The following is a 111,086-nucleotide window of genomic DNA, read 5'->3' as shown; positions in this document are numbered from 1 at the left end:
AAAGACAAACCCTCTTCCTGGTGCAGGCGTACCAGTTCGGCATACACACCGATGGGGGTAACACCGGTAGCCAGTCCCAGCACGGCTTTTTCGCCCTTACTTTGCTTACCGCGGATCAGTTTGGCGATCCTTGCGGCAACGGCAACGGCTGCTACCTGCTGGTTGCTATAAACGCTTACCGGCAGCTTCTCGTACCGGGTCTCTTCCAATAAATTTAATCGGGCCATGTATCAGTATTAATAAGTTTGTATGCTTGTTCTAAACAAATATATCAGATATTTACGTAGTGCAGCTATTAATTTAACTTTTGTAAACCCCGCAACAAATAGTAATTTAAGCCCATGTTATCGCTTAACCAAAATTTGCAGAAGCTTTTTAATATCGCCCATAAATCGACTAAAACCGGTATTGGTTTAATGTCGGGCACCTCGTTGGATGGGTTGGATATTGCCTTGTGCAGCTTTACGGGCAGCGGCTTGCAAACTCAATTTAAATTGTTGCAGTTTACCACTATACCATATCCCCAAAGATTTAAAGATGAGGTGCAGCAGGTATTTGCCCGCAAAACGGCCGATCTGGAACAGGTTACTTTATTGAATGCTTTTATTGGCAATTATCACGGTGAACTGGTTTTGGAGGCACTCGCAGACTGGGGAATAGATCCGGATACGGTAGATTTTATAGCCAGCCATGGGCAAACCATATACCATGCCCCAAAGCGACTGCACCGGCAGGCCAACTATCCAAATGCTACCCTACAAATTGGCGATGGCGATCATCTGGCCGTAAAAACCGGCATCCTGACTATCAGCGATTTTAGGCAAAAACATATCGCGGCAGGCGGGGAAGGGGCTCCCCTGGCATTGTATGGTGATGTTTTATTAGGCAGCAAAGCAGGCGAAAACAGAATATTGCTGAACATAGGGGGGATCGCGAACTTAACCTATCTGCCTGCCGACGGTGAGCCGGCTAAAATTTTATGCACGGATATCGGGCCGGGAAATACCCTGATCGATGCGGCATGCCGTAAGTATTTTAACGTGGCTTATGATCAGGATTCGGCTATTGCCAATAGCGGTAAAGTAAATGAGGATCTGCTCAGGGCGTTACTTCATCATGCCTTTTTTGAAGAAGCATCGCCAAAAACTACCGGGCCAGAGCTGTTTAGTTTAATTTATGTGGAGCAGGCACAGTTTAGGACAGGAACTGAACATATCCGTAATGAGGACCTGGTATGCACGTTAAGCATGTTTACCGCGGTGGTTATCGAGACTTTTGTTAAGACGAATATCATGGCAGACAACCTGCATATATTTGTTAGTGGTGGTGGTGCCAGAAACCCTTTTATCATGACGTATTTGAAACAGGCTTTGGCCGATACCCCGATCACCAATACCGCCAGTCTTGGGATTGATCCCGATGCAAAAGAGGCTATATTATTTGCCCTGCTGGGTAACGAGGCCCTGTGTGGCGAGCCGATGACCATTGGTAATAATCCCGCGGTGTTGATGGGCAAGCTTAGCTTTCCGGGTTAAGCATTAGAATTGTCGTGCTGAGGTGGATGGTTCTATCGTTCACTTAGCACGTGGGATCCCGAAATAAATTCGGGATGACTCTGAATTTTAAAGGCCGCTCTTTCCAACTTGCTTTTTTACAAAAACAAAACATATAATTCCGTACTTTAGAATGATATGTTGCCTTTACTAACCTCCGCACAAATACGCCGGGCTGATGCTTACACCATAGCCAATGAGCCTATTACGGCTATTGATTTGATGGAGCGGGCCTCAAAAGCCTTTGTTGGCTGGTTTATCAATCATTTTCCTGATAAAAAGCAGGCTATATCATTTTATTGCGGTATGGGTAATAACGGTGGTGATGGGCTTGCCATAGCCCGGATACTAAGTCAACATCAATATAAAAAGCTTCATGTTAAGATAGCCCGCTTTAACGACAAGGCATCTGATGATTTTAATATTAATCTGGAGCGGTTAAAGCAAACCGCGATCCCTGTGATTGAAATAAACAAAGGTGAAGACCTACCCGATGAAGATAGCACGATTATTATTGACGCTTTGCTGGGCGCCGGTTTAAACAAACCCCTCTCAGGTGATTATGAACGGTTGGTAAAGTATATTAATAAACTTAACAGAACTGTAGTTGCTGTTGATGTACCAACCGGATTTTTTTCGGAAGGTGAAGTACCACCCGAGGCAACGGCCGTAAAAGCCGACCTGGTGATCACTTTTCAACAGCCCAGGGTTAATTTTCTGTTGCCAGAATCGGCACCCTATATTAACTGCTGGGAAGCGGTAAGTATTGGTATTAATGAAAAATACTTACAGTCGTTAAATTCGGCATATCAGTTTATAGAGGAGAAAGATGTAAGGGAGTTGCTTAAACCACGTCACCGTTTTAGTAATAAAGGTACTTACGGGCATACGCTGATCATAGCAGGGCAGGCAAAAACTATGGGTGCTGCATTATTGAGTGCTTCGGCTGCTGTACATGCTGGGGCGGGTTTAACAACAGCATGTGTCCCCGAAAGCGGACTTGCCGCCTTAAACAGTTACCAGCCCGAAATTATGGCCATTGTAAGGAGTGATCATAAGCTGCCCGAAATTGAATGGGATAAATTTACTTCGGTAGCCATTGGGCCGGGTCTGGGCAAAGGTGAAGATGCTGTTGCCTTGTTATCGGCCGTTACTAAAAACTATAAAAAGCCAGTGGTTATTGATGCCGATGCACTTAATTTACTGGCCGAACATAAGGGCCTTTTACCATACTTACATGCCGGGAGTATTTTAACACCCCACATGAAGGAGTTTGACAGATTGTTTGGTAATCATACGAGTTGGTGGCACCGGTTGCAAACTGGTATGGAGCAGGCCCGCAAACTCCAGGTGTATATCATTTTAAAGAATGATTATACCATAACCATATCGCCCGAGGGCAAAGCGTACTTTAACCCTACGGGTAACGCAGCCATGGCATCAGGGGGTATGGGCGATGTGCTTACCGGTATCATTGCCGCTTTGTTAGCTCAAAAATATACATCTTTACAAGCCTGCCTCATCGCAGCTTATGTTCACGGAAAAGCCGGCGACGAACTGGCCCTTCCAAATCGTTTGAACGTGGTTTTACCGGGTAAGCTTGCTGCTCAGTTGCCGGTTACCATGGCAAAATTAATGGCATAAAAAAAACGGTTGCAAGTATTATACAACCGTTTTTATTAACTATTAACTGATCTTATAAAGAACTAAATACTCAAAATTTAAAGGTTAGATTTCATGATATAAATCACCTTTTTTAATCTAACTGGTAATAAGACGCCCGAACTACCCTAATAGTTACAAAAAAACGAATATTTGGTTTAGATTTTAGTTAAATAATTGTTAAATAACATGATAAAGTAACGGTTTGTTTTCCAAAATAACGTAAAATGGCCTGAATTGTGTATAAAATGTGATAAATAAGCTCATTAATGCTCCAAAGGCAACAGCGCATTTATATGATGAAAATAATAAATAGGAGTGTTTTGGTGGAGCTTATATTTAGAATTTGCCCAGCACCATCATTTGATCCATGGTTGGATTAACGCTGCCGCCTTTTGGTTCAAGCGTTACGGCAAAGGCATCGGCCAGTGCTATCGATTTCATTTCCTTCATGTGTGTAGAATCGGCTGTGGCATCAAAAACACCAAGATCAACCGGTTTGCCGCCCACCAGTGCCCAAAGCTGGTATTGGTGATCCTTATCGTTATGAGGTAACTTCATGTTACGCATATCGATCATTACTTTTTTCTTAGCCGGGCTAAATGCAACCATTACAGCCATATCTGGATTTTTTGTTCCCTGCAGCTTTAGTAATTTAAAAGACGGATCGCGGAAAACGCTTAATTCCTTATCCATTAAATTTACCCTGTTTGTAAAATGCTGGTTTTGTAATTGCAGTGCTATGAGCTGGCCGTTTGATTGTTGCAGACGTGAATACACACTTACCAAAGCAATGGTACTTGCTATTAATAGTGCCAGGCTGGCCGCAAAAGCATATTTATAAAAATTATTTCCGCTGGGTTTTGATAAAAGTACGATATTGTCTTCCTCGTAGGAGTCACTTTCTTCGTGATGAGGGGCGGCGGTAAAATTCCTGTCGTCGCCCAAATTGGTAAGGACACTGCCTAATATACGACCGCGTAAATTTTCTGATGGATCAACCGCGTTTTCTTTAGCATATAGTTCCATGGATAGCTCAATTGCATCCAATTCTGCCTTAACGGCCGGATGTTTTAAAGCCATTGCCTCCACCTGCAACTTTTCGTCTGGAGTTATGTCTCCCAAAACGTAAAGTTCCAATATTCCGGTTTCTATATATGCTTTTATATCTTCCACTTCAATTAAAATGTTTTCTGAGTTGTTGTATACCCATCCTCAACCGTGTTTTAATGGTGCCAAGCGGAATGCCTAATTCATCAGCTGCTTCAACATGTGTAAAACCCTTAAAATACACCAGATCAATAATTAATTTTTGCTCGGGTTTTAATCCCTCAACCAGATCTTTAATACCCATCAACTCGGGCTTGTAAACCGTGCTTTTTTGCTCGTCAATGAAAGTTACGTTATTTTCAATCTCCTGGTTTTTATTCTGATTTTTAAAATCTTTTGATCTGATCTTATCTATTGCAAGGTTGCGTGCAATATTAACCATCCAGGTAAATAAGCGGCCTTTTTCGGTACTGTAACTTGAAAAGGAATGCCAAATTTTTACAAAGGTTTCCTGTAAAATATCCTCGGCTATAGTGGTATCAATAACAATGCGTGAAATTACGCCAAATAAGGAAGCAGAATACATATCATATAAAGCTTCGATAGCGATCTTTTCATGATTTCTCAATGAAAGTACCAGTTCTTCTTCGGTCAGTGATATTTTATGTTTCTTACTCAACTGGGTGAATATATAAAGGAATTACGATATATCAAACAGATGCTTTTCTGCGTGATAGGATGAACGAACCAGCGGTCCGCTTTCCACGTATTTAAAACCCTTATCTAATCCAAATTGTTTGAGCCTGGCAAATTGATCAGGATGGATCCAGTCAATTACCGGGTGGTGGTTACGTGTTGGCTGTAAATATTGTCCTAAAGTTAGGATATGAACACCTGCAGCCAGCAAATCGTCCATGGCCTCTAAAATATCGTCTTCTGTTTCGCCCAGGCCCAGCATAATGCCCGATTTGGTGCGCAGGCCAGCTGCCGATACATGTTTCAGCGCTTCCAGACTGCGATCATACTTGGCTTGTATACGCACTTCTTTGGTAAGGCGGCGTACAGTTTCCAGGTTGTGTGATACTACTTCAGGCCGGGTCTCTAAAACGCGGGCAAGGTTATCCCAGTTACCCCTAAAATCGGGCAGCAGGGTCTCTAAAGTAGTATCGGGGCTTTCGCGGCGTATGGCGTTGATGGTTTCGGCCCAAATAATGGAGCCTCCGTCTTTCAGGTCATCACGGTCAACCGAGGTTATAACGCAATGTTTTACCTGCATTAATTTTACCGAAGTTGCTACACGATTTGGCTCATCAACATCAACAGCTAATGGCCTGCCGGTTGCTACGGCGCAAAACGAGCACGAGCGGGTGCAAATGTTACCCAATATCATGAAAGTAGCTGTGCCGGCTCCCCAGCACTCGCCCATGTTAGGGCAATTACCGCTCTCGCAAATGGTATGCAGTTTATGTTCATCAACCAAACTGCGTACGTGAGTATACTCTTTTCCAATAGGAAGCTTAACCCTAAGCCAATCGGGCTTACGTTGTGGTTGGCTAACAGGAACTACCGGCAAATCAATCATAGTGCAAATGTAGTTAAAAACCAAATAACCCTTTATGGGTAGTATGGCAAGTTGTATAAATTATTACAGTTAGTTGATAAGATTTAACGAAAGAAGAATCAGTATTTTAATTGAGAGGTATCTTTAACAAAAATAACTGGTTGTGTTTTATCCCCCTCTATTAAACCGGTTACACAAATAAATTTGCTTTTAATCGGCTTGAGATAACCAATAATATATGGTGATAATCTGATAATTAAACTTTTATGTTCAACATCAGCACCAAGTCTAAGTTCAAAAATCTGCGCATAATGCGAATTTACCCTGCTGTATACAGTATCGCAAACCGTAACCGTTTTTCCTATGTAATGAGATGCCCGCTTAATCTTAATAAGCTTTTGAGCGGACAGATCAAGGGGAAATAGGGTAATAAAAGAAATTAGGATCAGGAATTTCATAATCTAAAGATCGGTTAATTTTGTCCCGCGAACATTACGCCCCTAATACACTATTTTCTTAAATTCCTTATAAGAAACTATTAATTTAAAACTGACATGGCTTCGTCAACCGAAATGGCGCCGTGCGACTGGTCAAGTATACATTCGCCATCCTTTATTAGTAATAACTGAGGCGACTCATGGTGTACCTGAAACAGTTGTGCAACCTGGCCGGATAAATCGCGGTGATTGATGAGGTCTAAAAAATAAAGAGACATGTCCTGGGGTAAATCTTCCCAATCCAATTCAAAACGTCTTTTTGCCATCATGCTGATGGAGCAACGTGTGCTATGTTTAAAAATAAGGCTGTAACCCTTGTGCTGTTTAATACTATTCAGTTGTTCTGCCGACTCCAACAATATCCAATTCATAAAAAAATAATATATAATATACTGTGTTATAACGTAATTATAACACAAAAACCGTTTATAGGTTCAATTGAAAATAAAAAATGACATTTACCTGTTAACGGCCGCCTTTTGGATATGAGCCATAAGCTGGGCATAATTTATTAGAGCATGATGAGATCATACTGCCAAATACCAGGGCTATTAGCGCTATGTAAATAATTTTTTTCATTGTGTTATACTAAACAGTTTTACGTTAATCAGCTCTTTAATGTTTCGGCAAGGCTGGCCATTTTTATAGCTGTAATGGCCGCTTCATCGCCTTTGTTACCATGTTTACCACCAGCACGGTCAATGGCCTGCTGCTGGTTATCAGTGGTTAATACACCAAATATAACAGGTTTTGAATATTTAATAGCAACATTGCTTACACCATTTGCTACCGCGTTACAAATAAAATCAAAATGGCGTGTTTCGCCCTGTATCACACAGCCTAAGCAAATTACTGCATCTAATTTATCATTTTTTAATAATAAATCAGCACCAGATGTTAATTCAAAACTTCCGGGTACGGCATACGTGAAAATGTTTTCGGGCAATGCTCCGTTATTAACCAGGCTTTGGTAAGCGCCCTGGTAAAGTGCATTGGTAATTTCGGCATTCCATTCGGCTACCACAATGCCAAAGCTGTATGCTGCCGCTGAGGGGATTTCAGTTTGCGAAAAATCTGATAAGTTTTTAAGCTGTGTAGCCATGATATTTTTATTTCGGATTTCGGATGTTCGATTTCGGATTTATTTTTTTATTTCGGATGTCGCAATTCTGATTTCGGAATTTGTTTATAAAAAAAACGATCTCGGATTTAAAGGCTTTGTAAGTCAATAAATCCGAAATCGAACATCCGAAATCCCAAATCGGTTATAGTTTTGCTTCTACGCGCGCTATATATTCGTCAATATTTTGTGCTTCGGGGCTTTCCGGATATTCTGTTTTTATCCTTTTGTAAGCCTCGTCGGCAGATTTATTGTCTTTTTGCTCTTCGTAAACCAAGCCAAGCTTTTTTAAATAAAACGGCGATAAAAACTTGTTTTTTGCTTTATCAACTGCCTTGTTAAAATAAGTAACAGCTTTATCATAGTCCTTTAACTCAACATATGCATCGCCAGCGCTGCCATAAGCTTCAGCGGCTACCATAGTGTCGTCGCCACGGTAGTTGTTTAAATTGTCAACAGCTTTGCGGTATTCGCCTTTGTTTAAATAAGCGGTACCTAAATAAAAATAAGCCAGGTTAGCAGCTTTGGTATTGCTGTATTCGCTGATGATCTTTTCGAAACCAGGATAGCTGGCATCGCCTTTAATAGCTTTGTCCCAATCTTTTTTGGCCCAAAAATCCTGCGCAACGTGCATTTGATCGGCGGCGGTAATTTCGCGTGGACCTAAATACAATTTCAAATATAAAAGGTAAATAGCAATAAGGGCAATAATAGCCCCACCTATAAACAATAGGCTTTTTTGATTCTCGCGCACGAAATTGCCGCTTTGTCCAAAATTATTATCTGGCGCTGCAATTTTGGTATTCGCATGGGTTTTTGACATTGTTATAACAAAATTAAGTGTGCAAAGTTACGGTTTTCAAAATTTCTGGCAATACCTTTTAAATTAATTCTTTATGAGGTGCTTTTTTGTTGATTTTGTAAGCGGTTTGATCATTACTTAAAGGCTGTCTGAACTGGAATTATTCTGACCATGATTCGTGGGATTAAAGGATTTTCCAAACGCCCTCTTTCCGCCGAAGGCGAAGAGAGGGATGACGAGCGAAGCAAAGCCAGGGTGAGTCTGATCATTTACAATTTGAATTTTATGCCTCCATTGGCAACAAAGCCATCTAAAGGCGCATATATATCCTTAAACACCGGGTTAGTAATGCTGCCGGTGTAAATGGTGCCAAATTTTGTTTGCCGGGTATCGGTCAGGTTCTCAAAATTGATAAACAACGAGAACCGGTCCCATATCTTTTCGGCCATCAATCCGGTAGTCCAGTATGCCTTGCCGGTTGTTCCATCATTTAAATATTGCGGACTGAAATAGTAAGCCTCCAAGCCAATTTTTAATTTGTTCTCCACCTCGTAAACCAATACATTATTTAACCTGTTTTTTGACACCAAAGGGTAATTAGTAATCGTGTTATTTGTATGTTGTGTAACATGAGCCAGCGTGTAACCAATAAATAACTTAAAATTAGCGTAGGTCAATTTAATATTAGTTTCCATGCCTTTCGTGTTCAGGTCGCCTTTAGGTTGCTGGTACTGTAAATCACCGTTTGATATGGATGTAAGTAGTATAGGATTATTGATCCGGGTATAAAAAAACAATTGGTTGATACTGAAACTTACCTTGTCGTCAAATAAACCGGTACGGTAGTTAATATCGTAGTTAACACCGTATGAGCGTTCGGCCGTGGTGTTTTTAACATCAATAGGCAGTACATTTCTAAACTGGATACGTTCGGCATCCTCAGTAAATACATTAGGCGCTTTATAACCTAAACCACCGCCAACCCGTGTTGAAAAATGCGAATTGATTTTTAGCAAAGCAGATATGCGGGGCAGAATAAAAAATCCATATTCATTATGATAATCACCTCTTAATCCACTCTCCAGGGTCAACTTTGGTGTGGCATCCCATGTGTTTTGAACAAAACCCCCGATCGTGTTATAATCATAACTCCTAAGCGGAAAGCTGCTGTTCTTATCCTCGGCAAAGTTTTCAGACAGGTAGTTTAACCCGGCAACCCAATCAGATTTTTCGCTTGCCCGTGAATATGTTGCTTCGCTGTAGGTTGAAAACTGGACACCTGAAAAGCGATAATCGGGTAAATTAATAGCCCGGTCAAAATAACTAAGGCTATTTTTGAATACTATTTTTTCCTTGTTACTCAACGTGCGCTCAAGGGATACCTGTGTACTGTATCTGCCTGTTTTATTCTCTTCAAAATAGCTGTGCTGCGCGCTGCCATGCCCCTCAATGTAATGAAGATCGCCACCGATGCGGTTTTCAATTGTGCTGTTGATGCCTGTGATCAGTGTAGTTTTATCATCCAGATAAAAGAATAATTTAGGGTTAAGTGTAAACCTGTTAAACTTAGGTATGGCTGTTAAATCAATGCCCGCAGGGTCATACGCGGTGCCATGATTATATGCTGCAAATACAGTCGCCCCAACTTTTTTAAATTTTTGTGAATAAAAACCACTGGCATCTAAACCTAATGCCGAAGTACCATTTAGCAGGAAGTTTAATTGCCGCTCGTTAGTAGGTGTTTTGGATATTAAGTTAACTAAACCAGCAATAGCGCCCCCTCCATACAAAGTTGATGATGATCCTTTTATAACTTCAACCTGTTTCAGGTCAAGTGGTGCGATCTGTAATAATCCCAAACCTCCCGAAAAGCCGGAATACAATGGGAAACCATCCCTGATAATTTGAGTGTACTTGCCATCAAGTCCTTGGATGCGGATACTTGAATTATTGCTTGTTGCTGATGTTTGCTGGGTTTGTATGCCTGTACTTTCAGCAAGGATCATCCGGATATCTCCCGGCTTCATGTTGGCTTTTTCATCAAGTTCCTCACCCGAAATAACCTCTATCCTGGTAGGGACATTAGCAATAGTTCTGCTGCTGCGTGTGGAAGAAACTAAAATTTCATTTAATTCTTCGACGCCCTCCTTGCCTTTAGGCTGAAGCAGGATGAACATTGGTGAAGCCTGTTCAAAGGGAAATGTTAAGGTGTCTGTCAGGGTTTCATAGCCTATATAGCTAAAGCGTATAACCTGTTTGCCTGAAGGTATATTTGTTAAAATAATTAAACCTGCTGTATCGGCAGTGGCCCCTTTATTTATACCCTGTATTAATGCGGTTGCCCCAATAAGGGTTTCGTTAGTTTTAGCGTCTTTAATAATGGCTTTAAACGTATGTTGAGCATACGCCATAGTAGTATATATCAATGCTATAAAAAGCACTATAAGTTTTTTCATGAAATATGGAATTAGTTAATACAAAATTGCCAGCTGATAAGCTGTGGATTTGAGTATTAACCTAACCGGGGTGGTTGCCAAATTGATAAAGCAACATGGTCTATATAAAGCTGCTCATAAGTGTTATGGTGTTTAACCGGCTTTTGAGGGAGTATAAATGAGGGATAACTAACAGTTTTAGTGACGATGAACCCTACACATGAACCGCATGAATAGAATGGCGAACAACTCTGGCATTCTTTCTTTTTTGGTGAATGTTTAGTTACGGATGCGCTAACCGTAGTTTTTTTGTAACTACAGTCATTATCAGTACAGCAGGGCTTAATGGAAAGCAGCAGCACTAAAATAACTGATATAAAGCACAAAATTTTCACGGTGTAAATGTAAAAGAAAATAAGATAGCTATAAAATGTAAAGCGTTTTGCTGTCCTAAAAATTTCATAAATCCCGGTGCGGGCAATTATTGTATAATTGAACTAATTGAGCAAATGAACCGGTGAACTAATGAACAATTCTAACTAAATTTGCCGTCCCATTATGTATTTGCAGCAACTGTCAGTTATCAATTTCAAGAATTACGAGGAGGCCGAACTTGTTTTTAGTTCGGGGGTAAATGCCTTTACCGGAAATAACGGTGCCGGCAAAACCAACCTGCTCGATGCCATTCACTACCTGTCGTTATGTAAAAGTTATTTTAACCCCATTGATAGCCAGCAAATAAAACAGGGGACAGATTTTTTTATCATCACCGGTGTTTTTAATAAAAACAAACAGAACGAAGCAGTGGCCTGTTCTGTTAAGCGCAATCAAAAAAAGCAATTTAAACGCAATAAAAAGGATTACCAGCGCCTGGCCGATCATATTGGCTTGTTGCCGCTGGTCATGATATCGCCGTATGATACCAGTATTATTACCGAGGGCAGCGAAGAGCGCCGTAAATTTATTGATAATGTAATATCACAAACGGATAACTATTACCTCGATGAGCTGATCACCTATAATAAGGTACTGGCCAACCGTAACGCGCTTTTAAAACTCATTGCTGATACCGGCCGGTATGACCCAAACTTGCTGGAAGTGCTTGATGAACAGCTGACGAGCTCGGGCAACCGCATTTTTGAACGGCGTAAAGCTTTTATGGAAAACTTTACGGCTATTTTTAACAAGCACTACAGTTTTTTAAGCGATGGTGCCGAGCAGGTTGAATTGGCTTATGAGTCGCAGTTATTGCAGGATGATTTTGCGGCATTGCTAAAAAAGAGTGTTGAACGCGACCGTGCGCTGGAGCGTACCACGGCAGGCATACATAAAGACGACCTTCAGTTTGGTATACACGGCATGGCCATGAAAAAATTTGGATCGCAGGGGCAGCAAAAATCTTTTTTAATAGCGCTTAAGCTGGCACAGTATACTTTTTTATATCAGCAAAAAGGGTTTAAGCCATTACTGCTGCTGGATGATATTTTTGACAAGCTTGACGAGGAGCGGGTTACCAAACTGATGAAAATGGTCTCGAACAATGATTTTGGACAGGTGTTTATTACCGATACCAGCGTAAGCCGGGTTGAAAATATTTTTAATAAAATAGCTGTGGATGTAAAACTATTTAAAGTAAGAGGAGGGGCTATTGATGCGTAAAGCTAATGACAAATCGTTAAAGGATGCTATTGAGCAAATGCTGAACGTTTATAAAATTAAACGCCGCTTTGATGAAACGGGGGTTTTAGCCGCCTGGCCCGAACTGGTTGGAAAGCCGGTAGCTAACCGTACTAAAGAATTATTTATCCGCGATAAAAAACTGTTTTTACGTATCGAATCGTCGGTAATAAAAAACGAACTGATGATGATGCGTGCGCAGATAATGGAAAAGATAAACGAGAAAGCTAATTGTATACTGGTAGAAGAGGTTATTTTTCTTTAGAAAAACGCAGCTTTTATTTACGCCAATATCATCATTGAATAAAACAAAAGGAAAAAAACACAGGCGTAATTAACTGATTTACACCTGTATTTTTTTGAAAGTTAAAATTTTTCGAAAGCCGAAAAGAAGAAGCTGCCTTCAATCTCAGCATTTTCATCAGAGTCTGATCCGTGAACGGCGTTTGCTTCAATTGATTTTGCAAATAAGTTACGGATAGTACCTTCTTCGGCTTTTGCCGGATCGGTAGCTCCTATCAGTTTACGGAAATCTTCAATAGCGTTATCTTTTTCAAGTATAGCCGCTACAATTGGTCCCGACGACATGAAGTTAACCAGGGCACTGTAAAAAGGGCGCTCTTTATGTACTTCATAAAACTGACCGGCTTTTTCGGGGCTTAATGAGGTATATTTTAAGGCGATTATTTTAAATCCGCTCTTGGTTATCTTATCTACAATAGCACCAATATGCCCGTTTGCAACCGCATCAGGCTTTATCATTGTAAAAGTTCTGTTAGTTTTCATTCTTGCTTTTTAAAATTGCCGCAAAAATAGGGTTTTGCATCTGTAACATAAAGCTTTTTGAATTAAATAAGATGGTTTGTATTTAATTTATTTATTTAGCTTTGCAACTCTTTTTTAAAATTGATGTTAGATTTAGTTGCGCTTAAAGAACTTTTAGCACACCCTCAAAAAATAGTGATTACTACCCATCATAAACCCGATGGTGATGCTATGGGGTCGTCGTTAGGTTTGTATAATTACCTGATACAGCAAGGCCACCATGCCAAAGTAATTACCCCTACAGATTATCCTGACTTTTTAAGCTGGATGCCTGGCAACGAGGATGTTATAATTTATACGGAGCATACAGAAGAGTCTGCTGCTTTAATTGCCGATGCTAAACTGATATTTTGCCTGGATTTTAATGCCTTAAGCCGCATCAATGAAATGGGTGTGCTGGTAGGCGAAAGCAGTGCTTATAAGATCATGATCGATCATCACCTTGAACCCGAGGATTTTGACGATTACCGGCATTGGAACATCAATGCGTGTGCTACTGCCCAGTTGATCTATGATTTTATTGTTAATGAGCTGCATCAGCAGGAATTGATTAATAAGGATGTAGCCACTTGTTTATATACCGGTATCATGACCGATTCTGCATCGTTCAGGCTGCCCAATACCACATCAACCGTGCACCGCATAGTGGCCAACCTGATTGATGCCGGCGCTGTTAACTGGCGCATACATGAGCTGGTGTACAATAGCGCGTCTGAGAACAGGCTGAGGTTCCTGGGACATTGCCTGGCCAACTGTTTGGAGGTTTTGCCTGAGTATAATACCGCTATTATATCAGTAAGTAAAGACGATTTAGAGAAATATGACGTTGATACTGGTGATACAGAGGGGATAGTGAACTACGCTTTATCAATTGCCAGCATCCGTTTGGCAGCATTTATAGTGGAGCGACGCGATAAGGTAAAACTTTCGTTACGCTCGAAAGGTGAATTTCCGGCTAATGAGATCTGTAAAAAATATTTTAACGGCGGCGGTCATCGCAACGCGGCCGGAGGATTCTCAACGGATAGCCTTGAACAGGTTGTACAACAATTTAAATTAATATTACCCGAATACAAAAAACTATTAATACAGTAAAAAACTAAAAATGAAAAGAAAATTAATGTTTCTGGCTCTTGCGGCTATAGGTTTAGCAAGTTGCAATGGTGGGTTTAAACAAGGAGACGGCGGCTTGCTTTATAACATTCACACCTCAAAAGGCGGCGTCAAAATTAAAGAAGGCGATTTTGTAAGTCTTAACATGGTGGTTAAAACCGATGGCGATTCTGTTTTAATGAATAGCTATGACAGTGGCCGGCCTATGGCCATGCCAATGCCTAAAGCACAAGCCAAAGGCGATATTTATGCGGGTATTAATTTACTTGGCGAAGGTGATAGCGCAACTTTTAAAATAGCTGCCGATTCGATATTTAAAAATGGCCAGCAACGTCCTCCGGGCTTTAAAGGTAAATATTTGGTGTTCCAGGTAAAAATCGACAAAGTAATTGCAAAAGGCGCGCTTAATGAGCAGGTTTGGCGCGGACGTGTTACCGATTATTTAAAATCACAGGCTGATGCTGTTAAAACACAGGAACCAGGTAAGATCAAAAAATATATTGCTGATCATAACTTAAAGGTTGAGAAAACAGCATCAGGTTTATTATATGTAATTACCAACCCTGGCACAGGCGAAAAACCTGCCGTTGGTGATACCGCTGTTGTAAACTATACAGGCAGGTTAGTTACCGGTAAAGTATTTGATACCAGCGTAAAAGAAGTGGCTACAAAAGAAAAAGTGCCGGTTGACCCAATGCGTCAGCTTGCGCCTATCCGCATACCAGTTGGTGAAGGTAAAGTAATACCAGGTTGGGACGAAGGCTTGCAGCTGCTGAACAAAGGAGCTAAAGCGATATTTATCATTCCGTCTGATATTGCTTATAAAGACCAGGGAGTAGGCCCGATTGGCCCATACACTCCAATTGTTTTTGAAATGGAGATGGTAAACGTTGTTCACCCTAATCCAAATGCTCCAAAACCTGCAGTTCCGCAATTAGCGCCGCCTGCAACAAGATAATTTAAAGAATTGATACAGCCTTCCTGACCCTTGGTCGGGGAGGCTTTTTTATTAGATACCCATGAAAAAAGCTATTTATTTCCTGCTGCCTTTGTTTGCTTTGTTAACTGCAAGGGCCTATGCCCAGGACCCACGGCCTAATATGCAGGGCACACCCAAAGGTGCATTTTACCAGAAATTTACCAACAACACCGGCGAAAAGATAAAGCTTAACGATGTGATTACATTTAACTTTATCCAAAAAACCGACAAGGATTCAGTCCTGTTCAGTACCTATAAATCTGGTAAACCGGTGCAGGCGCAAATACAACCTTCACAAAATGCCGGCGATCTGATGGAGGTATTCCCACTACTGGCCGCTAAAGACAGCGCGCTGGTTAAAGTACCTACTGATTCTGTTTTTAAAGGACATGAAGAGGCCCGCCCGCCATTTTTCCCTAAAGGCAGCTATTTAACATTCATCCTTAAAATAGAAAAGGTACAATCCCTAAATGATGCTATCGCCGAAAAAAAAGCGGAAGCTCAAAAACTAAAGGATGGTGAAGCCGCTGCTGCCAATAACTATGTAGCTACAAATAAAATTAACGCGGTAACTACGGCATCCGGCTTAAAATATGTTGTTACCCAGCCATCGGTAAAACGCAAACCCCTGGCTGGCGATACCGTGCTGGTAAATTATACCGGCCGTATATTAAATGGTAAAGTTTTTGACTCCAGCATTGCTGCCGAAGCCAAAAGCGCGAGTTTAGATCAACCCGGCCGCACGTACGAGCCTATAAGCGTTGTGCTTGGCCAGGGCCAGGTGATCCCGGGTTGGGACGAAGGGCTGCTTTTATTGAACGAAGGTTCAAAAGCCACTCTTATCATCCCATCGGCCCTCGCTTATGGCGAAAAGGGTGCAGGCCAGGATATCCCGCCATACAGCACATTGCTATTTAATGTGGAGCTGGTAAAAGTTAAACCGGGCAAACATGCCCCTGCTTCAAAAACCGGGATCATGAATCCGGCAAAGAAAAAGGTGTACAGAAAAACACCAGTAAGTAAAAAGAAAAATTAGCACAAAAGCCTTCTGCCAAAAAACAGAAGGCTTTTTTACTTTTGTAGCATGGTATTAACAGACACGCATACCCATTTATACTACGAAACCATAGCCGATAAACGCGCTGAGTTAATGGAGCGCTGCATCAGCAATAATATCAGCCGTTTATTTTTACCTAATGTTGATCTGGCTTCGGTGCCGCTGGTGTTTGACCTGGTACGTGCTTATCCTGATCAGTGTTTTCCTATGCTTGGCTTGCATCCATGCTCGGTAAAAGAGAATTGGGAGCAGGAGTTAAACGATATTAAAGCGGCGCATCAGCAAAATAAAATTTTTGCCATTGGCGAAATTGGTATTGACCTGTACTGGGATAAAACTTTTTTAGCTGAGCAGATCGAAGCTTTCAGGGTGCAGATCAACTGGGCAAAAAGCCTGAAGCTGCCCATCGTTATCCATTGCCGCGATGCTTTTAACGAGGTGTATGAAGTGCTGCAACAGGAGCAGGATGAAAACCTGAGGGGCATATTTCATTGTTTTACAGGTACGCTTGAGCAAGCCAATAAAGTAACCGCGCTGGGTTTTTACCTGGGCATAGGCGGGGTAGTTACTTATAAAAACGCCGGTTTGGACAAAATCATACCTGAAATTGACCTCAGGCATATAGTTTTAGAGACAGATTCTCCGTACCTTACGCCCGTTCCGTTCCGAGGCAAACCTAATGAAAGTTCGTACTTGATTTACATTGCACAAAAAGTGGCGGAGCTGCATCAAACAGATATGGATACCGTGGCCAGTATAACCACCGAAAATTCAAGAGTCCTGTTTGGTGTATAACAACAATACTTGTTTAATGGATTTATACTATATAAACCTTATTTCATGAGTCAGATACTGATCATCTATACCGGGGGTACTATTGGGATGATGAGCGATCCTGTTACCAAGGTGCTCAAACCCATTAATTTTGAGCAAATAATGGATAATGTACCCGAGCTGGAGAAACTTAATTGCAGAATTAAGGTACACTCTTTTGAGGAGATCATTGATTCATCAAACATGAACCCGGCCATCTGGAGCCAACTGGCCAGTCTTATTCAGTCAAACTATCATGATAATGATGGTTTTGTGATATTGCATGGCTCCGATACGATGGCCTATACGGCATCAGCCCTGAGCTTTATGCTCGAAAACCTGGGCAAACCCATCATATTTACCGGCTCGCAACTGCCCATAAGCGCCATACGTACCGATGCCAAGGAAAACCTGATGACCGCCATTGAAATTGCCAAAGCAAAAAAAGGCGACCATGCGCGCGTACCAGAAGTTTGTATCTACTTTGATTATAAACTGTTCAGGGGTAACCGGGCGTTTAAATATAATTCATCAAAATTTGAGGCGTTCCGCTCGCCAAACTATCCTATACTGGCCGAATCAGGGGTTCACCTGCGTTTTAGCGCCAATGATATCAGGCACCCACAGGAGAATACCGAGCTGATTATCCATAACAACCTGATCAGCGATGTAGCCGTATTGAAGCTTTATCCGGGCATTGGGCACAAGGTGGTTGAAACCATTTTAAATGCCGATGTGCGGGGAGTTGTAATGGAAACATTTGGTGCCGGCAACACTACTACCGACAGTTGGTTCATTGATCTGCTCAAAGGCGCTATTGACAGCGGTAAGGTTATCATAGATATTTCGCAATGTAAAGTTGGCACTGTTGAACTGGGCCGGTACGAAACCAGCAGACAGCTGAAAGATATAGGCGTAGCCAACGGTTATGATATGACCTTTGAATCGGCAGTGACCAAAATGATGTACCTGCTGGGCATGTTTGATGATCCCGCGATGGTTAAACATTATATGGAGCAGGATCTGAGGGGTGAGATAACGGTATCGTAAATACAAAAGCGACACAATTTATTTTGTGATCCTGAGCGCAGCGAAGGACTGGTACGCCAACGCAAGTTTGCAAACAGATTCCTTACTATTGCTCAGCATAGCAAGGGGATATTTTGTTTGTACATTGCCGGTTAACCGATCTTTTATTCCTCCACATAAATCAAATATGAGTAATTTCGCCTAATGGATATAACAAAACCAACCATACTTGTTGTAAACGACGACGGAATAACCGCCCCGGGAATAAAAGCGCTAATGGATGCCATGAGCGAGATAGGCAGGGTAGTGGTGGTGGCACCAGATAGTCCGCAATCGGGCATGGGGCACGCCATTACCATAGGTAAACCACTGCGTTTAGATAAAGTTGAAATATATGAAGGCTTTGAAATGTACCGTTGCTCGGGCACCCCGGTTGATTGTGTAAAGCTGGCTGTAAACAAAATATTTAAAGGTCAAAAGCCTGATCTTTGTGTATCAGGGATTAATCATGGTTTAAATAATTCCATCAACGTTTTGTATTCCGGTACCATGTCGGCCGCTGTTGAGGGCGCTATTGAAAGCATCCCGTCTATCGGGTTTTCTTTAGATGATTTTACCCTGCAGGCCGATTTTAGTCATTGTATAAAATACGTTAAAGAACTGGCACTGCAGGTTTTGGCAAACGGTTTACCGCAAGCCACATTGCTTAATGTTAATTTCCCTGACAGTAATAATATAAAGGGCATAAAGATCTGCAGGCAGGCTAATGCCAAATGGGCCGAGGAGTTTGATGAAAGGGTAGATCCGCATAAACGACCTTATTATTGGTTAACCGGTGTTTTTCAGTTAAATGATGGCGGTGAGGATACCGATGTTTGGGCGTTAGAGCACAATTACGCATCGGTAGTGCCTATACAGTTTGATATGACCGCTCACCATGTCATACCATTTTTAAATAACTGGAAGTTTAATGTTTAAATCAAATAATATAACAGCAGGTGTCATTTATGGATTGATACTACCGGGCATCAGTTTGTTCGTTTTTTTGTACCTGTTAAAGGGTAATTTTTTAATATTTAACAAGCCTGGTGTACCCTACCTGGTGGCCATTGGTTTAAACTTATTAATAGCCCGATTTTATTCAAAAAAAGGAATGGATAAAGCAGCTATCGGTATTGTAGCGGTATCCTTTATATTTATGCTGGCGGTGTTTATATTTAAATTGCAACCCATTAAATGAAATATTACCTGGTAGCCGGCGAAGCTTCGGGCGACCTTCATGGAGCAAACCTGATGAAAGCCCTGAAAGGACTGGACCCAAATGCGGAGTTCCGGTTTTTTGGCGGCGACCTGATGCAGGCCGAAGGCGGTACCCTGGTAAAACATTATGCCGATATGGCCTACATGGGCTTTGTTGAAGTAATTGCAAATTTGCCCACTATTTTAAAAAACCTCAAGCAATGCAAGCTGGATATTAACGCATGGCAGCCCGATGTTTTAGTGCTGATTGATTTTCCGGGATTTAATTTAAAAATTGCCGCCTACGCCAAAACTATAGGCTTGCAAGTAAACTACTATATATCGCCCAAAGTATGGGCCTGGAACCAGAAAAGGGTACTCAAGATCAAAAAGATAGTTGACCACCTGTTTTGCATATTGCCTTTTGAGGTTGATTTTTACAAAAGCTGGGGCATGGATGTTGATTATGTTGGCAATCCACTGCTTGATGCCATAGCCGCCTTTAACCCTGAAGCCGACTTTTTACAGCAGCATAAGCTTACAGGTAAAAAGATCATTGCCCTGTTGCCTGGCAGCCGCAAGCAGGAGATCAATTACCTGCTGCCTCAGATGATAAGCGTTGCAGATCGCTTTCCCGGTTACCAGTTTGTTATTGCCGGCGCGCCATCATTTGATAGAACATTTTATGATCAGTTTTTAGGAGATAAAAATATCCCTGTATTATTTAATGCTACTTATAATTTGCTGAGTAATGCGTATGCGGCTGTAGTGGCCTCCGGAACGGCTACGCTCGAAACCGCTTTGTTCAATGTGCCGCAGGTGGTAGTTTACAAAGGCAATGCCCTTACCATTGCTATAGCGCGCATGGTGGTAAAATTAGAGTTTATATCGCTGGTTAACCTGATCATGAACAGCGGGGTAGTGAAGGAGCTGATACAGGAAGATTGTACCACCGCAAAAATTAATGCCGAGCTGGATCTGATCATCAATGATAAAACCTATCGCGAAAATATGCTGGCTAATTATGACCGGCTTGATGAACGCATGGGCCAACCCGGAGCATCCGCAAAAACCGCTGCATTGATTGTAAAATATGCCTCAAAATAAATAAAGCCCCGCTAAAATGGAGCTTTATTGTTTTCATAGGGTGATGTTATATATATTGATCAGGCTGCTGACAATGTTTGTTGTGCAGCTACCTGGTGGTTGCTTTATGAACTGTTTTCACAGTGAATTTTTAAGCGGCGCTCGGTAAAAATTGAGTTTTAGTTTTTAAAGCTTTTAAATCATTCATAATGATTCTTTTTAACTGATTATCAAAGCCTGTTATTAATTTATTGATCGATGGTTTTTTATTAGTCTTCATAGTTTTAGTTTTTGTTTGTTGTAAGTTTCTGTGTTATTTTTTATCGTCTTCGTCTTCGGTAAGGTTATCTTTTCGGCGTTTGGCTTCCTTGTATTGCCTTAGTATCTGCTCTTCATCCCGTTCATCTGATGTTTTTGTTGGCTCTACCGGATTTTCCCATTCCTTCTCATCTTCCTTAACCGTTTTCTTTTTAGCTTCCATAACAGTTACGTTTAATAAGTACTATTCCAATTCGATGCCAAAAATTCAATTGCAGTAAAAAAAAGTCATTATAGTGTGCGATTTTTTTTACAATAGGATGTAAAAGCCTGTTTTTAAGGGGTTTTTATACCGAATAAAAATTTGGTTTTTCTGTACAGGTGTATAAAAATTTATAAAAAAATGTTATCCTAACCGAACACTTTGCGAACAGTAGTGCTAATTACGTACATGTTTTTGATAGCTGAGCAGGTGTGCTGCCAATGCTATTATAGCTAAACCACCGCCAATAGCGCATACACCGGTCCATTGATAATTTTTCCAAAGCAGGCTGGCCAAAAATGTTCCGGAGGCACCGCCTATAAAATAAGACACCATGTATACCGTGTTTAAACGGTTGCGAGCCTCAGGTATCAGCGCGAAGATGATAGACTGGTTAGATATATGTGTAGCCTGTACGCCCATATCTAATATGATCACACCAATAATTAATCCGGCAATGCTATTACTCGAAAAGTAAAAAACAACGTATGATATCAGTACCAACAATAATGTGTATCCCGATAGTTTGTAAGAATTCATTTTATCGCTCAGGCGGCCCATTAAACCTGCTGCCAGGGCGCCAAATGCCCCAACCAGTCCAAATGCCCCGGCGGCGGCACTGCCTTCGTTAAACTGGGGCTGCTTTAATAAAAATACAAGTGTTGTCCAAAAAGCGCTGAAGCCGGCAAAGCACAAAGCCCCTCTGAAGGCGGCCATACGTAACTTAGGTTGTGTTTTAATTAAATGTATGAGCGATGTCATGAGCTTTTTATAATTACCCTTGTAGTCGGGTTCAACTTCGGGTAAAAAGAAAAATATCATGAGCCACATGGCAAGCATTAAGCCGGTGGCTATGTAATACATAGACCGCCATCCAAAATGTTCGCCTACAAAGCCACTTAAAGTTCGGGAAAGCAGTATGCCTATTAAAAGACCGCTCATGATAAAACCTAATTTTTTGCCGCGTTCATGTGGTTTTGCCAGGTGGGCGGCCATGGGTATCAATAGCTGTGGTATTATTGATGATAAGCCAAGCAGGAACCCGGCAATGGTTAATATCAGAATAGAAGGAGCAATAGCACTGATCAGTAATGAAAGTATCATTAATACAAAATCTATCAATATAAGCCGCTTGCGTTTTACCATATCGCCCAGGGGAACAATAAACAGCAGGCCACTGGCATAACCAATTTGTGTAAACAGCGACAATTGCTGGGCCTTTTTATCGGTTATATTAAAAGTGTGTGCAATATCGGCCAGTAGCGGTTGGTTATAATATATGTTGGCCACCACAAGTCCGGTTGCAATGGTCATGATCCATAAAGTAAACTTGGTTAAATGTGGATGGTCTTTGGATGTATGTGTAGCGGTCATTACTTATAAAGTATAAAATTCGCTGCAAAAGTGACAAAGCATTTTTAAAATGATGCTTGTTTTAAGTAATTTTTATCATACAATAAACAATAAGATATAATTTCCAGAGTTTTATATTTTGACAAATCAGATGTGTCTTGTGATGATTTTTGTGATTTTATATTAAAAATTTACTTTTCTGTATTGGATTGTTGATTTTGGAGCGATATTTAAATTAAAACGGAGATGAAAATTATTTTTTCATTGAATTTGTGATCATTTAATGTTAAATTTTGTTAAAAAGTTAATTTTTTATACAAATAAAATCACCCGACGCAATAATTTGATGGTTATTTTGTTAATTGAGTATACAATTTTTAATTAAATAAAAAATTGTAACATTTTTAAAGTTTTATTAGTATTTTTGATAATCAAACAGCGGATATAAGTTTATTTGATAAATGTTACAAAAAAATTACAAATTAAAATAATAGAATTTAAAAACTTAGTGTTACTTTTACACTATAATAAAAACACATAAAAAAGTCTTCTCATAATTTAGGTTTATAATTGGTTAGTAAAGGCCCCTGCCCATCAGGGGCTTTACTTGTTTAAAAGGGTTTTGTTTTAACCCGTGTATTCCAAAATTAATTATCTTTTTATACTAAGTTTCGCGATTAAGTGCTTACCTGTTTTAAAACAGCTTTGGGTTAAATACCGGCAGTGAAGGGCGATAAGAAAAATAATCATTCAGGGGTTTCATTTTATTGCATAATATAATATATTTGCAACCCAATCCGGGGGATTAGCTCAGCTGGCTAGAGCGCTTGCATGGCATGCAAGAGGTCATCGGTTCGACTCCGATATTCTCCACTGATTATCAGGCACTTACGTATATGTAAGTGCTTTTTTTATGCTTTATCGCATCATTTTCCCTAAATGAATTACTTATAATACTAACCCACGACCTTATTTAAATACTTGAATATGAGTTGTTTATTGCAATTTAATTGATAAAGTGTATGCAAGAGGTCGGTATATAGGTTAGATAAATCTCTATCTTAATTCTGATTTTTCAAAAAAGTAAAACAGGGGTAAAACATTCTTATTTAAACTGTTAAGTATTAACACTGGATCTTTTAAAAGGAACTCTATTAGCTACTTTTTGATAGTAACAATAGAAGAGAAAATTATAAGCAATTGCGTGTTTTAACTTATCCGAGATGCTCCTGTAAATCATTGATCGTTTTTAGCTATGTAAATAAGAGACGGTTTTATTTATACTTTGATTTTACAGGCTTTATATGTACATTGATATTAAGGGATAACTCAAACAATTTGAATACATGATCGGAATCTGTAAGTTATGTAGAGAGGAGAAAGAGTTGATTAAAAGGTCGCACATCTGGCCCAATTTTATGTATAAAGGCATGCATGATGATAAAGGTAGATTGTATGTTATTAATTCACAAAGACCCCAGAATCATTTAACAGTTCAATCAGGTTCTTACCAGCAATATATATTTTGTGCCAAATGCGACAACGAAATTTTAGGCAACCTGGAAAGGTACGCCAGTAACAATTTATATCGAAAAAATTATTTAGAATCAAATGAAGATTTCGAGCAAATTTACATTCAGGAAGATATGAGTATCATTCGGTGTCATAGCTTAGGATATAAAAACTTCAAACTATTCTTATTATCCCTATTATGGCGGGCAAGTATTTCAACAGAGGCTGTATTTGGAAATTTCAAGTTATCTGACGAATTAAATGAATTTTTAAGAGAAGCTATCTTTACAGATGCCATTGTTGATGATGCCGCCCTTCCATGCGTTTTACTGACCGCTGCTGGAATTGACCCTGAAGAAAGCTTTATTGCCGTTGATGCTACAAGGCCAGGATTTATCAAATTTTATATCAATGCTTTTGTTTATACTTTTTATTGGGAGCCAAATAAAAAAGATGCGACAACAAGAATGTTAAGTATCGGAATGGATCATCCGATGGATATGATGAAGGTCCCTATTGAAAGATGGAATGAAATAAGGCAATCAATAATCGATGCGACCGTAAGGGCGAGCAAAGCTAATTTAAAATAGCTTTAAGTAGGACACTTTTAGTCCACATTCAACTCATATACACATCATCTGAAAGTTTTATGTTGCCTTCCTTTTTGAGATTAAAGCATTAACAAAAAGGTCCTTTACTAAGGAAAATTTTCGCTAAAAAATCATCAAAAAATGAATGGAAATTGAGAAAAATACTTTTTTTTATAAAAATAGAATTTCAATGTGCCCTTAAAAACCTCTTTAGAGTATTTAAAACGGCGATTTTTAGCAATTTTTTCTCAAAAAACTCTGCCAAAGCTCTGCCAAAAACACCCCAAAATACATAAAATGAAAAATCAAAAACTGCTCTCAGAGCATCAAAACAGTCGTTTGTTCACGGCTCCGGAATGTCCATCCTCGATCACCAAAAAAGCCTTTCAATGTAAGTTGGAAGGCTTTTTTTTACTAAAAGGCTGGTTGAGTAAGGCACTACAAATATGCCTCACTCATTTAACCAATTTCATTTATTCACTTCTTAAACTTCAACTTGTTATTAATATTCTGTCCAATTATCCCCCCTACTTTCACACCTCTTTCGCAAGAAATACGGTAATGGATACCTGCATATAGCCTGGCAGCGCCGATTTCTTGCGCTAAAGCATCAAAAGAATCATATGGTCGCGGGGCCATACCCAAGTAATCGTAAGAGTGATCGGTAAAATGATAATTGTTCCCAAACAAATCTGTAAGGATCGCTGAAAAAACTCCTGCAATGGCACTATGAGCAGAAGTGAAATCAGGGAAATTTGGTGCGGGAAACAACGAATTCCATGTTGAATAGCCCAACACGCCTCTTATATAGGTTATTGGACGTTCCTGGTTATATTGATACTTAATTTTCCAACAACCAATGCCTGCATCCACAATACCAATGCTTACTTTGGCAAAAGCCATAGCGGTAAAATCCAGTTGTGGATTTTCCTGCTGCAATACCTGGCGTAAAATGGAAAGATAGTGGCCTCCGCCAAAACCGGGGTTATCGCGGTAGTATAACGCTATCGCAGTTTGCTCGGGGGTAAGCGTTTGAGAAATATCATAGACTTCTTTTACCATTTTATAATAATCTGAAGACGGATCTGTTGAATAAACAGGCGGTGCAATGGGTGTACTTCCATCTAAACTACCTTGTACCATTAGCCGGTTATTCCCCCAATAAGGCCCGAAAGGTGCTGCTAAGGCAGGGGGCGTTGGAACCCACAAACCCGGACCAACAGGCGGAGTATAAGGTGCATTCGCATCTGCTGATCCATCAGTTTTTGACCAATCAAAAATTAATTGGGCAATTGATTTTCCAAATTGTACCGAGCGTTGAAACTTATCATTACCCACTTCAGCCTTGTAAGTACTGTTTAAGCTATTTTCCAATGAATCCATTGCCGATATATTGGCGGCAGAAGTCCCAGGGAAAAAATTACGGCTCATGGCGGCCAATGCTGCATTAGCACAAGTGGGCCAATGATATGCTAATCCTGGAGTTGTTTGAGGCATTGCGGGCATACCTGTTAGCTGTCCGGACAAAGTCTGATAAGAAGGCATCCCCGGCACTACTGATTCATACAATGCAATAGCACTATAAGTAAAATAACGCGCCGGAGGCAATCCTCCTATTGGGGTGGCGTTAGTACGGAACAAGCGAAGCTGCATATCAATCCATTTAAATGCCACTTCCGATGAATAGGTATTGGTTTGATTTAGATGGCCGGGGTCGTCTTTTGGTCCTTTTTCTTTTTTACAGCCAGAAAGAAAAAGAAGGCAAATGCCTGCAAGCAATATCCACCTGGTGGATGTGAGCTTAGTTGAATTTTCCATTTTGAAAGTTTAAAGGGTGAAAGAATTTGTTAATATTTTCTTAAGAATTATCGACATGCTTATTGCTGTATAAATTGCATCCAACTGTCAATGATATGGTAGTTATAGATAGTATCAGTAACCAGAATGGCTTTGATCGAAAAAAAAGTGTATGTATCTGATTTTGAACATTATTCTGTAGGTGAGGCCCATTTACTTATGAGGCTCATTTACTTATATTTCAGTGCTGCAATCTTCTTTGCATTCAATAAAAGAGTTCGACATTTGTACTTTTGGGTCACATTAACCGGGTATATAAGTCGGAAGCTTCGAAGAGAAGGAAGTCGGGATCCGGAAGCTGGATAAGATTCACCATCCTTATCGAATGGTGTGGCAATGCCTTGTGCTGTTATTACTGCCATAACGGTTGCCTTTTTTTGTTGTAAATAATCTTAATATAAATGTCTCTATATAAAATTAGATTATAAATATCAGATTATCAAATCTTAAAAGAAAATATTTAATATTAAAAGAAAATATTTAACCCATTAGGAAATATTCTTAATTTCAGAAGCAGACGCTTAATTTTTCTTTTAGAACTATAAATTCCCTGCTCACCAGATATAATGATAAAACATACAGTGCTATTAGACTAATAGCACTGTATGTGAGTAATGTTTAGCCAATGATATGGTATTTACCAGAATTTTACATAAAGTGCGGTAAGCAGTAACAGCGTTACTATGATCAAAGCTAGGGTTGAAGGCTCAACTTTGAACATGCTTTTATCAAGCACAAATGCTTTAGGATTGATTTTTGGTCCGGCAAAGCTCACCAAAACTATGGCAATAACGGTGAACAGGAATGATAGGCCCATACAGATCAGGAAGGGTATTTCATAACCGCCATGCCCGTTAGGGAAGGCTGTATACAGCAATGTTTCGTTCCCAAATAACCTTGGTGCAAAATTGTTAAACAATACAGACATGGCAAAGCCGGTAATGATTCCGGTGATGGCTGCTGCTCCTGTTGTACGCTTCCAGAAAAATCCCAATATGAATATGGCAAATATCCCCGGACTGATGAACCCGGTGTACTTTTGAATAAAGGTGAACCCACCCTCACCACCTATGCCTAAAAGGTCTTTCCAGGTAAGTATAATGGAGAATACTAATGCAGCTAATATGGTAAGCTTGCCTACAATTACCATCTTTTTTTCGCTGGCATCCTTGCTGATGTGTTTTTTATAGATATCTAAAGTAAAAATAGTAGAGATGCTATTAGCCTTACCCGCAAGTGAAGCCACAATAGCAGCGGTAAGGGCGGCAACAGATAATCCTTTTAACCCGGTGGGCAAAAAGCCAAGTATAGCCGAGTAGGCGTTATCTGAATTGAAATGCCCGCCCGATGACATTTCTTGCTGTAAGCCGCCATTTTTGTATAATACATAAGCAGCAATACCAGGTAAAACCACAATGATCGGCATAGCCAGTTTCATCAGGCCTGCAAACAGGATCCCGGTGCGGGCCGTTTTTAAATCAGAACCCAAAGCTCTTTGAGTAATGTATTGGTTACAGCCCCAGTAGTTAAGGTTCACAATCCATTGGCCTGCAAAATACATAGCTATCCCCGGCAACGCCAGGTATTTGTTGATCTCAGATTGCGGAGCGCCTGGTTTTGGTTTTTCCATCATCATTTTAAAGTGATCCGGAGCGTCTTTAAACATGGCGTGCAAACCAGCCATAGCATCTTTACCCAGGCCAAAATGTTCACTCACCAAAGTAAGTGCTATATATGTAGTAGCCAAACCGCCTACAACCAATACCAATACCTGTATAACATCAGTAAAGCCAATAACCTTCATACCGCCCAGCGTAATGAACAAGGCAAAAATAGACAGCGCGATAATGATCTCGTGCAGGTAACCGCCACCTGCCAGGTTATTAATGGCCAGTGCCCCAAGGTAAAGTATAGAGGTAAGGTTTACAAAAACATAAAGAAACAGCCAGAAAATGGCCATCACAAAGCTCACCGTTTCGTTATACCGGGTATGCAGAAACTGCGGCATGGTAAAGATCTTGTTTTTAAGATACACGGGGATAAACCAAACCGCCACAATGATAAGCGCGATGGCCGCCACCCATTCATAGGCTGCAACTGCCAAACCAACAGCAAAGCCCTGTCCGCTGGTACCAATAAATTGTTCAGCAGAAATGTTAGAGGCGATAAGTGATGCACCAATTGCCCACCAGGTAAGCGAGCCTTCGGCAAGAAAGAAATCATGACTGCCCGATACGCTGGTCTTTTTTTTGCGGCTATGTATCCAATAGCCATAACCTGATACTACTATAAAGTAGATCACGAATATGACATAATCAATGGTTGAAAATTTGCTCATGTTTGGTTTAATTGATTAGTTTAATTTATTGTTAGCAAAACATACAACCGATTTCCCATCGCGGGTTGTTTGTTTGGGTGTTTATTTTGTCTTTATTACACGTTATATTTTGTCATCCTGAGCGCAGTGAAGCATCTATTCTCCAATATGCCCATGTCTTTTGTCCTTCATCCTTTGTCCTTCGTCCTTACTCCCTTGTCCTTTGTCCAACAAGGGCGTTCCCTGCGGACCGGGCTATCCGCTCATACTGCCCGGGCCTTAACCACAAGGCCGGTATCCGCTTCTATCCCTAACGCAAACCTTCAAAAGGCCCGTCTATTAAAGAACGTTGTCATTTCGAACGATAGTGAGAAATCTTATACGACTTTTCATACTATGCATGTCAGCTTAGCACATCGCATAAGATTTCTCTTTCGCCGCCCGCTTATTCCCCCCTTGCTCTATCGAAATGACATTTTTCTTTTATTAAAAAAAACGTGTACACACAGTAGCCTTTGGAGAGGGCTGGGGTAAGGCCTATTTATAAGCCGCATCATTCCAGCGTATCTCGTTACGGAACTGGTCAATACGGGTGTCTTTTCCTATGCGTAAAAACTCTATCCCCGCCATGTCCGCAAAATCCTGCAGATGCTCGGCAGTTAAATTTTGACTATAAGCGGTATGGTGTGCTCCACCCGCGTAAATCCACGCGGCGCAGCCGGTTTTCATATCGGGGTAAGGTTTCCATAATACCCTTGCTACCGGTAGCTTAGGCAGGTCGTGCTGTGGTTCAACAGCTTCAACCTCGTTAATTAATAAACGGAAGCGGTTACCCATATCAACAATAGACGCGTTAAGCGCCGGGCCGCCAGCCACATTAAATACCAGACGGGCAGGATCGGCTTTGCCGCCAATACCCAAAGGATGCACCTCAAGCGATGCTTTGCCATTAGCCAATGATGAATCCACCTCCAGCATGTGCGAGCCTAATACCAGCGCGTTGTTAGGATCAAAGTGATACGTATAATCTTCCATAAAAGCGTTACCGCCTTTTAAGCCAGCGCCCATTACTTTAAAAGCACGTACCAGGGCAGCCGTTTTCCAGTCGCCCTCGCCTGCAAAACCGTAGCCATCGGCCATTAATCGCTGCGAAGCAATTCCGGGCAGTTGAGCCATGCCATGCAGATCCTCAAACGTGTCTGAGAATCCTTTGAAACCGCCATCTTTCAAAAACTTACGCATACCAAGCTCAATCCGGGCTGCTTCATAAACTGATGAATGTTTTGCACCACCTTTTTTCAAGTCATCAGCCATGGTATAGGTAGTTTCGTATTCATCTACCAGTGCATTTATAGCATCATCGCTAACCGCGTTGATCACCGCAACCAGATCGCCAATGCCATAAGTGTTTACCGAGAAACCAAACTTCAATTCAGCTTCTACCTTGTCGCCATCGGTAACAGCTACAAAGCGCATGTTATCGCCAAAGCGGGCAAATTTGGCTCCCTGCCAGTCATACCAGCCTGCTGCAGCGCGTGTCCAGGTTTCTATTTGGTTCAAAACCTCGGGGTCCTGCCAATGGCCAACCACTACTTTACGGTTAATGCGCATACGTGACACTATAAAACCAAACTCACGGTCGCCATGAGCGCTTTGGGTCAGGTTCATGAAATCCATATCGATAGTGCTCCATGGAATATCACGGTTAAATTGGGTGTGCAGGTGCAGCATCGGTTTTTTAAGAATGCTTAAGCCCCGGATCCACATTTTGGCCGGCGAAAATGTATGCATCCAGGTAATAATGCCTATACAGTTTTCGGCTACGTTAGCCTGTTGCAGGGTGGTGTATATCTCGTCGGTACTTTTAACAACAGGTTTGTAAACTACACGCACCGGGATTTGCCCTGCGCCATCAAGTCCTGCTGCTATTTGCTGCGAATGTTCAGCTACCAGCTTTAATGTTTCTTCTCCGTACAGATCCTGGCTCCCGGTAATGAACCAAACTTCAAATGTTTTAAGGTCGATCATTATAAATTATTATTGATTTAGTGATTAGTTTTTAATTTATGGACGACAGCCGTAACAGGGCCGCACCGTGTGTATTGATACTTTGCTGATATTTTGTTTTGTATGTACCGATGTTTTGCTTTTTCCACAGGTCCCTTACGGTTATTTTACCTTTTAAGCCTATTGAAGTAAAATCGATAGCTACATTTTTCGGATTATCGCTGATATTGAAGAGCGCTACATAAATATCTTTGCTGCCCTGAACATGCGAGTACCACGCCATAGCACCGTCCTTTTTATATAGCTGACGAGGGTTTTCACCCTTTTGATTGGTGGCAAGTACTTCGTCATTGGTAAATAGCCTTAGTTCCAGCTCCCGGTTTTCGGGCAGGTTGCCGCCCAGCATCAGGGGCGAGCGATAGATACTCCAGAAGGTCATGTGGGTATACAATTCATCTTCGGTAAAGCGGCTGTAGCGTTCCACACCAACCGGACCGCGTTTTGATAGCTTGCCAATCTGGATCATATCACAATCGGGCCAGTGACCGGGGCCGCCTACGCCTTCCCAGCTTTTGGCATAATCAAACATGTGGAGTACTTCTTTCCAGTTATCCCAAAAATCATCGGCCATGCGCCACATATTGGCGTATTGAGTAGCATGGGCTGCCTGGCTAAGCGGTGTTTCGCCTGGCGAAAGACTAAACGCCACCGGCCTGCCGCACTGATCAATGGCTTTTTTGTAGCCTTCAACCTCGGCAGCGCTGTACGGGCGGGAAAGGTCATCTACCTTAATAAAATCAACACCCCAGGAAGCATAAAGCTCCAATAGTGAGTTCAGGTATTCCTGTGCGCCCGGTTTTTTCATATCCAGCCCATACATGTGGTTCATCCACGGGCATTTGGAGTTGGTATCAGCAACCATATCGGCAGTAATGCCGTTGGTGCCTTTTATGGGCGACTTTGCCCACACCGCCTGCCTCGGGATACCGCGCATTACATGGATGCCAAATTTTAATCCCTGAGCATGAATGTAATCACCAAGTGGTTTAAAGCCGTTACCACCAAATGCTGATGGGAATTTATTGGGCTGAGGCGTTAACCTGCCCCATTTGTCCATGGTGAGCCAGGGTAAGTATGAGCCATCCTGTAATCGTAACTGAAAAGGGTTGCCGATGTTGCTGCCCGGCGGATTATCGTACGACCATAAAAAATCAACTACGATGTATTGCCAGCCAAAGGGTTTTAAATATTTGGCCATGTAGTCGGTGTTGGCCTTAACCTCATCTTCATGTACAGCCGAGCCAAAACAGTTATAACTGTTCCAGCCCATAGGCGGGGTTTCGGCTACAGCAGTGGTTTGGGCTGACGCCTTAATGCTAAAAACGATGGCGGCGGTAAATAATATCAGATAACGTAATTTCATATGATCAGATGTTAATTATTGACCGTAATAAGAATCGGGCCCGTGTTTGCGTTCATAATGTTTTTTAATGAGCGAATCCTTTAGCCTCGGCGCGCTGTTATTGATCTGTTCGGTGAGGTAAGCCATTTGGGCGACAGCCTCTAAAACAGCGCTGTTGTATACGGCTTTTTCGGCGGTTTTGCCCCAGGAAAAGGGGGCGTGGTTACCCACTAAAACCATCTCAACCTCACGATAATCTATCCCCTTATCCTTAAAACAATCCATGATCTGATAACCAGTTTGATACTCATAATCGCCCGATATCATTTTATCGTCCATCGGTGGGGCGCAAGGGATATCGGTGGTTAAGTGATCGGCATGGGTGGTACCAAAAATGGGAATGCTACGTTGCGATTGCGCCCAGGCGGTAGCATAGGTAGAGTGTGTATGCACAATACCATTAATATGCTCCCAGCATTTATAAAGCACCGCGTGGGTTAATGTATCTGACGATGGGCGCAGATCACCTTCAATGGTTTTCCCGTTAAAATCTACGATCACCATTTTTTCGGGTGTTAACTCATCATAGGGTACGCCACTTGGTTTAATAGCAAAAACACCCAGCTCTCGGTCGGCCGCGCTTACGTTGCCAAAGGTGAACAGCACCAATCCAAGTTTTGGCAACTGCATGTTAGCCTCATAGGCGGTTTGTTTTATATGTTGATACTTGCTCATTGCATTAAATATTTTGAAGTTCGGCCGTGGCCTTTACTACTTGCCCGGCTACAAATTCGCCCAGGTTTTTATATTGATTATACCGTTTATTGTAAACTTCTTTAAGATTGATGTTTGGATAATATTCCTGATCAAACCCGCGGCCCATAGCGGCCATAGCCTCTTCAACCGTAGGATAAATGCCTGCTACCACGGCGGCAAACATGGCTGCTCCTAAAGCGCAGGTATGTTTAAACTGGTGAATGCGGATAGGCATACCCAAAACATCGGCCATCATTTGCATTACAAAGGGTGATTTTTTAGCTACCCCACCAATACCTATAATGCCTTTTACCGGGATGCCCTCGCTTATAAAGCGGTCAACAATACTTTTGGCCCCAAAGCACGTAGCCTCGGCCAAAGCACGGAAAACCCGTGGGGCATCGCTGCCTAAACTAAGGCCGGTTATAGCACCCTTAAGCTCCTGGTTGGCATCAGGTGTGCGGCGGCCGTTAAACCAGTCGACAGCCAGTTCATTAGCTTCATCAATAGGGAGCAGGGCTGCCTGCCTGCTTAGTTCAGGGATAATGAGGTCTGATAGCTCAGCTTTTAAAGCTTTGGCTGTAGCCGCGTCAATTACCTTTGATTGTGATAGTAAGTTATTTACAGGCCACGAAACAATGTTTTTGAACCAGGCATAGGTATCGCCGAATGCCGATTGCCCGGCCTCTAAACCAACCATGCCGGGAATAACCGAGCCGTTTACCTGTCCGCAAATACCACGAACCAGCTTGCCCTCCATACCTGCGGTAGGCGCAACCAAAATATCGCAGGTTGAAGTGCCCATTACTTTGCTTAAATGGTAAGGCTCAATTTGCCCGCCCACAGCGCCCATGTGCGCATCAAAAGCACCGGTACCTACTACCACATCGGCAGGCAGGCCCAAACGCTGCGCCCATTCGACACTTATTGTGCCCGCGGCTTCATCGGCAGTATAGGTATCTGTGTATAGTTTGTGAGTAAAACCTTTTAATAGAGGGTCAAGGGAAGAAAAGAAATCATCGGGTGGTAAACCATCAAACTCCTCGGCCCAAAGGGCTTTGTGCCCGGCGGAGCAGCGCCCGCGTTTCATGGCGGTAATGTCATTACCACCGGTTAACAGGAAAGGTACCCAATCGCAATGTTCCACCCATGATGCAGCCGCGGCTCTCACCGCTTCATCAGCCCGCAAAACATGCAGCAGCTTGGCCCAAAACCACTCCGATGAATATATGCCACCTACATATTGAAGGTAATTGATATCAAACAAAGCGGCATGCGCATTGATCTCGGCGGCTTCTTTAACTGAGGTATGGTCTTTCCAAAGCACAAACATGGCGTCGGGGTTGTTTTCAAAGCCAGGTGTTAATGCCAGCGGGGTACCGGTACGGTCAACCGCTACGGGGGTTGAGCCTGTAGTATCAACCGATAGCCCCTTAACAGCCGCCGCAACATCAGCGCCGGCCTGGGCAATACAATCCTTAATGGTGGCCTCAAGCCCATCTATATAATCCTGCGGGTGCTGCCTGAATTGGTTTGCGGCCGGTTCACAAAATAAACCGTCGCGCCAGCGTGGATATTCATACACCGACGAGGCTATTTCTTCACCGTTTAAAGCGTTAACAATAACGGAGCGCACAGAATCTGATCCGTAGTCTACCCCAATCACAAATTGGTCCTTGCTCATAAAAGTTTATAATGATTGTCAAAAGAACACTTATTTTTTTATAAAAAACAATTTTTTATGAAAAATATTTCAAAAAAGAAAAAGACGTGCTATAAAAGGTGGAAATTACAGGGTATCCGGATTAGGGATAAAGTTCATGAAAGCCTGGAATTTGGCATAGTAATTTTGCATATTAAGTTGATAATAATACGCGCCGCGTTTTGAGCCGGCCTTGTCTTTGTCAGCCAGTTTAATGAGCAAACCGGTGGCCAATACCCTTTTACTAAAATTACGTTTATCAATAGTGGTATTAAAAACGCACTCGTACAGGGTTTGTAACTGGGGGATAGTAAATTTTGTTGGTAAAAGTTCAAATAGGATAGGGTGCATGGCCGCTTTATAACGGATACGTTTGCGTGCCTGCTCCAGCATTTCCTGCTGGTCAAATATCAGTTTTGGTGTGCGTTTAAGCTGGAACCACTCGGCATGATAATCTGAACTGATCTGTGTTTCATACTTTTGAATATCGATCAATGCAAAATAAGCTACAGAAACCGTGCGCTCCATAGGGTCGCGCTGGGGATCGCCAAAAGTGTATAGTTGCTCCAGATAAACACCCTCAAGACCGGTTAGCTGTTTAAGGATACGGTTGGCAGCCTGATCAAGACTTTCATCATTCTGTACAAAGCCACCCATCAGGCTCCAGTTCCCTTTTTCGGGTTGGAAACCCCTCTTGATCAGTAATAGCTTTAAAACTTCCCCGTCAAATCCAAAAATTATGCAATCAACAGCCAATAATAGCCTGGTCTGTTTAGAGTATTTGAGCATTTTATTTAATAAAAATTTTGGTACAAAAGCAAATATAAAACAACAATTGATGTAAGTATAAATAAAAGAAATATCAAAAAAAAAATAAAAAGGGGTATTCAGGCTAAATTGGGCTCATTAATGGTGTTGAAATGACAAGTAAAGAGCCAGTTGCAATATAATTGTTTTTAAAACAATTATTAACACAAACTTTAACTTTTCTTCTTTTTTGATGATTTTGCCACTTTATTAAACTGCAGGGAAAGGTTTATCCAATGGTCAAAGTCTTTAGTTGTTTGCAGATTTTCTATATCTACATATACAAAATCCTTCATTACCCTGCCGCCATGTACCATTTGCCGGCAATTGTCCTTTTCCAATTCTATAGCCGACTGTTCGCTGCCAATGCGGCATAAGAGGCCCTGATCGCGCAGGCAGATACACATTTTATCATTAACCATAAAACACATTCCCTGAAACATTTTTACTTCTTCAACCATCGGTTGTTCGCTCAGTGCCTCACGTACCCGGTTAGCTAATAATTCATCGTATGCCATAGTGGTATTAAATCTCTTTTATTAAAAATATGTCATTTCGACGAACTGGGTGGCCTTGAGCGTTGTGTGAGGAGAAATCTTGTATGATTTGGCCCGTCTGTTAATCGCTTGTATAAGATTTTTCGCTATCGCTCAAGAGATAGTTTCTCCTCGCCCCCTATGCTAATCCCTTCCTGGCTCGTCGAAATGACATGGTTTTTGATTGATTTTGTATTCAATTACTAAACACGTTCACTAATATAAAATTTATTCACACAAGTTTTTCCAGGTCCTTTTGTATCCGGGTTTTTTCGGTAGTGGTTTTAGCCAGTTTCAGCGCGGTTTGCAAATGCCGGATAGCTGTTTGCTGATCAACACCGGTGTACAAATGTCCTAATAATACATGGTATAAGTGATTGCCGTTAAGCTGCAGTTTTTCGGCTTCGGCAATGGCTTCTTGTTTCCCCCTGGCTTTGTAAAGGGAATAAGTGCGGTTAAGTGCGGCAATGGGCGAGTAAGCAATTTGCAGCAAACGGTTATATAACTGCAATATACTTTCCCACTTTTTAATGGAATCGGTTTTAATGGTGTGCCAATAAGCGATGGCTGCCTCCAGGTGATATTTATTTACCTTTCCTTTTGATGCCAGGTTGAGGTAGTGGTTCCCTCTTGATATCAGCTCATCGTTCCACAAATTGGTATCCTGTTCATCATAACGTATCATTTCGCCGTTATCATCTGTACGTGCGTCAAAGCGCGAGGCATGGAAACACATCAGCGCGATGAGGGCATTGGCATCGGGTAGGTTGGTGCTCTCGTTTTCAACAAGTAAATAGGTAAGGCGCATGGCTTCCAAACACAGGTCCTTACGCAGGGTGGTATCCTTATTGCATGAATAATACCCCTCATTAAATAACAGGTACAGGGTTGTTAAAACTGCTTGTATCCTGGTGCCGATCTCGGCTTCAGGCGGAAACTCGATCTTTACCTGCTGCTCTCGTAATTTTTCTTTGGCGCGGAATAAACGCTTGTTGATGGTTTCTTTATTGGATAAAAAGGCATCCGCAATTTCATCTATCCCAAATCCGCAAAGTATGCGGAGTGCCAGGCCAATCTGGGCTTCGGGGGTTAGGATAGGCTGGCAAATGGCAAACATCAGTTGCAATTGGCTATCCCTGATATGTGCATCAGACAGGTCGATCACCATTTCTTCCCAACCGTCATGATCAGCTTGCAAGGTGGGCGAAATCTTTTGTTCAAATAATTTATTGCGTCGTAAATAATCCTTAGCCCTGTTACGGGCAACGGTATGCAGCCATGCTACCGGGTTTTCGGGCAATCCTTTAAGTCCCCAGGTTTCGGCTGCGATTAAAAAGGTATCGCTGGCAATATCCTCCGCAACTTCGGGGTGCTCAAAACCAAAATGCCGGTACAGTACCGATGTTATTTTATGGTATTCGGTACGAAATAAATGCGGCAGCAGTTCATTATTGTTCATTGTGGTTAATAAATGCCCCCCTTATTTGAAGGGGGCTAAATTATTTACATTTCCATAGGTATAATATTGCGTACTTCAACATTGCCGCCAATGCGCAGTATAGGGCAGCCCTTTGATATTTCTGACGCCTCATTTATGGAGGCCGCGCGAATAATAATATAACCACCAATGGCTTCCTTGATCTCAACATAAGGGCCATTGGTAATAACGCCACCGGGTTTTACTACCTGGCCATCCGGATCAAGGCGGTTGCCGGGACTAACTAACTTGTTTTGCGCGGCAATACTGCCCATCCAGTCTTGCCAGTCTTTCATCATGGCTTGCAATTGCTCAGGCGAAGGCTGTGCTTCGCCGGGAGTAAAGTTTCTTCTGAAGATCAATAGAAATTCGTTCATGTTGTTTAAATTTTAGTGATTAAAACGGTATGACGATCATACTTTATGAAATTGGACAGACCGCGGTAATTTTAATTGATTGGAACTATTGATAGCCCAATATACAGTATTTTAAAAGCTGGCGGTAAATTATAATTTGAAAAACTTAACCCATAAAAGTGCAGCATTTTATAAAAGCCGATAGCTAAACATTTAAAAACTTTAAAGCGGCCGAAGGGTATTTTTAAGTTGCAGGGTTTTGTTACTTATTTAATGGTTTTTAATGGATTATTGTTAAATTTGTTCGAAAGCAATCCCAAAGCTGACAGTTTGCCTATTAACTGCGTTGTTGACAATCCGGCGGAAACAAGAGTTTGTTCAAACTAAAATAATGAAGTTATACCTGTTAAACCTATAAGCAGGTTGTCATTATGCATCACTGAATCGATAATAAAATTAGGGTTTGTGGGTGCAGGCATTCTTATCTTTGGCTTTTTACATAGATAGCTTTTATTTATTTTTATCTAAATCTACAAACAACCAAAACTACAGGCAATAAATAATCAGTTGTTGCTCATTAAGAACACAGAATAGCCTTAGAAATGCTTTTTTTTAATTATTAAGCATTGATTTGAAACAAATTCGCAATTTTAATATCTAAAGAGTATGGAAGGCCACAAAATAATACAAGCAGTTACCGATTTATTTAAAGGGGCTGATGAACGCGATTGGCAAAAGGTGCGAAACGTAATGACTGACAGCGTTTTGCTGGATTATCAATCAATGACAGGAATAGAGCCTGGTATGCAAACACCAGCGCAAATAACAGATGCCTGGGAATCTTTTTTACCCGGCTTTGATAAAACCGATCACCAGCTGTCGGAGTTTAGGGTAAAGATCCACGGGAATGAAGCCGATGTAGACTATATAGGCAAAGCCGATCATTTTATAGGGGATGAGGTTTGGACAATTTCAGGAAATTATCAAACCAAATTGGTGAAGCAAAACGATACCTGGTTAATTACCTACCTCAGGTTGAATTACGATAGACAAAGCGGTAACACCGCGCTGCCACAACAGGCTAAAGCCAGGCTGAGCAAGCTGCAATCTTAATGTAAAAGATTATGGTGATAGCCGCACATAGCTTGTCGGCATTTTATGCGGTTATTTGAATTTCATAGCTTTGATCATGCAACCAACCGAAACACTTCAGGAATTTTACGAAGGGCATCCTGACATGAAGATGGTGCCTGTAGGAGGCAACAATCAGAATGCCGGGCATTTTAACGTGTATCCCCGTGGCGAAATTTGCCATAACGTAACCAGCTATCATCGTCGCGATTTTTATAAGATATCGCTTAGTATTGGTGGCGGTACATTGTACTATGCCGATAAGGGGATCACTTTTGATAGATGCGCGCTTGTTTTTTCGAATCCTAATATTCCATACTCATGGGAAGCCGCCCCGGTGAAACAAACAGGCTACTTTTGCCTGTTTACTGAAGATTTTATCAGCAGTAATAACCGTAATGAAAGTTTTATCGACTCGCCATTGTTTAAAGTAGGGGGCAGCCCGGTTTATTTTGTGAATGATGAACAGGTGAAAACCATCAGCGATTTGTTTTGCAAAATGCTTGACGAGATTGACTCTGATTATATATATAAGTATGATCTGCTGCGTAATTATGTTAACCTTATTGTACATGAGGCCCTTAAATTAAAACCGGCAGATAGCTTTTTTAAACACGGTAATGCATCATCGCGCATAGCGACTTTATTTATGGAGTTGCTGGAGCGCCAGTTCCCCATCGATTCACCAAACTATGCGCTGAAACTGAAAACCGCTGCTGATTATGCCAGCCGCTTATCGGTTCACGTTAATCATCTTAACCGCGCTGTAAAAGAAATTACGGGTAAAACCACCAGTATGCACATTGCCGAACGTGTAGCAAAAGAGGCAAAGGCCCTGCTCAGGTACACCGACTGGAACATTGCTGATATTGCCTATAGCCTGGGTTTTGAATATCCTGCCTATTTTAATAATTTTTTTAAAAAGCAAACCGCGCTTAATCCTAAAGCCTTTCGGGCTTAATTGTTTGAATTTTATAATTTTCGGTTTGATAAGTATAATCGCCCCGGGCTTTAGCGGCTATATATTTGTATAAAAAAACAAAAACCTATGGAATACAGAAATTTAGGAAACACCGGCGAAAAGCTATCGGCCATTGGCCTGGGCTGCATGGGAATGAGCTTTGCTTATGGCCCGGTTGATAATGAAGAATCAATAGCCACCCTTAACCTGGCGCTTGATCTGGGTATTAACTTTTGGGATACTGCCGATATGTATGCCAATGGTAAAAATGAAGAGCTGATAGCAAAAGTGCTCAAAACCAATCGCGATAAAGTATTTATTGCTACCAAGTTTGGTTTTAGGGTACATGACGAAAATGCTCCTTATATGGGCAGTGGTACATCAAATGTTTACTTTGACGGATCACCGGCTCATATTAAAAATGCTGTTGAAAAAAGCCTGAAACGCTTAGGCATTGATACTATTGACCTTTACTATGCACACCGTATTGATCCTAACGTACCGGTTGAGGATATGGTTGGCGCCATGGCCGAATTGGTAAAGGAAGGTAAGGTGCGTTATCTTGGTTTGTCAGAAGCTTCGGCTGCAAGTATCCGCAAGGCACACGCGGTTCATCCAATTGCTGCCCTTCAAAGTGAGTACTCATTACTAACCCGCGATGTAGAGGGTGAAATACTGCCTGTTCTGCGCGAGCTGAACATTTCATTGGTACCTTATAGCCCGCTGGCGCGTGGTTTAGTAACCAACACCGTAAGTAAGGATGCACTTGCTGCCGATGATTTCCGCAGAATGTTGCCCCGTTTTAGTGATGATAATTGGGACAACAACCAAAAATTAGCAGATGCCTTTGCCTGTATAGCACAGCAAAAAAATATAACTCCGGCGCAGTTGGCTTTAGCCTGGGTACTGGCACAAGGTGATGATATTATACCTATACCAGGTACCAAGAAACGCAAATACCTGCAGGAAAACGCCGGGGCGGCTGATGTAAAGTTATCAGCAGCCGATCTGCAGGATATCAGCGCTCTTTTATTAAAATATCCCGATACCGGTAACCGGTACAATGACGCCTCATTGAAAATGACCAACTTGTAATGAAAGCTATATATTTTGAACAAACAGGGGATGCCCAAAGTGTATTATCAGTAAAACAATTTGATAAACCAACACCAAAAGCAAACCAGGTAATTGTAAAACTGCTGGGTAGCACCATAAACCCGGCAGATTTTTTCTTCATCAGCGGTACCTATCGTTTTAAACCCGAGTTTCCGCAAATTGCCGGGCTGGAAGGTGCCGGTATTATTGAGAGGGTTGGCGAAGGCGTTGATCTGCCGGTTGGCACATTGGTTTCTTTTTTTAGCAAAAACACCTGGGCCGAATATGCCGCTATACCCAAAGATGATGTGATGGTATTGCCACCTGATTTCCCGGTAGAAAAAGCAAGCCAGTTTTCGCTGAACCCGATGACCGCGTGGGGACTGCTGGAGCGCGCTGATGTTAAAGCAGGCGACTGGCTATTTCTAACAGCTGGTAACTCGGTGGTTTCAAAACTTATTATACAATTAGCAAGGTTGCGTAATATCAATGTAATAGCGGCCGTAAGGCATGAGCAAAGTACAGCAACATTAACCGCTTATGGTGCTCAGGTCATCAATGTTACCCAGCATGACCTGATAGAAAGCGTACAGCAAATAACCAACGGCGTGGGCGTTAATGTAGCACTGGATGCTGTGGGCGGCGAAACCGGTACCAGTGTAATAAAATGCCTGCAAGCCAATGGCAAGCTGATCATTTATAGCCGGTTAAGTCCAAACCCTATGCAGCTTTATAATTCAGATGTGGTTTATAAAAATATATCAATAAGCGGTTTTGGCCTCCGGAGTTATTTGCAAAGTAAAACAGAGGAGCAGAGAGCTGAGATCATTCAATCGCTTATAAAAATTATTGGCGATCCCGGATTTAAGATGGAAGTTGCTGCAAGCTATGCACTTGATGAATATAAGGAGGCTACAAAAACAGCGGCCGAAAGTAAAAAGGGGGGCAAAGTTCTATTCAAATTTTAAAACGGGGCATGAATAAGCAACTTGTAGTAAATAAACTTTATATACTGCCGGCGGGCTACGGAATACTCAGGGAGTTTTTCTTTAATACCGATCTGGGCGCTGAAAATCCACAGATGGTACATTCGCCGCTTTGTATTTATTTATTGGATACCAGCGATGGCCCAATTCTGATCGATACAGGTTTTGCAGAAGTTTGCCTGAACAACCCAAACTACTATGACGGCAGCCCGCTGGAAGGGTTGTTATATCCATACATGAATAATGAGCATCGCATACCCGATCTGCTTGAAAGTGCCGGTTACAAACCGGAAGATATTAAACTGGTAATTTCAACCCATTTTCATAGCGATCATTCCGGTGGGCATAAATATTTCAAGGGAACTCCCATCCTGGTGCAGCAAAGTGAGCTAACGGTTTTGGATGATGAAACCTACTCACCTGCCGAATGCCGCTTAAAAGAACTCAACTACCAGGTAATTGATGGCGATTACCAGCTTTGCGATAATATTAAACTCATCTATACACCCGGACACTCGCCCGGGCATCAATCTGTATTGATCAATACGGTAAACTCTGGTTATGTATTGCTTTGCATTGATGCCGCGCTAACAGAGGGCATCTTTAAAAACAACGTACCTTATTTTGCCCCCGACGCTGAATTGGCTACTGCATCCTTGAATAAAATAAAAGCTATTGCCAACCAATACAACGCGCTGGCAATTTTTGGGCACGATGAACGGCAGGCTAAAAGCCTTAAAATTTACCCTGAATTTTATTAAAACCCTATTAAATATTGTCTGTCGCGATATGGTAATGATCTGTCGTGAAATGATGATCGTTTGCTGATGTTGCCGGCGTAAGTTTGAAGCATCAAATAATAGCCAAATTATGCGTTTAAACAGATAGAGACGCAAACAGCCCGCAAAGGTGATTATCGCCCCTGAGTCAGTAAAATTTTGTCATTAATAAGTAACAAAATGCTAAAAATATTATCAAAATTAAGTTAGTAAATAATTATCCACTAATTTAGTTTCATGCCTTTTGTACGAATAAGTTTGTTAAAAACATTGCCATCAGATGCGAAGGACAAAATATCAAAAGCGGTCCATCAATCCTTAATGACGGAGTTTAATGTCCCCCTGGATGATTACTTTCATGTTATTGAAGAACTGGATACCGTGCAGCTTTATTATCCTGAAAACTATTTAGGAATAGCGCACACCGGTAATATGGTTTATGTACAAATAACGGCAGGCTCGGGTCGTAGTTATGAGCAAAAGGAAAAGTTATATGCTTCTATTGCCAGTAAGATAGCCGCCGAAACTCCGGTTTTAATTAATGATGTGATCATTATCCTGGTTGAGAACGGCGGTAAGGAAAATTGGTCGTTTGGTGCGGGTAAAATTCAAAACCTGAGTCATATTAAGGTTGAAAAATAAGTTTTAGTGGATTTAAATATTGCTTGCAATATTATTTAACTGTTTGGTTTTACACAATTTTATAATGACTGTAATCTTGTAACGAACAGGTAGATACATCAGGATCGTCCTGAATTAAATAACTACTATTAAAGATCAAAAACAATGACTGCTAAAGTACAAATTTTACCAAGAGTCGCCATTCGTAGTATTGGCGGAGGCTTACTGATGATGGCCCTTTTTACCATGATGTGGACAGAGATAGCGCAGGGTGGCTTACAAAAGCATGATCATCATATTGTATTAATTATGTTTTCTACGTTCAGCTTGCTGTTTGTGGTGTATGGCATTGCCATATTTCTGGCTGCTAACAGGTTCCCAAAGTTTACCAGTGAAAGTGATGTGGCCGAGGGGAAGAATATGACTAAACGGTTCGGGATTATTTTTGGCATTGAAGGGACCGCTATACCGGTGGTTTCGGTTATACTGGTGCTCATTGGGCTTCCACAATATACTTTGTCTGCTATTGCTTTAATAATTGGATTGCATTTTTATCCTATGGCAAAAGTATTTGACAGGAAAGTTGATTACTACGTAGCCACCTGGACCTGCCTTGTGGCCATAGGCAGCATTTTTATGACAGCAGGCAAAAATTATTCGCAAACATTTACACTAACTATTTTGGGTATTGGGGTAGCGTTAGCCACCAGCACTTATGGGTTTTATATGCTGTTTACAGGGTATAACTATATTAAAAAACAATAGCAGGAATCGGGTTTTGGGCTGGCTAAGCCTTTTTTAAAATTACATCTATGAAAAATCATCATTATCAAACAAACGTCACCTGGACTGGTAACACAGGCGAGGGAACAAAAGACTACCGGGGGTATGAACGAAGTCACGACATTAATGTTGAGGGTAAGCATTCTATTTTAGGTTCATCAGACCCAAACTTTCGCGGCGACAAATCAAGGTACAGCCCTGAGGATCTGTTAGTAGCATCAGTTTCCTCATGCCATATGCTGTGGTACCTGCACCTTTGCACTACAGCCGGCATTGTAGTAACAGCCTATGAAGATACAGCCGAAGGCGTAATGCTGGAGAATAATAACGGCAGTGGTTGTTTTACACTGATCTTGTTAAGTCCGGTTATTACCATCAGCGATGAATCCCTGATTGACAAGGCCAATGAGTTGCACAAAGAGGCCAATAAAATGTGTTTTATTGCCAACTCCTGTAATTTTCCTATACTGCACGAAGCAAAATATAAAATTGCTGCTATCTGAAAATACCAGCGTAAAAAAATATTTATGAGCCCTCTGAAAGATAAGGTTGAAGCGTTTAATCAGCTTATTACGAATGATGAAACGGTGAAAGCGATGGAATTATATTACAGCGATGATGTGGAACTTCAGGAAAATGAGACCACGCCCCGCGCAGGAAAACAGGTATGTATCATTCGCGAAAAGGCTGCTTTAGCAAAATTCGACCTGGTAGTTGAAATAACAAAACAAGCTATTGATGATGTGAATCAGGTTGTTTTTAGTGAGTATTTGATGGTTATCACCAATAAAGAGGATAAAAAAGTTACACACAGGCAGGAAATATCTGTGCAGCAATGGGAAAACGGCTTAGTAAAAAAAGAAAAGTTTTATTATAACCAAGCCCCATTATTATAACCAACAGCTAACAAAAAGAGACGCATGTAAAGCGTCCCTTTTTGTTAAAAATATGCAGATCAGGATCAGTTACCCCAAAACTGATCTTCCTTTGCTTCGTCGGCAGTGAATATCTCGGCTTTAATGATCTTGCCATTATCAACGGTGTACACATCTATATTATCCACATCCAAAATGCCACCGGCCGGTTGTGACGCGTTCCAGTGTAGCAGGCAGGCTATGCGGTTGCCATTAACGCTGATAGTTTTAATATCAGTAAGTTTTAAAGTATTGGCAGACAGCTCAAACATTTTACCCACCATTTGAAATACCTCGGCACTTGAACGTTTTAAGCCCGATACCCTGTTGTTGCCTGGCTGTACCCACTCCATATCAGGGTGCAGCAGTGTGCTCAGTTGTTCAAGATCGCCTACTTGTACCGCGTTTAAAAATTCTGCTACTACTTGTTTTGCTTCGTTTTTCATGTTGTTTGTATTTGATTGATTATTAATTGTGTTAATTGTTTGTGCATGGCCATAACTTGTAATGGCAAGCATGCAGATGATAGCGCCGAGTTTCATTGATTTTTTTCCTTTCATTTAATACTCCAAAGGTCGCTTGGAAATGGAGGTCATAGATTACCTTTGCGCGACATTCGCTTACCATATCGCGCCAATTTTTTATAAAGCAATGGAGTACCCTTACCTTTAGTGCAGCAATAAATGAATGATGGAAGATCAGCTTAAGAAATTGATAATGGGTTTACTGGCCTATGCCGCGCAACGCGATCTATCGCCCGAAACCCTGTGCCGCCTGTCGAATATTACGATTGCAGAATTGCAGACGGATACCCGGCCCCTCACTCAAAAACAGGTGAGCGACCTGTGGCTTAACGCTATCCATTTAAGTAAGGATAAGCTGTTTGGTCTGCATTTTGGCGAATCATTGCAACTATCAGCACTGGGTATTGTTGGCGAGATCATTAAAAGCAGCGAAACGGTGGGCAGCGCTTTAACCATCGCGGCATCATTAACCCATTTAATAACTACAGCATTTAAGCTGGAAGTAACACGGCAGGATGATACCTTTTCGGTGGAATTTATTCCCGCTATGCCCGATTGGCAAAATTCGGTACCGGCTATACAAACGCTTGATTTGCTGATGGTTTTTGTAGTACATGAATTGGATGGCCTGATGCTGAAAAAGATAAGTCCGCTAACGGTCAGCTACGCCCGGCAGATTGATGATGATGTTGAATATGAACGTGTAATGCGCTGCAAACCGGTGATGAACTCAGCCGGTAATAGCATCATGTTCGATAAGAAATACTGGGATGAGCCAATCATCACCGCGAATTACGAGCTGCAAAATATACTGCTTCAAAAGGTGACACCAGCAAAAGCCGCTATAAGCGAAAATCAAACGCTCAAAACCCGCATCTATAATTATTTGCTTGTAAACTCTTATTTGGGTATTGTGTCGTTAGAGGATATCGCGTCGAACTTTAACGTAAGTGCCCGCACGCTGCAGCGCAAATTAAAAGAAGAAGGTATCAACTTTCAGCAACTGGCCGATGAGGCGCGGAAATCATTAGCCATTAATTATTTAAAGGCAGGCTCATACCCGGTTAAAGAAATATCATACATACTGGGCTACAATGAGCTAAGCGCTTTTACCCGCACCTTTAAACGGTGGACAGGCATTACCCCGGCTATTTATCAGAAGAATTATAATTGAGTTTTGCTGATTCTCTTTTTCTTGACTCTAAAAGTCTTGTATCTCTCGCAGTTTGCTTCGGGTGAAATCAGGCAGAACTTGGTGGCCTGTGTGGCTGCAGGGGCATAGCAAATATTTGCTGAAGGAGGGATACGAGCGAACGCAGTAGGGCAACTTTTTGCAGCCCGTGGTTCTGCCTGATTTGCAGGGACAAAGGCCATGTGCGGCAAAGAAGCCTAAAAGAAAAAAAGCATTTTTTTTACTTTTGTTGCGACAAAAGTAAAAAGCCTCCCGGCATAGGGACAACAACGTTCAATACATTAAACAACTCACATAAACCCAAACAATAAACAACACCTGCAGCGGCATACGGAACCATAAATATCGAGGGCCGCTGCCATCATAAGTCCCTTTTTCCATATTGAGGTGTTTTATGGCGGCATTAATATTGGCCGGGGTAAGCACTTTGAAAAATATGATGAGCAGCCAGGCGGTAATTGTTCTTGTGGCGGGTATAAGCAAGCCTGCGGCCGAAGCAATCTCCAGCACACCGGTAATGTAAATGATTTCTTTTTTGAAGGGAATAAATGAGGGTAACATCATAGCCATTCCCCTGGTATAAATAAAATGACCGATGGAAGTAAAGACCATCATAACAGCCATGGCTATTTGTGCCGATAGCCTGATATTATACATATCTGTTATTGCAGTAACTACTATGCTAATGCCAAAAGCGATAAACAATACAATTAACGGTTTCATGTTTATATTTTTTCTTCAAATTTCCGCATACCGCGAAAAGCAAACAATGAACCCAAGTTAAGTAATTCGCCGGCGGATGCGGCTCAGGCCTTGTGGGGTAATGCCAATGTATGATGCGATGTATTTTAAAGGGATCTGCCTGATGAGGTGCGGCTGCTCGGTAAATAAATTCAGGTAACGCTGTTCGGCCGTATCATTTAATAATGATAGCTCACGTTTGGATTTTTTCAGAAAGATATCTTCGCCTGCAAGGCGGCCAATGGTATTGCCAATTTCAGTTTCGGCGTATATTTCCTGCAGGTTTTGGTGGGTTAAGCTCCAGAGTGTAGTATCAGTAAGTGTTTGAATTTGGTAGGTAGAGGGCGCACGGGTTAAAAACGAATCATAGGCGCTCACAAAACTGTTCTCAAAAGTAAAGGCAAAGGTGAGGTCATTGTCGTCTTTGGGAATATAGTAGCGCACAATCCCAGTTTCCATGAACGACAGATAATTTTCAATTTGCCCGGTTTTTAAAATAACTGTTTTTTTGGGGATCACATGTTGGGTAAGCTTTGATGAAAATATGTGCCAGTCTTTATCACTAAGTGAGGCCATGCACTCTAAATATTCCCGTATTTGTTTCATAAAGGTGAAGATAAGCACTAAGGCTTATCTTCCAATAGGCAAACCAAAATCACTATTAAATTACTGATCTTACTAATAATACTAAGCGCTTATTGGTTGCCTGATCTTTTCCATGTTGCGGGCTATTTCAATATCCGGGCTTCTATATTTGTACTCCGGGATACTGGCCAGTGATGAAGCATGTACCTGCAAACCCAAACCATAAAACTGTTGAAAGCTCATGATGAGCGGTCGCCATTTATCAGGATCAACCCGGTTGGGGTCATTATGCATCATGATCGATTCTTCCAGGTATACCTGTACTATTTTTAATTCCATGGTTACTATTCGGCCGCGTTGTTGTTCGTTATCTTCACTAATAGGGTGTATAGCAACAACATGCGCTTCCAACTGCACGGGGCACTCCATAACCCGTGGAGCCGTTACCTTTTGCGATGGCACCGGGGTAAAGCCGGCAATGCCAAATTTATCAGGTTCATAGTAGTAACCCCGACTTTGTTTTACTTCGGGTACGGGGTTTACGCCGGTTTTAAGTGCCAGTTTGTTAACAGCCTGTACCTCATTAACCGATGGCAGGTTTAAAACACACTGGCCTGTACGTTTAAGGTTTTGCACCGTTTTTGAAGTGGTGGCCATACCAATGATGCAACGCCAACCGAGCCAAAAAGCCGATGACATAGGAGCTAAATTATAGGAGCCATCTTCATTCATGGTACTGATCAACACCACCGGCGTGCCGAAATAAAGGATGGCGGGTTCGCTTACTTTGTGCATTTTGTTATAATTTTTGATAGATATTAAACAATTAAAAGCAATGCTATTTGCTTATTCAAAATTGCTCAATAATGCACCACTGTAAAACCCGGAACTTGCTGAGTTTTATCATCAATAGATAATCCAGAGATACTTAATGATGTATCTGTTTGCTATCCGCGGGAGCTTCGGCCCTGTCAAACATGCCATAATCCCTTACTACGTTGGCTATTCTTAAATGGTAATCTTTAAACACATACGCGCGACCTTTTGACTGGGCGTCACGATGAATCTCCAGGTTGCGCCATTGCTTCACTGCTTCCTCATCGCGCCAAAAGGATAACGACAATATCTTCCCAGGATCGGTAAGACTTTGAAACCTTTCGATAGAAATAAAACCGTCAATGGTTACCAGTGCGGGTTTAAGGTAGGCGGCTATATCCAAATATTCCTGCTTTTTGCCTTCCTGGGGCATCACTTCAAAAATTACAGCTATCATCTTTATATATTTTGGTTATGAACTTAACAGTTCAAAGTTACGTGTGTTTAACTGATGATACTTCGGGTTAGCGTGAAGTGTAGGTAGTCGGAAGAAATTTAGGAGATTAAAAAGCTGGTAAAGCGCGTTTCATCTGTTAAACTTGCCCAGTTACAAAAGCGGAGTTTATTTTTCTTCTTTAACAAATTCCAGGGGTGTTAAATCGGCTATTTGTTCCCAGCCCATATGCCCTTCAAATAACAAACCACTCGAAGGGCTAAAATTTCCCTGGCTATCTAAGCTTACATTGCTATTCATTAAGTTTACCAATGTAATTTGCCCCAGCGGGATCTTTGCCCCCTTGGGGCGATGGATCTGGTTACCACTGTTTATAAACGCGAATGATTCTTTTTCTTTTGTATATAATACAAACAGGGCGTCCTTGTAGGTCAGGTTCTTGAAGTTTTTATCAGTTACGGTTAATAATGAATCAAACAAAACAGGGTGTTCGTCAAAAACAATAGGTTTTTCCCCGTCATACTTAACGCCTGGCGGTGGTTTATTAATGATTTTAAATACTTCAAATCCGGAGGTGTAAAGTTTATTATTATAAATTGATTTCAAAAAGTGGGTTATGGAACCATTATAAGCGGTTTGGCGATTCCTGTTCCAAAGGTCTGCCTCTTTAGCCGATCCTGGAACCATGTCCTTAAATGAGGGATAGCCCTGGTACCCTAAAATGTTGTTGATATTATCATGTTTAAAATCAGTAAGCAGGTATTTGATCTGGTATCCAAGGGCATTATTTTGGATAATCAAAAACTCATCGGCACTTGCAGTTAATATTTTCGACTGCTTATCATAGTGGAAATAAAGTACTTTGGGGTTTAATATTTTGCAATTTTTGGCATTGGGTGTTGTACCTAAAAATTGCTTTTCAAATTCCTCAAAATGGTCTTTCCAATTTGTTTCGGCCCTTATAACAACCTCACTTAATACATTGGTATTGATTTTTAAAACCAGGTTGATCTCAACCGCTTCGCCTTTTACAATAACAGGAACCGATTGTGGAATGAACCCTATCATGCTTACTACCAGACCGTAAGAACCCGGCGAAATTTTATCTAAATGGAATTTACCGTTGTTATCGCAGGCGGTTATAGCCTTTGTGCCGGTCAAAAAAACGGTTGCTCCCGGCAGTGGTCCTTTATCGTCTTTTATAATACCGTAAATGGAATAGTTTTCCTGGGCATGAAGCTAACCCTCCAATACATATAAATATAAATAGGAGCAAGTAGTTTTTACCCGCCCTGATATAGTTATAGTTGTTTAATAAATTAAACCACATAATAATCCCAGTTTATAGTTAGGGGAAATTACCGATTTATTTTTATTAAATAGTTTAAAATTACAGTTGAGCCTAATCATTCATCCCGTACTTAGTGTACGGTTTTCAGCGCCCTTTTTTAACACTGTCAAATTTGATCTAAAACGCATTATTTTTGATGATTTTTAACAAAAAACGTTCAAAATGATGTATTTACATCTAAAAACAGATGAAATTAAACACTGCCTTACTTAGTGTATTAATCACTCATCGTAATTTGAAAACCATGCCATCCATTTCCTCACTGATATGGATCTGGCATGCCAGGCGGCTATCGGGCCCGACATTGGGCAGAGTGTCCAGCATGTCGAGCTCATTGTCGGTTGCGATAAAAAAATGTTCCGGACCTTCCAGTACCTGAACATGGCAGGTGGCACAGAGGGCCATGCCGCCGCAGGTGGCCAGCACATCATATTCAGAAGCTTTTAAAACTTCCATCAGGCTAAGATTAATGCCCTCGGGTATTTCAACCGGGGCGCGGTGACCCTCCCTGTCTTCAATAAGTAAGTTGATCATGGTTAAAACTCGGTTACGCCGTAAACGGTGGTGTATTTGAAACTTAGCTTTTGTTCGGGGTAAACATATTTAAACGCGCTCTGGGCCATCAGGGCAGCTTCGTGGAAACCGCATAATATCAGCTTTAATTTCCCCGGATAGGTGTTGATATCGCCTATGGCATAAATGCGTTCCACACTGGTGCTGTAGTCGCGGGTGTTTACTACAATGGCCGAGAAGTCGATGTTCAGTCCCCAATTGGCAATAGGGCCAAGTTTTGGGCTAAGCCCAAACAGCGGGATCAAATGATCGGCAGCTATATGACTCGCCTCGTTATTGCGGTCAAGCAGGGTTATTTCCTGCAAATGGCCATCGCCGGTTAAAGCAACCACGTTCGATTTCAGGATCAGATCTATCTTGCCTTCGCGGGCCAGTTCAAAAACTTTTTCGGCAGAATCCGGCACGCCCCTGAAGGTATCGCCCCGGTGCACCAGCGTAACGCGTTCGGCAACATTGGCTAAAAATATAGCCCAGTCAAGCGCCGAATCTCCACCACCGGCCAGTACCACTTTGCGGTCGCGGAACATTTCGGGGTTTTTAACCATGTAAGCCACGCCCTTGCCTTCAAATTCCAGCAAACGGTCAATCTCCGGCTTACGGGGTTCAAAGCAACCCAGTCCGCCGGCTATAACAACCACCTGGCAGTGTACGGTAGTGCCGTCATTGGTTTGTATAAAGTAAGAGCCGTCATCATTTTTTGTCAATGTTTCTACCCGCTCGCCCAAACTAAAAGTAGGGTGGAAGGGTGCACCCTGTTCCATCAGCCTGTCCACAAGCTGCTGAGCGGTTATATCAGGATAACCGGGGATATCATAAATAGGTTTGTGCGGGTAAATTTCAGAAAGCTGACCGCCAACCTGTGGTAATACATCAATTAAATGGCAGCGCATTTTTAGTAAGCCTGCTTCAAAAACGGCAAATAAACCCACCGGGCCTGCGCCTATAATGCAAATATCGGTACTAATATGTTCCATAAAATCGCTTTTTAGTAAGCGCTCAAATGTGGATACAAAGCAGCCCTGATACAAATGATATTAAGTAATGTATGATTACTTTAAGTTATAATTGGCCAGGCAAAAACGCTTGAAAAGGTCAATCAATTTGTTGTTCTTGCCATGCAGCTGGATGAACTGAAAGGTGCGGAAAATCTCCATTCCCTTTATTTCGATAATGCTAAGCTCATTATATTTCAGCTCACTTAATACCGACTGGATAGACAGGAAAGTGGCCGTTTCTGAATATAAAAGGTACTGTTTTATGGCTATGCTGCTCTCCAGTTGGATCTCAATGTTCAGGTCCTTGGGGGCGATATGCTCCTCGGCTAGGGCATTAAATATCACATCAAGCGTACCTGACCCGGCCTCGCGCAGCACCAAGGGGATGTCCAATAATTGTTTAGGAGTGATCTCGGCCTTTTTTGATAACTTATTGTTTGCCTTGGTTACCAATACAATTTCGTCTTTGGCAAAAGGCGAGTATGCCAGTTGTGGCGAGTGGGCAGCTCCTTCCACTATGGCCACATCAATTTTTTCGTCGAGTATCAGTTGCGAAATATGGTCGGTATTACCCTGTATAAAGTTGAAGGTAACTTCGGGATATGTTTTTTTAAAGAGCGCCAGTATTTTAGGCAAAATGGTTTGAGCCACGGTAGTGCTGGCGCCAATGTGTAGGGTGCCTGCCTCAATATTGTTCAACTGGGCCAGTTCGGTTTCGAGGGCGGTATAGGTTTGGAATATCTTTTCGGCATATTGTACCAGCACTTTGCCGGCTATGGTAAGCGCTATGTTGTTGCCATTGCGTTTAAACAGTTGTATGCTCAACTGCTGTTCCAACTCCTTAATGTGCTTGGTAACAGCGGGCTGGGTAATAAACAACTCGTGGGCAGCCTTGGTAAAACTTAACCTTTGCGCAACAGTATAAAAAACCTTTAACCTGAAATCGAAAATCATTGGGTTAAATTTAGTGGTTTTAGCAGAGAAAACAGGATTGAACTATTTACTCCTTTGAGCATTTGAGCAAGTTTGCGAAAGGAGTTGTGGTACAGGCAATAACAGCCAAACAACATACTAAGGTAATTCTTGTAATAAGATAGATGAATGTTTCCATGCCTATGAGATTTATTTCGGGGTAAAATGTTACAGTGGTAAGTAGCAGGAAGGATAAAAAAAGCTTGGGGACGGTGCGATTCCTTCCCTGGGGAAGGGAGGTAGGGGTTTAGGGCGACATGACAAGCTTTATATCGCATGTATAAACCCCTCCCTGCCACTACACAATCCGGCACACCCCTCCCGTGGGGAGGGAATGGAAGACGGGCGCACAATCTACTAATGTTTGCCTGTGAGGACTTGGGGAAAAATAAATCGCGGTAATCCTTAATCCGATGAATCAAGGTTCAGACAAAGTGATTGCGCGTGGAAACCCCTCCCTGCCCATACACTATCCAACGCACCCCTCCCGTGGGGAGGGAATGGAAAGCAAGCCAGCTAATGATATAAAAATTCCTTAATTTTCCCACCAAAACCAACCCCATGCAAAACGACCTGCAGCAAATTTTTGGCCATATTGATATTTACCTGTTTGATCAGTTATTGAAGGGGCGCTTTAATGATTGTAAAACCGTGCTGGATGCAGGCTGTGGCGGCGGGCGTAATCTGGTATACTTTCTAAAAAATAACTATGAAGTATACGGGGTAGATCAAAGCGCCGAAGCTGTTGCCATAGTTAAGCAGCTATCGGCCCTGTTGGCCCCGGCTAATGCGCCAGGTAATTTCAGTGTGGCCGGGGTGGAGGATCTGCCCTTTACTGACGACTTTTTTGATCTGGTTATTTGCAGCGCGGTACTGCATTTTGCCCAAAACCAGCAGCATTTTGATAGTATGGTGCGCTCCCTTTGGCGGGTATTAAAACCGGGTGGTTATTTATTTGCCAGATTGGCTTCGGATATTGGCATTGAAACCCTGGTTCATAGTACAGGGAATGGCCGTTACCTGCTGCCCGATGGTTCCGAACGGTTTTTGGTAAATGAGCAAACCCTGCTTCAGTATACTCATGAATTAAACGGTACACTTTATGAACCTATAAAAACTACTAATGTGCAAAATTTGCGCAGTATGACCACCTGGTGCATACAGAAAAAATAGATTGCCTCCCACGTATTAATTCATTGTTAATTAATAAAATAGTATATTTTTGGTGTATAGCTTTTTAAGTTAACCCAATTAATGCCGCCGCATACCCTAAAACTATTTTTACTGCTGATTTTTACACTGACTTTTAGCAGCGTTATAGCACAAAAAAAAACGAGGATTTTAAAAGATGCCGCTGTCGCCATCTGTAGCGGTAGTTTGGGCGATCCGGTATTTAATCAGGATTTTGGAACAGGTGCAGGTGTTGGCGATCAATTACCTGATGGTGTTACAAATTTAACATACGTATCCAACTGTCCGAACGATGGGTCATATACCATTACGCATTATAGCGGTGGTTGTCATAATACCTGGCATACCGTTTATACAGATCATACAGGCAATGGCAACGGTTTTTTTATGATGATAAATGCCAGTTACGCGCCGAGTGTTTTTTTTACCCAGCAGGCACCTGTATTATGCGAAAATACTACCTATGAGTTTTCGGCCTATGTACTAAACTTACTAACAGCTGCTGCAAGTGATAATACAGTTATACATCCCGATATTGAGTTTTCGGTTGAAACTATTGATGGCGCCGTATTAGCTACTTATGATACCGGTATTATACCCCCAACAGCAGGTCCGGTGTGGGTGAAGGAAGGCTTGTTTTTTACCACGCCCGCCAATACCACACAGGTTGTTGTAAAAATGATCAATAAAGCGCCGGGGGGCAATGGTAATGATCTGCTGCTTGATGACATCACTTTCAGGGCCTGCGGACCGGTCATAAAAACCGGTTTTAATACCGTAACAGCCAATCAGCCCCAAAATCAGTGCGTAGGCGAATCCAAAACTTACATCTTAAAATCGGAGGTTGGCGAAGGGTATATCAACCCCAGGATGCAATGGCAAATAAACACAGGCGATGGAAACGGATGGGTTGACATTGCCGGTGCAACTTCAGATACTTACACTTTTATACAGGGTGCGGGCACTTTCGGAACTTATCAATATAGGCTTGCGGCTGCGGCGGGTCAAAATATAACATCGGCACATTGCCGGGTTTTTTCTGACCCCCTTACGGTTACGGTAAACGCTTACCCGGTGGTACCAACTATACAACCGCAAATAGCCTGTGAAGGAGATGCTGTGAGTTTAGAGGCAGGTGGCGGGGCAAGTTATTTGTGGAGGGGGCCCGGGGTAACTGCTGCTAATAAAAATCAAAATCCGCTTATTATTAATGCGGTAACTCCTGCCGATGCAGGTAATTACTCAGTCATTGTAACTTCGGCAGCGGGTTGTTCAACATCTGCCTCAACAACACTTGCCGTACATTTAAAACCGGTTGTTACTTTAGATGCCATACCATCAGGTATTTGTAAAGGAGCTTCCATACCGCTTAAGGCATCTGCCCCAGGTAATAATCAATACAGCTGGACACCCACAACCGGCTTGTCTGATCCATTCTCACAAAATCCTATTGCTAACCCGGCCGATACCACAATTTACACCGTTAAAGTAACTGATGCTGATAATAACTGTTTTGAAACAAAAACAGTAACGGTTAATGTGCTGCCCCCGCCGGTTGCCAATGCCGGAGGCGATAAAAAGATATTTGAAGGCCAATCTGTTAAGCTGGATGGCTCTGCCAAAAGTGGTGATGTATTTTATTGGACACCGGCCGATTACCTGAGCGATCCGCAATCACTAACCCCGCTTGCTAACCCCACTGATGATAAAATTTATACCCTGCACGTAACGTCAAATTTTAATTGTGGTATTGATACAAACAGTGTTTTTGTTAGGGTTTATAAAAAGATAGTGATCCCCAATACATTTTCGCCCAATGGCGATGGCCGGAATGATCTTTGGGATATTGAAGCGCTGGTAACCTATCCCCAAAGTTTGTTAACAGTTTATAACCGCTATGGGCAGCAGGTTTTTAGAAGTATAGGCTATGATCATCCCTGGCGGGGGACTTACAATGGTACCATATTACCACCAGGCACCTATTATTATGTGATCGATCTTAAAAGCGGCGCGCCTTTGTTATCTGGTTGGGTGCAGATCATAAGGTAAGCCTCACCTAAATTCGAAGAATTGTCATTTCGAACGGTAGAGAGAAATCTTATGCGACTTTTCATGCGGGCTTTGTATAGTGTAGAAGATTTCTCTTTCGCGCCTCCCTCATTCCCCCTTAGCTCTATCGAAATGACAATTCTTCGAATTTAGGTGAGGCCATACTCATTATAAATAGCTATTTATATTAAATACTAACTGTAATGCTACTACTTTTATATATGCATCACGAACATCACTTACAAAGCTCAGATATTATCAGGGATATTGTTATTGGCATGTCTGACGGATTAACGGTGCCCTTTGCACTGGCCGCCGGATTAAGCGGGGCCGTAAATTCATCGCATATTGTGATCACGGCCGGTATTGCCGAAATTGTTGCCGGTTCCATAGCGATGGGACTGGGTGGTTTTTTGGCCGGCCGAACCGAGGTTGACCATTATGCATCTGAACTGAAACGTGAATATGCGGAGGTAGAAAAAGTGCCCGAGCAGGAAAAAATGGAAGTAAAGGAGGTGTTTGCCGCCTTTGGCCTGTCAGCAAAACTACAGCATGAGGTTGCCGAAGAAATGGCAAAGGATAAAGATAAATGGGTTGATTTTATGATGCGTTATGAACTTGGCCTGGAAGAGCCGAAGGCAAACCGGGCTACACAAAGTGCCATAACCATTGGCTTATCATATATTGTCGGGGGGATTATTCCGCTATCACCCTATTTTTTTATTGCCGATTCGCTGCAGGCTTTGTATTATTCTTGTGGCATTACCATGATTTGCCTGTTTATATTTGGCTATTTTAAAAGTAAAGTAACTGGCCAGCCAAAAATAAAGGGCGCTTTGAAAGTACTATTCATAGGCGCCATAGCCGCTGCCGCCGCGTTCTTAATGGCAAAACTTATCACGGGGTAATATCAAAATTTTATAAACTTATCTATCTGCTCGTTGGTAAATTTCAGGGTGTCGGCATTTAAAAGCTGTCCATTTTGGTCCATTTCCTTATTTATGGAGGCTATGTGGATCTTTAACGACATGGTATTGAGGTGGATGTAATGGCAAACGCCTGTAAAATGATCAATGCCCCTAATGTTACCATATTTTCCTGATGACAGACCAACCAGGGCGGCTTTCTTTTCATAAAAGCTTTCTGGGTAAGCGCAGGCATCAATAAATACCTTCAGTACACCCGGAAAGCTGCCGTTATACTCCGGTATTATAAATAAAAATTTATCTGTTCGGGTAATAATATCCTGTATAGGCATAAACTCGGGGCTCCGTTTGCCATAAAGATCAGTTTGAATTAAATTGGCCGGCAATTCGGCAAGTGATAATAAACCCGCTTCTGTTCCTTTTTCACGAAGTTTTTGCTGATAATACTGAGCAAGTTTAAGTGTATGGCTGCCGGGGCGGTTTGTTGCTGATATTATAGTGATCATTTAGTAGTTTTGATTTATTGAATTGCTGAATTATTGATTTTTGGTCTTCGATAATGAATAGTTTATAAATTTAATATCATTCAATAAGTCGATAATTCGGTAATTCAATAATTAATATTGTTTGTAAATTGCCGAAACCTGTGGATTTCGGAATTGTTTTAAATCCGTATCTTTATCACCAGATAAAAACTTTACGAAAGTAGAAATTTCTAATTCTATTTAGCGTTGTTATAAATCATTGAAATATAAATTTTTGAAAATATAGAATGAGTAAAATAATTGCTTTAGCCAACCAGAAAGGTGGCGTAGGAAAAACTACATCATCTATAAATCTGGCTGCAAGTTTGGCCGTATTAGATTTTAAAACCTTGTTGGTTGACGCCGATCCGCAGGCTAATTCAACATCGGGGATTGGTTTTGACCCCCGTAACATTAAGAATAGTATTTATGAGTGTATCATTAACCAGGTTGATCCTCATGAAGCTATCCAAAAAACAGACACCCCTAACCTTGATCTGCTACCGGCGCATATTGACCTGGTAGGTGCCGAGATTGAGATGATTAACCTGAGCGGGCGCGAGTACAAAATGAAACAGGTTTTTGAAGCTGTGCGCAATGAATATGATTTTATCATTATTGATTGCTCGCCTTCATTGGGTTTGATCACCATTAATGCGTTAACTGCTGCCGACTCGGTAATTATACCGGTACAGTGTGAGTATTTCGCGTTAGAGGGATTGGGCAAATTGTTAAACACCATAAAAATTGTACAATCGCGCTTAAATCCGCAATTGGAAATTGAAGGTATACTGCTTACCATGTACGATGTGCGCCTGCGCTTATCAAACCAGGTGGTTGATGAAGTTAAAACGCATTTTGAGGATATGGTTTTTGATACCATTATTCAGCGTAATACACGGTTAAGCGAAGCCCCAAGCTTTGGCGTATCGGTAATTATGCACGATGCAACTTGTAAAGGAGCAATAAATTATTTGAACCTGGCACGCGAAATTATTGAGAAAAATGGCCTGACAAAAAGCGAGGCAAAAACAGAAACAGCAACAGTGTAAGCAATGAGTAGTGAAAGAAGAAATGCCCTGGGCAAAGGATTAAGTGCGCTGTTGAATGATTCTGTAAACGTACAACCGTATAATAAAACTAAGGATAACAATAAAGATAGGGAAGCCTCAACATCAGCAGTTGAGGTTAACAGCCTGGGATCGGTAAATGAGATACAATTGGCCGAGATCGAGGTAAACCCTTTTCAGCCCCGTACTGATTTTGATGAGCAGGCCCTGGCCGAACTGGCCGACTCCATTAAATTACAGGGGCTTATACAGCCTATAACTGTAAGGCGTGTTAACGCGCATAAATACCAGCTCATATCTGGCGAACGTCGTTTCCGTGCATCAAAAATAGCTGGTTTGACACAAATACCGGCATATGTGCGCACGGCCAATGACCAGCAAATGCTGGAAATGGCACTGATTGAAAACATTCAGCGCGAAAACCTGAATGCTATTGAAGTAGCCCTTAGCTTTCAGCGTATGATTGAGGAGTGTAACCTTAAACAGGAAGAACTGGGCGACAGGGTGAGCAAAAACCGGTCGACAGTTACCAATTACCTGCGCCTGTTAAAATTGCCGCCAAGTATACAGGCATCTATTCGTGATGGGGCAATTAGCATGGGTCATGCCAAGGCGCTTATCACTATTGAAGACCCCGCCAAACAATTATATTTACATCAGCATATTATTCAGCAAGGTTTATCCGTTCGTAAGGTTGAAGAATTAGTTCGTGACATGCAAAAGGCACCGGTAAAAAAAGAGGGCAAACAACCCGAGCCGGTATCATATCAATTGCAAAAAATACAAGACGACCTGGCTTCAAAGTTTAGTACACGGGTAACACTTAAGGTAGGCAGCAGGGGGAATGGGGTTATTGAAATACCATTCCTTTCAGAAGATGATCTGGGCCGTATCCTTGAGATGCTGGATTGGTAAAAATTAGTATCAAGTTTTAATATCAAGTATCAGGATTTTTGAAAGTGTATAAAAATGCAATGTCATGATACTAACTACTTGCTACTTCAATTGTATTTTCTTAAAAATGTATAAATTTTTGTTTGTTATTGGGTTTATCACGGTGTTTACCTTTGCAGCTCAGGCACAGGTTACAGATACGGCTGTGGTGGGCAAAAGCGATACGGTGAGGAAAGCATCAAATACAGCGCCGGGCTCTTTTGCTCCTCCTATAAAAAAGGAAAAAACCTATCATCCCGATAGCTTGCACAGTCCGCATAAAGCAGTAATGCATTCCCTGATGGTGCCCGGATGGGGCCAGTTGTATAACCACCGCTGGTGGAAAGTGCCAATTATTTATGGAGGTGTGGGTTTGCTGGCTGCGGCCGTAATATTTAATCAGAAATATTATACCCAATTTATAACCCTTGCAAAGTATAAGCGACAAGGTATTGCGCCCGGTCCAAATGATAAGTATTATGCCGAATACAATGCGTATGGAAGTGGTGTTTCTGAGTCGGATTTTGCAAGCGCTGCTGATGGTAACAGGCGTAACCGCGACCTAAGCATACTTGGTATTTTGGCCACATGGGGTATCCAAACCATTGATGCTTATATTGACGCCAAATTCATACACTCCTACACGGTTGATAATGACCTGGCCATAAAAGTTACACCTGGCGTTTTAAACCAGCCAGTTTATGCACAAAGTACTAATGTCTCTTTTATTCCGGCTATAAAAATTACCTTTACGTTTTAGGATTGGTATCATACAGTTAGTATCAAGTAGTTAGTATCAAGTATCAAGATTCTTGACCTCTTTACATGAAAAATGCAGCAGTCTTGATACTTGATACTAACTGCTTGATACTGAATAATAATAAAAAGTAAATAATGAAGATAGCATTACTGGGCTATGGAAAAATGGGCAAGATCATTGAAAAGATCGCCATTGGCCGCAAGCATGAAATTGTTTTAACTATTGATCATGATAACCTGCATGATCTTACTGCCGAAAATTTACAAAAAGCCGATGCGGTAATTGAGTTTACCACGCCATCATCTGTATTGGGCAACATTGACCATTGCTTTAACGCGGGGGTACCTATTGTAATAGGCACAACTGGTTGGTATGATAAAATACCCGAAATAAAACAAAGATGCGAGCAGGATGGCAATTCACTAATGTATGCATCAAACTTTAGTGTGGGGGTAAATATATTTTTTCATGTTAACCGTTTGCTGGCCAAAGTAATGAACCGTTACCCGTACTATGATGTACAGGTTGAAGAAATTCATCACACCCAAAAAATGGACGCGCCAAGCGGTACAGCCATAACCATTGCCGAAGGTATCATTGAAAATCTTGATTCAAAACGGGAGTGGATCAACGTGTTAACTACCGATGACAAAGATGATGATGAAACGGTTACTGATAACCAGTTGCTGATCGAATCTATGCGTATTGATAACATTCCGGGTACACATACCGTTATTTATGATTCAGAAGTTGATATGATTGAATTTAAACATACCGCGCATAACCGTAATGGCTTTGCCTTAGGCGCGGTATTGGCAGCCGAATGGATCCACGATAAAAAAGGTTTTTATTCGGTGGAGGCCATGTTTGATTTTAATAGCTAATTACGTTATCAATAAATGGATACAGGAGCTTATATTGGGGTTTACATTATTACGGCCCCTTTATTAATTTTAATGACCATAGGCTTCTGGCAATTGTTTAAAAAGGCCGGTCGTGCCGGTTGGGAAGCCCTGGTTCCTGTTTACGGTACCTATATTATGCTAAAAATTAGCGGCAGGCCATGGTGGCTGCTATTGCTGCTTATTATACCCGGTGTAGGCATTATAGTTGAATTAGGCATTTACATTGATTTTATAAAATCATTTGGTAAAACAAAACTGCGCCAGCAGGCCGCAGGCGTGCTGCTGGGGTTCATTTACTTACCTAAATGGGGGTTTGATGAAAAAACCAGTTATTTAGGCGCTTCGGCAAGTGCTGAGTTTCAGGAAAAATACAGGCAGGACCTTAAAAGGTCATCGGCCCGGGAGTGGACCGAGGCCGTTATTTTCGCTGTAGTGGCCGCCACGCTGATCCGCTCGCTTTTTATCGAGGCCTATACCATACCAACCCCTTCAATGGAAAGCTCGCTTCTGGTGGGCGATTTTTTATTTGTAAGCAAAGTTAATTATGGCGCCCGTTTGCCCATGACACCTGTAGCCTTTCCGTTTGCACATCATACCATGCCACTTACGGGCACCAAAGCCTATTGGGATGGCATCAAATTACCATATTTTCGTTTGCCTGGTTTAAGTGAAATTAAAAAAGGCGATGTAGTGGTGTTTAATTATCCGATGGATGCCGATTCGCCATTTTACAGACCGGTTGATAAGCGTGAAAATTATATTAAACGTTGTCAGGGTGCCCCAGGCGATACCCTTAGCCTCATTGATGCCCGGGTATATGTGAACAGCAAACCTGCCAAAATGCCCCCACACGGCGAAATGGAATACATGGTACGCGCTGATGACAGCAGGTTTGATCCACAGATGATATATGATCTGCATTTGTCAGATATTCAGCAATTCACCAATCGGGATTACATGATGAATATGACGGAGCATTCGGCCCAAATGCTTAAGGGATATTCGAATATAAAAACGGTTACACCCAATGTACGATTAAGAGGGGTTTATGACCCCGAAATATTTCCGCACAACCCGCATTACAGGTGGAACGTTGATAATTTTGGCCCCATCATTATCCCCAAAAAGGGTTGGACTGTAAAGCTGGACAGTCTTACGCTGCCATTTTATAGCCGGGCCATTGCAGTTTATGAAAATAATAAGCTGCAGGTTAATGGGAACGACATCACCATAAATGGCAAAAAAACAAATAGCTATACCTTTAAAATGAACTATTACTGGATGATGGGCGACAATCGCCATAATTCTGAAGATTCGCGTTTTTGGGGGTTTGTACCTGAAGACCATATTGTAGGTAAAGCTTTGTTTGTATGGATGAGCTGGGATGCAACTTCGCCATCGGCTAACAAGATCAGATGGAGCCGCTTGTTTAGGGGGATAAACTGATTTTAGATGTGCAAATCATGAATAGATGTGCAAACTCAAATATATAAATGCATAGTAACATATAGCTTACACAACAGTCATAGGTAATAAAAAATAATTATATACATTTAAAAAATCTGCACATTTGAAATTTGCACATCAAAATACATGAACTGGAAATTCTGGAAAAAAGATAAAAGCAAAACCAAGAAAAAAAAAGGCGCTGTTCGTGAGTGGGCCGATGCCATTGTTTTTGCAGTTATAGCCGCTACGCTGATCCGTACACTTTTTATTGAGGCATATGTGATCCCCAGCGGATCTATGGAAAGCTCCCTGTTAATTGGCGATTATTTATTTGTAAGCAAGGTAAATTACGGAGCACGTACACCCATAACACCAGTGGCATTTCCGTTTACTCATCATACTATGCCATTGATAGGTACAAAAGCCTATTGGGATGGCATACAATTGCCTTATTACCGTTTACCCGGCTTTAGCGATATTAAAAAGGGCGACGTTGTGGTTTTTAACCTGCCAATGGAGGCCGATTCGCCTTTGTACAGGCCGGTTGACAAGCGCGAAAATATTATTAAGCGCTGCCAGGGAACCCCCGGTGATACCCTGAGCGTGGTTGATGCCCAGGTATATATTAACGGTAAAGCCGAAACCACTGCCCCCCAAGGCGAAATGACCTATGTGGTAAAAAGCGATGGCAGCCAGATAAATCCGCAGCTGATTGATGAACTGCATTTAACCGATATGGCGTCTATCAACAATACCGATTTTAAGACCAACACTACCGTGGCCTCGGCCAATACATTAAAAGGTTACTCCAATATTAAATCGGTTACGGCTGATATTGCACCTAAAGGAATACCTGATAATCTTAACCCGGTTTACCCTACCGCGCATCCACAGTATAAAACAACCCCGAGCTTTCCTAAATACACCTGGAACCTGGATAACTTTGGTCCGGTCATTATACCCAAAAAAGGGTGGACGGTAAAGCTGGATAGTTTAACTTTCCCAATCTATGGCCGCGCCATTGAAATTTATGAGCATAATAAAGTAAAGGTAGTTGGCCATGATATTTTTATCAACGATAAAAAAGCCGATACTTACACTTTTAAAATGAACTATTACTTTATGATGGGCGATAACCGCCATAACTCTACAGATTCGCGCTTTTGGGGTTTTTTACCGGAAGATCATGTAGTTGGGAAGGCACTATTTACCTGGATGAGCATTGATAGTACGGCCTCTTTTGTAAATAAAATACGCTGGAGCAGGTTATTTAGAGGGATACATTAATTGATAAAATAATATAAAGCTAATAAAGTGAACGTTGTAGAATTTGTAATTGCATTTATAATACTGATCATTTTGCCTTATGTAGGCTTATGGAAACTATTTGAAAAAGCCGGAGAGCCGGGTTGGCAGGCTATCATTCCCCTCTATAATTTTTATGTAATGATCAAACTAAGCGGCCGGCCGGCCTGGTGGTTTATACTGCTGCTTATTCCCGGTCTTGGTTTCTTAGTAGCTATAGGCATCGTAGTTGATTTTGTAAAATCATACGGAAAATTTTCATTAAGCGAACACATTGCAGGTGTAGCTCTATCTTTCATATATTTCCCTAAATGGGGTTTTGATAAAAATACCAAATACTTAGGCAAGTCGGCAAGCCCGGAGTTCAGGGAAAAATATAAGATCTCCCTTAAAAAGACTGCCACACGCGAATGGGCCGACGCTATTATTTTCGCGGTAATTGCCGCTACGCTGATCCGTACTTTTTTTATTGAGGCTTATGTAATTCCCAGCGCATCAATGGAGAGCTCCTTATTAATTGGCGATTACCTGTTTGTAAGCAAGGTTAACTATGGCGCCCGCTTGCCCATGACGCCTTTGGCTTTTCCTTTTGCGCACCATACCATGCCGCTTATTGGTACCAAGGCCTATTGGGATGGTGTTGAGCTGCCCTATTACCGCTTGCCAGGCCTTAGCGATGTTAAAAAAGGCGATGTAGTAGTTTTTAACTACCCTATGGATGCCGATTCGCCTTTGTACAGGCCGGTTGATAAACGCGAAAATTATATTAAACGCTGCCAGGGCACACCCGGCGATACCCTGAGTGTGGTTGACGCGCAGGTTTTTATAAATGGTAAAGCTGCTATTACACCGCCACATGGCGAAATGAAATACGTGGTACAATCAGATGGTAGCGAGATCAATCCCCAACTGATCAGCGACCTGCACTTATCAGATATAGCACCTGTTAACAATACCACTTTTAAGGTTAATACAACAGCACAATCAGTTAAAGCTTTAAAAGATTACTCAAATATTAAAGCTATTACGCCTGATATTACGCCCAGGGGGATAGCAGATCCATTAAATACGGTTTATCCTGAGTTATTTCCAAAGTATAAGATCACACCAAACTTCCCTGATTTTAAATGGAATGTGGATAATTACGGCCCCATCATTGTGCCTAAACACGGATGGAAGGTAAAGCTGGATAGTTTAACATTCCCGGTTTATGGTCGTGCTATTGAGATATACGAAGGTAACAAGGTGCAGGTAGTTGGCAAGGATATCCTGATCAATGGTGTAAAAACCGACAGCTATACCTTTAAACTAAACTATTACTTTATGATGGGCGATAACCGCCACAACTCCGAAGATTCACGTTTCTGGGGTTTTGTGCCCGAAGACCACATTGTAGGCAAAGCGCTGTTTATTTGGATGAGCATTGATGATAATGCCTCCTTCCTGAACAAAATAAGGTGGAGCAGGTTGTTTAATATTATACATTAAGCCCCCTAACCCCCTGAAGGGGGAACTAAAGGTTTTGATGCCCGCTTGTTTATTGAGCGGGCATTTTTGTTTGATAATAGGGATGATACCCTCTCCGCGCGTCATTGCTGAGGTACGAATCAAACAATAAACTTTTGTCATTCTGAGCATAGCGAAGAATCTAATCTACAACATGCATAGTTCATGAACAGATCCTTCGCTATGTTCAGGATGACAATTTGAGAGAAGCAATGACGTGGTTTTTAAAGGCAATCCATCAGGACTATCAATTCCCCCTTCAGGGGGTTAGGGGGCTGGGCTTAGGGGGCTCACCCCAAACCGCTCGGCCAATGCATTCAGATCAGTAACCACGGCATCAACCAGCGGGATACCGTTAATGCTCCGGTGATTTTCGGCTTCCAGTTCAGGTTCGCCGGGGATAATAACTTTTTGCATGGGATCAACCGTGGTAGAGGTTTTGAAGCGGGCTATCCAGTTATCAAGGTGTGATTTAAATTCATCAACCGGCCGAAAACCATCAACCCGCATGGCGCCTACAAAATGCCCTATGCCTTTACCAACCGGGTTTTCGGGGGGATCAAGAAAAGCTACAAACGGTGGCACCCAGGGGCCGTAATTGGCACCCGATAACACCGCCGACAAAATATCAACCGTAGCGCTCAACCCAAAACCTTTATGGCTGCCGTGATCACGGTCGCTGCCCAACGGCAACAGGGAACCGCCCGATTTTAAAGCATGGGGATCAGTAGTATAATTGCCGCGCTTGTCTTGTATCCAGCCTTCGGGCACCTGTTTGCCCAGGCGCTGGGCAATTTCCAGTTTGCCATTGGCCGCGGCAGAGGTAGCCAGATCAACCACCACAGGCGGGTAATGGCCTGCGGGGAAGGCATAGCACATTGGGTTTGTACCCAAAAGCCGCTCGTTAGAGTAAGTTGGCGCCACCAGCGGACTTGCATTGGTCATAGCAAAACCTATCATATCTTTTTCAACCGCCATTAACGCGTGATAACCTGCAATTCCAAAGTGGTTAGAGTTACGTACCGATACCCACCCTGAGCCATATAGTTCGGCTTTCTTGATGGCCACCTGCATGGCATAGGGGGCAACCACCAGGCCCAGGCCCGCGTCGCCATCAACGGTGGCCGTGGTAGGCGTTTCGTGTACTATCCGGATGTCGGGTTTGGGATTAATGCGGTTCTTTTCCCATAGCCTCACATAGCCGCTCAGGCGTGCCACCCCATGCGAGTCAATTCCCCGCAAATCGGAACGCAGCAAAACATCGGCAGCAAGGGTTGCATGTTCGGTACTGCAACCAATGGCCAGAAAAATATTTTGTGTAAAAACACGCAGGGTTGATGGGTTTATAAGCATGGTATATTAAAATAAGATGTGCAGATGTGCAAATTTCAGATGTGCAGATGGCTTTGTGTAAATTGTAAATGTCTTGATGCAATTCTGACATCTGCATATTTGCACATCTGAAATCTGCACATTTAAGTGGATAAATATATCAATTATCCAGTCGCTTTAGTAACTCCAACCCTTGTGCCCACTCGCCATAGCCCGATGCTACATTGATATGACCGGCATCGCCAATATTAACGAGCTCGCTGCCCCAGCTGTTGGCAAACAGGTGTGCCCGTTCAGTATTTACATAATAATCATTATTGCTGGCCACCACTATGCTTTTAAAGGGGAGTTTTATTAAAGGCACAGGTGTAAAGCCGGTGGTGCCTGATGGGTAGGTATCAGCTTCGGTATCGCTGGGGGCAACCAGTAAGGCTCCTTTTATGCTCACGTTATATTTTTGCGCCCAATAAGCTATGGCGGTGCATGCCAGGCTGTGCCCCACCAATATTACAGTGCCGGGGTCATGCTGCTGTACATAACTATTTAAGGTAGTTATCCAATCGGTGCAAATGGGGGTTTCCCAGTCTTGCTGCTCAATGCGATCAAAATTAAATTGCTTTTCCCATAGGGATTGCCAGTGTGCGGGGCCAGAGTTACCCAAGCCCGGATGAGTGAGGATGGTAGATTGAAAGATCATTTTATAAATATAACTATCAAAACAAATTAACTCCCCTTTTAGGGGGCTGGGGGGCTCTCGGCTATTTCCTTGATCACTTTGTTCCGTTTTTCCAAAAGCCGGGTCATATACCATTTTAAAAAAACAGCATTGGCCACATGTCCCCAAAAACCATGTGGCGATTCAAACATAAATATATCCTTCATCAGGGTTTGATCTTTTACGGGGAAAAAGTAATGCTCATGCCTGAAACTTTTAAACGCGCCTTCCACCATTTCGTCGGTAAAGAAGTTGGGATATTCAAACTCGGTGATCTTTGAAGTTAGGGTTTGCCATTTGCCCAAATGCCTGGCCCGCCAGGTAACGGATTCTCCCAGCTCAATCAAGCCGCTGGTACGGCCTGCTATCGCTGTTTCGCCGGTTTGCCGGGTTGAAGCTACATGAACATCAATGCTCCTGGCCAGGTCAAAACATTGCTGAATAGGGGCATTGATGTGGGTAGCTAATTCAATTATGGGCATGTATATTGTGATTACACCGATTTTAACGGATGATTACACCGATTTTAATTGATAAGATGATTTCACTGATTAATCCACACGGACTAATCGGTGAAATCAAAAACTATCGGTGGAATCACAAAATACAGTTTAAAATTCCGCATTCTTCGGGAATCTTGGGAAAGGGATCACATCGCGGATGTTGCCCATGCCGGTTACAAACAGTACCAAACGTTCAAACCCCAGGCCAAACCCGGCATGCGGACAAGTGCCGAAACGGCGCGTATCCAGGTACCACCAAAGTTCATCCTTAGGGATGTCCATTTCGTCCATGCGTTGTTCCAGTTTATCCAAACGCTCTTCACGCTGCGATCCGCCTATAATTTCGCCAATACCCGGGAACAGGATATCCATGGCACGCACAGTTTCGCGGCCGTTGGCATCAGGTTCGTTCTGGCGCATGTAAAATGCTTTGATCTCCTTAGGGTAATCGGTCAGGATCACCGGTTTTTTAAAGTGTTTTTCAACCAGGTAACGTTCATGTTCACTTTGCAGGTCGGTTCCCCAGCCTTCAACCGGGTACTGGAACTTTTTCTTTTTGTTCGGGGTCGATTCTTTTAAGATCTCAATAGCCTCGGTATAAGTAAGCCGCTCAAAATCATGATCCAAACAAAACTGCAGTTTCTCCAGCAGGCTCATTTCCTGGCGTTCGTTCTGTGGTTTTTGCTTTTCCTCTTCCTGCAGGCGCTGGGTCAAAAACTCCATATCGTCGGCATTTTTATCCAGCGTGTATTTGATCACATATTTCAGCATGTCCTCGGCAAGGTCCATGTTGTCGTTCAGATCATTAAAGGCAACCTCGGGCTCAATCATCCAAAACTCGGCCAGGTGGCGGGTGGTGTTGGAGTTTTCGGCACGGAAGGTTGGGCCAAATGTATAAATATCGCTCAGGGCCATAGCACCCAGTTCGCCTTCCAGCTGACCGGATACGGTAAGGTTGGTAGGGCGGCCAAAAAAGTCCTGTTTAAAATCAATCTCGCCGGTATCTGTTTTAGGGATGTTATCCAGGTCAAAGTTGGTTACATGGAAGGTTTCACCCGCGCCTTCTGCATCTGATGCAGTGATAACAGGTGTATGCAGGTAAACAAACCCACGCTCCTGAAAAAACTGGTGTACCGCGAAAGCCAGGCTATTGCGCACCCGGAATATCGCCCCAAAAGTATTGGTACGGAAACGCAGGTGGGCGTGTTCCCTTAAAAACTCCAGGCTATGTTTTTTAGGCTGGATAGGATATTTTTCAGGATCGCTATCGCCCAGTACTTCAATATCAGTTGCTATAACTTCAACTGTTTGGCCTTTACCCTGTGAGGCTACCAGTTTACCAGCAACGCTTAAAGCGGCGCCAACCGTGATACGTTTCAAAAGGGCAGGGTCGGTGTTTTCAAAGTCAACAACAATTTGGATGTTGTTATTAGTTGAGCCATCATTCAAAGCAATAAAACGATTAGAACGGAAGGAGCGTACCCATCCCTTAACTGTTACATCAATTTCTGTTTGCTGGCTCTGCAGCAATGCTTTGATCTTTACTCGCTGGCTCATATAGTATGTTTTTTAGAGCCGCAAAAATACAATTAATTATGTAAAGCCACTTTGAATTTTCCGCTTAAAAAGCTAATACTATCAGGCTGGGTACCTGCCGGGATGTCAAAGGTTTTAACAAATTTAAGATCAAAATAACCCTGCAGTATTTTGTCGGTTGCATTAAATGCAACAACTACTACCGTATTACTATGTGTTGGGCTAAGTTTATACCTGGCTATTGTTGCATTATCCCTGATGATGTAATAATAGCCTTCATTGTTTTTTAGCGTATAGTAACCCGGGTCATCCACCCGGAGCTTGAAACCAATTATTTCTTGCTGCCCTGCTGTGGTATTGTTGCCGGTTACAATAGTGGTATCCCGCTCTATAGCAGAATCTGAAGGGTCGCCTGCCCATTCTACGCCATTTTTTTGGGCGAGGATAAAATTAGGAATGGGTGGAAAATCACAGCATTCCTTTTTGGCACATGATGCAAAAAGCAAAAGCGTTACGAAAAGTAAATAAAGCAGGTGTTTTTTCACAACGATTGAACTGTAACAGGTTATCAATAACTGGTTTTATAAATATACCTAAAAGTTGGTATTACACCTTTACTTATCAGCTATTTGCTAATTTATTGTTCGTTATGAATGCTTAGTTAAGCCCGATCATTAATTGGGTAAAACTGCCTTGAATTTTCCGTTTAAAAAGCTGACCTTATCCGGATAACTACCGGTTGGGTTATCATACGTTTTAATAAATTTCATTTGAAAAGTACCTGTTACAGTTTTGGTGCTTTGATCATAGCTGGTAACCGTTACCTGGTTGGTAAAGGTATCATCGAGTTTATAACCGCTAACTGATACATCACGACCAACAGTATTAAAATAGTAGGCTTGATTGCCTTTTAGTGGATAACTAATGGCTGTGGTGCTCGCTTTTATTAAAAAGCCAAAGTTTTCTTCAAGGCCGGTTTTAAAGTTGCCGGCATATACATTAATGGTATCCTGCGAAAATACAGTAGTTGTAGGGATCCCTTCCCATTGTACGCCACTTTTTTCGGCCATAATAAATGCGTCCCTTTTAGGTAGAACACAGCAATCCCTTCTTTTGTAACAGGACGTCATAAACAAAGCCGTAGCTGAAAGTAAAATAAGTAGGTATTTTTTCATGATAATAAGGTTTTTATACAATTACGGCGAAAAAGAAACTTTTGCTACAGCGACTTAAATATTTTGCGAAGCAAACTTTGATAAAGGTCTTATTAAAAAACGATTTGCTTAAGTTTGCCACTCATTTTATTATCCTGTTTATGAACCCTAAAGTGAGCTTGGTTATCGGCATTTTATGCATCTCGTTTTCGCCAATATTTGTAAAGCTTGCCGGGGTTGCGCCCATTGGTTCTGCATTTTACCGTGTGTTTGTTGCCTGGGTTTGTTTGCTGCCTTATTGTATCATTAAAAAGAAACTGCGTATTGATAAAAGGCAGCTTATTATAGCGGTAACAGCAGGGGTGGTTTTTGCATCAGACGTGGCCGTTTGGAATATCTCTTTGTTAAAGATCAGCGCAACAGTATCAACCCTGCTTGCCAACCTGGCCCCGGTTTGGGTGGGTTTGCTGAGTTTTTTGCTTTTTAAAAAACGCTCAGGAAATTTATTCTGGATAGGCACGCTCTTAGCGATCATTGGTATGGTAGTATTGGTAGGCTATCAGCACATTTTACATCTGGAACTCAACGCGGGTATTTTGCTTGCGGTATTGGCCAGCTTGCTGTACGCAACCTATATCATGATTACCAAAAACATCATGGCGAGTATAGATGTGTTTACCTTTATGTTTTACAGCATGTTGGGCGCCAGTGTTTTTTTATTCCTGATAAATAGCTCTATGGGAAATACGATCACCGTTTTTTCACTAAAAGTTTGGCTATGTTTTATAGGGATGGGATTAATTTGTCAGCTTACCGGTTGGCTCACCATAAATTACTCATTAAGATACCTGGAATCAACCAAAGTGGCTATAGCCTTACTAAGCCAAACGGTATTTGCCGGATTACTTGCCGCATTCCTGCTGAACGAAAAGCTTGCAGTTAATGAAATCATTGGCAGTGTAATAGTGCTTGCCGGCATAGCCGTAACATTTTTAAAGCCACGTAATCAGTTAGTATCAAGTAGTTAGTATCAAGTATCAGGATAACTTCATTTCTTTTTTTATAAACAACTCATCATACTTGATACTAACTACTTGATACTTGATACCCGATACCCTACATTTGCATTTTAGCACATGATCATAAAATCCACCATCGACCGTATTATGGAAGCCACCGACATTGTGGAGGTGATTGGGGAATTTGTGCAGCTAAAAAAACGCGGGGCAAACTATGTGGGCCTGTCACCATTTGCCAATGAACGTACACCATCGTTCACGGTATCGCCGGCAAAGGGCATCTTTAAAGATTTTTCTACGGGCAAAGGTGGTTCGGCAGTTACCTTTTTAATGGAGCTGGAAAAATTTTCCTATCCCGAAGCATTAAAATGGCTGGCCAAGAAATACGGTATCGAGGTTGAGGAAACCATTGATCACCCAGAAAACAAGGAGGAAGATCAGCGTCGCGAAAGCCTCATGATCGTGACGGCCTTTGCCGCTAAGTTTTTTCATGAAAGCCTGCTTGATACCGATGAGGGTAAAAGCATCGGCCTGAGCTATTTTAAAGAACGCGGTTTCAACACCGAAACTATTAAAAAATTTGAACTGGGTTACTCGCCCGATCAATGGGAAGCTTTTACGGGTACTGCCATAAAAGATGGCTACCAGGAACAGTTTCTGGTAGAGAGCGGCCTATCGGTTAAACGAGATAACGGTAACTTATATGACCGCTATCGTGGCCGGGTAATGTTCCCGATACATAGTTTTACTGGCCGGGTAATAGCCTTTGGCGGGCGTACCCTTAAAAAGGATAAGAACGTACCTAAGTATGTAAATTCACCCGAGTCTGAGATCTACCATAAATCAAATGTACTTTATGGCCTGTACTTCGCCAAGAAAGCCATACGCGAGGAAGATAACTGCTATTTGGTTGAAGGTTATGCCGATGTGCTTTCGGTTCACCAGGCTGGTATCGAAAATGTGGTAGCATCGTCGGGTACTTCATTAACTGTAGAGCAGATCAAGCTGATCAGCAGGTTTACCAAAAACATCACTATTTTATATGATGGCGACGCGGCAGGTATTAAAGCTTCCCTGCGCGGGCTGGATATGATATTGGAAGAAGGCCTCAACGTGAAAGTGGTTTCTTTTCCTGATGGGCATGATCCGGATTCGTATGTGCGCAGTGTAGGTACCAACGCCTTCAAAAAACATATCGAGGAAACTAAAAAGGATTTTATCCTTTACAAAGCTAACCTCCTTTTAAAAGATGCCGGTAATGACCCTATAAAAAAAGCCGGTGTGATCCGCGAGATTGTGGAGAGCATAGCTAGAATCCCGGACTCGATCAAGGCATCTGTTTTTATCAAGGAATGTAGTTATATATTACAGATAGATGAGCGCGCCCTGCTATCCGAACTAAATAAAATGCGCCAGGCCAAGGCGAAAAAGGATGGTCAGCAGCAGCAAACCAATACCAGGTATGCACCGCAGCCAGACGAGCCGAACTTTTTTGATGAGCCCGAGGTAAAGGAAACTAAAGAAGAGCATTTTCAGGAAAAGGAGATCATTCGTTTGCTGTTATTGTATGGCAACAGAATGATTGACTGGGATGGCATCGCTAATACCTATATAGGTCCGTTTATGATAGCAGAGTTGGGCGATGTTACTTTTGAAGACCCATCATGCAAGCTGTTTGTTGAATTATACCGGCAGGAGGTAGAGAATGGCGTACTGCCAGAGGATTATTATTTTATTCATCATCAGGACAAAGGCATTGTTGATCTGACGGTTAACATGCTGGCTACCAAATATACGCTAAGCGAAAATTGGTACGAGATGCATAAGATCATGATACACGATGAGCAGGCCAACATGAAGGCTGCCATTCTGGGTGCCATATTTCATCTTAAAAAACATAAGGTGGGCAAAATACTGGAAGGCCTGCGTACCGAACTGCAAAAGGCCGAGACCGAAGCTGATCAGGAAATATTGCTTAACCAGTATATCCGCATGAAAAAAGTTGAAAAAACCATCTCCGATTTCTTAGGGTCGGTAATTATCAAATAAATGGCTCAACACCTTGATCTGGGCCGCACCGGCGAAACTTTAGCCAAAACCCACCTGGAAAACACCGGTTACGAAATACTGGACGAAAACTGGACCCATGGTAAAGCCGAGATTGACCTGATTGCATATAAAGACAAGGTTATTATATTTACCGAAGTTAAAACGCGCACCGGCAACGGTTTTGGCGAACCTGAGGATTTTGTTGATGCCCGTAAGCAAAAATTACTGGCCGAGGCGGCAGATGAATATATTTACCTCATGAACCACCAGGGCGATGTACGGTTTGATATTATTGCTATTTTGTTCGACAGAAATAAAAATTATATACTAAATCATATTGAAGATGCGTTTTGGCCATCGGCAACCTAACATTATGAATAACAAAATTAAAGGTCTTTTTTTAGCCGGCGCTTTGCTGGCATTTGGCTGTAACCATAAATCAAGTGATAGCGCGGCAGATTTTAGCATCAGTCCCGAAGCTGGTACTACCTACAAAGCGGGTGATGAAGTAAAACTAAAGGTTGGTTTCCCTGCCGATGCCAAAGTAGATTCGGTAGTGTACCTGCTGGCATCTACAAATATAAAAATGGGTGCCGATTCGGTTTACTTACCTGTAGCCACCAAAATAGGTGTAACCAAAGATACATCAGGCATCAGCCTAAAAACAGATACTTTGCCTTTGGGTATAAGGGTAGTAACCGCTAAAATTTATGCTGGTGGTAAAAGTCAGGATGTAACTACTAATATTCTGTTGCTTGCAGCCAAAGCGCCCGAACATTATACCTATAAGGTTGAGAAAGTGTTTCCGCATGATACCAGTGCCTATACCGAAGGATTGCAGTATGAAGATGGTCATTTTTATGAAAGCATTGGCGACTATAAACGCTCTGCATTACGTAAGTTTGATCTTAACACCGGCAAAACCCTGTTGAAAATAAAACTTGATGATCAATACTTTGGCGAGGGGATATCGGTTGTGGGAGATAAGATAATACAGCTTACCTACCGCGAAAAAGTGGCATTTGTTTATGACAAGAACACGTTTAAACTGATCAAAACCTTCCCTAACAATTTAGGTCCCGAAGGCTGGGGAATGTGTTTTGATGGCAACAAACTTTATAATGACGACAGTACTAACCGTATCTGGTTTAGGGATAAGGATACTTACCACCCTACTGGTTTTATTGATGTTTGTGATAACACTGGCCAGATTGACTCTATAAACGAACTGGAGTATATTGATGGTAAACTTTATGCCAACATTTATCAAAAAGATACCATACTGGTTATTAACCCTAAAACAGGCGCCGTAGAGCAGTTAATTGATATGAAGGACTTATATCCTATGGCCGACAGGCCGCAGGACAGGGATTGGGACAATAATGTGCTTAATGGCATAGCCTGGGACGCCAAAGGCAAACGCCTTTTTGTAACCGGTAAAAAATGGCCTCAATTATATCAGGTTAAGTTTGTAAAAGCCCCCTAACCCCCTGAAGGGGGAAGCGAAGCTCCTAAATCTTTAGAGGAAATAATAATAAGAAAAGGGCCTGAAATTTCAGGCCCTTTTCTTTATGAATATGTTAATCAAAAACTCCCCCTTTAGGGGGCTGGGGGCCCTTACCTCCAAGCTTTATATTGATTGATCAAACCGTTGGTTGATGAATCATGGCTGCTGATCTCACTGTTGTCTTTTAATTCGGGTAATATTTTACCCGCCAGTTGTTTACCTAATTCCACACCCCATTGGTCAAAGCTGTAAATGTTCCAGATAATGCCCTGTACAAATATTTTATGCTCATACATGGCTATCAATGAGCCTAAGCTGTGTGGGGTTATTTTTTTAAGCAGGAACGAGTTTGTAGGCCTGTTGCCTTCAAAAACCTTAAACGGTGCAATGGCTGCTATTTCCGCGTCAGATTTACCTGCGGCTTTTAATTCGGCAATTACTTCTTCCTCTGTTTTGCCGTTCATCAGGGCTTCGGTTTGGGCGAAGAAATTTGACAGCAACATGTTATGGTGCTCACCAAGCGGATTGTGCGATTGTGCGGGGGCTATAAAATCGGCAGGGATCAGTTTAGTGCCCTGGTGTATCAGCTGGTAAAACGCGTGCTGTCCGTTGGTGCCCGGTTCGCCCCAGATGATAGGGCCGGTTTGATATTCCACGTGTTTGCCATTACGGTCTACATGTTTACCGTTGCTCTCCATATCGCCTTGTTGAAAGTAAGCGGCAAAGCGGTGCATGTATTGATCATATGGTAAAATGGCGTTGGTTTCGGCCTCAAAAAAGTTGTTGTACCAAATGCCAAGCAGCCCCAGTGTAACTGGGATGTTCTGTTCAAACTCCGCGGTCCTGAAATGTTCATCAGTGGCATGGGCTCCTTCTAACAGTTCAACAAAATTGTCAAAACCTATGCTTAAAGCTATAGAAAGGCCAATAGCGCTCCATAAAGAGTAGCGGCCACCAACCCAATCCCAAAACTCAAACATGTTTTTGGTATCGATGCCGAATTTTTCGACAGCGGCAGCATTGGTTGATAAGGCAGCAAAGTGTTTGGCCACATCAGCTTCGGTTGCTCCGGCGGCTAAAAACCAGTCGCGCGCGCTATGGGCATTGCCCATGGTTTCCTGGGTAGTAAATGTTTTTGACGCGATCAGGAAAAGCGTGGTTTCAGGATCAACCTCTTTTAGGGTTTCGGCTATATGCGTTCCATCCACGTTGGATACAAAGTGCAGGTTCAGGTGATTTTTGTAAGCCTTTAATGCTTCGGTCACCATTACAGGGCCCAGGTCTGAACCGCCAATTCCTATGTTTACTACATCGGTAATTGGTTTGCCGGTATAGCCTTTCCAGGAGCCCGATATAATGGCGTGGCTAAACTCCTTCATGTGTTCAAGCACTTTATTTACATCGGGCATCACATCTTTGCCATCAACATAAATTGGTTTATTGCTACGGTTACGTAAGGCGATATGCAGCACCGGACGGCCTTCTGTAGCGTTGATTTTTTCGCCTGAAAACATGGCTTCAATTGCCTCATTTACCGAACATTCCTTAGCCAACTGTATCAGCAGGGCAATAGTTTGCTCATCAATACGGTTTTTGGAATAATCGAGTAAAATGTCCTCAAATTGGATGGAGAATTTTTTAAATCGCTGATTATCAGTGTCAAATAATTCTTTCAGACTTTTTGATACAATATCAATGTAATGGTCTGTTAAATATTTATAAGACTGGGTGGTGGTAAAATCTGTATTTGGCAGCATAATTGAGTAGTTTTTTACAAAAGTAAGAAGTTAATTGTTGGCTGGATGTTAAATTCAAAACTAACAAATCTTCGTGTTATTTTAACACTGCATACATAGTGTTTGTTTTACACCAAAAAATTACGATAATTTTAAAAATATTTGACAATTGTTTTGATATTTAAAATAATTATTTAATATATTTGTCTTGTTGGTAATCAAATAAGCGATTTATCATCAATTTGTAAATTAACACATATAAAAATACGGGCCATGTTTGAGAAACTTTTTTTGCTTGTAAAAAATAACGCCGGGACGGCTGTTGTTAACAACCCTGTAATTCCTGTAAAACATCACGATGCAGTAATGATTGAAGCTTCAAGTTCGATTATTGAGGTTTTAAAGGGCCAGATGGAAAATGGTAAGTTGAAAGAACTGATAAAGTACTTTCAATCGTCAGGTATTTACAATCATTCATTAGTTTCGAGCATAGTTAACAGGTTTGCTAATCGGTTAAATACCTTTTATCATATTGATCCTATACATGCCCTAGAAATCGCAAATGGGCTAATACCCAAGGTGATGCAAGAATTGGTAAAAGCGTCAAAAAGCGAACAGATTAAAGAATTTGGATTAACTAACATGCTAACCAAGCTAAATGGTAACCGTGCAGACCTGAGTTTGCTGGTTAACAAACTAATGGTTGCTTAAAATATTATAATCTATACCTTGTAAGGCCTGCAAATTGATAAACAATTTGCAGGCCTTTTTATTTAAGCCGATTATCAAATTGTATATATTTGCCAAATGACTAAAGAACAGATTCTGGATTTAAGGGATAGAGCAGCTTCCCTGAGGAGGCATCTTTGACATCGACAAGAAGCTTGAACAATTACAAATAGAACAGGAAATAACTGTTGGCCCGCATTTTTGGGATCACCCCAAAGAGGCCGAAAAGGTGCTGGCATCCATCAAAGTAAAAAAAGTATGGACCGATGAATTTCAGAAAGTAGTATCGATAATTGAAGATACCGGTGTACTATTTGAGTTTTACCAGGGCGGCGACGCTACTGAGGTCGAAATGCAGGAGCAATACAACATAGCGATAAAAGCGGTAGAGGAACTGGAGTTTAAAAACATGCTCTCGGCCGAAGAAGACCAATTTCATGCTGTATTGCAAATTACAGCTGGTGCCGGCGGTACCGAAAGCTGCGACTGGGCAGGTATGCTGATGCGTATGTACATTATGTGGGGCGAAAAGAACGGTTATAAAGTGACCGAACAGGATTATCAGCCCGGTGATGTGGCTGGCGTTAAAACCGTAACCCTGCAGTTGGAAGGCGATTTTGCTTATGGCTATTTAAAAGGCGAAAACGGTGTTCACCGGTTGGTGAGGGTATCGCCGTTTGATGCCAATGCCAAGCGCCATACTTCGTTTGCATCGGTGTATGTTTACCCATTGGTTGATGATACTATTGAGATTGATGTAAATCCGGCTGATATTGAATTTGAAACCTTCCGCTCGGGTGGTGCCGGTGGGCAGAACGTGAACAAGGTAGAAACCGCGGTGCGTTTATACCACAAACCTTCGGGCATTATTATCAAAAACCAGGAATCACGTTCGCAGCTTCAAAATAAAGACAATGCCATCCGTTTATTAAAATCGCAGTTGTACGAAATTGAGATGCGTAAACGAATGGAGATCAGCAATACCATTGAAGGCAACAAAAAGAAAATAGAGTGGGGATCACAGATCCGTAACTACGTACTCCACCCATATAAACTGGTGAAAGACCTGCGTACCGATCATGAAACATCAAACGCGCAAGCTGTACTTGACGGCGAGCTTAACGAATTTTTAAAAGCATACCTGATGGAATTTGGCGGACCTAAAAGCTAAATTTGAATATACAGGTCATCCCGAATTTATTTCGGGATCCCACATGCAAAGTCGCCGATAGGCATGGTGTACACATGTCATGTGAGGTGCTGAAACAAGTTCAGCATGACATTCTTATTTAAATGATATATAATTATTACAAAAAAAACGGCGCTGCATTATGCAACGTCGTTTTTTGTTTCGGGTAGAAATTGTAATTTGCCCATCCATTATAACCTGATACAACCTGATCTATGAAAACCATTTTATCCGCTTTTATTTTGTCTATTGCAATAACTACGGCTTACAGCCAGGAAAAATCAATCCCGCTTTATCCCAATGGCGTACCTAACTCAAAACCCACACCCGCAACTTATATCGAGAAAACAGATAAGAATTCCTGGATAACACAAGTAAGTCAGCCCACACTTACGTCGTATTTACCGGCTAAAGGCACAGCAAACGGCACCGCGATTGTTGTTTGTCCTGGTGGTAGTTATGCGGGTTTGGCTTCGGCACATGAAGGCACTGCTGTAGCGCAGGAATTTAATAAAATAGGGGTTACAGCCTTTGTGTTAAAATATCGCCTGCCAAGTGACAATATTATGCAGGATAAATCTATCGGCCCGCTACAGGATGCACAAACAGCTATACAAATGGTGCGCAAACATGCTGCCGAGTGGGGAATTGATCCTAATAAGATAGGTATCATTGGTTTTTCGGCAGGGGGACACCTGGTGTCAACAGCCGGTACGCATTTTGATAAACCCGTAAATGAAAATAAAGATATCAGCGTTCGTCCCGATTTTATGATGCTCATTTACCCGGTAATAACTTTTGGCGAACAGGCTCACGTGGGTTCAAGAGAAAACCTGATTGGCAAAACACCATCGGCAGCGCAAGTGGAATTATACTCGAACGAGAAACAAATTACTGCCAACACGCCACCCACCTTTTTAGTACATGCCGAGGATGATAAAACTGTACCGGTGCAAAACAGCCTGATGTTTTACGATGCCCTGCTCAAAAATCATGTAAAAGCCGAAATGCACCTGTTTCAGGAAGGCGGCCATGGCTTTGGCTTAAACAATTCCAAAAATAAAGGCAAATGGTTCGACTGGGCTACAGCCTGGTTAGATGAGAATGGATTTTTGAAAGGGAAGTAATTGATAAGTCTGGCTGGTTTCACCGGGGGGCTCTACTCCAATATCCCCAACAACTCGTTCAATTCATCAACTTTATCCATAGAGCCTAAATTTTCGTAGGCGCTTATCAGGTTTCGGAGTACCCGTTTTATGATGTCGGTATTGGAGCAGGGTTCGTAAAATTGCTTATCGAACTTAAGGTTAAGCTGTTTCAGGAACATATCCACATCGCGGCGGCCAAATATAAACCCCTTGTTAAAGGCATTAATATAAAACAATATGCCGCTTTCAAACACGCTTTGCTGGCTTTCGTCAAGGTAAGCTAAAATGAAATGCTGGGGCAGATTTACGCCATATACGGGGATATCCAGTTTTTGGGCAACAATAGAGTAAATGATGGCCAACGATATCTGGTTGCCTTTTTTAGTCTCCAGCACCTGGCTCAGGTAGCTGTTTTGCGGGTCGAGGTGATTGGAGGTATTACCGCTAAAACCATATATATTGTAAAAAACATGATTAATGAGCTTTATCTGCTCTTTGGGACTGGCCTCATGCATCATTTGTATCCAGATGTCGCGTTTAATGGTCTCCACCTGGTTAACTATTTTTTGCTCGTCAAGATCGGGGTATTGGTAACGGTTAATGATCAGTATACCCTGCAGCAGGTCGAAGGCGCCGCTTTGGTGCCAAAGTTTTAAATCGTTTTTAAGTGTACCGAACTGAATTTCATGTACCAGGTTGGCTATGCGCTCCTGTTGTATGGCGTCAAAAGCCTGCTCAAACGCGGTTTCAAGAAAGGCGATTGCCTCAACACCGTACGATAGCAATTTATCATGCACGTGCTCATATATCTCACTATCAGGGTCGTCAAGTAAGCGGATCAGGGAGTTTACTTCTGTCGGATTTATCATACACTGTAACGCTAAAATACTAAACCTTTATTTATTTTTACAGCGATGTTAAATTTTAGGTTCGTTAAGGATTACCTTTTACACCGCCTTAAGGCAAAAAACAGACACGGCTTGCACTCTCCGTTTGTTTACAAGCTGGTTGATTCAGTTATTTACGATTATACCGACTCAAAAGTATATCAGGAGATTGAAAATATCCGCAAGAAATTACTTGTTGACAATCGTGTGATAACCATAACCGATCTGGGTGCGGGTTCGCACCTTAATAATAAACGGCAAAAGCAGGTAAAGCGTATTGCTGCCAATGCCTTAAAACAACCAAAACTGGCGCAATTGCTTTACCGGTTGGCAGCTCATTTTAAACCGCGTAATATTATTGAACTGGGCACCTGTCTGGGCATTACCACCCTTTATCTGCAAAAGGCCGCTCCGGATGCCCATGTGTATACCATGGAAGGCTGCCCCCAAACGGCTGGAGTTGCCAAAGAAACATTTAAACAGGCCGGCTTGGATGCCGTTGAGCTGATAACCGGTAATTTTGATGATAACCTGCCAGGGGTGATCAATAACCTTGACCAGCTTGATTTTATTTTTGTTGATGGTAACCATCAAAAAGATGCCACCCTGAAATATTTTGAATGGTGCCTGCCCAAAGTACATGAAGATACCCTGCTCATTTTCGATGACATTTACTGGAGCGAAGGTATGAAGGAAGCCTGGGCGCAGATCAAGGCGCACCCCCAGGTTACTGTAACGGTAGATTTGTTTTGGATTGGCCTGGTGTTCTTTAAATCGGGCCGGGTGAAGGAAGACTTTTTGATCAGGTATTAAATAGATCAGGGAAATTAGAGCAAGGAGTAAGGATTTTGCGCCCGCTCAGGGTTTCCTTAACGGCACACCGTGCCATAGCCTATGTTATTACCTTAATTAACGTATAATTGTAATATGCGTATTGCTTTAAAAATCATACTCGGACTAATTGTATTTGGCTTTATTGGGGGATGCATATATTTTGTAGGTGGTGTTAGCGCTACATACCCCGCCAATCAGGAAATACGATTGCAATGGAAGTGTTGAACAGTTTGGAAGCGCGATACAAAGGATGGCCCTTTCTGATTCCGGTATAAATTTGAAAATATCACGGCGGGATAGTAGTCGTGCTGATGACAGCGGCAGAGATATGGTTATTAAAATTAAAAGAGATACCATTAATGTTTTGTATGACTTAGTTTGTGATGAAGAAACAGGTCAAACTGAGATCAAACTTGTTGGTGCGCACAATTACAATAATACAGTTGGAGGTTACAGAACAGAGGATACCGGTGTAAAAGAGTTTCTGAATTATTTTGAAAATGATTTTTTAGATAAATTAAACAAGCAACAAGGCATAACTTTAAATCCGGATAAATCCTTTTTGGGGAATTTCTCTCTATACTGAAAATTGCTCACTCCCCCTTCAGGGGGTCGGGGGGCTTAAAACGCCTGTCCTAATCCCACATAAAAACCGCTTTGCCTGGCTTCTCCCGCAACTTTTTGACCAATGCCATAGTCGGCACGGATGCTGAGTCCTTTTTCTATATCAAAAAAGTAACGCAGACCACCGCCGTAATTAGGCTTCAGTTCGCTAAAGCTAAAATCTTTATTAAAAACTTCACCGGTACCTATAAAACCAACCACGCCAATGCGCTCGCTCAGGCGGTAGCGCAGTTCGGTTTGGCCAACTGTAAGGTTGCGGTCGCGATAACGGCCATTATAGTATCCGCGCATAATTTCGTCATTGCCCATAGTAGGCAGCAGGAAAAATGGCGATTGCCCGCCAATCAGGCTTTGGTCCTGTATGTCTATCCCCAGTACCAGCTTTTTACTCAAAGAAAAGAACTGAGTGTACTCTATATTAAAAAAGCCGCCTTTATAATCAAAACCGGATATGCCTTTGATCAACTGCAGCGAACTGCTGATGAGTGCACCACGGGTTGTATAGGTATTATTATTTCTGCTGTCAAAAATAAGGCTTGGGCCAATATATACACTTGTACCTCCGTCTCTGAACTGTACCCGGGGATCTGTATAAAAAATACTGTTGGGCTGGCCATCGCTAAAGCTGTAATGGTCACCGCCGGCAACAAGGCCCACATAAAAATTATCTGCTACCTTTTTTTCGGCGCCAAAATTTACTTTAACCCGTTTTTGGCCAATACGGTCGGTATTGGCTTTGAGCGTATTATTGCCTATACCGTAAAAATCAAAAGGGAAATTAATATAGCTTATACCTGCGGTAATATGATATTCATTTTGTGGTGTCCAGTAGCTGGTGCTCAGGCTTAACCTGTTTTGCCCTTTGGTAGTAATGGTGGCATAACCAAATACGTTGGATACCCTGGTGTTGGCGCTCACGGTATCAGTATAAAAGGAGTATAATCCGGCGCCGCCGGCCTCAAGCCCGGTTTCGGGAGCCGAACTTAATACGGGTAAAATAACAAAGCTGCTTTTCTTGGTAGTATCCTTATCAAAATACATTTTCCTGATAAATTTTGGCAGGAGATGCGTTTGCGAAAAAGCGGTTTGAGCACCAATAAATATTAATAGTGTAGTTATTATTTTTTTCATAGGTAGTAGGCCGCAAATATAAAGATTTATAGATGTGCGGATGAGGGGATTTCAAATGTGTAGCTGATTTTGTCTGAACCAGGATTTTTCGGATTAATGGATTATCATGATTTTAATAATTGCATATCAAATCCATTAATCCAAAAAATCTGTTTAATCCCGGTTCAGATAATCTGCACATCTAAAATTTGCATATCCGCACATCGTAAAAATGTCTACTTTTGTGCCGAATTTTATTGATACACTATGAGCATCACAAGAGGACCTATTTCGCAGTTTATTGAAAAAAACTACCTGCACTTTAACTCAGCAGCATTAATGGATGCCGCGAAAGGATATGAAACGCACCTTGACGAAGGCGGTAAAATGATGGTTACCCTTGCGGGCGCTATGAGTACGGCCGAGCTGGGTATTTCACTGGCCGAGATGATCCGCCAGGATAAGATCGCCATCATATCATGCACAGGAGCCAATTTAGAAGAGGATATTATGAACCTGGTAGCGCACTCGCACTACAAAAGGGTACCTAATTACCGCGACCTGAGTCCGCAGGAAGAGTGGGACCTGCTCGAAAATCATTATAACCGTGTTACCGATACCTGTATCCCGGAGGAAGAGGCTTTCCGCCGTTTGCAAAAACATATCCACAAAATATGGAAGGATGCCGAAGATGCGGGCGAGCGATACTTTCCGCACGAGTACATGTACAAAATTTTACTAAGCGGCGAGCTGGAGCAGTATTATGAAATTGATCCTAAAAATTCATGGATGCTGGCCGCTGCAGAAAAAAACCTGCCTATTGTTGTACCCGGATGGGAAGACAGCACCATGGGCAATATATTTGCATCCTATATTATTAAAGGTGAGCTAAAGGCATCAACCATGAAAAGTGGTATTGAATATATGGCCTGGCTTGCCGACTGGTATACCAAAAACTCATCAGGCAAGGGAATTGGTTTCTTCCAGATAGGCGGTGGTATAGCAGGCGATTTCCCGATATGCGTGGTACCTATGCTTTACCAGGATATGGAGATGCACGATGTTCCGTTCTGGAGTTACTTTTGCCAAATATCAGATTCAACAACCTCATATGGTTCTTATTCTGGCGCTGTACCGAACGAAAAAATAACCTGGGGCAAACTGGATATACATACGCCTAAGTTTATTGTAGAGAGCGACGCGACAATTGTAGCTCCCCTTATATTTGCCTGGATATTAAAACAATAATTGAAATTTTCAATAAGAAAGTAAGACAATCAGTAATCCGAAAAAATACATCATCAGTCAAAAAGCCCTCCTGTATTGTTTAAAGGGCTTTTTGTAATTATTTAGAACGATTATAAATTATACGTTACTGTCATTTATGTGTCAGCGATACTGTAATAAATTTTACTTTTGTGCCTGTAAATATCAGATGGTGCATACATCTTTACAGCGGTTTAAAACATTAATATAAAAATTATTTAGCATAAATACACTTTATGAGAAGTTTCTCATTGATTCTTAAACAATTCTCAAGGTCGGTTTTACTGATTGCCGGGTTTGCTTTTTGGGGTTTTTCAAATGCTTATGCTCAAGCCGATGTGGCAAAAGGCGAAGCGATTTTCAAATCCAAATGTACTACCTGTCACAAGATCGATCAGCAATTAATTGGTCCTGCGCTTGGTCCGCAACTTACTCAGGAAACGGATGACAAGTATCTTACTCAGTGGATACAGAACAACCAGGCCCTGATCGCTGCTAAAAACCCTAAGGCTTTAGCAATTTACAATAAGTTTAACCAGGCAGGCATGACGGTGTTTACCGAGCTTTCTGACGGTGATGTAGGCAATATTTTAGCCTATGTACGCGGTGAGTACAAAGCTATGCAGGAAAAACCCGCCGCCGGAGCTGCTGGAGCTAATGCACCGGCTGCAGAAACTGGACCGAGCAGCATGGTTATATGGGGCTTAATTGTTGTTATCATTATCGCATTTATTGTAATACTGGTATTAAACAAGGTAGTAGCCACTTTAGAGCGCCTGCTGTTAAAAGGTAAAGGTGTTGTTATTGAAGAAGAGGCTGGCGAAGTTGATGAGCATGGCGTTGCTACTGATAAGAAAAAAGAGCTTATTAAGGCGATCCTTAAAAATAAGAAACTGGTATTCTTTATACTGGTATGTGGTACTATTGCAATGGGCAGCTGGGGCTGGGTTACTTTGTGGAACACTAACGTGCACACAGGTTACCAACCGGTACAACCTATTAAATACTCGCATGAGTTACATGCCGGTACCATGAAAATTGATTGTCAGTATTGCCACTCAGGTGCTTACAAATCAAAAAATGCTTCCATACCATCATTAAACGTTTGTATGAACTGCCACAAGGTTGTTAAAACCGAGTCGCCTGAGATTCATAAAATATATGATGCTTTGGGATACGATCCTAAAACACAGAAGTATGACAGCACAGCGGCTAAACCGATTCAATGGATCAGGGTTCATAACCTGCCAGATCTGGCTTACTTTAACCACTCACAACACGTAAAGGTTGGTGGTATTAAATGCCAAAGCTGTCATGGACCGGTTGAAACCATGAAAGAGGTTTACCAATACTCACCGCTTACCATGAAATGGTGTATACAGTGCCACAAACGTACCGAAGTTAACGGTAAAGGAAACGCTTACTACGATAGCATACTTGCTGCTCACGATAAGATCAAGAAGGGCGAGAAAGTTACTGCCGCGGTATTAGGTGGTATTGAGTGCGGTAAATGTCACTATTAATAAATAAGAATTTTTGCATTACAGTTTATATAGCTTAAATGGACAGCAATAAAAAATACTGGAAAGGTTTAGAAGAACTAAACAGAACACCAGAATTTGTTGAGAAAAATAAAAACGAATTTGCCGAGCCAATTCCAATTGAGGAAGTGCTTAGTGGTGATGGTTTATCAGCTAAAACTCCGCGCCGCGACTTTTTAAAGGCGCTTGGCTTTGGTGTTGGTGCGGTAACCCTGGCTGCTTGTCAACGCGTGCCGGTACATAAATCAATCCCATACCTTATAAAACCTGAAGAGGTTACACCTGGTGTTGCCAACTACTATTCTTCAACTTATGAAGGACAGGCTATATTGGTTAAAACACGTGAAGGTCGCCCTATTAAAGTTGAAGGTAACCCTAATGATGTTTTTTCAAAAGGCGGTTTAAGTGCGCAGGCCCAGGCTTCGGTATTGGACCTGTATGATGTAAATCGTTTAAAAGATCCAAAATTAAATGGCACCGATGCCGGCTGGACCGAAATTGATGCTTTTGTGATCAAAGAACTTGCCGCTATTAAAGCAGCTGGCAAAAACATCCGCTTAGTAACATCAACTATTAACAGCCCATCTACTTTAGCGGTTATTGCCGATTTTATTACGGCTTATCCAACTGCTAAACATATTACTTACGACGCTATATCTTATACAGGTATTATACAGGCTAACCAAAATAGCTTTGGTAAAGCGGTATTACCTCATTACAATTTTGATAAGGCCGATGTAATTGTAAGCTTTGGCGCTGATTTCCTTGGAACATGGATCTCGGGCGAGGAGTTTACCCGCCAGTATGTATCAAACCGTAACAATAAATCGCTTGTAAACAAAAAGATGTCGCGCCACATCCAGTTTGAAAGTGGTATGAGCTTAACCGGTACCAATGCCGACGTTCGTATCCCAATCAAACCATCAGAAGAAGGTATCGCGCTGATCAGTCTTTACAATGCCATTTCAGGTACTACTTTACCAGGTTCAAAAAAACTAACAAATAAATCAGCAGATAACGCAATAACTATCGCGGCAAAAGAATTAGTAGCTGCCAAAGGAAAAGCTTTAGTTGTTGCAGGTTCAAATGATGTAGCTACACAGATTTTGGTTAATGCCATCAACTCCCAATTGGGCAGCTATGGTACTACCATTGATCTGGATAACCCATCAAAACAGTATGCTGGTAACGATGCTGAGTTTGTTGAGTTTGTAAATGAATTGAACCGTGGCGACGTAGCAGCAGTATTATTCCTGAATGTTAACCCTGCTTACGATTACTTTAAAGGGGCTGATTTTAAAGCCGCGCTTAACAAAGTGCGTTTAAAAGTATCATTTGCTGATCATAACGACGAAACAGCCGGATTATCAAATGTAATTGCGCCAAACCATCATTACCTGGAATCATGGGGTGATGCCAATGCGCTTGAAGGTTACTATACCGTTGTACAGCCAACCATTAACCCGGTTTACAACACCCGCCAGGCTGAGCATAGCTTATTAATATGGTCTGATAATGCTGTTAAGGATTATTACACCTATGTACGTAATAACTGGAACACTAACCTGCTTCCAAAAGGTGGTTTATCTGGCCAAAAAGGCTGGGAAACCGTGCTGCAAACAGGTTTCATCCAAACACCGGCTAATACACCGGGTACTTATACCTTTAACCGCGATTTAAACGGTGTTGCGCAAACTATTTTAAGCCACAGCAGCTCACTTACTGCTCCTGATGGTAAATACGAATTACAGGTTTATCAATCTCAGGCAATTGGCGATGGTAAGCGCGCTAACAACCCATGGTTACAGGAATTGCCTGATCCGGTATCGAAAGTTACCTGGGACAACTATGCTGCTATTTCTGTTGCCGATATCAAGAAGTTGAAACTGCAGGAAGGTGATGTAATTAAAGTTGAAGCTAATGGCTATACCGTTGATGTACCTGTATTGGCTCAACCAGGCCAGGCCCAGGGAACCATCTCCATAGCACTTGGTTACGGCCGTACAAATGCTGGTCCGGTAGGTGATAATGTAGGTAAAAACGCATTCCCTTTCTACAGCTTCCGTAACGGAACATTCCAAACCACCGCGGTTTCATCATTTAAGGATACAGGTATTAAATCGCCGCTTGCGCAAACACAAACCCACCACTCTTATGAGGGTCGCAGTGTAATACGTGAAGCCACATTTACTGAATACAAAAAGAATCCTGCCGCGCACAGCGGAAACGAGGGCAGCCATAAAGACTACGATAAAGAAAGCTTATGGGATATACCAAGCCATGACCGCCCTGTTTATGACTGGGTTATGGCTATTGACCTTAACGCCTGTACCGGTTGTGGCGCCTGCGTAGTAGCTTGTAACGCTGAAAACAACATCCCTGTAGTAGGTAAAGACGAAGTACGCCGCCGCCGCGAAATGCACTGGATACGTATTGACCGTTATTACAGCTACAAAGAAGAAGGTAAAGCAGAATCAGTTACTGAAGAGTATGAAATTGCCAAACTGGATAACTTTGATAATGTAACAGTAGTACACCAGCCAATGCTTTGCCAGCACTGTGATCACGCTCCTTGCGAAACAGTTTGCCCGGTATTGGCTACCGTTCACTCATCAGAAGGTTTAAACCAAATGGCATACAACCGTTGTGTAGGTACACGTTATTGCGCAAATAACTGCCCATACAAAGTACGCCGCTTTAACTGGTTTAACTACTGGAACGATTCACGTTTTGATAACTACCTGAACAATGAGCATACACAATTGGTATTAAATCCTGATGTTGTAACCCGTTTCCGTGGGGTAATGGAAAAATGCTCTATGTGCGTTCAACGTATACAAGCTGGTAAATTAAAAGCTAAAATTGAAAAACGCCCGCTTAAAGATGGCGAGATCAAAGTTGCTTGTCAGCAAACCTGTTCAGCAAACGCTATTGTTTTCGGTAACAGGAATGACCCTAACTCGGAAGTTTCAAAAGCATTGAAGAGCGAAAGAACTTACTATGTGCTTGAAGAATTAAACGTACAGCCAGGTATAGGTTACCAGGTAAAAGTTAGAAACGTATCTGAATTAGAGGCTTAAAATTTTTATATATAGAGATTAAAATATATGGCATCTCATAGTGAATCAATAATAAGGGAACCGTTAATAACGGGTAAGGACATTACCTATGGTCAGATCACTGACGATATATTGCGCCCCGTAGAAAATATGCCAGGAAAAGCCTGGTGGATCGGTTTTACAGTGGCATCCTTAGGCGCAATGCTTTGGATATTTTCCATCAGCTACACCTTTTGGTATGGAATTGGATCATGGGGACTAAACAAAACAGTAGGATGGGCCTGGGACATTACCGGTTTCGTATGGTGGGTAGGTATTGGTCACGCCGGTACGCTTATATCGGCCGTATTGTTACTGTTCCGTCAAAACTGGCGTAACTCCATCAACCGCTCGGCCGAGGCCATGACCATCTTCGCGGTAATTTGCGCGGCCACCTATATCGGTGCTCACATGGGCCGCCCTTGGATGGCGCTTTACTCGCTACCGTTACCAAACCAGTACGGTTCTTTATGGGTTAACTTTAACTCGCCGCTTATCTGGGACGTATTCGCGATATCAACATACTTCTCGGTTTCATTGGTATTCTGGTACACAGGTTTATTGCCTGATATCGCTACCATCCGTGATCGTGCTACAGGCATACGCCGCCGCATTTATTCGGTATTATCATTCGGATGGACCGGTTCTGTTAAAACCTGGCAGCGTTTTGAAACTGTATCATTAATATTAGCGGGTGTATCAACACCACTGGTATTATCGGTACACACCATTGTATCAATGGACTTTGCCACATCGCTTGAACCGGGATGGCACACCACTATTTTCCCTCCTTATTTCGTTGCAGGAGCTATCTTCTCAGGTTTTGCCATGGTGCAAACACTGTTGCTGGTAACCCGTAAAGTATTAGGATTGGAAAACTATATCACCATGTTCCACATCGAATCCATGAATAAAATTATTCTGGTAACGGGTTCAGTGGTAGGTGTAGCGTACATTACCGAGTTCTTTATAGCTTACTACTCAGGTGGCGAATATGAACAATACACTTTCTTAAACAGGTTTATTGGTCCGTATTGGTGGGCTGCCTGTATGATGTATGGCTGTAACGTATTGATGACCCAAATGATGTGGTCGAAAAAAGTAAGGACCAACATCGCCATTTCATGGGTATTATCAATCATTGTAAACATAGGTATGTGGTTTGAGCGTTTTGTGATCATTGTAACTTCATTACACCGTGATTACCTTCCGTCAAGCTGGGCTATGTTTTACCCAACCTGGATTGATGTAGGCGTATTTATAGGATCAATAGGTTTGTTCTTTACGATGTTCCTGTTGTTCATAAGGGTATTACCCTCTGTAGCTATGGCCGAAGTAAAATTATTACTGAAGAGCTCAAGTGAGCAGGCTAAGAAGAAATTAATAGCCGAAAACGCCCATCTGGAGCCAGCTGAAGTAGAGTTCTACAAAGAAAATTTGATCAAGTTTGATAGTATTGACCATTCTGAATACGAAAAAGTATAATAACTGATGAGTAGCACTAAATTTATATTAGGCATTTTTGATGATCCCGATGACATGATGCACGGGATCGATAAACTACAAAAAAATAGTATCCCTATTTACGACGTTTACACGCCGATGCCTATACACGGTATTGATGCCAAACTGGGTATCAAGGATTCAAGATTAGGTTATGCAGCTTTTATGTTTGGCTGTATGGGCGGTACAACCATCTTTACGTTGGTTTACTACTTCCTGGCACATGACTGGCCAATGGATATTGGTGGTAAGAACTACTTTCCTATTCCGGATTTTATCCCGGTAACCTTTGAGTGGACGGTGTTGTTTGCCTCATTTGGTATGGCATTCACCTTCTTTTTTGCAACGCACCTTTTCCCGGGCCGCGCACCAAGGGTAATGGACCTGCGGGCAACTAACGATAAGTTTGTAATTGCTATCGATGCTAAAGGAAACACACCACACGAAGATATTAACAGTATATTAAAAGAAGCTGGAGCAAGTGAAGTTAAGCATAACGACAGAAAATATGTTAGCTATGAATAAATTTAGAATATTAGGAACAATAGTTATCATTATCGCAGCTTCGATTGTAGTTACGTCGTGCAAAGATAAAAGGAGTACCGGATGGGAGTACGCCCCTAATATGTATGAGCATCTCGCATACGATCCGGATCAAAAGAATCCGAACTTTAAGGACGGAAAAACCGCGCAGGTACCACCAGCCGGAACAATACCCGTAGGTTTTGTGAAGTTTGATTATCCGAACACAAAAGACGGCTATGAGCTGGCAAGCGTTGAGGTGAAAACCGTAATTGCCCAAACCCAGGCTAACTATAAAGATGGCAAAATTTTGTTTGAGCATTTTTGCTCACCATGCCATGGTGCTAATGGTCAGGGCGATGGTTTGGTAGTGCAGCACGGATATCCTGCTCCGCCATCATACTCAAAAGGCCAGTCATCACGCGGTGGCGCTATGAAAGACTTAACAGACGGTAAAATATATCATACCATTACTTACGGTGTAAATGCAATGGGATCTTACGCTTCGCAGCTTGATCCTCAGGAACGCTGGAAAGTGATCATGTATGTTCACCATTTACAAACTTTATAAGAATTAGAATTGAATGAAGACTCATAATAGTTTTGACGAGCAATTTGAATTTACCGGACAGGCAAAAACATTGAGCATAGCAGCCATAGTTATTGGTGTTATAACCATAGCCGGTGGCTTTTTAACCGGTAACGGTGAACGTACATTTGCCAATTTATTGCTGATGGGTTACTACTTTGCCTGTGTTTGTACAGCCGGTGTGTTTTTCTGTGCTTTACAATATGTAGCTCAGGCTGGCTGGTCTGCTTCTTTGCTGCGTGTGCCACAGGCATTTGCCAGGGTATTGCCTATAGCAGCTGTTATATTATTAGTTATAATAGGAGCAGGTTTAACCTTAACTCACACTACCGAAGTAGAGGGCAAGCAGGTTGTTGCTCCCTTTTTATATAAATTATGGCACGCACACGGTGTTACCACACCGGGCAGCGAAAATTACGACCCCATTTTAGCAGGTAAATCAGGTTACTTAAATGTGCCTTTCTTTTTTATCCGTTTAGTAGCATTTTTAGGTAGCTATAGCATTTTTGGTTGGTTACTTGCAAAATATTCTGAAACTGAAGATGAACTGGGCGGTTTATTCTACTACAGAAAAAGCTTTACCATTTCGGCAGCGTTTTTGGTGATCTTTGGATTTACCCAACCAATATTTTCTTTCGATGTGGTTATGTCATTAGAGGCGCATTGGTTTTCAACCATGTTTGGCTGGTATAACTTTGCCGCCATGTGGGTAAGCAGTTTATCAATCATTACCTTAATGATCATTTGGTTGAGGAAACAAGGTTATATGGAATGGGTATCACAAGATCACCTGCATAACCTGGGCCAGTTAATATTTGGTTTCTCTATATTCTGGACCTATGTTTGGTTTGCACAGTTCCTGCTTATTTACTATGCTAACTTACCCGAAGAGTCTGTTTATTTCTTCAGAAGATGGGAGCCTGAATTTAAACCATGGTTCTGGTTAGTTATTATTTTAAACTTTATGGCTCCATTGCTGATCATCATGTCCCGCGATTCAAAACGTGTTACCAGAGTATTGAGGGCTACTTGCTGGATCTTAGTAGTGGGTCACTGGCTTGATTATTTTATAATGATAATGCCTGGTACCGTAGGTCCGCAGTCTGAATGGTATACAGAAATTGGCTTGATTGAGCTTGGTGTTTTTATAGGCTTTGGCGGGTTATTTATTTTCCTGACATTGAATGCGTTAAGCAAATTCAAATCGCTTATTCCTAAAAAACATCCGTTCCTGCAGGAGAGCCTTCATCATCACATATAATAATTGTTATTTTTGCAACAAAATACAGAATACCAAACTGACATTAAAATGGGATTCAGAAAATTTATAAATTCTAAAACATTACTATCGTTCTTCGCTGCGTTTATGCTCCTGGGTACAAACCTGCTGATGGCGCAAACTGAAGCAGCTGCAAGTGCAACCGGGCAACCCGAAGCCCCACAGGTTGACTGGACAGGTGTTGCCTATTATTTGCTACTATTTTTCCTGGTATGCCTTGGAGTAGCCGTAGTAGGTAAAATTCTTAAAATATACGATCTGACACTTCAGATACAAGGCAAAAAAGGCCTTAAGTGGAATACCGTAATGGCTGTAGTTTGCCTGGTGTTCTTATTAGCAGGGTTATATGGTTCTTACTGGTCATTTACAGTACAGGGAAGCATGACCTTGCCTGAGGCGGCATCTGTTCATGGTGTTAAAATTGATGAGATGTTTACCATCACTACTGTTTTAACCATGATCGTATTTTTTATCACCCAGATATTATTGTTTGGATTTTTATTTCAATACAGGCATTCGGAAAAACGCCGGGCTCACTTTTTGCCACATAACAATACCATTGAAAAAGTTTGGACCATAGCACCAGCTATTGTTTTAACCATATTGGTTGTGTTTGGATTTTTCACCTGGCAAAAAATCATGGATAACACCGATGCTAAAGGTGAAGTCGCAGCAATAAATGTTGATATTACCGGTCATCAGTTTGCATGGGAGATACGTTACCCTGGTAAAGACGGAAAATTGGGCCCTAAAAACTTTACGTTTGTAAGTGCTGCAAATAAATTAGGCGTTAATTTTAAAAAGAAAAGCAGCTTTGATGATCTTTCGGCCGATACCATGTATCTGCCTGTTAATAAGTCAGTTAGGTTAAATATACAGGCACAGGATGTAATACATAGCGTTTACATGCCGCATTTCAGGGTTCAGCTTAATGCGGTACCGGGATTGCCTACCTTTTTTAAATTTACCCCAACTATTACTACTGCGGAAATGCGCAGAAAAACAGACGACCCTAAATTTGAGTACTTAGTTTATTGCAATAAAATATGCGGTGGCGGTCACTACAACATGCAAAAAGTTGTTCGTGTAGTTAGCGAAGCCGAATACCAGTCATGGTTATCAAGACAAAAACCTTATTTAACTGATGCGTTAAGAAAGGAGCTGCATTTTGCCGCAGCTGGTCAGCAAAAAACAGAGTCACAAAATAGGTTAGCGTTAAATAATTAATATAAGAATTAAGATAAGCGATATGTCAACATTAGCAGTTCACGACCACGGAGTAGCACATCACGACGATCACGGTCACGAACATCATCATAATCAATCTTTCCTGTCTAAATACGTATTTAGCATGGATCATAAAATGATTGCCAAACAATTCCTGATCACCGGGATCACCATGGCAGTTATTGCAATGATATTATCTATTCTGTTCAGGATCCAGTTAGCTTATCCTGATAAAACATTCCCATTGTTAACAACACTATTAGGTCGTTTTGCACCTAACGGACGTATAAGCGCCGATTTTTACCTGTCGCTGGTTACCATACACGGTACCATCATGGTATTCTTTGTGTTAACAGCCGGGCTGAGCGGAACTTTTGCCAACTTATTGATACCTCTTCAGGTAGGTGCGCGTGATATGGCTTCGCCATTCATGAACATGCTGTCATACTGGTTCTTCTTTTTAGCCAGTGTGGTTATGCTATCGTCTTTCTTAGTTCAAAAGGGGCCTGCCAGTGGTGGGTGGACCATTTATCCGCCATTATCGGCATTGCCAAAAGCCATGCCGGGTTCCGGGATGGGTATGACGTTGTGGCTCATTAGTATGGTAATGTTTGTGGCATCATCATTAATGGGTGGTATCAACTATGTAAGTACCGTATTAAACATGCGTACAAAAGGTATGGACCTTTGGAAAATGCCTTTAACTATATGGGCTTTATTCCTTACTGCTATTTTAGGTATCCTGGCATTCCCTGTATTAGTTGCAGGTGTGGTGTTATTGATATTTGACCGCAGCTTTGGTACCAGCTTTTATCTGTCAGACATTGTATTGAACGGTGTGCAGCAACCTTACGAAGGTGGTAGCCCTATCCTGTTCCAGCATTTATTCTGGTTCCTGGGTCACCCTGAGGTATACATCGTAATTATGCCGGCAATGGGTATCTCATCTGAGGTAATGTCGGTAAACTCACGTAAACCTATCTTTGGTTACCATGCCATGGTTTACTCACTTATTGGTATCACCGTATTATCATTCATTGTATGGGGACACCACATGTTTGTAACCGGTATGAACCCTTTCCTTGGTGGCGTGTTCATGATCACTACATTGATCATCGCGGTACCATCGGCGGTAAAAACATTTAACTGGCTGGCTACTTTATGGCGCGGTAACATCAGGTTTACTCCTGCTATGTTGTTTGCTATTGGTATGGTGTCATTCTTTATATCAGGTGGTTTAACCGGTATATTCCTGGGTAACGCTGCATTGGATATTAACCTGCACGATACTTATTTTGTTGTGGCCCACTTCCACCTGGTAATGGGTTCGGCAGCTATATTTGGTATGCTTGCAGGTGTTTATCACTGGTTCCCTAAAATGTTTGGTAAAATGATGGACGAGAAATTGGGCTATCTGCACTTCTGGTTAACCTTTATTGGTGCTTACCTGGTGTTTTTCCCAATGCACTTTATGGGTTTAGATGGTGTACCTCGCCGTTACTACGCCTTTACCGAGTTTGTAAGCATGCAACGCTGGTTAACAGTAAATACCTTTATTACATGGGCGGCTATTATGGCAGCTTGTGCACAGGTGGCTTTCATATACAACTTTATATCTTCTATATTCATTGGTGAAAAGGCTACACAAAATCCATGGGAATCAAATACCCTGGAATGGACCACACCAGTTGAGCATTTACACGGTAACTGGCCAGGCGAAATACCAACTGTTTACCGTTGGCCTTATGATTACAGTAAGCCAGGTGCCGAACATGACTTTATACCTCAAACAGTTCCTTTTTCACAAACCATGAGCTCAAATCTTCCTCATGATTTTGAAGATAACCCTGCAGGTTTAGAGGAGCTTAACAAATTTACAAGTACGCTGAAAGCAAACGAGCAAGTAAAATAATTTTAATACTTATCTGATCTTTTAGGGTACCGTGTTAAGTCTTAAGTCGGGAGTCTTAAGTTCTCAGTAACAACTCAGAACTTAAGACTTAGCCTTCAGGCTTAACATCGTACCCTAAATTTTTAGAAACATTTAAATGAGCATATCCGCATCTAAAAATAGGTTCCAGAAAATCAATCTCATAACAATCATTCTGCTTTTTGTTCTGATACTGGCAGGTGGCGTTGTGCGTAGTTCAGGTTCTGGAATGGGATGCCCCGATTGGCCTAAATGTTTTGGCAGGTATATTCCTCCTGTATCCAGCGCCGATCTGCCTAAAGACTATAAGCAAAAATATGTTGACCAGCGCTTAGCCAAAAATCAGCGTTTTGCTAAAACACTGGATGTATTTGGTTATAGTGATCTGGCCAAACGTATCCGCGACGACAGATCGATATTGGTACCCGAAGAATTTAACGCCAGCAAAACCTGGACGGAATATATTAACCGCTTAATTGGCGCCATATCCGGACTTTTCCTGTTGTTATCTGCGGTATATGCCTTTAGCTATTGGAAAAGCAGTAAGAGAATAGCTCTTTTAAGCATATTTAACGTAATACTGGTTGGCTTTCAGGCTTGGCTTGGGTCAATTGTGGTATCAACTAATTTGGTTGCTTGGATAGTTACGGTACACATGCTGCTTGCACTGGCTATATTAGCCATACTGATATATACCTATCATCAGGCAAAAGTACTGGGCAACAGTGTATTAAATACCAGTCCGCTCATATATGTAGTTACTTTTATTACCTTGATATTAAGCATTTTGCAGATAGCTTTTGGTACAGAGGTACGTGAAAAAATTGACGCTGTAGCGGCCCATTTTCAAGGCGGCTACCGTAACAATTGGATCATGAGCGCAGGCGATATATTTTTGCGTCACCGCGATATGGCCATATTGATATTTGTTATTAATGTATTGTTGTATGCTTTGGTGCGCAAGCGTTTTAGCAGACACTCTATACACCAGCAGTTAATGAGCTTCACCTTTTTGATGATCATGCTGCAGATTGTTACGGGGATATTATTATCATACTGGGCCCTGCCGCCGTTTGCACAGGCAGCTCATGTTGTTTTGGCAAGCCTGATATTTGGGGCGCAGTTTTATTTGCTTTTAAATTTACATCGGTCAGTTAACGTTAGGGGAATAAGTAAATGAAGTGGAGTGATTTTTCGAAGCTGATCAAATTAAGGCTCACTTTTTTAGTGGTATTTTCGGCTTCCATATCATTTTTGATAGGTAGCAGGGCAAATGGCCATATTGATTGGGTAAACTGGGTAAAACTTATTGTAGGGGGCTTTTTGGTAACATCAGCAGCCAATGCTTTTAATGAGATCATTGAAAAAGACCTGGATAAGCTAATGAAGCGTACCATGGACCGCCCTATCCCGTCAGGAAAAATGACCACCGGGCAGGCGTTGGTTTTAGGCTTGGGTATGGGTATGGCCGGAACCTATTTATTAGGCAGCCTTAACCTGTTAACCGGATTGCTATCGGTATTCTCTATTTTGTTATACGCGTTTGCATACACGCCGTTAAAGCGTAAATCACCGATTGCTGTGTTTGTGGGTGCCATACCGGGCGCATTGCCACCGCTTATTGGCTATGTGGCCGCTCAGCCAAATGGTAGAATTGATGAGATAGCCTTAATCCTGTTCGCGATACAGTTTGTATGGCAATTTCCGCATTTTTGGGCCATTGCCTGGGTTTTGGATGATGATTATAAGCTGGCCGGCTTTAGGTTGCTGCCAACCGGTAACCGCAATTTAGGAAGTGCGGTAATTACCTTTATATTTACATTAATATTGCTACCCGTTAGTTTATTACCATATTTTTATCATCATGGAGGTTATTGGTTAGCCGGGGTATCCTTAATATGTAGTTTAATATTCTTGTACCAGGCTTTTGGCTTGTTACGCACACGGCAAATAGAATCGGCTCGCAAATTAATGTTTGGCTCATTTATGTATTTACCCATAGTGCAATTAATGTTTTTATTTGATTTTATAGGAAAAGTGAAATGATGGCTCAGATACAAAAGAATAACGACAGGCTTGATCTGGCTCCCAAAAAGTTTAACATGTGGATCTTTATATTCACATCGTTTATGTTTTTTGCGGCTTTAACCAGCGGGTTTATCGTTTACAGCGGGGGCAGGGGGCATGGCCTTAATGTAATTATGCCCGATGCATTCAAATACAGTACTGCTGTTATTATATTAAGCAGTATTACCTTGTTTTTAGCGCAAAAGGCGGCAAAGGGATTACAGTTTGCCAAACAACGCATGTTTTTATGGCTCACATTTGCTTTAGGTGTTGCCTTTTTTATAATCCAGCTATATGCGTGGTATGTGTTAACGTATAAAATGAATATATACTTAACGGACCCCAACGCGTCGCGCTCGTTTGTTTATATATTTACAGGGATGCATTTATTACACATAATTGCAGCTATATTGTTACTATTGAATACCCTTAGGGGCACATACAGGAACATTCCACAGGTACGGAACTTGTATAAAATGGAAATGACTTCTATTTTTTGGCATTTTCTCGGAATTATATGGATTTATCTGTATGTTTTTTTACTTTTGAACCAAAATTAATACACCCATTATTTAAGTACAAATGAGTACAACAGTATCACAAATTGATGAAGTAAAAACAACTCCGTGGTCTGGAGGGAGATCTCCCTTCAATGTTGAGTACGGAAAAATAATGATGTGGTTTTTTCTCCTTTCGGATGCATTTACCTTTTCGTCATTATTAATTTCTTACGGCTCATTGCGTTTCAGCGCAAGCGTATGGCCAGCGGCAGATAAAGTTTTCCAATCGGTACCCGGTTTACTTGATAGCGGCGCGCCGTTAGTTTTCGTGGGTATAATGACCTTTATCCTTATTCTTAGTTCCGTTACCATGGTATTAGCTGTTGAGGCCGGCCATCGTAATGCAAAAAAAGAAGTTATCTGGTGGATGATAGCTACTGTAATAGGCGGCTTTATGTTCCTGGGATGCCAGGCTTTAGAGTGGGCTCACTTACATCATGAAGGTTTTTGGTGGGGAAGTACGCCAGCGCTTGAGGAATTAGGAAAGTTCTTTAACGAAGGTGGTACGGAAGCTGCAAGGCACATGACCGCTCAGGAATTTGCTAATTTATTCTTTACCATAACAGGTTTCCATGGTTTCCACGTATTTACGGGGGTAATTATCAATATCATCATTACTGTTAATGTATTGTTGGGTACTTACGAAAAACGCGGCAGCTATTTAATGATCGAAAAAGTAGGTCTTTACTGGCACTTTGTTGATCTTGTTTGGGTATTTGTATTTACATTCTTTTACTTAGTATAAAAAAATTATATATGTCAGCAGAATCACAAGAAGTTCACCACGAAGAGGGCGAACATCAAACAATGACCAAGGGAAGGATAGTAAAAGTGGCTCTTATCTTGTCTGCTATTACTGCAGTTGAGTTTATTATAGCACTGCTACTGGTACCAAAAGGCATTGTTCCAATACAATATGCAAATCCGGTTTATATCGTTTTAACACTGTTTAAGGCATTTTATATCGTTGCGTACTTTATGCACTTAAAGTTCGAGAAAATTGGTTTAGCATTAGCCATTATAGTGCCCATACTATTTATAATCGGTTTAATCCTGGTACTTACTAACGAGAGCCACCATTGGGTTAACCTGCGGGGATAATGAAGGCCGCTATATGGAAAAAAATTATAATCCTGGTGCTCATATTAGCAGTACCAGGATTTTTGTATTATTTACTTACCGCTAAAGGTAAAAACAGGTATAAACCGCTGGCCATTTACGGGCCAAAGGTGGTAGCCAAAACTGGTCACAAGTTTCACGGCAAGTTTATTCCGGATACTATTTACCATAAACTGCCTGCTTTTAACCTTACTGATCAAAACGGCAAGCCGGTATCTGAGACCACTTTTAAAGGGAAAATATTTGTAGCAAGCTTCTTTTATACACATTGCCCGGCAGTGTGCACCACCATTAACAGAAATTTGGGCTACCTGGCCGAAACATATATGAAAAACAAGATGGTGTACTTCGCCTCCATCACGGTTGATCCGCAGCATGATTCAACCACTGTTTTAAAGAAATATGCCGATAGCCTGAAACCCGCGTCAAACCGCTGGTTGTTTTTAACGGGTGATACCACATCTATTTACAGCCTGGCCCGCAAAGGGTTTTTGGTTGATGCCCTGAAAGCCGGTGATGACGATTACATATACAGCGACAAGCTGATCCTGATTGATCAGGATAAACGCATCAGGGGGTATTACTCGGGCGCTAATACCAATGATATTAACCGCCTTACTGACGAAATTAAAGTATTAATAGCCGAAGAGTTGCGCAAAGTTGATAAAGCCTTGTATTAGACATAAGAAACAAGATGTAAGAATCAAGAACCAGCATAAGGGATGCTTACACTAATGATAAAACAAAAAATGAATCTTGACTCTTTTGTCTTGATTCCTGAATCTTAAAAGAATGACTGATAAATTTATATTCCGCTTTGTTGCGGCAGTTACCATATTTGTAATAACAGTAGTTATCGTTTTAAACAGGCACCTCATCCCCGGGCCCGCGGTTGCCCCGGCATTTACCCCTTATTTGCCCATGCTTAATGCCGCACTGAATGGTACCTGTACCATACTGTTGCTTACCTCATTATACTTTATAAAACAGGGCAATATAAAAGTTCATAAAAGACTTAACATCATTACCTTTTGCCTGTCGTCATTATTCCTGGTATCGTACATCCTGTTCCATTACCTGATGCGTACCGATACCCTGTATGGCGATGCTAATTTTGACGGCGTGCTTTCGCCGGCAGAGCGAGCCGCGGCGGGTGGTATGCGTACCTTGTATCTTAGTATATTAGTACCGCACATTGTGCTGGCTGCAGGTGTTTTACCGCTTATTTTACTGAGTTTTTACCGGGGATTACAAATGCAGGTAGCCAAACATAAGAAACTGGTAAGATGGGCGTTCCCTATATGGTTATATGTTACGGCCAGCGGTGTTATTGTTTATTTGATGATACAGCCGTATTATCATTTTTAGTTAATAATTAGTTAAATTTGCCTATATGAAAACAGGTTTTAAAATTATATTATTTGTATTTGCCCTGGGCCTTTTGGTTTGCAGCAGGCAACCTGTAAAAGCTCAATGCGCGCAATGCGCCGCTACTGTCGAAACCAATAGCCAGTCGGGGGGTAATAAAGCAAAAGGCTTAAACAATGGTATTTTATTTTTATTAGGTGCGCCGTACCTGGCCGTAGGTATTGTTGGCTTTATATGGTATAAAAAATATCGCCGTAAAAACGTGGATATCAACATACGTAAAGAAAGACTGCACCTGAACTAAGGTTCGTGTTTCGTGTTTTCGGGTTCGTGTAATGTTTATTATGTACCACGAACCACACCCCTCGAACCACGGGCCCGTACCCGACCCACATCTAATGTACAATATTATGCCTCAAACGCCAAAATCATGGGCCATGCTTCACTGTAAATGCCCAAGATGCCGCAGGGGGGATATGTTTCAGGGAGGGGCTTATAGTTTTTCGAACAGGATAAACCTCAACTGCCCGCATTGCAATTTGCACTTTGAAATTGAACCGGGCTATTTTTATGCCGCCATGTATGTAAGCTATGCCTTAAACGTAGGCGAAGCATTGGGCCTTGCCTGGCTTACTTACCTGATAACTCATAACTCCGATTCGCCCTGGTTGTATTTAAGTGTCATAATTTTAGGTTGCTTTGCACTTGCACCTATAAATTTCAGATATTCGCGTGTGCTTTTATTATATTGGTTATCACCCAAAATACATTATCAGCCCTATTTAGATACCGATGATACACCAGGAAAGTCTTGAATTTTTAAAAGATCTTGCTAATAACAATAACCGTGAATGGTTTTTAGACAATAAGGCGCGTTACGATAAGGCCCGCGAAAATGTTATTGAATTTACCGCCCAATTGCTAAAGGAGATGCATAAGGTTGATCCCGCTATTGACGAGGCGCTCGACCCAAAAAAATGTGTGATGCGCATTTACCGTGATATCCGTTTCAGAAAAGATAAAACACCTTATAAAACTAACTTTGGTATAAGCCTGCCTACACAAGGTTTAAAGTTAGGCGGCGCCGAATACTATTTGCAGATACAGCCCGATGGTAACTCGTTTATTGCCGGTGGATATTGGTTGCCCGAGGCAGCACACCTAAAAGCTATACGCCAGGAAATTGATTATAATGCCCATGATCTGCGACAGATCATTGAGGACAAAGAATTTATTAGGTTATTTGGCGATTTTAAGCAGCAGGAGCAATTAAAATCTGTCCCGCGGGAATATAGCGCCGATAATGAGAACATCGACCTGTTGAAGCTTAAAAGCTTTATTGCCTGGCACAAACTGACCGACAAAGAGATGACTAAAAGTAACATTGCAGCACAAATAGCAGGGGTATGCAGCCACATATACCCGCTTAATGTGTTTTTAAGAAATGCCCTTGCCTAATATATTTAAACCCAATATTACAATGAAGATCAAATATTATCTGTTAGCCGTTGTTGTTTGCTTTAGCTTTTATTCCTGTAAGATCATGTCGCCGAAGGCATATAAAGCACTTATAGCTGAGCGCGATTCATTAACCACTCGTACCGAAACACTGGAAACCCAGGTTTTTCAGTTAAAGGCCGATACTATGCGCCTGAACCGGGAGTTAGCTAATCTGAGGAATAACAACAGTACGCTGAACAGTAACCTTAGCACCAGTTCATCAAAATTGAAACGTTTGGCTGCCGACCTGGAAAAGCGTGAGGCCCGTTTAAAAGAGGTGGAAGATATTTTGCGTAAACGCGATGAAGCAGCTAATGCACTTAAAAATAAGTTGCAGCAGGCATTGCTTGGCTTTCAGCAAAGTGGCTTAACAGTTGATATACGCAACGGTAAGGTATATGTTTCACTCGCAGATAAGCTGCTGTTCCCATCGGGCAGTATTATTATTGACGATAAGGGTAAAGCGGCCCTGAAGCAACTGGCCATTGTGCTGAATAAGGAAGCAGACATTAACATGGCCATTGAGGGACATACCGACGATAAGAAAGTAATAAACCTGGGCCAGATCAAAGACAACTGGGACCTGAGCGTTTTACGTGCCACATCAGTAACGCGCTACTTAACCGAAGTTGAAAAGGTTGACCCACATCGCTTAACCGCTACCGGTAAAAGCGAGTTCCAGCCCATTGACCCGGCGCCTACCAACGAGGCCCGCGCCAAAAACAGGCGCATTGAAATTGTGCTGACGCCAAAACTGGATGAGTTATATAACCTCATCACCAAATAAACAAAAAAGGTGCTTCGGAAGAAGCACCTTTTTTGTTTATTTAACCGCGTGTCATTGCGAGGTACGAAGCAATGACGCGCGAAGAGTGTTGAATACGGAGAGGGTAGAGGATAGGGTGATTTTAAATCCTTTACTCCACTACCTCCATTAACGTATTAAACATCACAAACTTTTCGTCAAAACGCTCCTGGTGGAAGCCCTGGAACTTGTGCAGGTGGTTCATGTAGTATTGTTGAAACTGTTCAATACTATCGGCATTATATTGAATGCAGTAGGTAACGCCCTCGTTAGGTGAGTCGATAACCGTTAATATTTTATAAGAGCTGAAACAGCCGGTAGCCATTATAGCAGGTATGTGAACAGTTCTGATCCAGTTAAGCCATTCGTCATGAATGCTTTCATCAATTATTATAGTGTCGTTATATACAATCATCGTGGTGCAAAAATAGTTAAATGGTTCATTAGTTCATTGGTTGAATGGCATGAATTATAACCATGCTTAATGAACTATTTACTAATTTACTAATGAACAAGTGAACCAATAAACCATCTACGAATCCGCCTTATCGCCCCTTAACAGCCTGAAACGTTTGCGGGCTTCATTTATCCAGAGGCTGCCGGGATAGTTGGTTATAATTTTCTGATACCATACCTTGGCGCTGGCTTTATCATTAAGGCGATTATCATAAATATCGCCCAGCATAAAAACGGCATCATCAGCCCATAGGTCGTTGGGGTGTTCATCGGCTATTTTTTTTAACAGCGGTACGGCATGGGCATAATTTTTTTGCTGTATCAAAATGCGCGATTTCGACATCAGGATATCATCGCTCAAGCTGTTCTTAGGAAATTTTTTATCAATACTATCTAATGTCATGATGGCCTTATCTGGTCGTTCAGCAAATATCTGCAGATCGGCCCGGGCATAGACCTTTAAGGCCCCACCTACGCTATCAATAGCGGTATTGTCAGCTATCAGCAGCAATAAATTAAGCGCGTCATTGGCAATTAACTGCGATGTGGCGGCCTTTAATACATCAAGCTGTCCTTTGGCCCAGGTAAAGTCGCCAGTATAGTAGGCCAGTTTGGCGTTTCGGAATTTGGCGTCCTGGTTTATATCGGTATTGGGAAAATCTTTTTCAACCTGGCTATATAGCAGGGTAGCCTCCCAGGGTTGGTTATTGATGAGGTATACATCGCCGAGGTCAAGCTTGCAGGAGGCCAGCAGCTCGGGCCTGATGTTGGGGATGTTTACAGCATCCTCCAGCAGTTTTTGCGCCTCCTTAAGTTTATGTAGTTTAAATGCCTGTAACTGTGCCAGCTTTTGCATGGCAAAAACGGTGCTGTTGTTACGGCCAAATTCGGTAAGCAGGTCGGTATAATCCTGTTCAAGCCCTACCAGATCGGCAGGCAGGTATTTGCCCGATGTTACCTTTAAATTTTTTGTATTGATCAGTTCAATTTTAGCAGGGATATACAGCGACAGGGTTTTACCCTTGCTTATAATAAACTCATATCCCCGTATGGCAGCATCATAAGCCTCGTTGGAGTTAAGGGTGCGGCACAATTCAAAAATACTGCTGCCATCGTCATTTTGCCTGCGGCTTAAAGCCAGTGCCTGGTTCAGGGCAAGGTCAAATTCCTTTTGCTGCATATACTGCCAGGTAAGCAGTTCGGTATAAATAATTTGCTGCGGGTCTTTTTGTATCCGCCTTAGTAAAGCACCTTTCAGCATGTTATAATCGCTATCGCCCTCATATATGGTAGCAAAGGCGTTTTCGGCCTGATTAATAAAATTAGGGTTCGCGGGTAAAAAATTCAGGTATTCTTCGGTCAGGGCAATCTTGTCTCTTTTAAAGCGGTACAGGTTTATCAATTCGTAAGTAAATGCCTCATTGTTATTCATTATTTTGCGGCCCTGCTGAAATATTTTTATAGCATAATCGAGGTTTGAGCTCTGGTAAAACTGACCAGCCAGGTTTGATATTTCGTTACGGTCGGCAGGCAGGTTTTTTATGAGGTCGTTATATATGGCATCGGCTTTATTAACGTTGCCCTGCTGGGTATAAACCGTGCCCAGCAAAATCTGATATTCATGAGCTTCGGGATGTTTACGTACCAGTTTTTTGGTCGCGCTTTCGGCCTCATCAAATTTTTTAAGGCTTAGCAGCGTATTAATGTAGTAGGTGTAGTAAGCTTCGTTATTCTGTTTATACAGTTTCTGGTATATTTCAAGTGCCTTTTGAGTTTCGCCGTTAGTGCTGTATTGCTTGGCCAGCAGCAGGTCGTTATCCTGCGCAAAAAGGCTGGCAGCCATTGTAAAAACAAGAATAATAGTACTGAATAAAGCCCTCATCTGCTCAAAAATAATCAATTAATATTTATAGTTTAGGCCGTTTCTTTTAATATTCATATAACGCTTTAAACGGGTAAAATTGTAGTGACATTTTGATAACATTAAGTTATTTAACTAATTTGACCAGAATAATAAAATGGGGAAAATTCACCATGCTGGGCCAATTGAAACACCTGCTACTAATTGTTTTTATAGTCACCTTATGTTCCTGCAAGGATAAGGTAAGGCAAATACCTATAATTGATTTTTTTAAGACCCCCGAAAAAAGCGTTTATAAAATATCGCCCGATGGCAAGTATGTTTCTTATTTAAAGCCATATAAAGATAAACAGAACCTTTTTATACAATCATTGGCCGATGGTAAAGAATGCATGGCAAGCTCGTTCACCGATTATTCGATACGGGGCGATTACTTCTGGACCTATAATAACCAGCTGATTTTTAGCCAGGACATTATTGATAATGATAGTTTAAAAATGTATGCTATTGATGTAGCTACCCAAAAGATGCGCATTATCCTGTCGCAGGAAAAGGTACGGGTGAGCCTGGTTAACCGCAATAAACAACAGCCCGATGTGATCACCATTAGGATGAATAAGCGCGATCCCGCAAATTTTGATATATACCACCTTAATATAAAAACAGGCGAATTGCAACCTTACCTGGTAAACCCGGGTAATATAACAGAGTGGTTTCCGGATGCTGATGGTAAAATACGTTTGGTTAAATCATCAGACGGGGTAAACGAAACCATTTTATACCGACCCAATGATAATGCGCCCTTTAAACCTATTATTGAGAATAATTTTAAGAACTCGGTAAAACCAATTGCTTTTACAGGGGTAAAAAACTATTTCTATGCCCTGTCAAACGTTAACCGCGACAAAACAGCGCTGGTTGAAATCAATGCGGAGGATGGCAAGGAGCAAAAAACAATTTTTAGCTGCAGCAAAGCCGATGTATTATATGTTGAATATTCAAAAAACAAACGGCGGGTTGAGTTTGCCGGTTGGGAAGAAGCAAAGCCGCGTAAACATTTTTTAATACCGGCTATTGAGCACATATACCATAATTTGCAGCAACGTCCGCAGCTTAAGGGTAACGAAATACGGGTGATAGACCGGGATAGCGCCGAAAATAAATTCATTTTAAATACCTATACCGACCGCAACCCCGGTTCTTATTATCTGTATGAAAGTAAAACAGATAAACTAACTAAACTGGGCGACATAAATTCAAGTTTGGTACCCAATGAGTTATGTGCTATGCAACCCATTACCTATAAAGCACGTGATGGCTTGCTCATAAATGGATATTTGACCTTACCACTGGGCACCAAACGCACCAATTTACCCATAGTGGTGATGCCGCATGATGGCCCCTGGAACCGCGACTCGTGGGGGTATGATGAGCAGGTACAATTTTTAGCCAACAGGGGTTATGCCGTTTTTCAGGTAAATTACCGTGGATCAACCGGGTATGGCAAGGCTTTTTGGAGTGCGGGCTTTAAACAGGTAGGCGGTAAAATACAGGATGATATAACTGATGGGGTAAACTGGCTTATTGATAAAAAAATAGCCAACCCTAAAAAGATAGCCATCTTTGGCGGTCGCTTTGGTGGGTTTTCTGCATTGTATGGGGTATCGTTCCATCCTGAGCTTTATAATTGCGCCGTTGTACAATATGGGCTTATTAATTTTTTTACGTTTATAAAAGATGCACCGCCATTTTTTAAACCATATTTAAAAATGACCTACGAAAAGGTTGGAAATCCTGAGACTGACGCCGATCAGTTAAGGGCCATTTCGCCGGTATTTCATACGGATAAAATAAAAGTTCCGTTAATTATTTTTCAGGGGGCAAAAGACCAGCGTGCAAACATTAGTGAGTTAAATCAGTTTGTACGTGAGTTGCGTAAGCGAAACGTTGATGTGAAGTATTTTTTAAAACCAAATGAACGCGCCTTTTTCAGAAGCGAGCATACCCGTATGGAAATGTATGCCGAGATAGAAAAATTCCTGGAGAATAACATGCGGGTTAAACCTTAAACCCCTATGCAAGTACATAAAAATGTTTACCGCAAAAATTTTTCACTGATCATCATATTCCTGGTGCTCATATCAGTGACTTTTGTGGTTGCACTTTTTGTATCCTTTAACCTTACGGCAAAATATGTGGAGAACGAGTTTGCTTCTAAAAAAATAGAAGTACTTGAGCAAACCATTAAACCCTACAATGATTTTTTTCAAAACAAAATACCCGAGGTAACCTCCTATCAGGGCTTTTTAGATTCGGCATCTGCAGCTAAGTATGCGGCATCGGTTTTTCATGACTATGCGTTTGTAAAAAAAATTGTTTTTTATGATGTGCTGATAGGGAGCAAGACCAATATTACTGTCCGTAAAAATAATCTGGACATATCGGTTAAAGGGATATACCAATATGGGATACTGAACGGTAAAGTATACGGCACTAAACAGACCAGGCCTGCTGATGAATCTGATTTTAGGGTTATGGCCGATAAACTGAGTGACTTTATTGCTTTTTCAGATACCTCACGTGTATCAACCCAGGATGAACTGTTTAAAACGTTTTGGGATGTAAAATCAGATAAAATAACCTATACTAATATATTGCGGCGCGAGGATATCAGGATATACCGCGAACTACAGCAGTTTAATACCCCTTCGGCATCATATAAACAAAATATGATGACCTTTTACCTCGATCCGTATTTACTAAAGGTAAAAAACTCGCGGCATGAGCTGTACCAGAATGTATCGATACAACCCGTAGTGTATGATCCTATTGACAGCGAGGGTGATAAAATGATAACTGAGGTGTCATTTCCCGGGGCCTTTTCTGATTATAAACTGTTTTTTAGTTCGGAACAAGGTTATCTTACGGCCGAAATTAACCGCCGGTTTATGCCTATTGGTGCAGTGGTGTTATTGATATCGCTTTTTTTGGTGCTGATAGGCTGGCTTATTTACCGTAATTTAAATGTTAACCTGAAGCTGTTTAAGCTGCAGTACGATTTTATAAACAATTTTACCCATGAATTTAAAACACCTGTAAGTGTGATTAAAATTGCCGGTTCAAATTTACGCGGCGATGGTGAACTTACCGAAAGACAGCGTAAGCACTACGGTAAAATTTTAGATGAAGAAGCGGATAAGCTGAACGATCTGATGAATAAGCTGTTATCATTTACCCAGCTCGAAAACAAATCCATCACCCTAAAAAAAGAAGAAATAGTTGTTGATGATTTTGTTAGGCGATATATTGATACCTTTAAAATTAAATATCCCGATTTTAAATTGAACTTTAAGGCGAGCGGGGTTCGTACATTTTATGCTGATCCGGTACTTTTGGGTAGCGTGTTTCAAAACCTGATTGAAAATGCTTACAAGTACTCGCATCCGCAGAAAAAAGAACTTAACATAAATATTGCACATGAAAAGAGGAATATTGTGTTTTCATTTGTTGACAGGGGCATAGGGATCCCTAAAGAGGAACTGAATAATATTTTTAAGAAATTTTACAGGATAGAGAACCAATATAACCAAAATGGGAGTGTGGGTTTGGGTTTGGCATTTTGTAAAGAACTGGTTAATTTTATGGATGGAGAAATAACTGTTCACAGTAAAATTAATGAGGGCTCAGAATTTAAAGTTACGCTTCCATACGAAAATTAAGATATGAACAAAGAAATTAAAATTGCGCTGGTTGAGGATGATGAGAACCTGCGTTTCCTGGTGGCAGAACGTTTGCAGTCAGAAGGTTATAAAGTATTGGAAGCCGATAATGGCGACGATGCCGAAAATATAATACTGGAAGAACAGCCCGATATTGTTTTGCTGGATTGGATGCTGCCCGGTAAACCCGGATCGCAGGTGTGTAACAACATCAGGGAAAAAGGTTATGACAAGCTTATTATTATGATGACGGCCAAAGCCCAGGATGTTGACAAGATTGAGGCTTATAACTTTGGCGTATCTGATTATATTACCAAGCCTTTTAACATGGATGTGCTGGTTGCGATGATTGATAATAAGATCAAATTTTCGTTGAACAGCGAAAAATCAGAGTCGTACAGGTTTGCCAATATGGAACACCTGCCAAATACCCATTTGCTCATCAGGGATAATCGCAAAATTGAGCTTACCATTTTGGAAAACAGGATATTGCTTTATTTCCTGAAAAACAAGAACAAGGTTATAAACCGCGAAGAACTGATGATGGAAGTTTGGGGTTACAACGCCGATGTAAACACCCGCACCCTTGATATGCACATTGTGCGCCTCCGCAAAAAAATTGAAACCAACGCCGATTCGCCGCAATACCTGCAAACTGTTAGGGGTATTGGGTATAAGTTTGTTTATAATCAGTAAGGGAAAGCGACTCATCTTGATATTCTCCACCATGTCATTGCTGTAAGGGTTTAGTAATTCGATGACAAGGTAGCAGGTTTATTTTGTGTTGTTTAAGGTGATCATATCAATAGGTCTTTTTCCACCA

Annotated in this window: 107 protein-coding genes, 1 tRNA gene and 1 pseudogene; 66 read left to right on the top strand and 43 right to left on the bottom strand. The window is 41.7% G+C overall.

Annotation, left to right across the window (positions count from 1 at the left end):
- A pseudogene (locus M2273_RS29690) lies at nt 1-227 on the bottom strand (glucosamine-6-phosphate deaminase); the annotation flags it as partial.
- Nucleotides 228-362: 135 nt separating this feature from the next.
- Between M2273_RS29690 and M2273_RS29685 the strand changes: the two are divergent.
- Entirely contained in the window at nt 363-1,535 is a 1,173-nt protein-coding gene (locus M2273_RS29685) for an anhydro-N-acetylmuramic acid kinase (protein WP_429401842.1), read from the top strand.
- Nucleotides 1,536-1,691: 156 nt separating this feature from the next.
- Nucleotides 1,692-3,197, top strand: coding sequence for an NAD(P)H-hydrate dehydratase (locus M2273_RS29680; protein WP_429401840.1), 1,506 nt, complete (start codon nt 1,692-1,694; stop codon nt 3,195-3,197).
- A gap of 357 nt (nt 3,198-3,554) precedes the next feature.
- Here M2273_RS29680 and M2273_RS29675 read toward each other — a convergent pair whose 3' ends face one another.
- The 8 genes from M2273_RS29675 to M2273_RS29640 form a co-directional block, all read right to left on the bottom strand.
- Complete coding sequence (locus M2273_RS29675; protein ID WP_429401838.1) at nt 3,555-4,391, bottom strand: anti-sigma factor; 837 nt, start codon at nt 4,389-4,391, stop codon at nt 3,555-3,557.
- Nucleotide 4,392: 1 nt separating this feature from the next.
- A complete protein-coding gene (locus M2273_RS29670) occupies nt 4,393-4,944 on the bottom strand; it encodes an RNA polymerase sigma factor (RefSeq protein ID WP_429401837.1) in 552 nt (183 codons plus the stop codon).
- Nucleotides 4,945-4,965: 21 nt separating this feature from the next.
- Nucleotides 4,966-5,847, bottom strand: a complete 882-nt coding sequence (gene lipA, locus M2273_RS29665; RefSeq protein WP_429401835.1) for a lipoyl synthase — start codon at nt 5,845-5,847, stop codon at nt 4,966-4,968.
- Between the two features lie 98 nt (nt 5,848-5,945).
- Nucleotides 5,946-6,284 carry a hypothetical protein gene (locus tag M2273_RS29660; protein WP_429401833.1) on the bottom strand — a complete coding sequence of 113 codons (339 nt, stop codon included), beginning with the start codon at nt 6,282-6,284 and terminating at the stop codon, nt 5,946-5,948.
- An 80-nt stretch (nt 6,285-6,364) separates the two neighbouring features.
- On the bottom strand, nt 6,365-6,694 hold the full coding sequence (gene ytxJ / locus M2273_RS29655) for a bacillithiol system redox-active protein YtxJ (protein ID WP_429401831.1): 330 nt from the start codon (nt 6,692-6,694) through the stop codon (nt 6,365-6,367).
- 236 nt (nt 6,695-6,930) lie between these two features.
- Entirely contained in the window at nt 6,931-7,425 is a 495-nt protein-coding gene (gene ribH / locus M2273_RS29650) for a 6,7-dimethyl-8-ribityllumazine synthase (protein ID WP_429401830.1), read from the bottom strand.
- 163 nt (nt 7,426-7,588) lie between these two features.
- Nucleotides 7,589-8,266 (bottom strand): tetratricopeptide repeat protein, encoded by a 678-nt coding sequence (locus tag M2273_RS29645; RefSeq protein ID WP_429401828.1) that lies wholly within the window; start codon nt 8,264-8,266, stop codon nt 7,589-7,591.
- Nucleotides 8,267-8,514: 248 nt separating this feature from the next.
- Nucleotides 8,515-10,701 carry a TonB-dependent receptor gene (locus M2273_RS29640; protein WP_429401826.1) on the bottom strand — a complete coding sequence of 729 codons (2,187 nt, stop codon included), beginning with the start codon at nt 10,699-10,701 and terminating at the stop codon, nt 8,515-8,517.
- A gap of 537 nt (nt 10,702-11,238) precedes the next feature.
- Here M2273_RS29640 and recF point away from each other — a divergent pair.
- Both recF and M2273_RS29630 read left to right on the top strand, forming a co-directional pair.
- Nucleotides 11,239-12,339, top strand: a complete 1,101-nt coding sequence (gene recF / locus M2273_RS29635; protein ID WP_429401824.1) for a DNA replication/repair protein RecF — start codon at nt 11,239-11,241, stop codon at nt 12,337-12,339.
- On the top strand, nt 12,332-12,622 hold the full coding sequence (locus M2273_RS29630) for a DUF721 domain-containing protein (protein WP_429401822.1): 291 nt from the start codon (nt 12,332-12,334) through the stop codon (nt 12,620-12,622). Before recF ends, M2273_RS29630 begins: the two co-directional genes overlap by 8 nt.
- 101 nt (nt 12,623-12,723) lie before the next feature.
- On the opposite strand, the gene M2273_RS29625 is transcribed toward M2273_RS29630, so the two are convergent.
- Nucleotides 12,724-13,143, bottom strand: coding sequence for a nucleoside-diphosphate kinase (locus M2273_RS29625; protein ID WP_429401820.1), 420 nt, complete (start codon nt 13,141-13,143; stop codon nt 12,724-12,726).
- A gap of 123 nt (nt 13,144-13,266) precedes the next feature.
- Between M2273_RS29625 and M2273_RS29620 the strand changes: the two genes are divergently transcribed.
- The 8 genes from M2273_RS29620 to lpxB all read left to right on the top strand — a co-directional run bounded on the left by M2273_RS29620 (nt 13,267) and on the right by lpxB (nt 20,519).
- Complete coding sequence (locus M2273_RS29620; protein ID WP_429401818.1) at nt 13,267-14,277, top strand: DHH family phosphoesterase; 1,011 nt, start codon at nt 13,267-13,269, stop codon at nt 14,275-14,277.
- Nucleotides 14,278-14,287: 10 nt separating this feature from the next.
- Entirely contained in the window at nt 14,288-15,253 is a 966-nt protein-coding gene (locus M2273_RS29615; protein WP_429401816.1) for an FKBP-type peptidyl-prolyl cis-trans isomerase, read from the top strand.
- 61 nt (nt 15,254-15,314) lie between these two features.
- Nucleotides 15,315-16,310 (top strand): FKBP-type peptidyl-prolyl cis-trans isomerase, encoded by a 996-nt coding sequence (locus tag M2273_RS29610; protein ID WP_429401814.1) that lies wholly within the window; start codon nt 15,315-15,317, stop codon nt 16,308-16,310.
- 48 nt (nt 16,311-16,358) lie between these two features.
- Nucleotides 16,359-17,126: a TatD family hydrolase gene (locus M2273_RS29605; protein WP_429401812.1), complete on the top strand. Its 768-nt coding sequence runs from the start codon at nt 16,359-16,361 to the stop codon at nt 17,124-17,126.
- A 45-nt stretch (nt 17,127-17,171) separates the two neighbouring features.
- On the top strand, nt 17,172-18,194 hold the full coding sequence (locus M2273_RS29600) for an asparaginase (protein ID WP_429401810.1): 1,023 nt from the start codon (nt 17,172-17,174) through the stop codon (nt 18,192-18,194).
- A 183-nt stretch (nt 18,195-18,377) separates the two neighbouring features.
- Nucleotides 18,378-19,151, top strand: a complete 774-nt coding sequence (gene surE / locus M2273_RS29595) for a 5'/3'-nucleotidase SurE (protein WP_429401809.1) — start codon at nt 18,378-18,380, stop codon at nt 19,149-19,151.
- The gene (locus tag M2273_RS29590) at nt 19,144-19,413 is read left to right on the top strand and encodes a hypothetical protein (RefSeq protein WP_429401807.1); all 270 of its coding nucleotides are present in this window, start codon (nt 19,144-19,146) and stop codon (nt 19,411-19,413) included. Before surE ends, M2273_RS29590 begins: the two co-directional genes overlap by 8 nt.
- Nucleotides 19,410-20,519 carry a lipid-A-disaccharide synthase gene (gene lpxB / locus M2273_RS29585; RefSeq protein WP_429401805.1) on the top strand — a complete coding sequence of 370 codons (1,110 nt, stop codon included), beginning with the start codon at nt 19,410-19,412 and terminating at the stop codon, nt 20,517-20,519. Before M2273_RS29590 ends, lpxB begins: the two co-directional genes overlap by 4 nt.
- Nucleotides 20,520-20,811: 292 nt before the next feature.
- On the opposite strand, the gene M2273_RS29580 is transcribed toward lpxB, so the two are convergent.
- Both M2273_RS29580 and M2273_RS29575 read right to left on the bottom strand, forming a co-directional pair.
- Nucleotides 20,812-20,979, bottom strand: a complete 168-nt coding sequence (locus tag M2273_RS29580; protein WP_429401803.1) for a hypothetical protein — start codon at nt 20,977-20,979, stop codon at nt 20,812-20,814.
- A 216-nt stretch (nt 20,980-21,195) separates the two neighbouring features.
- Nucleotides 21,196-22,392, bottom strand: coding sequence for an MFS transporter (locus M2273_RS29575; RefSeq protein ID WP_429401801.1), 1,197 nt, complete (start codon nt 22,390-22,392; stop codon nt 21,196-21,198).
- 778 nt (nt 22,393-23,170) lie between these two features.
- Here M2273_RS29575 and M2273_RS29570 point away from each other — a divergent pair.
- Both M2273_RS29570 and M2273_RS29565 read left to right on the top strand, forming a co-directional pair.
- A tRNA-Ala gene (locus M2273_RS29570) sits at nt 23,171-23,244 on the top strand.
- 557 nt (nt 23,245-23,801) lie between these two features.
- Nucleotides 23,802-24,473, top strand: a complete 672-nt coding sequence (locus tag M2273_RS29565) for a hypothetical protein (protein WP_429401799.1) — start codon at nt 23,802-23,804, stop codon at nt 24,471-24,473.
- 477 nt (nt 24,474-24,950) lie between these two features.
- Here M2273_RS29565 and M2273_RS29560 read toward each other — a convergent pair whose 3' ends face one another.
- The 10 genes from M2273_RS29560 to M2273_RS29515 form a co-directional block, all read right to left on the bottom strand.
- Nucleotides 24,951-26,291, bottom strand: a complete 1,341-nt coding sequence (locus tag M2273_RS29560) for a vanadium-dependent haloperoxidase (RefSeq protein ID WP_429401797.1) — start codon at nt 26,289-26,291, stop codon at nt 24,951-24,953.
- 676 nt (nt 26,292-26,967) lie between these two features.
- Entirely contained in the window at nt 26,968-28,668 is a 1,701-nt protein-coding gene (locus M2273_RS29555) for a sodium:solute symporter family transporter (protein WP_429401795.1), read from the bottom strand.
- A 516-nt stretch (nt 28,669-29,184) separates the two neighbouring features.
- Entirely contained in the window at nt 29,185-30,675 is a 1,491-nt protein-coding gene (gene araA / locus M2273_RS29550) for an L-arabinose isomerase (protein WP_429401793.1), read from the bottom strand.
- 31 nt (nt 30,676-30,706) lie between these two features.
- Entirely contained in the window at nt 30,707-32,077 is a 1,371-nt protein-coding gene (locus M2273_RS29545) for a glycoside hydrolase family 27 protein (RefSeq protein WP_429401791.1), read from the bottom strand.
- A 15-nt stretch (nt 32,078-32,092) separates the two neighbouring features.
- Complete coding sequence (locus tag M2273_RS29540) at nt 32,093-32,791, bottom strand: L-ribulose-5-phosphate 4-epimerase (RefSeq protein WP_429401789.1); 699 nt, start codon at nt 32,789-32,791, stop codon at nt 32,093-32,095.
- Between the two features lie 4 nt (nt 32,792-32,795).
- Complete coding sequence (locus M2273_RS29535; RefSeq protein ID WP_429401787.1) at nt 32,796-34,496, bottom strand: ribulokinase; 1,701 nt, start codon at nt 34,494-34,496, stop codon at nt 32,796-32,798.
- 105 nt (nt 34,497-34,601) lie between these two features.
- Entirely contained in the window at nt 34,602-35,303 is a 702-nt protein-coding gene (locus M2273_RS29530) for an NUDIX hydrolase (protein WP_429401785.1), read from the bottom strand.
- A gap of 191 nt (nt 35,304-35,494) precedes the next feature.
- A complete protein-coding gene (locus M2273_RS29525; protein ID WP_429401783.1) occupies nt 35,495-35,839 on the bottom strand; it encodes a TfoX/Sxy family protein in 345 nt (114 codons plus the stop codon).
- Nucleotides 35,840-36,089: 250 nt separating this feature from the next.
- On the bottom strand, nt 36,090-37,316 hold the full coding sequence (locus M2273_RS29520) for an RNA polymerase sigma factor (RefSeq protein ID WP_429401781.1): 1,227 nt from the start codon (nt 37,314-37,316) through the stop codon (nt 36,090-36,092).
- Nucleotides 37,317-37,360: 44 nt separating this feature from the next.
- Entirely contained in the window at nt 37,361-37,711 is a 351-nt protein-coding gene (locus tag M2273_RS29515; protein ID WP_429401779.1) for a YciI family protein, read from the bottom strand.
- 645 nt (nt 37,712-38,356) lie between these two features.
- Between M2273_RS29515 and M2273_RS29510 the strand changes: the two genes are divergently transcribed.
- From M2273_RS29510 to M2273_RS29470, 9 genes are all read left to right on the top strand, one after another.
- On the top strand, nt 38,357-38,803 hold the full coding sequence (locus M2273_RS29510) for a nuclear transport factor 2 family protein (protein WP_429401778.1): 447 nt from the start codon (nt 38,357-38,359) through the stop codon (nt 38,801-38,803).
- A 76-nt stretch (nt 38,804-38,879) separates the two neighbouring features.
- Complete coding sequence (locus M2273_RS29505; protein WP_429401776.1) at nt 38,880-39,782, top strand: helix-turn-helix domain-containing protein; 903 nt, start codon at nt 38,880-38,882, stop codon at nt 39,780-39,782.
- An 87-nt stretch (nt 39,783-39,869) separates the two neighbouring features.
- Nucleotides 39,870-40,877 carry an aldo/keto reductase gene (locus tag M2273_RS29500; protein WP_429401774.1) on the top strand — a complete coding sequence of 336 codons (1,008 nt, stop codon included), beginning with the start codon at nt 39,870-39,872 and terminating at the stop codon, nt 40,875-40,877.
- A complete protein-coding gene (locus tag M2273_RS29495) occupies nt 40,877-41,845 on the top strand; it encodes a zinc-dependent alcohol dehydrogenase family protein (protein ID WP_429401772.1) in 969 nt (322 codons plus the stop codon). The genes M2273_RS29500 and M2273_RS29495 overlap by 1 nt, the downstream gene beginning before the upstream one ends.
- An 8-nt stretch (nt 41,846-41,853) precedes the next feature.
- Complete coding sequence (locus M2273_RS29490) at nt 41,854-42,624, top strand: N-acyl homoserine lactonase family protein (protein ID WP_429401770.1); 771 nt, start codon at nt 41,854-41,856, stop codon at nt 42,622-42,624.
- Between the two features lie 255 nt (nt 42,625-42,879).
- Nucleotides 42,880-43,284 carry a tautomerase family protein gene (locus tag M2273_RS29485; RefSeq protein WP_429401768.1) on the top strand — a complete coding sequence of 135 codons (405 nt, stop codon included), beginning with the start codon at nt 42,880-42,882 and terminating at the stop codon, nt 43,282-43,284.
- 144 nt (nt 43,285-43,428) lie between these two features.
- A complete protein-coding gene (locus tag M2273_RS29480; protein WP_429401766.1) occupies nt 43,429-44,028 on the top strand; it encodes a hypothetical protein in 600 nt (199 codons plus the stop codon).
- A 47-nt stretch (nt 44,029-44,075) separates the two neighbouring features.
- A complete protein-coding gene (locus tag M2273_RS29475) occupies nt 44,076-44,549 on the top strand; it encodes an OsmC family protein (protein ID WP_429401764.1) in 474 nt (157 codons plus the stop codon).
- A gap of 24 nt (nt 44,550-44,573) precedes the next feature.
- Nucleotides 44,574-44,942 (top strand): hypothetical protein, encoded by a 369-nt coding sequence (locus M2273_RS29470; RefSeq protein WP_429401762.1) that lies wholly within the window; start codon nt 44,574-44,576, stop codon nt 44,940-44,942.
- A 65-nt stretch (nt 44,943-45,007) separates the two neighbouring features.
- Here the strand turns inward: M2273_RS29470 and M2273_RS29465 are convergent, their stop codons facing one another.
- Complete coding sequence (locus M2273_RS29465) at nt 45,008-45,406, bottom strand: nuclear transport factor 2 family protein (protein ID WP_429401761.1); 399 nt, start codon at nt 45,404-45,406, stop codon at nt 45,008-45,010.
- Nucleotides 45,407-45,647: 241 nt separating this feature from the next.
- Here M2273_RS29465 and M2273_RS29460 point away from each other — a divergent pair, with 241 nt between their 5' ends.
- The gene (locus tag M2273_RS29460) at nt 45,648-46,658 is read left to right on the top strand and encodes an AraC family transcriptional regulator (protein ID WP_429401759.1); all 1,011 of its coding nucleotides are present in this window, start codon (nt 45,648-45,650) and stop codon (nt 46,656-46,658) included.
- 291 nt (nt 46,659-46,949) lie between these two features.
- Here M2273_RS29460 and M2273_RS29455 read toward each other — a convergent pair whose 3' ends face one another.
- The 8 genes from M2273_RS29455 to M2273_RS29420 all read right to left on the bottom strand — a co-directional run bounded on the left by M2273_RS29455 (nt 46,950) and on the right by M2273_RS29420 (nt 53,145).
- The gene (locus M2273_RS29455; protein ID WP_429401757.1) at nt 46,950-47,399 is read right to left on the bottom strand and encodes a DoxX family protein; all 450 of its coding nucleotides are present in this window, start codon (nt 47,397-47,399) and stop codon (nt 46,950-46,952) included.
- A 57-nt stretch (nt 47,400-47,456) separates the two neighbouring features.
- Nucleotides 47,457-48,023 (bottom strand): Crp/Fnr family transcriptional regulator, encoded by a 567-nt coding sequence (locus tag M2273_RS29450; RefSeq protein WP_429401755.1) that lies wholly within the window; start codon nt 48,021-48,023, stop codon nt 47,457-47,459.
- 81 nt (nt 48,024-48,104) lie between these two features.
- Nucleotides 48,105-48,797 carry a flavin reductase family protein gene (locus M2273_RS29445; protein WP_429401754.1) on the bottom strand — a complete coding sequence of 231 codons (693 nt, stop codon included), beginning with the start codon at nt 48,795-48,797 and terminating at the stop codon, nt 48,105-48,107.
- 133 nt (nt 48,798-48,930) lie between these two features.
- Complete coding sequence (locus tag M2273_RS29440) at nt 48,931-49,275, bottom strand: antibiotic biosynthesis monooxygenase family protein (RefSeq protein WP_429401753.1); 345 nt, start codon at nt 49,273-49,275, stop codon at nt 48,931-48,933.
- A gap of 165 nt (nt 49,276-49,440) precedes the next feature.
- Nucleotides 49,441-50,478, bottom strand: coding sequence for a carboxypeptidase-like regulatory domain-containing protein (locus M2273_RS29435; RefSeq protein ID WP_429401844.1), 1,038 nt, complete (start codon nt 50,476-50,478; stop codon nt 49,441-49,443).
- Between the two features lie 370 nt (nt 50,479-50,848).
- Nucleotides 50,849-51,157, bottom strand: a complete 309-nt coding sequence (locus M2273_RS29430; protein WP_429401752.1) for a 2Fe-2S iron-sulfur cluster-binding protein — start codon at nt 51,155-51,157, stop codon at nt 50,849-50,851.
- Between the two features lie 2 nt (nt 51,158-51,159).
- The gene (locus tag M2273_RS29425; protein WP_429401750.1) at nt 51,160-52,170 is read right to left on the bottom strand and encodes an NAD(P)/FAD-dependent oxidoreductase; all 1,011 of its coding nucleotides are present in this window, start codon (nt 52,168-52,170) and stop codon (nt 51,160-51,162) included.
- Between the two features lie 75 nt (nt 52,171-52,245).
- Nucleotides 52,246-53,145: a LysR substrate-binding domain-containing protein gene (locus M2273_RS29420; protein ID WP_429401748.1), complete on the bottom strand. Its 900-nt coding sequence runs from the start codon at nt 53,143-53,145 to the stop codon at nt 52,246-52,248.
- Between the two features lie 579 nt (nt 53,146-53,724).
- Between M2273_RS29420 and M2273_RS29415 the strand changes: the two genes are divergently transcribed.
- The 3 genes from M2273_RS29415 to M2273_RS29405 all read left to right on the top strand — a co-directional run bounded on the left by M2273_RS29415 (nt 53,725) and on the right by M2273_RS29405 (nt 57,311).
- Nucleotides 53,725-54,336: a class I SAM-dependent methyltransferase gene (locus tag M2273_RS29415; RefSeq protein ID WP_429401746.1), complete on the top strand. Its 612-nt coding sequence runs from the start codon at nt 53,725-53,727 to the stop codon at nt 54,334-54,336.
- Nucleotides 54,337-54,417: 81 nt separating this feature from the next.
- The gene (locus M2273_RS29410; RefSeq protein ID WP_429401744.1) at nt 54,418-56,403 is read left to right on the top strand and encodes a gliding motility-associated C-terminal domain-containing protein; all 1,986 of its coding nucleotides are present in this window, start codon (nt 54,418-54,420) and stop codon (nt 56,401-56,403) included.
- 203 nt (nt 56,404-56,606) lie between these two features.
- Nucleotides 56,607-57,311, top strand: a complete 705-nt coding sequence (locus M2273_RS29405) for a VIT1/CCC1 transporter family protein (protein WP_429401742.1) — start codon at nt 56,607-56,609, stop codon at nt 57,309-57,311.
- A gap of 2 nt (nt 57,312-57,313) precedes the next feature.
- Here the strand turns inward: M2273_RS29405 and M2273_RS29400 are convergent, their stop codons facing one another.
- The gene (locus M2273_RS29400; RefSeq protein WP_429401741.1) at nt 57,314-57,835 is read right to left on the bottom strand and encodes an NADPH-dependent FMN reductase; all 522 of its coding nucleotides are present in this window, start codon (nt 57,833-57,835) and stop codon (nt 57,314-57,316) included.
- Nucleotides 57,836-58,101: 266 nt separating this feature from the next.
- On the opposite strand from M2273_RS29400, the gene M2273_RS29395 reads away from it, so the two are divergent.
- From M2273_RS29395 to lepB (M2273_RS29365), 7 genes are all read left to right on the top strand, one after another.
- Nucleotides 58,102-58,905 carry a ParA family protein gene (locus M2273_RS29395; protein ID WP_429401739.1) on the top strand — a complete coding sequence of 268 codons (804 nt, stop codon included), beginning with the start codon at nt 58,102-58,104 and terminating at the stop codon, nt 58,903-58,905.
- A gap of 3 nt (nt 58,906-58,908) precedes the next feature.
- Nucleotides 58,909-59,838 carry a ParB/RepB/Spo0J family partition protein gene (locus M2273_RS29390; RefSeq protein WP_429401738.1) on the top strand — a complete coding sequence of 310 codons (930 nt, stop codon included), beginning with the start codon at nt 58,909-58,911 and terminating at the stop codon, nt 59,836-59,838.
- Between the two features lie 106 nt (nt 59,839-59,944).
- The gene (locus M2273_RS29385) at nt 59,945-60,616 is read left to right on the top strand and encodes a DUF5683 domain-containing protein (protein ID WP_429401736.1); all 672 of its coding nucleotides are present in this window, start codon (nt 59,945-59,947) and stop codon (nt 60,614-60,616) included.
- A gap of 134 nt (nt 60,617-60,750) precedes the next feature.
- A complete protein-coding gene (gene dapB / locus M2273_RS29380) occupies nt 60,751-61,500 on the top strand; it encodes a 4-hydroxy-tetrahydrodipicolinate reductase (protein WP_429401735.1) in 750 nt (249 codons plus the stop codon).
- 72 nt (nt 61,501-61,572) lie between these two features.
- The gene (gene lepB / locus M2273_RS29375; RefSeq protein ID WP_429401734.1) at nt 61,573-62,967 is read left to right on the top strand and encodes a signal peptidase I; all 1,395 of its coding nucleotides are present in this window, start codon (nt 61,573-61,575) and stop codon (nt 62,965-62,967) included.
- Nucleotides 62,968-63,114: 147 nt separating this feature from the next.
- Nucleotides 63,115-64,257, top strand: a complete 1,143-nt coding sequence (gene lepB, locus M2273_RS29370) for a signal peptidase I (RefSeq protein ID WP_429401732.1) — start codon at nt 63,115-63,117, stop codon at nt 64,255-64,257.
- Between the two features lie 27 nt (nt 64,258-64,284).
- A complete protein-coding gene (lepB, locus tag M2273_RS29365) occupies nt 64,285-65,763 on the top strand; it encodes a signal peptidase I (protein ID WP_429401730.1) in 1,479 nt (492 codons plus the stop codon).
- A 285-nt stretch (nt 65,764-66,048) separates the two neighbouring features.
- Here the strand turns inward: lepB (M2273_RS29365) and M2273_RS29360 are convergent, their stop codons facing one another.
- From M2273_RS29360 to M2273_RS29335, 6 genes are all read right to left on the bottom strand, one after another.
- Nucleotides 66,049-67,134 (bottom strand): Ldh family oxidoreductase, encoded by a 1,086-nt coding sequence (locus M2273_RS29360; RefSeq protein WP_429401728.1) that lies wholly within the window; start codon nt 67,132-67,134, stop codon nt 66,049-66,051.
- A gap of 139 nt (nt 67,135-67,273) precedes the next feature.
- Nucleotides 67,274-67,810: an RBBP9/YdeN family alpha/beta hydrolase gene (locus tag M2273_RS29355; RefSeq protein WP_429401726.1), complete on the bottom strand. Its 537-nt coding sequence runs from the start codon at nt 67,808-67,810 to the stop codon at nt 67,274-67,276.
- A gap of 38 nt (nt 67,811-67,848) precedes the next feature.
- On the bottom strand, nt 67,849-68,310 hold the full coding sequence (locus tag M2273_RS29350; protein ID WP_429401724.1) for an SRPBCC family protein: 462 nt from the start codon (nt 68,308-68,310) through the stop codon (nt 67,849-67,851).
- Between the two features lie 129 nt (nt 68,311-68,439).
- Nucleotides 68,440-69,888, bottom strand: a complete 1,449-nt coding sequence (asnS, locus tag M2273_RS29345) for an asparagine--tRNA ligase (protein ID WP_429401722.1) — start codon at nt 69,886-69,888, stop codon at nt 68,440-68,442.
- A 32-nt stretch (nt 69,889-69,920) separates the two neighbouring features.
- The gene (locus M2273_RS29340; protein WP_429401720.1) at nt 69,921-70,412 is read right to left on the bottom strand and encodes a hypothetical protein; all 492 of its coding nucleotides are present in this window, start codon (nt 70,410-70,412) and stop codon (nt 69,921-69,923) included.
- Between the two features lie 129 nt (nt 70,413-70,541).
- Nucleotides 70,542-71,042: a hypothetical protein gene (locus tag M2273_RS29335; RefSeq protein ID WP_429401718.1), complete on the bottom strand. Its 501-nt coding sequence runs from the start codon at nt 71,040-71,042 to the stop codon at nt 70,542-70,544.
- Between the two features lie 140 nt (nt 71,043-71,182).
- On the opposite strand from M2273_RS29335, the gene M2273_RS29330 reads away from it, so the two are divergent.
- The 4 genes from M2273_RS29330 to M2273_RS29315 all read left to right on the top strand — a co-directional run bounded on the left by M2273_RS29330 (nt 71,183) and on the right by M2273_RS29315 (nt 75,575).
- Entirely contained in the window at nt 71,183-72,049 is an 867-nt protein-coding gene (locus tag M2273_RS29330; RefSeq protein WP_429401716.1) for a DMT family transporter, read from the top strand.
- A gap of 108 nt (nt 72,050-72,157) precedes the next feature.
- Entirely contained in the window at nt 72,158-74,089 is a 1,932-nt protein-coding gene (gene dnaG, locus M2273_RS29325; protein WP_429401714.1) for a DNA primase, read from the top strand.
- On the top strand, nt 74,090-74,458 hold the full coding sequence (locus M2273_RS29320) for a YraN family protein (protein WP_429401712.1): 369 nt from the start codon (nt 74,090-74,092) through the stop codon (nt 74,456-74,458).
- Nucleotides 74,459-74,462: 4 nt separating this feature from the next.
- Nucleotides 74,463-75,575, top strand: coding sequence for a glutaminyl-peptide cyclotransferase (locus M2273_RS29315; protein WP_429401710.1), 1,113 nt, complete (start codon nt 74,463-74,465; stop codon nt 75,573-75,575).
- 131 nt (nt 75,576-75,706) lie between these two features.
- On the opposite strand, the gene pgi is transcribed toward M2273_RS29315, so the two are convergent.
- A complete protein-coding gene (gene pgi / locus M2273_RS29310) occupies nt 75,707-77,353 on the bottom strand; it encodes a glucose-6-phosphate isomerase (protein WP_429401708.1) in 1,647 nt (548 codons plus the stop codon).
- A gap of 252 nt (nt 77,354-77,605) precedes the next feature.
- On the opposite strand from pgi, the gene M2273_RS29305 reads away from it, so the two are divergent.
- The 3 genes from M2273_RS29305 to M2273_RS29295 all read left to right on the top strand — a co-directional run bounded on the left by M2273_RS29305 (nt 77,606) and on the right by M2273_RS29295 (nt 80,377).
- Nucleotides 77,606-78,043 (top strand): hypothetical protein, encoded by a 438-nt coding sequence (locus tag M2273_RS29305; protein ID WP_429401706.1) that lies wholly within the window; start codon nt 77,606-77,608, stop codon nt 78,041-78,043.
- Between the two features lie 96 nt (nt 78,044-78,139).
- Nucleotides 78,140-79,232, top strand: a protein-coding gene (gene prfB / locus M2273_RS29300) for a peptide chain release factor 2 (RefSeq protein WP_429401704.1) whose coding sequence is annotated in 2 segments (ribosomal slippage) — nt 78,140-78,199 and nt 78,201-79,232 — 1,092 coding nt in all. Because the reading frame shifts where the segments join, the coding sequence is not laid out codon by codon here.
- 233 nt (nt 79,233-79,465) lie between these two features.
- Nucleotides 79,466-80,377, top strand: coding sequence for an alpha/beta hydrolase (locus tag M2273_RS29295; protein ID WP_429401702.1), 912 nt, complete (start codon nt 79,466-79,468; stop codon nt 80,375-80,377).
- Between the two features lie 32 nt (nt 80,378-80,409).
- On the opposite strand, the gene M2273_RS29290 is transcribed toward M2273_RS29295, so the two are convergent.
- Complete coding sequence (locus tag M2273_RS29290) at nt 80,410-81,267, bottom strand: transglutaminase-like domain-containing protein (protein ID WP_429401701.1); 858 nt, start codon at nt 81,265-81,267, stop codon at nt 80,410-80,412.
- Nucleotides 81,268-81,312: 45 nt separating this feature from the next.
- Between M2273_RS29290 and M2273_RS29285 the strand changes: the two genes are divergently transcribed.
- Both M2273_RS29285 and M2273_RS29280 read left to right on the top strand, forming a co-directional pair.
- The gene (locus tag M2273_RS29285) at nt 81,313-82,098 is read left to right on the top strand and encodes an O-methyltransferase (protein WP_429401699.1); all 786 of its coding nucleotides are present in this window, start codon (nt 81,313-81,315) and stop codon (nt 82,096-82,098) included.
- A gap of 271 nt (nt 82,099-82,369) precedes the next feature.
- Nucleotides 82,370-82,705, top strand: coding sequence for a hypothetical protein (locus M2273_RS29280; RefSeq protein WP_429401697.1), 336 nt, complete (start codon nt 82,370-82,372; stop codon nt 82,703-82,705).
- A gap of 35 nt (nt 82,706-82,740) precedes the next feature.
- On the opposite strand, the gene M2273_RS29275 is transcribed toward M2273_RS29280, so the two are convergent.
- Nucleotides 82,741-83,874, bottom strand: coding sequence for a BamA/TamA family outer membrane protein (locus M2273_RS29275; RefSeq protein ID WP_429401696.1), 1,134 nt, complete (start codon nt 83,872-83,874; stop codon nt 82,741-82,743).
- Between the two features lie 246 nt (nt 83,875-84,120).
- Here M2273_RS29275 and M2273_RS29270 point away from each other — a divergent pair, with 246 nt between their 5' ends.
- The 20 genes from M2273_RS29270 (at nt 84,121) to M2273_RS29175 (ending at nt 104,209) form a co-directional block, all read left to right on the top strand.
- The gene (locus tag M2273_RS29270; protein ID WP_183563348.1) at nt 84,121-85,101 is read left to right on the top strand and encodes a deoxyhypusine synthase family protein; all 981 of its coding nucleotides are present in this window, start codon (nt 84,121-84,123) and stop codon (nt 85,099-85,101) included.
- Between the two features lie 254 nt (nt 85,102-85,355).
- Entirely contained in the window at nt 85,356-86,642 is a 1,287-nt protein-coding gene (locus M2273_RS29265) for a cytochrome c3 family protein (RefSeq protein ID WP_429401694.1), read from the top strand.
- Between the two features lie 38 nt (nt 86,643-86,680).
- The gene (locus tag M2273_RS29260) at nt 86,681-89,740 is read left to right on the top strand and encodes a TAT-variant-translocated molybdopterin oxidoreductase (protein WP_429401692.1); all 3,060 of its coding nucleotides are present in this window, start codon (nt 86,681-86,683) and stop codon (nt 89,738-89,740) included.
- A gap of 27 nt (nt 89,741-89,767) precedes the next feature.
- Nucleotides 89,768-91,243: an NrfD/PsrC family molybdoenzyme membrane anchor subunit gene (gene nrfD, locus M2273_RS29255; RefSeq protein ID WP_429401690.1), complete on the top strand. Its 1,476-nt coding sequence runs from the start codon at nt 89,768-89,770 to the stop codon at nt 91,241-91,243.
- 6 nt (nt 91,244-91,249) lie between these two features.
- A complete protein-coding gene (locus tag M2273_RS29250; RefSeq protein ID WP_429401688.1) occupies nt 91,250-91,786 on the top strand; it encodes a DUF3341 domain-containing protein in 537 nt (178 codons plus the stop codon).
- Nucleotides 91,779-92,354 (top strand): c-type cytochrome, encoded by a 576-nt coding sequence (locus tag M2273_RS29245; protein WP_429401686.1) that lies wholly within the window; start codon nt 91,779-91,781, stop codon nt 92,352-92,354. Before M2273_RS29250 ends, M2273_RS29245 begins: the two co-directional genes overlap by 8 nt.
- A 13-nt stretch (nt 92,355-92,367) precedes the next feature.
- On the top strand, nt 92,368-93,633 hold the full coding sequence (locus M2273_RS29240) for a quinol:cytochrome C oxidoreductase (protein WP_429401684.1): 1,266 nt from the start codon (nt 92,368-92,370) through the stop codon (nt 93,631-93,633).
- 48 nt (nt 93,634-93,681) lie between these two features.
- Nucleotides 93,682-94,878 (top strand): cytochrome c oxidase subunit II, encoded by a 1,197-nt coding sequence (locus M2273_RS29235; protein WP_429401682.1) that lies wholly within the window; start codon nt 93,682-93,684, stop codon nt 94,876-94,878.
- 22 nt (nt 94,879-94,900) lie between these two features.
- Nucleotides 94,901-96,790, top strand: coding sequence for a cytochrome c oxidase subunit I (locus M2273_RS29230; RefSeq protein WP_429401680.1), 1,890 nt, complete (start codon nt 94,901-94,903; stop codon nt 96,788-96,790).
- 136 nt (nt 96,791-96,926) lie between these two features.
- The gene (locus M2273_RS29225; RefSeq protein ID WP_429401679.1) at nt 96,927-97,988 is read left to right on the top strand and encodes a COX15/CtaA family protein; all 1,062 of its coding nucleotides are present in this window, start codon (nt 96,927-96,929) and stop codon (nt 97,986-97,988) included.
- Nucleotides 97,985-98,854 (top strand): heme o synthase, encoded by an 870-nt coding sequence (gene cyoE / locus M2273_RS29220; RefSeq protein ID WP_429401677.1) that lies wholly within the window; start codon nt 97,985-97,987, stop codon nt 98,852-98,854. Before M2273_RS29225 ends, cyoE begins: the two co-directional genes overlap by 4 nt.
- A complete protein-coding gene (locus M2273_RS29215; RefSeq protein WP_429401675.1) occupies nt 98,851-99,435 on the top strand; it encodes a cytochrome c oxidase subunit 3 in 585 nt (194 codons plus the stop codon). The genes cyoE and M2273_RS29215 overlap by 4 nt, the downstream gene beginning before the upstream one ends.
- A gap of 22 nt (nt 99,436-99,457) precedes the next feature.
- Nucleotides 99,458-100,180, top strand: a complete 723-nt coding sequence (locus M2273_RS29210; RefSeq protein WP_429401674.1) for a cytochrome c oxidase subunit 3 — start codon at nt 99,458-99,460, stop codon at nt 100,178-100,180.
- An 11-nt stretch (nt 100,181-100,191) separates the two neighbouring features.
- Complete coding sequence (locus tag M2273_RS29205; RefSeq protein WP_429401672.1) at nt 100,192-100,536, top strand: cytochrome C oxidase subunit IV family protein; 345 nt, start codon at nt 100,192-100,194, stop codon at nt 100,534-100,536.
- Complete coding sequence (locus tag M2273_RS29200) at nt 100,536-101,234, top strand: SCO family protein (protein ID WP_429401670.1); 699 nt, start codon at nt 100,536-100,538, stop codon at nt 101,232-101,234. The genes M2273_RS29205 and M2273_RS29200 overlap by 1 nt, the downstream gene beginning before the upstream one ends.
- A 112-nt stretch (nt 101,235-101,346) precedes the next feature.
- A complete protein-coding gene (locus M2273_RS29195) occupies nt 101,347-101,922 on the top strand; it encodes a DUF420 domain-containing protein (protein ID WP_429401668.1) in 576 nt (191 codons plus the stop codon).
- 25 nt (nt 101,923-101,947) lie between these two features.
- Nucleotides 101,948-102,226 carry a hypothetical protein gene (locus M2273_RS29190; RefSeq protein ID WP_429401666.1) on the top strand — a complete coding sequence of 93 codons (279 nt, stop codon included), beginning with the start codon at nt 101,948-101,950 and terminating at the stop codon, nt 102,224-102,226.
- A 40-nt stretch (nt 102,227-102,266) separates the two neighbouring features.
- On the top strand, nt 102,267-102,737 hold the full coding sequence (locus M2273_RS29185; RefSeq protein WP_429401664.1) for a DUF983 domain-containing protein: 471 nt from the start codon (nt 102,267-102,269) through the stop codon (nt 102,735-102,737).
- Nucleotides 102,715-103,380 carry a DUF2461 domain-containing protein gene (locus tag M2273_RS29180; protein WP_429401662.1) on the top strand — a complete coding sequence of 222 codons (666 nt, stop codon included), beginning with the start codon at nt 102,715-102,717 and terminating at the stop codon, nt 103,378-103,380. Before M2273_RS29185 ends, M2273_RS29180 begins: the two co-directional genes overlap by 23 nt.
- 22 nt (nt 103,381-103,402) lie before the next feature.
- Nucleotides 103,403-104,209, top strand: a complete 807-nt coding sequence (locus M2273_RS29175) for an OmpA/MotB family protein (RefSeq protein ID WP_429401660.1) — start codon at nt 103,403-103,405, stop codon at nt 104,207-104,209.
- A 130-nt stretch (nt 104,210-104,339) separates the two neighbouring features.
- On the opposite strand, the gene M2273_RS29170 is transcribed toward M2273_RS29175, so the two are convergent.
- Both M2273_RS29170 and M2273_RS29165 read right to left on the bottom strand, forming a co-directional pair.
- Complete coding sequence (locus M2273_RS29170; RefSeq protein WP_429401658.1) at nt 104,340-104,642, bottom strand: DUF4286 family protein; 303 nt, start codon at nt 104,640-104,642, stop codon at nt 104,340-104,342.
- Between the two features lie 117 nt (nt 104,643-104,759).
- Complete coding sequence (locus tag M2273_RS29165; RefSeq protein WP_429401656.1) at nt 104,760-106,526, bottom strand: tetratricopeptide repeat protein; 1,767 nt, start codon at nt 106,524-106,526, stop codon at nt 104,760-104,762.
- Between the two features lie 158 nt (nt 106,527-106,684).
- On the opposite strand from M2273_RS29165, the gene M2273_RS29160 reads away from it, so the two are divergent.
- Genes M2273_RS29160 through M2273_RS29150 form a run of 3 tightly spaced genes read left to right on the top strand, consistent with a single transcriptional unit; the run spans nt 106,685 to nt 110,959 of the window.
- Entirely contained in the window at nt 106,685-108,613 is a 1,929-nt protein-coding gene (locus tag M2273_RS29160) for an alpha/beta hydrolase family protein (RefSeq protein ID WP_429401655.1), read from the top strand.
- A 6-nt stretch (nt 108,614-108,619) separates the two neighbouring features.
- Nucleotides 108,620-110,263 carry a sensor histidine kinase gene (locus M2273_RS29155; protein WP_429401653.1) on the top strand — a complete coding sequence of 548 codons (1,644 nt, stop codon included), beginning with the start codon at nt 108,620-108,622 and terminating at the stop codon, nt 110,261-110,263.
- Between the two features lie 3 nt (nt 110,264-110,266).
- The gene (locus tag M2273_RS29150) at nt 110,267-110,959 is read left to right on the top strand and encodes a response regulator transcription factor (protein ID WP_429401651.1); all 693 of its coding nucleotides are present in this window, start codon (nt 110,267-110,269) and stop codon (nt 110,957-110,959) included.
- The last annotated feature ends 127 nt before the right edge of the window (nt 110,960-111,086 follow it).

The organism is Mucilaginibacter lappiensis (assembly GCF_050433765.1).
Lineage (GTDB): Bacteria > Bacteroidota > Bacteroidia > Sphingobacteriales > Sphingobacteriaceae > Mucilaginibacter > Mucilaginibacter lappiensis_A.
The sequence above is the reverse complement of the archived record's forward strand: the minus strand, read 5'-3'. Positions and strand labels throughout refer to the sequence as shown.

Coding starts and splice junctions, on each gene's coding strand:
- M2273_RS29250 (WP_429401688.1), top strand. CDS start 91,250: ATGAGTAGCACTAAATTTATATTAGGCATTTTTGATGATCCCGATGAC.
- M2273_RS29560 (WP_429401797.1), bottom strand. CDS start 26,291: ATGGAAAATTCAACTAAGCTCACATCCACCAGGTGGATATTGCTTGCA.
- M2273_RS29235 (WP_429401682.1), top strand. CDS start 93,682: ATGGGATTCAGAAAATTTATAAATTCTAAAACATTACTATCGTTCTTC.
- M2273_RS29580 (WP_429401803.1), bottom strand. CDS start 20,979: ATGGAAGCTAAAAAGAAAACGGTTAAGGAAGATGAGAAGGAATGGGAA.
- M2273_RS29280 (WP_429401697.1), top strand. CDS start 82,370: ATGGCCCTTTCTGATTCCGGTATAAATTTGAAAATATCACGGCGGGAT.
- M2273_RS29630 (WP_429401822.1), top strand. CDS start 12,332: ATGCGTAAAGCTAATGACAAATCGTTAAAGGATGCTATTGAGCAAATG.
- M2273_RS29395 (WP_429401739.1), top strand. CDS start 58,102: ATGAGTAAAATAATTGCTTTAGCCAACCAGAAAGGTGGCGTAGGAAAA.
- M2273_RS29470 (WP_429401762.1), top strand. CDS start 44,574: ATGAGCCCTCTGAAAGATAAGGTTGAAGCGTTTAATCAGCTTATTACG.
- M2273_RS29645 (WP_429401828.1), bottom strand. CDS start 8,266: ATGTCAAAAACCCATGCGAATACCAAAATTGCAGCGCCAGATAATAAT.
- ribH (WP_429401830.1), bottom strand. CDS start 7,425: ATGGCTACACAGCTTAAAAACTTATCAGATTTTTCGCAAACTGAAATC.
- M2273_RS29385 (WP_429401736.1), top strand. CDS start 59,945: ATGTATAAATTTTTGTTTGTTATTGGGTTTATCACGGTGTTTACCTTT.
- M2273_RS29295 (WP_429401702.1), top strand. CDS start 79,466: ATGAAAACCATTTTATCCGCTTTTATTTTGTCTATTGCAATAACTACG.
- lpxB (WP_429401805.1), top strand. CDS start 19,410: ATGAAATATTACCTGGTAGCCGGCGAAGCTTCGGGCGACCTTCATGGA.
- M2273_RS29485 (WP_429401768.1), top strand. CDS start 42,880: ATGCCTTTTGTACGAATAAGTTTGTTAAAAACATTGCCATCAGATGCG.
- M2273_RS29410 (WP_429401744.1), top strand. CDS start 54,418: ATGCCGCCGCATACCCTAAAACTATTTTTACTGCTGATTTTTACACTG.
- M2273_RS29620 (WP_429401818.1), top strand. CDS start 13,267: ATGTTAGATTTAGTTGCGCTTAAAGAACTTTTAGCACACCCTCAAAAA.
- M2273_RS29200 (WP_429401670.1), top strand. CDS start 100,536: ATGAAGGCCGCTATATGGAAAAAAATTATAATCCTGGTGCTCATATTA.
- M2273_RS29510 (WP_429401778.1), top strand. CDS start 38,357: ATGGAAGGCCACAAAATAATACAAGCAGTTACCGATTTATTTAAAGGG.
- M2273_RS29660 (WP_429401833.1), bottom strand. CDS start 6,284: ATGAAATTCCTGATCCTAATTTCTTTTATTACCCTATTTCCCCTTGAT.
- M2273_RS29350 (WP_429401724.1), bottom strand. CDS start 68,310: ATGCCCATAATTGAATTAGCTACCCACATCAATGCCCCTATTCAGCAA.
- M2273_RS29155 (WP_429401653.1), top strand. CDS start 108,620: ATGCAAGTACATAAAAATGTTTACCGCAAAAATTTTTCACTGATCATC.
- M2273_RS29165 (WP_429401656.1), bottom strand. CDS start 106,526: ATGGCTGCCAGCCTTTTTGCGCAGGATAACGACCTGCTGCTGGCCAAG.
- M2273_RS29495 (WP_429401772.1), top strand. CDS start 40,877: ATGAAAGCTATATATTTTGAACAAACAGGGGATGCCCAAAGTGTATTA.
- M2273_RS29190 (WP_429401666.1), top strand. CDS start 101,948: ATGAAAACAGGTTTTAAAATTATATTATTTGTATTTGCCCTGGGCCTT.
- M2273_RS29540 (WP_429401789.1), bottom strand. CDS start 32,791: ATGAGCAAGTATCAACATATAAAACAAACCGCCTATGAGGCTAACATG.
- M2273_RS29680 (WP_429401840.1), top strand. CDS start 1,692: ATGTTGCCTTTACTAACCTCCGCACAAATACGCCGGGCTGATGCTTAC.
- M2273_RS29215 (WP_429401675.1), top strand. CDS start 98,851: ATGATGGCTCAGATACAAAAGAATAACGACAGGCTTGATCTGGCTCCC.
- M2273_RS29555 (WP_429401795.1), bottom strand. CDS start 28,668: ATGAGCAAATTTTCAACCATTGATTATGTCATATTCGTGATCTACTTT.
- M2273_RS29180 (WP_429401662.1), top strand. CDS start 102,715: ATGATACACCAGGAAAGTCTTGAATTTTTAAAAGATCTTGCTAATAAC.
- surE (WP_429401809.1), top strand. CDS start 18,378: ATGGATATAACAAAACCAACCATACTTGTTGTAAACGACGACGGAATA.
- M2273_RS29640 (WP_429401826.1), bottom strand. CDS start 10,701: ATGAAAAAACTTATAGTGCTTTTTATAGCATTGATATATACTACTATG.
- M2273_RS29535 (WP_429401787.1), bottom strand. CDS start 34,496: ATGAGCAAGGACCAATTTGTGATTGGGGTAGACTACGGATCAGATTCT.
- M2273_RS29520 (WP_429401781.1), bottom strand. CDS start 37,316: ATGAACAATAATGAACTGCTGCCGCATTTATTTCGTACCGAATACCAT.
- M2273_RS29285 (WP_429401699.1), top strand. CDS start 81,313: ATGTTAAATTTTAGGTTCGTTAAGGATTACCTTTTACACCGCCTTAAG.
- M2273_RS29320 (WP_429401712.1), top strand. CDS start 74,090: ATGGCTCAACACCTTGATCTGGGCCGCACCGGCGAAACTTTAGCCAAA.
- M2273_RS29615 (WP_429401816.1), top strand. CDS start 14,288: ATGAAAAGAAAATTAATGTTTCTGGCTCTTGCGGCTATAGGTTTAGCA.
- M2273_RS29230 (WP_429401680.1), top strand. CDS start 94,901: ATGTCAACATTAGCAGTTCACGACCACGGAGTAGCACATCACGACGAT.
- M2273_RS29405 (WP_429401742.1), top strand. CDS start 56,607: ATGCTACTACTTTTATATATGCATCACGAACATCACTTACAAAGCTCA.
- M2273_RS29270 (WP_183563348.1), top strand. CDS start 84,121: ATGAGCATCACAAGAGGACCTATTTCGCAGTTTATTGAAAAAAACTAC.
- M2273_RS29175 (WP_429401660.1), top strand. CDS start 103,403: ATGAAGATCAAATATTATCTGTTAGCCGTTGTTGTTTGCTTTAGCTTT.
- pgi (WP_429401708.1), bottom strand. CDS start 77,353: ATGCTGCCAAATACAGATTTTACCACCACCCAGTCTTATAAATATTTA.
- cyoE (WP_429401677.1), top strand. CDS start 97,985: ATGAAGTGGAGTGATTTTTCGAAGCTGATCAAATTAAGGCTCACTTTT.
- M2273_RS29425 (WP_429401750.1), bottom strand. CDS start 52,170: ATGGAACATATTAGTACCGATATTTGCATTATAGGCGCAGGCCCGGTG.
- M2273_RS29530 (WP_429401785.1), bottom strand. CDS start 35,303: ATGCTCAAATACTCTAAACAGACCAGGCTATTATTGGCTGTTGATTGC.
- M2273_RS29500 (WP_429401774.1), top strand. CDS start 39,870: ATGGAATACAGAAATTTAGGAAACACCGGCGAAAAGCTATCGGCCATT.
- M2273_RS29480 (WP_429401766.1), top strand. CDS start 43,429: ATGACTGCTAAAGTACAAATTTTACCAAGAGTCGCCATTCGTAGTATT.
- M2273_RS29400 (WP_429401741.1), bottom strand. CDS start 57,835: ATGATCACTATAATATCAGCAACAAACCGCCCCGGCAGCCATACACTT.
- M2273_RS29525 (WP_429401783.1), bottom strand. CDS start 35,839: ATGGCATACGATGAATTATTAGCTAACCGGGTACGTGAGGCACTGAGC.
- M2273_RS29170 (WP_429401658.1), bottom strand. CDS start 104,642: ATGATTGTATATAACGACACTATAATAATTGATGAAAGCATTCATGAC.
- M2273_RS29275 (WP_429401696.1), bottom strand. CDS start 83,874: ATGAAAAAAATAATAACTACACTATTAATATTTATTGGTGCTCAAACC.
- lepB (WP_429401734.1), top strand. CDS start 61,573: ATGACCATAGGCTTCTGGCAATTGTTTAAAAAGGCCGGTCGTGCCGGT.
- asnS (WP_429401722.1), bottom strand. CDS start 69,888: ATGAGCCAGCGAGTAAAGATCAAAGCATTGCTGCAGAGCCAGCAAACA.
- M2273_RS29460 (WP_429401759.1), top strand. CDS start 45,648: ATGATGGAAGATCAGCTTAAGAAATTGATAATGGGTTTACTGGCCTAT.
- M2273_RS29185 (WP_429401664.1), top strand. CDS start 102,267: ATGTACCACGAACCACACCCCTCGAACCACGGGCCCGTACCCGACCCA.
- M2273_RS29225 (WP_429401679.1), top strand. CDS start 96,927: ATGAGCATATCCGCATCTAAAAATAGGTTCCAGAAAATCAATCTCATA.
- M2273_RS29335 (WP_429401718.1), bottom strand. CDS start 71,042: ATGAAAAAATACCTACTTATTTTACTTTCAGCTACGGCTTTGTTTATG.
- nrfD (WP_429401690.1), top strand. CDS start 89,768: ATGGCATCTCATAGTGAATCAATAATAAGGGAACCGTTAATAACGGGT.
- M2273_RS29565 (WP_429401799.1), top strand. CDS start 23,802: ATGCATGATGATAAAGGTAGATTGTATGTTATTAATTCACAAAGACCC.
- M2273_RS29465 (WP_429401761.1), bottom strand. CDS start 45,406: ATGAAAAACGAAGCAAAACAAGTAGTAGCAGAATTTTTAAACGCGGTA.
- M2273_RS29205 (WP_429401672.1), top strand. CDS start 100,192: ATGTCAGCAGAATCACAAGAAGTTCACCACGAAGAGGGCGAACATCAA.
- araA (WP_429401793.1), bottom strand. CDS start 30,675: ATGATCGACCTTAAAACATTTGAAGTTTGGTTCATTACCGGGAGCCAG.
- M2273_RS29420 (WP_429401748.1), bottom strand. CDS start 53,145: ATGATTTTCGATTTCAGGTTAAAGGTTTTTTATACTGTTGCGCAAAGG.
- M2273_RS29610 (WP_429401814.1), top strand. CDS start 15,315: ATGAAAAAAGCTATTTATTTCCTGCTGCCTTTGTTTGCTTTGTTAACT.
- M2273_RS29355 (WP_429401726.1), bottom strand. CDS start 67,810: ATGATCTTTCAATCTACCATCCTCACTCATCCGGGCTTGGGTAACTCT.
- M2273_RS29415 (WP_429401746.1), top strand. CDS start 53,725: ATGCAAAACGACCTGCAGCAAATTTTTGGCCATATTGATATTTACCTG.
- dapB (WP_429401735.1), top strand. CDS start 60,751: ATGAAGATAGCATTACTGGGCTATGGAAAAATGGGCAAGATCATTGAA.
- M2273_RS29430 (WP_429401752.1), bottom strand. CDS start 51,157: ATGATCAACTTACTTATTGAAGACAGGGAGGGTCACCGCGCCCCGGTT.
- M2273_RS29605 (WP_429401812.1), top strand. CDS start 16,359: ATGGTATTAACAGACACGCATACCCATTTATACTACGAAACCATAGCC.
- M2273_RS29625 (WP_429401820.1), bottom strand. CDS start 13,143: ATGAAAACTAACAGAACTTTTACAATGATAAAGCCTGATGCGGTTGCA.
- M2273_RS29445 (WP_429401754.1), bottom strand. CDS start 48,797: ATGCACAAAGTAAGCGAACCCGCCATCCTTTATTTCGGCACGCCGGTG.
- M2273_RS29515 (WP_429401779.1), bottom strand. CDS start 37,711: ATGAACGAATTTCTATTGATCTTCAGAAGAAACTTTACTCCCGGCGAA.
- M2273_RS29260 (WP_429401692.1), top strand. CDS start 86,681: ATGGACAGCAATAAAAAATACTGGAAAGGTTTAGAAGAACTAAACAGA.
- M2273_RS29390 (WP_429401738.1), top strand. CDS start 58,909: ATGAGTAGTGAAAGAAGAAATGCCCTGGGCAAAGGATTAAGTGCGCTG.
- recF (WP_429401824.1), top strand. CDS start 11,239: ATGTATTTGCAGCAACTGTCAGTTATCAATTTCAAGAATTACGAGGAG.
- M2273_RS29150 (WP_429401651.1), top strand. CDS start 110,267: ATGAACAAAGAAATTAAAATTGCGCTGGTTGAGGATGATGAGAACCTG.
- dnaG (WP_429401714.1), top strand. CDS start 72,158: ATGATCATAAAATCCACCATCGACCGTATTATGGAAGCCACCGACATT.
- M2273_RS29475 (WP_429401764.1), top strand. CDS start 44,076: ATGAAAAATCATCATTATCAAACAAACGTCACCTGGACTGGTAACACA.
- M2273_RS29305 (WP_429401706.1), top strand. CDS start 77,606: ATGTTTGAGAAACTTTTTTTGCTTGTAAAAAATAACGCCGGGACGGCT.
- lepB (WP_429401732.1), top strand. CDS start 63,115: ATGAACTGGAAATTCTGGAAAAAAGATAAAAGCAAAACCAAGAAAAAA.
- M2273_RS29330 (WP_429401716.1), top strand. CDS start 71,183: ATGAACCCTAAAGTGAGCTTGGTTATCGGCATTTTATGCATCTCGTTT.
- M2273_RS29240 (WP_429401684.1), top strand. CDS start 92,368: ATGAAGACTCATAATAGTTTTGACGAGCAATTTGAATTTACCGGACAG.
- M2273_RS29440 (WP_429401753.1), bottom strand. CDS start 49,275: ATGATAGCTGTAATTTTTGAAGTGATGCCCCAGGAAGGCAAAAAGCAG.
- M2273_RS29195 (WP_429401668.1), top strand. CDS start 101,347: ATGACTGATAAATTTATATTCCGCTTTGTTGCGGCAGTTACCATATTT.
- M2273_RS29545 (WP_429401791.1), bottom strand. CDS start 32,077: ATGAAATTACGTTATCTGATATTATTTACCGCCGCCATCGTTTTTAGC.
- M2273_RS29245 (WP_429401686.1), top strand. CDS start 91,779: ATGAATAAATTTAGAATATTAGGAACAATAGTTATCATTATCGCAGCT.
- M2273_RS29600 (WP_429401810.1), top strand. CDS start 17,172: ATGAGTCAGATACTGATCATCTATACCGGGGGTACTATTGGGATGATG.
- M2273_RS29210 (WP_429401674.1), top strand. CDS start 99,458: ATGAGTACAACAGTATCACAAATTGATGAAGTAAAAACAACTCCGTGG.
- lipA (WP_429401835.1), bottom strand. CDS start 5,847: ATGATTGATTTGCCGGTAGTTCCTGTTAGCCAACCACAACGTAAGCCC.
- M2273_RS29575 (WP_429401801.1), bottom strand. CDS start 22,392: ATGACCGCTACACATACATCCAAAGACCATCCACATTTAACCAAGTTT.
- M2273_RS29455 (WP_429401757.1), bottom strand. CDS start 47,399: ATGAAACCGTTAATTGTATTGTTTATCGCTTTTGGCATTAGCATAGTA.
- M2273_RS29290 (WP_429401701.1), bottom strand. CDS start 81,267: ATGATAAATCCGACAGAAGTAAACTCCCTGATCCGCTTACTTGACGAC.
- M2273_RS29315 (WP_429401710.1), top strand. CDS start 74,463: ATGAATAACAAAATTAAAGGTCTTTTTTTAGCCGGCGCTTTGCTGGCA.
- M2273_RS29450 (WP_429401755.1), bottom strand. CDS start 48,023: ATGAAACAAATACGGGAATATTTAGAGTGCATGGCCTCACTTAGTGAT.
- M2273_RS29265 (WP_429401694.1), top strand. CDS start 85,356: ATGAGAAGTTTCTCATTGATTCTTAAACAATTCTCAAGGTCGGTTTTA.
- M2273_RS29505 (WP_429401776.1), top strand. CDS start 38,880: ATGCAACCAACCGAAACACTTCAGGAATTTTACGAAGGGCATCCTGAC.
- M2273_RS29490 (WP_429401770.1), top strand. CDS start 41,854: ATGAATAAGCAACTTGTAGTAAATAAACTTTATATACTGCCGGCGGGC.
- ytxJ (WP_429401831.1), bottom strand. CDS start 6,694: ATGAATTGGATATTGTTGGAGTCGGCAGAACAACTGAATAGTATTAAA.
- M2273_RS29360 (WP_429401728.1), bottom strand. CDS start 67,134: ATGCTTATAAACCCATCAACCCTGCGTGTTTTTACACAAAATATTTTT.
- M2273_RS29590 (WP_429401807.1), top strand. CDS start 19,144: ATGTTTAAATCAAATAATATAACAGCAGGTGTCATTTATGGATTGATA.